This window comes from Burkholderia sp. AU33423 (genome assembly GCF_002223135.1).
In the GTDB taxonomy this organism is placed as follows: domain Bacteria; phylum Pseudomonadota; class Gammaproteobacteria; order Burkholderiales; family Burkholderiaceae; genus Burkholderia; species Burkholderia lata_D.
Genome location: NZ_NKFH01000004.1, coordinates 1,879,335 through 1,994,179, shown reverse-complemented (window position 1 = coordinate 1,994,179; position 114,845 = coordinate 1,879,335). Strand labels below are relative to the sequence as shown.

Genomic DNA, 114,845 nt, shown 5'->3' with positions numbered 1-114,845 from the left:
TCGCCGGTTCGCCGACGAGCGCTCCGAATTCCTGCAGTGGCTGAAGATCTGGGCGTGGTTCGAAGAGGCCGTCGCGCACAAGAAATCGAATCGCCAGTTGATCGACGCGTGCCGGCAGAACTTCCTGTCGCATTTGCGGCTGCGCGAATGGCGCGACGTCCATTCGCAGCTGCTGACCGTCGTGCGCGAGCACGGCTGGCGGCTGAACGAAGTCGAGGCGACTTACGAGCAGATCCATCTGGCCCTGTTGACGGGCCTGCTCGGTAACCTCGGCCTGAAGGCCGACGACGATCCGCACTATCTCGGCGCACGCGGGATCAAGTTCTATCTGTGGCCGGGCTCCGTGCTCGCGAAGAAGGCCGGCCGCTGGGTGATGGCGGCCGAGCTCGTCGAGACGAGCCGGCTGTACGCGCGCTGCCTCGCGAAGATCGAGCCGGAGTGGGTCGAGAAGATCGGCGCGCACCTGCTGAAGAAATCGCTGTCGGAACCGCACTGGGAAAAACGCCCGGCGCAGGTCAGCGCGTACGAGCGTGCGACGCTGTACGGGCTGCCGATCTACCACCGCCGGCGTGTCGCGTTCGGCAAGCAGGACCCGGCGCGGGCGCGCGAGCTGTTCATCCGCGGCGCGCTGGTCGAAGGCGAGTTCGACACGAAGCTCGCGTTCTTCGCGCACAACCGCAAGCTGCTCGCCGACATCGAGCAGCTCGAGCACAAGTCGCGCCGACAGGACGTGCTGGTCGACGACGAGCTGATCTACGCGTACTACGACCAGGCGATTCCGGAAGGGATTCACACGGGCGCCGCGTTCGAGCGCTGGTATCGCGACGAGGTGAAGAAGGGCGGCCAGCCCGAGGACAAGCTGCGGCTGCTGTACCTGTCGCGCGACGACCTGATGCGCCACGAGGCGGCCGGCGTGACGACCGAGCTGTTCCCGAAGCGGGCGACGATGGCCGGCGTCGAGATGGCCCTCACGTATCACTTCGAGCCCGGCACGCCGCGCGACGGCGTGACGCTCGCGGTGCCGCTGTATGCGCTGAACCAGGTCGACGCGCGCCGCTGCGAGTGGCTCGTGCCGGGGATGCTGAAGGAAAAGGTGCAGTTGCTGCTGAAGTCGTTGCCGCAGAAGCTGCGCCGGCATTGCGTGCCGCTGCCCGAGTATGCGGCCGGCTTCGTCGAGCGGATGGGCCGCGAGCGCTTCGGTGCGGGCGGGCTCGTCGAGGCGCTGATCGCCGACGTGCGCGGTGAAACGCAAATCGCGATGAAATCGGCCGACTTCAAGCTCGAGACGCTGCCCGCGCACCTGTTCATGAACTTCAAGGTGATCGACGAGCACGGCCGCCAGCTCGCGATGGGGCGCAATCTCGCGCAGCTTCGCCAGGAGCTGGGCGCGCAGGCGCAGCAGCAGTTCCAGAAGATCGCGGCGGCGTCGACGATCGCAGCCGGTGGCGATGCCGACGGCGGCGAGCCAGTCGGCCAGGCGCCGGCCACGGCAGCGACGACGGGTGCCGCCGGCCGCAACGCGAAGGCCGGCAAGGGCGCGGCGCCGCAGACGGCTGCGCCGGCGGAAGCCGGTGCGACCGCGCTGTACGAGAACCTGACGACGTGGAATTTCGGCAAGCTGCCCGAGCTGCTGGAGATCCGCCGGCGCGGCCAGACGCTGTACGGCTACCCGGCGCTGGTCGATCGCGGCACGCATTGCGACGTCGAGGTGTTCGATTCGCCGGAGGAGGCCGCGCGCATCCACCGGGCCGGCCTGCGGCGGCTGTTCGCGCTGCAGCTGAAGGAGCCGATCAAGTTCCTCGAGAAGAACCTGCCGGGCCTGCGCGAGATGGCGATGCAGTACATGTCGCTCGGCACGCAGGACGAGCTGCGCGACCAGCTGATCGACACGGCGCTCGACCGCGCGTGCCTGCAGGACCCGCTGCCCGACGACGACGCGAGTTTCCACGCGCGCCGCGACGAGGGCCGGAGCCGCCTGAACCTGCTCGCGCAGGAAATCGCGCGGCTGGTCGGGCAGATCCTGGCCGAATACGCGGGGCTCGTGAAGAAGCTCGCGCAGGCGAAGCCGTTCGCGCAGGCGCATGCGGACCTGCAGCAGCAGCTCGCCGCGCTGATCGGCAAGCGCTTCGTGATCGATACGCCGTACGCGCAACTCGCGCACTTCCCGCGCTACCTGAAGGGCATCGCGCTGCGGATCGACAAGCTGAAGGCCGATCCGGCGCGTGACGCGAAGCAGTCGGCCGACCTGCTGCCGCTCGCCCAGCAGTACCAGCGCGCGGTGTCGCAGCGCGGCGGCGTCGCCGATGCGCGGCTCGCCGAATTCCGCTGGCTGCTCGAGGAACTGCGGATTTCGCTGTTCGCGCAGGAACTGCGCACGCCGATGCCTGTCTCTGTCAAGCGTCTGCACAAGGTCTGGGAGTCGATGCAGCGCTAGCGCAACATCGGTTTCCCGGGCCCGCACCGGCGGCCGGCCCCGGCCGGCCGCGCGGCGCCTGCCGCGCCGGCCGATCGGGCCGCCGCGGCGTGCGTCGAAGTGGCGCAATGCCGGCTTCGGTCAACCGGCCGGCCTGGTTGAACGTTTTACAATGACGGTTGTTCCACGACGTGAGTCTTCATGCGCACTTTCCTTTCCCTCGGCCGCACGCTCGCGCTGGCCGCCGCCGTGCTGGCGCCCGCCGCCCACGCGAATAACGTGATCATCCTCAATTCGGCCGAAGCGACGCTGTCCCTGATTGACCAGCAGACCCGCGAAGTCGTCAGCACGATGCCGACCGGCAAGGAGCCGCATCACCTGATGGCGACGCCCGACAATTCGTCGCTGATCGTTGCAAATTCGGTCTCGAACAGCCTGATGTTCCTCGATCCGAAGACGGGCAAGCTGCAGCGCACCGTCGAAGGGATCGACGATCCGTACCAGCTCGGCTTCTCGCCGGACCGCAAGTGGTTCGCGGCGGCCGGCCTGCGCCTCGACCGCGTCGACATCTACGGCTACGACGGCCGCGACCTGAAGCTCGTGAAGCGCGTGCCGCTCGCGGTGATGCCGAGCCACCTCGCGTTCACGAAGGACAGCAAGACGCTGCTCGTGTCGCTGCAGGTCTCCGGCGAGATCGCGGCGATCGACCTGCCGACGCAGACGGTCAAGTGGAAGATGAAGGTCGGCAAGGTGCCGGCCGGCCTGTGGCTCACGCCGGACGACAAGTACCTGCTCATCGGCATGACCGGCGCGGATTACGTCGCGGTGGTCGACTGGCGCAACCAGAAGGTCGTCAAGCAGATCTACACCGGCAAGGGCGCGCACAACTTCCGCTCGCTCGCCGACGGCACGCACGTCGCGGTCACGAACCGGGTCGCGAACACGATCAGCATCATCGACGAGAACTCGCTCACCAACGTCGGCGACATCACCGGCCTGCTGCCGGGCCCGGACGACATGGAGCTGTCCGCCGACAAGAAGACGCTGTGGGTGACGTTCCGCTTCGCGAAGAAGGTCGGGATCATCGATCTTGCTTCGCGCAAGCTGGTGCAGACGATCGCCGTCGGCCGCTCGCCGCACGGCATCTATTTCTACGACCGCGCGCCGTGGCGCGCCGCGAACGGCGCGTGACGGGCGGGGGAGAACGATGCTGCACCTGATCGATGCATTCGTATCGGACATCCAGACCTGGCTGTACGTCGACGTGGTGCAGCCGCTCCTCTTCAAGTTCAACCTGATGGACTATGACGAGGACACCTACGACGCGCTGTACTGGGTGATCGTCGGTGCGCTGCAGATGGTCCTGATGTTCGTGCTGCTGCGCCCGCTCGAGGCGCTGCTGCCCGTCGAGCGCTGGACGAACCGCCGGGCCGTGCGGGTCGACGTGATCTACACGGCGATCGCGAAGCTCGGCATCTACTCGCTGTTCTTCTTCTTCGCGCTGCAGCCGCTGTTCGACAGCTTCCAGGCGTGGCTGCGCCTGCACGGCGTGGCGAACCTGAACCTCGACTACCTGTGGCCGGGCGTGACCTCGAAGCCGATCGTCACGTTCGCGATCTATCTCGTCGTGCTCGATTTCTCCGGCTACTGGTATCACCGCTGGCAGCACAAGTTCGGCATCTGGTGGGAGCTGCACGCGGTGCATCACAGCCAGCGCCAGATGTCGCTGTGGTGCGACGACCGCAACCACGTGCTCGACGACGTGATCCAGTCGTGCTTCTTCGCGGCGATCGCGCTCGTGATCGGCGTGACGCCGTCGCAGTTCGTCGTGCTGACCGCGTTCACGAACTTCATGCAGAGCATTCAGCACACGAATGCTCGGCTGCCGTTCGGCTGGCTCGGCGAGCGCCTGCTCGTGAGCCCGATCTTCCACCGCCGCCACCACGCGGTCGGCTACGGCCATGAAGGCACGAAGTACGGCTGCAACTTCGGCGTGCTGTTCCCGTGGTGGGACATGATGTTCGGCACCGCGTCGTGGAACCGCACGGTCGAGCCGACCGGCATCCGAGACCAGGTCGAGGGCGTGTCCTACGGCGAAGGCTTCTGGGCGCAGCACGGCCTCGCGTTCGTGCGGATCTTCCGGCGCCTGTTCCCCGCCAAGCGCGGCGCGGCATCGGCCTGATCCGGCCATTCCCACGTTGAGCGGCTCTCCCACGCGGCCCGCATGTGCTTTGGCGCATGCGGGCCGCGTGGTTTATCCTTTCCCCGTTTTTCTCCGTCGATACAGGCTCGCATGAACGACTTGCTGCGTTCCTTCGTCCGCGCATTGGCGAGTGCACTGCATCCGCGCATGCTGTGGCTCACCCTGATGCCGTTTCTCGTCTCGGCCGTCCTGTGGGGCGTCGTGCTGTGGTTCTCGTGGCAGACCTTGCTGGACCTCGCACGCGGCGCGCTCGACGGCTTCGTGCTGACGGCCATGCTGTACCGCGCGTTCGACGCGATCGGCATGTCGCAGCTGCATGCCGTCGTCGCGCCGTTCGTGGTCGTGTCGCTCGCGATTCCGCTGATCGTGCTGACCGTGCTGCTGCTGATCGCGACGATTTCGATGCCGGTCGTGATCAAGCACCTCGCGAACCGGCAGTTCGCGGCGCTCGAGCCGAAGCGGGGCGGCACCTTCTTCGGCAGCGTGTTCAATTCGCTGTGGGCGGCGCTGGCCGGTGTCGTCGTGCTGGTCGTCACGATCCCGCTGTGGCTGATTCCGCCGTTCTTCGCGCTGCTGCCGCCGGTGATCTGGGGCTGGCTCACGTACCGCGTGATGACCTACGACGCGCTCGCGCTGCACGCGAGCCGCGACGAGCGCCGGGCGCTCGTGCGGCAGCACCGCTGGCCGCTGATCGGCATCGGCGTCGCGACCGGGCTGCTCGGCACCGTGCCGACCTTCGTGTGGGTATCGTCGGTCTGGATGATGGTGCTGTTCCCGTTCGTCGCGGCGGCCATGATCTGGGTTTACGCTTTCATCCTCGTCTTCTCGGCGCTGTGGTTCGGGCATTACTGCCTGCGCGCGCTGGAGGACCTGCGTGCGAGTTCGCGCGCCACCGCAATCGACATGGGGCAGGCATGAGCATCGGCATCATCATCATCGGCGACGAAATCCTTTCGGGCCGCCGGCAGGACAAGCATCTGGCGAAGGTCATCGAGCTGCTCGGCGCGCGCGGCCTCACGCTCGACTGGGCCGAATACGTCGGCGACGATCCGGCGCGCATCACGGCGACCCTCGCACGTGCGATCGCGTCGGGCGACATCGTGTTCTCGACGGGCGGGATCGGCGCGACGCCGGACGACCACACGCGTCAGTGCGCGGCCGCCGCGCTCGGCGTGCCGCTCGAGCTGCATCCGGAAGCGAAGGCGCTGATTTCCGAACGGATCCGCGAAACGCACACCGATCCGGCCACGCCGGTCGATTTCGAATCGCCGGAGAACCAGCACCGCTTCAACATGGGCGTGTTCCCGGTGGGCGCGACGATCATCCCGAACGGCTACAACCGGATTCCGGGTTTCTCGGTCGGCGATCTGCATTTCGTGCCGGGCTTCCCGGTGATGGCGTGGCCGATGATCGAATGGGTGCTCGACACGAAGTACGCGCACCTGCATCACGCGACGCCGCACGCGGAGCGCTCGCTGTACGTGTTCGAACTGCCGGAATCGACGCTCACGCCGCTGATGGAGCGCATCGAGCGCGATTTCCCAGGCGTGCGCGTGTTCAGCCTGCCGAGCGTCGGCGATGCGGAGCGCGGCGGAATCTATGCGCGCCGTCACATCGACCTCGGCGTGAAGGGTGAGCCGGAGGCAGTCGCGGCCGCATACGTGAAGCTGCGCGAAGGCGTGCACCTGCTCGGCGGCGACGTCGTCGAACCCGATACGCCGCGCGCCTGAGCGGAGCGCCGACCGGCCGCACAAAAGCCACGGGCCGCGCAACGCGGCCCGTCATCGGCATGTCATCGCCCGGCTCGACGATGGGGTTGTCGCAACCGGCGGGAGCGGCGTGCCGTCAGGCGCCGATCCACGGCAGTTTCCGGAAGCACCAGCCTTCGACCGTCTTGCGGTGGCCTTCGGCGTCCTTTGCGCCCTCGAAGCCTTCGAGCAGGTCGAACGCCTTCGTGAAGCCGGCCTGCGTGGAGGCGACCGCGGCGAGCTTCGAGCGCGCGGCGCTGCGGCACAGGAACAGGATGGGCGTATCGGCCGGGAGGGCCGCCTTCAGTTCGTTGACGAATTCGGCGTTCGGCACGCCGCCCGGGTAGCGCGTCCATTCGAGGTGCAGGTACTGACCGTCGCCGACGAGCGGGCGGCCGATCCAGTCGAGTTCGGCGCGGGTGCGCACGTCGACGAGGCGCGCCGACGGATCGAGCTGCAGCAGTTCGAAGGCCTCGGCCGGCAGCAGCGCCCCGGCGTAGTTGAGCGAGGCTTGTGCGCGGCGTTCGTCGGCCTTCGCGTAAAGCTGGTCGAGCGTACTCATGGCGGGGAGTCTCCTATCGGTCAAACAAACATTCTAGCGCGGCGTCGCGGCACGGATATCCGCGTGGGGTACGGTGGGCGCACCCCACACGCGCTCACCAAAAGAGTGCAGAATGGTGCGCATGCACCAAGATGATTCCAAAGGTGGGGCGCGCTGCGACGATTGCACCATCGCGGTGCTTTCGATTGGCAGGCGGTGGGCAGCCGAGCCCCGGAATTGCGCAGCACAGCCCCGTCGCGACGAGCGCTGGCGCGATTCGCGCCCATCTCGCGCATAGGTGGCACGGAAGCTGCTTTATAGGATTCGGTCGAATCGGGGCGCGCTGCGCCAAAGCAAGACCCCGGTCAGCTCGATAAACGAGGCGGTTCCCAGTCCGCCGGAATTGTTCAATCAGGAGAAGAGGTTATGAGTAAAACCGTCGCCGACGTCATGCAGCTCGTGAAGGACGAGGACGTCAAGTTTGTCGATTTCCGCTTCACGGATACGCGCGGCAAGGAACAGCACGTGTCGGTGCCGGTTTCGGCGTTTGACGAAGACAAGTTCGAAAGCGGCCATGCATTCGACGGCTCGTCGATCGCCGGCTGGAAGGGCATCGAGGCGTCGGACATGCTGCTCATGCCGGACCCGACCGCTGCCTTCATCGACCCGTTCTATGAAGAGTCGACCCTGGTTCTGACCTGCGACGTGGTCGAGCCGGCCGACGGCAAGGGCTACGAGCGCGACCCGCGTTCGCTCGCGAAGCGCGCCGAAGCGTACCTGAAGAGCACGGGCATCGGCGATACGGCCTACTTCGGTCCGGAACCGGAATTCTTCATTTTCGACTCGGTCCAGTGGAACACGGACATGTCGGGCTGCTTCGTGAAGATCAACTCGGAAGAAGCACCGTGGTCGGCCGGCAAGGAGTTCGAAGGCGGCAACACGGGCCACCGTCCGGGCACGAAGGGCGGCTACTTCCCGGTCGCGCCGGTCGACACGTTCCAGGACATGCGTTCGGAAATGTGCCTGCTGCTCGAACAGCTCGGCATCCCGGTCGAAGTGCACCACCACGAAGTGGCGGGCCAGGGCCAGAACGAAATCGGCACGAAGTTCTCGACGCTGGTGCAGCGCGCCGACTGGACGCAATGGTCGAAGTACATCATCCATAACGTCGCGCACTCGTACGGCAAGACGGCAACCTTCATGCCGAAGCCGGTCGTCGGCGACAACGGTTCGGGCATGCACGTTCACCAGTCGATCTGGAAGGACGGCCAGAACCTGTTCGCGGGCAACGGCTATGCCGGCCTGTCGGAACTGGCGCTGTTCTACATCGGCGGCATCATCAAGCACGCCCGTGCACTGAACGCGATCACGAACCCGACGACGAACTCGTACAAGCGTCTGGTCCCGCACTTCGAAGCACCGGTCAAGCTCGCCTACTCGGCACGCAACCGTTCGGCATCGATCCGCATTCCGCACGTGTCGAACCCGAAGGGCCGCCGTATCGAAACGCGCTTCCCGGATCCGATGGCGAACCCGTACCTGTTGTTCTCGGCACTGATGATGGCAGGCCTCGACGGGATCCAGAACAAGATCCATCCGGGCGAAGCCGCGGACAAGAACCTGTACGACCTGCCGCCGGAAGAGGATGCAAAGATCCCGACCGTCTGCGCGGGCCTCGACCAGGCAATCGAAGCGCTCGACAAGGATCGCGAGTTCCTGACCCGTGGCGGCGTGTTCACGGACGGCATGCTCGACGCGTACCTCGCGCTGAAGGAGCAGGAGCTGGCGAAGTTCCGCATGACGACGCACCCGATCGAGTTCGAGATGTACTACTCGCTCTAATCGGCGATGGCGCTTCGATTCAGCGCCGTCATGCCGGTTCGTTCCCGTCGCGCGGCCTGCGGCGGGAACGGCGGAGTCTGAAAGGGGCGGCGTCCAGCCGTCCCTTTTTTGTTCCGGTGATTTTCCTTTTCTGGCCCGTTGAGGCGCGACAAGCACGCAGATGGTTCTGAAGAATCTGATCAAGGCGAGAACGGGGCAGCCCGAGCGACTGACGGACGACGAGCGGCTCGCACGCTCGGGCCTGCTGGCGGGGCTGGAAGCGCTGCCGACGGTCGTGATCGTGCTCGACCGCAAGACGCTGCGGATCGCGTTCGCGAATCCGTCTGCCGAGGCGATGCTCGACATTTCGCGCCGGCAGCTCGCGCAGCGGCCGTGGGGCGAGATTTTTCCGAATGCGAACGAGCTCGCATCGACGATCACCGCGATCGGCGAGGAACGCTTTCACGCGACGCACCTCGATACCGTGCTCGACCGGCCCGGCCGCGAACCGCTGCATGTGCACGCGATCGTCGGCTTTCTCGAGACCGCGCCCGATTTCGTGCTCGTCGAGCTGTTCGAGAACGAGCGGCAGTCGCGCACCGATCGCGAGGAGCGCATCCACGACCTGACCGCGGTCAACAAGCAGTTGATCCGCAACCTCGCGCACGAGATCAAGAATCCGCTCGGCGGCATTCGCGGCGCAGCCCAGTTGCTCGAATTCGAGCTCGGCGAGCGCGAGCGTGGCGAGTTGCGCGAATACACGCAGGTGATCATCAAGGAGTCCGACCGCCTGCAGACGCTCGTCGACCGGTTGCTGGAGCCGCACCGGCACCCGCACATCGTCGGCGACGTGAACATTCATGAAGTATGCGAACGCGTGCGCGCGGTGATGCTGGCGGAATTCCCGCGCGGGCTCACGATCGAGCGCGACTACGACGTGAGCGTGCCGGACCTGCGCGGCGACAAGGAGCAACTGATCCAGGCGCTGCTCAACATCGTGCGCAACGCCGCGCAGGCGCTGCGCGAACGCATCGCGCAGGGCGACGCGAAGATCGAGCTGCGCACGCGCATCGCGCGCAAGGTGACGATCGCGAAGCGCCTGTACCGGCTGGCACTGGACTTGCACGTGATCGACAACGGGCCCGGCATTCCGGAGGAAATCCGCGACCGGATCTTCTACCCGCTCGTGTCCGGGCGCGACGACGGCAGCGGCCTCGGCCTCACGCTCGCGCAGACGTTCGTGCAGCAGCATGACGGGATGATCGAGGTCGAAAGCCGGCCCGGACGTACCGAATTTCAGATCCTGCTGCCGCTCGACCATTGAGCGGCAGCATGGCGATTCACCAGATTCACCAATATCTGACCGACCTATGAAGCCGATCTGGATAGTAGACGACGACCAATCGATCCGCTGGGTGCTCGAAAAGGCGCTCGCCCGGGACAGCTTCGCGACGAAGAGCTTCGCGAACGTGCGTGACGCGCTGGCCGCGCTCGACCACGAGACCCCGCAGGTGCTCGTATCCGACATCCGGATGCCGGGCGGCTCGGGCCTCGAGTTGCTGCAGGCGATGCACGAGCGCCTGCCGGGCCTGCCCGTCATCATCATGACGGCGTTCTCCGATCTCGACAGCGCCGTCGCGGCGTTCCAGGGCGGCGCGTTCGAATATCTCGCGAAGCCGTTCGACGTCGACAAGGCGGTCGAGCTGATCCGCCGCGCGGTGGAAGAAAGCCTGCGCGGCGGCGCGCCGCAGGACGAGCGTGTGGCCGAGGCGCCCGAGATGCTCGGCCAGGCGCCCGCGATGCAGGACATGTTCCGCGCGATCGGCCGCCTGTCGCACTCGGCCGCGACCGTGCTGATCACCGGCGAATCGGGCACCGGCAAGGAGCTCGTCGCGCGTGCACTGCACCGTCACAGCCCGCGTGCGAACGGGCCGTTCATCGCGCTGAACACCGCGGCGATTCCGAAGGACCTGCTCGAATCCGAGCTGTTCGGCCATGAGCGCGGCGCGTTCACCGGCGCGCAGACGACGCGGCAGGGCCGCTTCGAGCAGGCCGAGAACGGCACGCTGTTCCTCGACGAAATCGGCGACATGCCGTTCGACCTGCAGACGCGCCTGTTGCGCGTGCTGTCGGACGGGCAGTTCTATCGGGTCGGCGGCCACAACCCGCTGCGCGCGAACGTGCGCGTGATCGCCGCGACGCACCAGAATCTCGAATCGCGCGTGCGGCAGGGGCTGTTCCGCGAGGACCTTTACCACCGGCTCAACGTGATCCGGCTGCGCCTGCCGCCGCTGCGCGAACGCAGCGAGGACATCGCGCTGCTCACGCGCCACTTCCTGCAGAAGAGCGCGCGCGATCTCGGCGTCGAGCCGAAGCGCGTGTCCGACGAAGCGCTGGCTTATCTCACGTCGCTGGCGTTTCCCGGCAACGTGCGCCAGCTCGAGAACCTCGCGAACTGGCTGACCGTGATGGCGCCCGCGCAGACGGTCGAGATCAAGGACCTGCCGCCCGACCTCGTGCCGGCCGGTGCGCCGGTGGTCGCGACGGGCGACGGTGCGGATGCGCGCGGCAGCGGTGGCGAGACGGCGCTCGCGCAACCGGCGATCGGTGTCGCAGCGGGGGCGTCCGCGCCCGTCGGGGCGGCGCCGAACGGCGGTGCGCCGGCTGGCTATCCGGTCTGGGAGCATGGCTTGCGTACCGAAGTCGCACGGCTGTTGCGCGAGAACTCGGCCGACGTGATGGACGAACTCGCACGCCGCTTCGAGGCGGCCGTGATCCGTGAGGCGCTCGACTTCACGCGCGGCCGCAAGGTCGAGGCCGCGGAGCGGCTCGGCATCGGCCGGAACACGATCACGCGCAAGATCCAGGAACTCCATCTGGAGCCCTGAGCACGATTTGCGGCATGCGCGGGCGTCGCGCATGCCGCGATCGGACATAATCGCGGTTTGCACGCCGTTTGCCATTCCGCCGATCCTCAATGTCCGATTCCTTCCGCTGGCCCGCCGGGGCCGACCCGTTCCGTTTCCTCGAAGCGCTCGACAGCAAGCGCGCCCGCACGTGGGTCGACGAGCAGAATGCGCGCACGCGCGCCGCGCTGCGTGACGACGACGCGTATCGCGCGCTGACGGCGCGCCTCGCCAAAGCGTACCTGCCGCGCGAGCGCCCGGTGATTCCGACCCGCTGGCGCGACTGGGCCTACGACCTGTGGCAGGACGATCTTCATCCGAAGGGGCTGTGGCGCCGCACGCGCTGGGACGACTGGCGCGCGGGAAAACTGGCGTGGGAAACGCTGCTCGACGTCGACGCGCTCGGTGCGGAGGAGGGTGAGTCGTGGGTGTTCGAGCAGGACGCGATCCTGTATCCGGACGGCGATCGCGCGCTGCTGTCGCTGTCGCCGGGCGGCGCCGACGCGGTCGTCGTGCGCGAATTCGATCTCGTCGAACGCCGTTTCGTCGACGGCGGCTTCACGATCGACGAGCCGGGACATCACACGGTCGGCTGGATCGATCGCGATACCGTCTACGTGAGCTGGGATCGCGGCGAAGCGCATGCGACCGCCGCCGGCTATCCGTATGAGGCGCGGCGCTGGGTGCGTGGCACCGCGCTCGCCGATGCGCCCGTCGTCTTCCGCGGCGAACCCGACGACATCAGCGCGGGTGCGGGATACGATCCGATCGACAACCGTCACGTCGCGTGGCGCAGCGTCGATTTCTTCGACGCACATGCGTACCGCTTGACGGAGACGGGCGAGTGGGTGCGCTACGACGTACCGACCCACGTCGAGGTCGGGTTCTGGGAAGGCTGGCTCATGCTGGAGCCGCGCCTCGACTGGGATTGCGACGGCGTTCGCCATGCGGGCGGCTCGCTGCTCGCGATCCGCGAGCAGGCGTTTCTGGCCGGGTCGCGCGAACTCACGACGCTGTTCGCGCCGCAACCGTCGACGTCCGCATGCACGTGGACGCACACGCGCACGACGCTGATCGCGAGCTGGCTCGACGACGTGCACAACCGCACGATGCTGTGGCAGCCGAGCCAGGCCGACGACGGTACGTGGACGTGGGACGCGCGGCCGTTCGAGTGGCCGGGGCCGGGCGATGCGCAGATCGACGTCGAGCCCGTCGAATCGACGCTGAACGACGAGGTGTACGTCGACGTCGACACGTATCTCGATCCGCCCGAATGCTGGCTGGCCGATCTTGCCGATCGCGCGGACGATGCGCCGTCGCGCCGCGTGCTGCTCGACCGGCCGCCGGTGCAGTTCGACGCGGCCGGGCTCGTCGTGCGCCGCGCGAGCGCGCGTTCGCAAGACGGCACGATGGTGCCGTACACGCTGATCGGGCCGCGCGATGCGCTCGACGTGGCCGACGGCGCCGCGCGTGTCGCGCGGCCGTGCCTGCTGTCGGGCTATGGCGGCTTCGCGATTCCGAACCTGCCGGGCTACAGCGATGCGTTCGGTATCGGATGGCTCGAGCGCGGCGGCGTGATGGCGTTCGCGCACATCCGCGGCGGCGGCGAGTTCGGGCCGCGCTGGCACGTCGATGCACAGCGCGAACATCGCCAGCGTTCCTTCGACGATTTCATCGCGGTGGCCGAGGATCTGGTCGCGACCGGCGTGACGACCGCCGCGCAGCTCGGCATCGAGGGGGGCAGCAACGGCGGGCTGCTGGTTGCCGCGTGCATGGTGCAGCGGCCGGCGCTGTTCGGCGCGGTGCTCTGCCGCGTGCCGCTGCTCGATATGCGGCGTTATCCGAAGCTGCACGCGGGCGCCGCTTGGCTCGACGAGTACGGCGATCCGGACGATCCGCACGAAGGGGCGGCGCTGGCCGCGTACTCGCCGTATCACCGCGTGCGCGAAGGCGTCACGTATCCGCCGCTACTGCTGACGACGTCGACGCGCGACGACCGCGTGCATCCGGCGCACGCACGCAAGATGGCCGCGCGCATGCAGGCGCTCGGTCACGAACGGGTGTGGTACTGGGAGAACACCGACGGCGGCCACGGCAACGCCGACGATCTGGAACGCGCGGAAGCCGATGCGGCCGAATTCGGGTTCCTGTGGGCCCATCTCGGGCCGGCGCCCGCGCGGCGCTGAACGCGCGCGGGCTGCCCGGGAGATCAGCCGACGACCGCGACGACGGGCGTGTGGTCGGACGGCTGTTCCCACGTGCGCGGCGTGCGATCGACTTCGCACGACGTGCAGGTTTCCGCGAGCGCCGGCGACAGCAGCACGTGGTCGATGCGCAGCCCCGCGTTGCGGCGGAACGCCATCATCCGGTAGTCCCACCACGTGAAGGTCTTCTCCGGCTGTTCGAAGCGGCGGAACGCGTCGACGAAACCCAGCTCGATCAGTTGCGCGAAGTGGGCGCGCTCCTGCGGCGACACGAGGTTCTGGCCTTCCCATTTCGCCGGGTCGTGCACGTCGCGGTCTTCCGGCGCGATGTTGTAGTCGCCGAGCAGCGCGAGCTTCGGGTAGCGCTGCAGCTCGGTGCGCAGCCATGCCTGCAGCGCGTCGAGCCACTGCATCTTGTAGACGAACTTGTCGGAGTCGGGCGCCTGGCCGTTCGGGAAATAGGCGGACACGATGCGCACGCCTTCGACCGTCACGGCGATCACGCGCTGCTGCGGATCGTCGAAGCCGGGGATGTTGCGCACGACGTCCGATTCGTCGACGGCGAGCGTGTCGCGCACGAGGATCGCGACGCCGTTGTAGGTCCTCTGGCCCGTGAACCAGCTGCGGTAGCCGATGGCCTCGAGATCGGCGCGCGGATACTTCTCGTCCGGCAGCTTCAGTTCCTGCAGGCACAGCACGTCGGTTCCGCTGTGCGCGAGCCAGTCGAGCACATGCTGCTTGCGGACGTTGAGCGAGTTGACGTTCCAGGTGGCGATTTTCATGAACGGAGTGTGCGTGCGGGGTAAATGCGAAGGCCGCCATCTTACCGCGAGCACGCCGCGCGAACGCGCGCATCATGCGGGGCGGGAGAGGCGCCGCGCGCGGCCGTTTCGATGAACCGAGAAGAAATTGTGACAAAAGTGTTGACGTGAGTACTTCCTCACCCTATAATTTATTTCTCTGACGCGGGGTGGAGCAGTCTGGCAGCTCGTCGGGCTCATAACCCGAAGGTCGTAGGTTCAAATCCTACCCCCGCAACCAAGCACACTAGGCGATGTGCAGCGCAAGTGACCGATGCGCACTTCGTCTACGAAAAACCCGGCTTCGTGCCGGGTTTTTTGTTTTCCGGCGCCGAAACGCGCATGCGGCATGCGCCGCATGCGCAGGCCCGTGCAGATCTGCCGGGCCCTTTCCGATCAGCGCGTGCCGTCGGGCGCCGTGTCCGGTTGCGTATCGGTATCGCGGCTGCGTGCGAAGTCGACCAAATCCTTCGGATATACCAGCCGATCGCGCAGGCTGCTGTCGTCGAGCGCCAGCAGATAGGCTGCCGCGGCCGCTTCGACGGCCCAATAGCCGAAATAGATCTTTCTGCCTTTGCCCTTCACACGGACGTCGAGATGCCCGTCGTGCCACGTTGCGTCGTGCATCGCCGGATACCAGGTGTCGAGATAGGTGGCAATGTCGTCGATAGATTCCGCCTTCGTGTCGCGGTAAAAGCTGAAGACGAGCGGACGATACGGGACGTCGTGATACCACTGGTCGACATCGGCGCGGCCTTCGAGTTCGTACGCGAGCAGGTCTTCGTACAGCGTATCGCGGGCGCGATAGGCGGGATCGAACATCGCGACGATGCGCGGCAGCAGGTCGCGGCGATGCAACAGGTAACAGAAACCGATCAGTTGCATCACGGTCTCGTAGTCTTCGATGCTGTCGAACCAGAGTGGCGGCTGGCGATCGTTTTCCTCGTGCGCGCGGCACGCGTCGGTGCAGCGCTCGTACGCGGCGATCACCGGTTCGAGCGCATCGCGCAGCAGCGTCAGGTCCATGCCGCTCGTGTACATGAGCAGGAAGCGCGGGTAGTAACCGGACACGAGATGGCGTGCGGTCAGCGCCTTCTGTTCGTTTTCGGTGCTGCCCACCGGCGAGATGTTTTCCGACCAGTACGCGACGCGCTCGTCCAGATACGGCTGCAGCCAGTCGAAATAGTCCTCGCTCAGGAATCGCTGGCGCCGCTTCGCACGAAACGCGTCGGAGCCGCTGGCGTCGCAGCGCAGGTCGTCGGCCAACAATCTGCCCGACGCGACGAAATCGTCGTAGGTCGTGTCGCGAGGCGGCTGCTGTCGCGAGAAGTACGCGTGAGACAAGCCGCCGAAGCCGAATCCCCAGACCCAGTCACCCGGCCCGTTGATCCCGAGCAGATGCCGTACGCCTCGCGCGTCGTTGGCTGCGATGCACGCCTGGATCTGCATCCAGGTCGCGTGGCAGGATTCGCGGGTGGTCGCGATGAAGTCGTCATCGTCGGACAGCCACGACAACTCGTCGAGATTGGCCGAAAAGCCCGCAGGCTCGCCGTTTTCCGTCAGGCGCGCCGCCTGCTCGCCGAGGTACCGGGCTGCGCCGTCGAGCTGACGTGCCAGCCACGGTGTCTCGCCGCGCCGCGCATGCTGTCCAAGGAAGGTGGAGAGCGTACCCAGCCGCGCCACGGCGGCGTCGGCATCGCTGGTCAGGTTGTCGGTGCCCGCATCGCCGAACACGCGCTGATCGGCGATCGCCGCGCCTCGGGCACCGTCGGCCAGCAGGATGCGCCACAGGGTCGGGAAGTGGTTGTTGGCCTCGGCGACCTGGGTCATGCGGGCGCCGTTGCCCGAGTTGCTCCGAAGGTACAGCCATGCGCGATTTCCCATGCGGCGAATCGTCCTGATCGGGTGAGGTAGGGTCGAGGTCGATATCCTAACAAGCTGTTCGGCGCGACGCGTTGCGAACGCTTGGCCGCATGCGTCGAGGTTTGTCCGCCGGCTGGTCGGGAGCGGATCGATCGGTGTATGCGGCTGGCCGCGGATTTCAGTGAAGCCGCCGTATCGGTGGCAGGTGCCGCGTGCGTGTCAGCGCGCCGCCCACTCGACGGCCGCCTTCGCATGCAGCGCGGTCGTATCGAATACCGGCAGCGGCGAGTCGTCCGCACCGATCAGCAGCGTAATTTCCGTGCAGCCGAGGATCACGGCCTGCGCGCCGCGCCGGGCCAGTTCCTCGATGATCGCCACGTACGTCGCGCGAGATTCCGGCGAGACGATGCCGTGGCACAGCTCGTCGTAGATGATCCGGTGCACGTCGTCGCGCCCGCGTTCGTCTGGCACCAGCACGTCGAGCCCGAACTTCTCGCGCAGCCGCTCCGCGTAGAACGGCAACTCCATCGTGTAGCGCGTGCCGAGCAGCGCGACGCGCTCGACGCCCGCATCGCGCAGCGCAGTGCCGGTCGGATCGGCGATGTGCAGGAACGGCAGCGTCACCGCGGCTTCGATCGCATCGCAGACGCGATGCATCGTATTGGTGGTCAGCACGACGAGATCGGCGCCGGCCGCCTCGAGCTGTCGCGCGGCGTCGGCCATCCGTTCGCCGAGCGCGGCCCAGTCGTGCGTGCGCTGCAGCGCTTCGATCTCCGCGAAATCGACCGTGACCAGCACGCTCTTCGCGTTGTGGTGCCCGCCGTGCAATGCCTTCGAGTACCGGTTGATCATCCGGTAGTACTCTGCCGACGATTCCCAGCTCATGCCGCCGATCAGTCCGATCGTCTTCATCCGTCACCTTTGCGTTTCGTGTATCGCGGCAGACGAGTATAGGTGCCGCTGCGCGTGCCCGGCCGGTACGATCCGCGCAAACCGGGCCGGTACGGCGCAGTTGGTTGCGGACGGCCGGTTGCGGACGGCCGGCCCCGGGCGTACGCGGCGGTTGAAACCGGCACTGTGTTTTTGTACAGTATCGACACCGTGAACCCGACCACCATCCCGCCTGCCGATCCGCACGCGTCGCCGCCCGGCGACGCGCCGCCGCGCATGCGCAAGATCATTCATTGCGACTGCGACTGCTTCTACGCGTCGGTCGAGATGCGCGACGACCCGTCGCTGCGCAACCGGCCGCTCGCCGTCGGCGGCCGGCCCGACCAGCGCGGCGTGATCGCGACCTGCAACTACGAGGCGCGGCGCTACGGCGTGCATTCGGCAATGTCGTCGGCGCTGGCGATGCGCAAGTGTCCGGACCTGCTGATCCTGCCGTCCGCGATGGACAAGTACCGCGCGGCGTCGCGGCAGATCATGGCGATCTATCGCGACTACACGCCGGACGTCGAGCCGCTGTCGCTCGACGAGGCGTACCTCGACGTCAGCGGGTCGGAGCGGTGCCAGGGGAGTGCCACGCTGATTGCGCGGGAGATCCGCCAGCGCGTGTTCGACACGGTCGGCGTGACCGTGTCGGCCGGCGTCGCGCCGAACAAATTCATCGCGAAGATCGCGTCCGACTGGAACAAGCCCGACGGGCTGTTCGTCGTGCGGCCGCACGAGATCGACGCGTTCGTCGCGGCGCTGCCGGTGCGCAAGCTGCACGGCGTCGGCAAGGTGACGGCCACGCGGCTCGACCGGCTCGGCATCCAGACCTGCGCGCAGTTGCGCGACTGGCCGCTGATCGACCTGCACCGTGAATTCGGCGCGTTCGGGCGGCGGTTGTACGAACTGTCGCGCGGGATCGACGAGCGGCGCGTGCAGGCCGACCAGGAGCGCAAGTCGGTTAGCGTCGAGACGACCTACGTGACCGACCTGACGACGCTCGAGCAGTGCGCGGACGAAATCCGCCGCCTCGTCGTGCAGCTCGACGCGCGGATCGAACGGGCGGGCGCCGCGCGCTCGATCCGCAAGCTGTACGTGAAGATCCGCTTCGCCGATTTCCAGCGCACGACGGTCGAGTGCGTGGCCGATGCGACGAATGCGGACACGGCCGTCACGCTGCTCGCGAAGGGGCTGCAACGGCGTGCGCAGGCGGTGCGGCTGCTCGGCGTCGGCGTGCGCATCGACGAAGATACCGCCGAGCGCCATGGGCAGTTCTCGCTGTTCGACGACGCGTCGCCGGCACCATGAAAAAAGCACCGCCGAAGCGGTGCTTTGTTTCCATGCAGCGGAAAGGGCCAGGCGGCGCGCTTAGTGCGCGGGCGCGGCCATCCCGTTGTGGCGCAGCAGTGCATCGATCTGCGGCTCGCGGCCGCGGAACGCCTTGAACGAATCCATCGCCGGGCGGCTGCCGCCGACCTCGAGGATTTCGCGGCGATAGCGCGTGCCGGTCGCCGCATCGAGCACGCTGCCGCTCGCGGCCGCCGCTTCCTCGAACGCCGCATACGCGTCGGCCGACAGCACCTCGGCCCACTTGTAGCTGTAATAGCCGGCCGCGTAACCGCCCGCGAAGATGTGGCTGAACGTGTTCGGCCAGCGCGAGAAGGGGGCCTGCGGGATCACGTGATAGCGCTCGTTGATCTCGCGCGCGAATTCGGTCACGCCGGTGGCGCCCGCCGGGTCGAAGTCGACGTGCAGCAGCATGTCGAACATCGAGAACACGATCTGGCGCAGCGTGCCGAGCCCGCTCTGGAAGTTCTTCGCCGCGATCATCTTGTCGAACAGCTCGCGCGGCAGCGTGGCGCCCGTGTCGACGTGCGACGACATCGACGACAGCACGTCCCATTCCCAGCAGAAGTTTTCCATGAACTGCGACGGCAGCTCGACGGCATCCCATTCGACGCCGTTGATGCCCGACACGCCGAGCTCGTCGACGCGCGTGAGCATGTGGTGCAGCCCGTGGCCGAATTCATGGAACAGCGTGATGACTTCGTCGTGCGTGAAGCACGCGGGCTTGCCGCCGACCGGCGCCGAGAAGTTGCAGGTGAGATACGCGACCGGCGTCTGCACGGAGCTGCCGCGCTTCGCGCGCGAACGCGCGTCGTCCATCCATGCGCCGCCGCGCTTGCCTTCGCGCGCGTACAGGTCGAGATAGAACTGCGCGACGAGCGAACCGTCACGGTTCTCGACGCGGAAGAAACGCACGTCCTTGTGCCACACCGGCGCGTCGTCCGGCTTGATCTGCACGCCGAACAGCGTCTCGGTGACGGTGAACAGACCCTTCAGCGCGGCCGGTTCCGGGAAGTACTGCTTGACCTCGTTTTCCGAGAACGCGTAGCGCTGCTGGCGCAGCTTTTCGGCCGCGAATGCGACGTCCCACGGCGCGAGTTCGGCGAGGCCGAGTTCCTTCGCGGCGAACGTGCGCAGCTCGTCCCAGTCCTTGTCCGCGTGCGGGCGCGCGCGCGTCGCGAGATCCTCGAGGAACGCGATCACCTGCTGCGGCGATTCGGCCATCTTCGGCGCGAGCGACACTTCGGCGAAGTTGCGGAAGCCGAGCATCAGCGCTTCTTCGCGGCGCAGCTTCAGCGCATCGGCGACGATCGCCGTGTTGTCCCATTCGGCCTTGCCGTCACCATACTGCGGCCCGAGTTCCGATGCGCGCGTTGCGTAGGCGCGGTAGAGCGTCTCGCGCAGGGCGCGGTTGTCGGCGTATTGCAGCACCGGGAAGTACGACGGGAAGTGCAGCGTGAATTTCCAGCCTTCCTTGGCATCCTTTTGCGCGGCTTCGCGGGCGGCCTCGATCGCGTCGCCGGGCAGGCCGGCCAGATCGGCCTCGTCCTGCACGAAGTACGCGTACGCGTTGGTCGCGTCGAGCACGTGATCGGAGAATGCCTTCGACAGCGCGGCCTGCTGTTCCTGCAGTTCGGCGAAACGCGGCTTCTGGTCCTCGGGCAGCTCGGCGCCCGACAGGCGGAAATCGCGCAGGGCGTTGTCGAGGATCTTCTTGCGTTCGGTGGACAGCGTTGCGTATTCGGCGCTTGCGGCGATCGCCTTGTACTTCTCGTACAGCGCGAGGTTCTGGCCGACGCTCGACCAGAATTCGGTCACGCGCGGCAGGTTCTCGCCATAGGCGGCCCGCAGTTCGGGCGTATCGGCAACCGCGTTCAGGTGGCCGACGATGCCCCACGCGCGACCGAGCGGCTCCGTCGCGCGCTCGACCGTCTCGACGACTGCAGCCCAGGTTGCCGGCGTCGCGGCTGCGCTTGCCGTCTCGACCGCACGGTTGGCGTCATCGAGCAGCGTGTCGAGCGCGGGCGTCACGTGTTCCGGGCGGATCTCGCCGAAGCGGGGCAGGCCCGAGAAATCGAGCAGCGGGTTGGTGTTGGCGCTGGCGGACATAAGACTCCCTGTCTGTTGCCGGATGAACCGGAGTGAAAAGGGTAGGGCGCGCAAGGCAATGCGGCGCCCGATATCGACATTATTGGGGCGCATCGCGCGCTTTCCAATCGTTAGTTTCTAACGACGCGATTGGTGCGGGGTCGAATGGGGGAGAAGCGTCGGGTGGCGCGGCCGACAGGATGCGGCCGGCGAGGCCGGCGAGGCGCCGGCGCGCGGAACCGCGCGCCGGCTGAATGGGGCAGGCGCTCAGGCGGCTGCGTCGGCGGCGCGCTCGGCGGCTTCGATCGTGTTGATCAGCAGCATCGTGATGGTCATCGGGCCGACGCCACCCGGCACCGGCGTGATGTGGCCGGCCACTTCCTTCACACCGGCGAAGTCGACGTCGCCGCACAGCTTGCCCGCGTCGTCGCGGTTCATGCCGACGTCGATCACCGTCGCGCCGGGCTTCACCATGTCGGCGGTCAGGATGTTGCGCTTGCCGACCGCGGCGACCACGATGTCAGCCTGCCGCGTGTGCGCGGCGAGGTCGCGCGTCTTGCTGTGGCAGATCGTCACGGTCGCGCCGGCGTCGAGCAGCATCATCGCCATCGGCTTGCCGACGATGTTCGAGCGACCGATCACGACCGCGTTCGCGCCCTGCAGCGGGATGTCGTGCGCCTCGAACATCTTCATCACGCCGTACGGCGTGCACGGGCGGAACAGCGGCTTGCCGGTCATCAGCGCGCCGGCGTTCGCGACGTGGAAGCCGTCGACGTCCTTCTCCGGCGCGATCGCCTCGAGCACCTTGTGGCTGTCGATGTGCTTGGGCAGCGGCAGCTGGACGAGGATGCCGTGGATCTTCGGATCGCGGTTCAGCGCGTCGATGCGCGCGAGCAGGTCGGCTTCCGACAGCGTGTCCGGGTACGCATCCTTCAGCGAGAAGAAACCGTTGTCCTCGCACGCCTTGATCTTGTTGCGCACGTAGACTTCGCTCGCCGGGTTGGCGCCGACGAGGATCACCGCGAGACCGGGCTGGTGGCCGCGTGCGGTCAGGGCGGCGGCGCGTTCGGCGGCCTGTGCGCGCAGGGTCTTCGAAAGGGCGTTGCCGTCGATGAGGAGGGCTGTCATGGTGGTGGTCCTGCCGGGAAGTTGGAATGCGGTCGTGCGGCGCCCGAAGCGTCGCAGCAAAGCACGCGATTATACCGTTCGCCTGCCGCCGTCCGACAACGAATAAGCAGGAAGCGTCATGGCCGCGGCGCTCACGCGCCGGGAGAAAGGCCGCCGCCGCGCGAGTGGGCCGCATCGCGCGGGGCGGCCAGGACTGGCTGCGGGCCGGGCGGGCAGCGCTGCCGCGGCCCGGCGCTCGCTCAGGCCTGCTTCTTCGACAGCGCGAGGCGCAGCAGGTCGGCCACCGTGTTGACGTTGAGCTTTTCCATGATGTTCGCGCGGTGCGCTTCGACCGTCTTGATGCTGATGCCGAGATCGTCGGCGATCTGCTTGTTCAGACGGCCCGCGATGATCCGTTCGAGCACCTGCTGCTCGCGCGCGGTCAGCTTCGACAGGCGTTCGCTCGCGGCACGCTGTTCCTGGACGCTCTTGCTTTCGCTTCGGGCCTTGTCGAGCATCCGCTCGACGAGCTTGCGCAGCTCCGCTTCGTCGAACGGTTTCTCGATAAAGTCCATCGCACCCTTTTTCATCGTCGAGACGGCCATCGGCACGTCGCCGTGACCCGTGACGAAGATGATCGGCAGCGCGGCATTGTCGGCAATCAGGCGCTCCTGCAGTTCGAGGCCGCTCATGCCCGACATCCGGACGTCGAGGATCAGGCACGCGATCTGGCCGGCCTGCTGGGCAGGCTGGTAGGCATCGAGGAACTGCTCGGCGCTCGAGAAGCATTGCACGCGATAGCCGTTCGCCTCCAGCAGCCAGCGCAGCGAGTCCCGTACGGCCTCGTCGTCGTCGACGACAAAGACGGTTTCCTGAGTGGTGGTGACAGGGCTATTCATAGTTCTCCCGTAACGGTATGTGATGCCGATGCCTCGCGCCCCCCTTGGCCGAGATCAGCGGGTTCCCCAATGGGCAGGCTGCAGTGGAACGTTGCGCCGGATATGCGGCCATCCGGCTCGACGTTGTTGACCACCCACAGACGCCCCCGATGCGATTCGATGATCGAACGGCAGATATTCAGCCCCATGCCCATGCCATCGGACTTGGTGCTGTAAAACGGTTCAAACAGGCGCTCGGCGCTCGCTTCGTCGACGCCCGGGCCCTGGTCGATCACGCGGATGTCGACGAAGCCCGCGTCGATGTCGGCGACGACGCGGATCACGCCGTCCACCGACGCCGGCTTCACGTCGGCCATTGCCTCGGCCGCGTTCTTCATCAGGTTCACGAGCACCTGCTCGATCAGCACGGGGTCGACATAAATAATAGGCATTCTTGCGAGGATTTCCGTGACGATCCGGATCCTGCGCTTCCTGGCCTCGATTTCGGCGAGCCCGACCGCGTCGGCGACGATGTCCGCGACCCGCGCCGGCTGGCGCTTCGGCTCGCTGCGCTTCACGAATTCGCGGATCCGCTTGACGATCATCCCCGCGCGCAGCGCCTGCTGCGCGGTCTTTTCCAGCGCGGGCTGCAGCGTCTCCGGCGTGCCGCGGCCGCTCTTCACGAGCGCGAGCGTGCCCGAGCAGTAGTTGTTGATCGCGGCGAGCGGCTGGTTCAATTCGTGAGCAATCGACGACGCCATTTCACCCATCGTCATCAATCGGCTCGTGAACTGCAGCTTCTCTTCCTGCTGGTGCGCGAGTTCCTGTGCCTTCTTGCGGGTCGTGATGTCGGTCGCGATCTGCATCTGTGCGAGGTGGCCGTCCACCCACTGGATGTACTGTCGGCGTACCTCGAACCACTTCTGGATGCTCTCGACGTACACCTCCTGCGCATCGGCGGTGCTGCTCGTCAGCGCGGCGGCCGGCAGGCCCGCGAACGCGTCGACCATGTCGATCGAGTCGGACGATGCCTGCGCGCGGTCGAAGCCGCCGCCCGACAGCTCGAGATGGCCGTCCGGACGAATGCCGAACAGGTGGCGGTAGTAGCGGTTCGCGAACAGCAGCTCGGCTTCGTCGGCGGCCAGCACCGACACCGCGGCGTCGAGGCTTTCGAGCACCGTCGTGAAGCGCTCGTGCGCGGCCGCCAGTTCCTCGCGCGCACGTTTCGGCTCGGTGATGTCGGTCATCGACGACATCCAGCCGGTCTGGCGGCCCGAGCTGTCGATCAGCGGCGACACGTACAGGCGCGCATGGAACAGCGTGCCGTTCTTGCGCCGCACGCGCAGCTCGAAGCCCGAGCTCGGCGCCTTGCCGCGCAGCGTCATGTCGAGCTGGCGCTGCATTTCCGGGTACGCGTCGCGCGGCCAGTACGGGAACGGCGCGACCTTGCCGACGAGGTCGGTTTCGTCCCAGCCCGTCATCCGGCAGAACGCGGGGTTCACGTGCGTGATGCGGCCGTGCATGTCGAGCACGCGCATGCCGATCAGCACCGAGTTCTCCATCGCGCGGCGGAAGAACGCTTCCGCGTACAGCGCCTGCTGCGCCTCGAAGCGCTGGCGCGTGTGTTTCCACAGGCTCCAGAGGCTCCACAGCACGAAGCACGACAGGCCTGCGACGAGCCATACGAGCGTGTTGTTGGTCAGGTTCGTGAGCTGCGGGAATGCGTACACGCGCACGGTCAGCCCCTGGCCGGGCGGATCGAGCGGCAGGTCGTAGTGCGAGTCGCGCGGCAGGCGCGGGCGCGTCGACGTGGACGACAGCTCGCGGTTGTTCGCGTCGGTGATCGAGATCTTGTACTTCGACGACAACTCCTGCGGGATGTCGTGCTTCAGGATGCCTTCGACCGAGAACACCGCGGCGATCGAGCCGAGGTACTCGCGGTCGCCGCGCATCACGGGTGTCTGCAGCGTGATGAAGCCGTTGCCGAAGTCGTCGTAGATCAGCGGCGAATACGCCTGACGGCGCGTGCTGCGCGCCTCGTCGTACGCGCCGCGCACGGCGTCCTGCATCTGCGCTTCGCCGGGCTTCGCGAGCCGCTGGCCGAGCAGCGGCGGATGCACGGTCGGCCAGCGCTGCACGCCGGGCGACGTGTACCAGTTCAGGTAGAGGATTTCCGGATGCGTCTGCATCACGTCCGCGACCGCCATCTGGAACGCGTTCTGGTCGAGGCGGCCGGAGGCGAGATCGCGCGACAGCGCCTGGAGTTGTTCCTGCGCGCCCGTCATCGACAGGCGGATCTGCTGCTGCGCCCACGCGACGTTACGGAAGAGGGTGTCTTCCTGCTGCTGCTGTTCGCGGCGATTGAGGCTCCACAGGATGAGGCTCATCACCACCAGGAACACCAGGATCGACAGCAGGGGCGTCAGCAAATAGGAATTGGACCACCACGGTCCGTGGTGCCAACGGGACGGCTGCGACTCCGCCGGCGGGCCCGACGGTCGCGCCGAGCGTGCGAAAAGCCGATCGGTCAACATGGCAGGATTGTAGCGCAGCGCAATACATGGAAAACCTATACCGGATATGTTGAACGGAAACGGATTTGTTCAGCCTCGACTCGCCGGAGAGCCCCGAAATATGGGTGCAGCGCAGCAATATTTCATATTGCGAGAAAAGATCTCACGATTCGAAAATTTTGTTGCGCAGGCCCGCGCACGCTCATTACAATCCGTCGGAGCTTGCCCGCAGCCGGTCGCGTCGCGTCGTCTGCACGAGAGCGATCCTCACATTCCAGGACCCAGGAGACGAGAATGTCCGCTGTACCGAACGAAGTGATGAAATATGTCGCCGCCGAACATGACGACGACCCGCAGGAAACCGTTGAATGGCTCGAGTCGCTCGACGGCGTGATCTCCTCCGTGGGCACTGGCCGCGCGCACTACCTGATCGAAAAGCAGATCGAATTCGCCCGCATGCACGGCGAACACCTGCCGTTTTCCGCGAATACCCCGTACATCAACACGATTCCGGTCGAAGCCCAGGCGAAGATTCCGGGTGACCAGGACCTCGAGCACCGCATCCGTTCGTACACGCGCTGGAACGCGCTGGCGATGGTGCTGCGCGCAGGCAAGGACACGAACGTCGGCGGCCACATCGCGTCGTTCGCGTCGGCCGCAACGCTCTATGACGTCGGCTACAACCACTTCTGGCACGCAGCGTCCGACCAGCATGGCGGCGATCTCGTGTTCGTGCAGGGCCACTCGTCGCCGGGCGTCTACTCGCGCGCGTTCCTGCTCGGCCGCCTGAAGGAAGAGCAGCTCGACAACTTCCGCCAGGAAGTCGACGGCAACGGCATTTCGTCGTACCCGCACCCGTGGCTGATGCCGGACTTCTGGCAGTTCCCGACCGTGTCGATGGGTCTCGGCCCGATCATGGCGATCTACCAGGCCCGCTTCATGAAGTACCTGGAAGCGCGCGGCATCACGAAGACCGAAGGCCGCAAGGTGTGGGCATTCCTCGGCGACGGCGAGACGGACGAGCCGGAATCGCTCGGCGCGATCGGGATGGCGAGCCGCGAGAAGCTCGACAACCTCGTGTTCGTGATCAACTGCAACCTGCAGCGTCTCGACGGCCCGGTGCGCGGTAACGGCAAGATCATCCAGGAACTCGAATCGGAGTTCCGCGGTGCCGGCTGGAACGTGATCAAGGTCATCTGGGGCAGCCGCTGGGATGCGCTGTTCGCGCGCGACAAGTCGGGCGCGCTGATGCGCCGCATGATGGAAGTCGTCGACGGCGAGTACCAGACGTACAAGTCGGAATCCGGCGCGTTCGTGCGCGAGCACTTCTTCAACACGCCTGAGCTGAAGGCGCTCGTCGCCGACTGGTCGGACGACGACATCTGGGCGCTGAACCGCGGCGGCCACGATCCGCACAAGATCTACGCGGCATTCCACGAAGCCACGAACACGAAGGGCGCGCCGACCGTCATCCTCGCGAAGACCATCAAGGGCTACGGGATGGGCGAGTCGGGCCAGGCGATGAACATCACGCACCAGCAGAAGAAGCTGCCGGTCGAGCAACTGAAGAAGTTCCGTGACCAGTTCCGCCTGCCGATCACCGACGAGCAGATCGCCGACGTGCCGTACCTGAAGTTCGAGGAAGGCTCGAAGGAACTCGAATACATGCGCAAGCAGCGCATGGACCTCGGCGGCTACCTGCCGCACCGCCGCGAGAAGGCGACGTCGCTGCCGGTGCCGGCGCTCGACGCGTTCGAGCCGCTGCTGAAGGGCACGGGCGAAGGCCGCGAGATCTCGACGACGATGGCGTTCGTGCGGATCCTGAACATCCTGCTGAAGGACAAGGCGCTCGGCAAGCGCGTCGTGCCGATCGTCCCGGACGAATCGCGTACGTTCGGCATGGAAGGCCTGTTCCGCCAGATCGGTATCTGGAACCAGGAAGGCCAGAAGTACGTGCCGGAAGATTCCGACCAGCTGATGTTCTACAAGGAATCGCAGACCGGCCAGATCCTGCAGGAAGGCATCAATGAAGCGGGCGGCATGTGCGACTGGATCGCTGCGGCGACGTCGTATTCGACGCACGGCGAGATCATGGTGCCGTTCTACATCTTCTACTCGATGTTCGGCTTCCAGCGGATCGGCGACCTGGCATGGGCCGCGGGCGACATGCGTTCGCGCGGCTTCCTGCTCGGCGGTACCGCGGGCCGCACGACGCTGAACGGCGAAGGCCTGCAGCACGAAGACGGTCACTCGCTCCTGTGGGCGGCATCGGTGCCGAACTGCGTGAGCTACGACCCGACCTTCGGCTACGAACTCGCCGTGATCGTCCAGGACGGCCTGCGCCGGATGGTGGCGGACCAGGAAGACGTGTATTACTACATCACGGTGATGAACGAGAACTACGAGCACCCGGCGATTCCGCAGGGCGAGCACGTGGCGGCCGACATCATCAAGGGCATGTACGCGTTCAAGAAGGCCGACGCCGACAAGAATGCGCCGCGCGTCCAGCTGCTCGGCGCGGGCACGATCTTCAACGAAGTGATCGCCGCCGCCGACCTGCTGAAGAACGACTGGGGCGTCGCCGCCGACCTGTGGAGCGTGCCGAGCTTCACCGAGCTGGCGCGTGAAGGCCACCAGGTCGAACGCTGGAACCTGCTCCATCCGACCGAAGAGCGTCGCCTGTCGCACGTGCAGAAGTGCCTGAAGGACACGCAGGGCCCGGTTATCGCCTCGACCGACTACGTCCGCGCGCTGGTCGACCAGATCCGCGGCCAGATCGATCGCCGCTTCGTCGTGCTGGGCACGGACGGCTTCGGCCGCTCGGATACCCGCGAGAAGCTGCGTCACTTCTTCGAAGTCGACCGTCACTGGGTCACCGTCGCCGCGCTCAACGCGCTGGCCGACGAGGGCACGATCGAGCGCAAGGTGGTCGCGGAAGCGATCGCCAAGTACAACCTCGATCCGTCGAAGCCCAACCCGATGACCGTTTAACGCACACGCCGTGTGATGCCGCGCGCCGCCTCCGCGAGGGGCGCGCGCGGCCATGGAGACAGAAACAGATGAGTCAAGCGATCGAAGTGAAGGTGCCGGATATCGGCGATTACAAGGACGTGCCGGTGATCGAGATCGGCGTGAAGGTCGGCGATACCGTCGAACCGGAGCAGTCGCTCGTCACGCTCGAATCGGACAAGGCAACGATGGACGTGCCGAGCCCGGTCGGCGGCGTCGTGAAGGAAATCAAGGTCAAGGTGGGTGATTCCGTGTCGGAAGGCTCGCTGATCATCCTGCTCGAAGGCGGCGCCGCGGCGCAGGCGAACGGCGTGGCCGCGCCCGCTGCTGCTCCGGCTCCGGCGGCAGCGCCGGCTGCTGCAGCACCGGCGGCCGCCCCGGCAGCAGCCGGCGGTACGCTCGAAGTGAAGGTCCCCGACATCGGCGACTACAAGGATGTGCCGGTGATCGAGATCGGCGTGAAGGTCGGCGACACGGTTGAGAAGGAGCAGTCGCTCGTCACGCTCGAGTCGGACAAGGCGACGATGGACGTGCCGAGCCCGGCCGCCGGCGTCGTGAAGGACATCAAGGTCAAGGTGGGCGATTCGGTGTCGGAAGGCTCGCTGATCGTGCTGCTCGAAGCCGCGGGCGCAGCGGCTGCCGCACCGCAGGCGAGCGCACCGGCTCCGGCCGCTGCTGCCGCTCCGGCGCCGGCACCTGCCGCCGCACCGGCGAAGGCTGCCCCGGCACCGGCTGCTGCTGCACCGGCTCCGGCCGCCGCGTCGGGCGAATACCGCGCCAGCCACGCATCGCCGTCGGTGCGCAAGTTCGCACGTGAACTCGGCGTCGAAGTTGCACGCGTACAGGGTTCGGGTCCGAAGGGCCGTATTACGAAGGAAGACGTCACGGGCTTCGTGAAGGGCGTGATGACCGGCCAGCGCGCAGCACCGGGCGCGGCAGCCGCGCCGGCAGGCGGCGGCGAGCTGAACCTGCTGCCGTGGCCGAAGGTCGACTTCTCGAAGTTCGGCCCGTTCGAGGCGAAGCCGCTGTCGCGCATCAAGAAGATCTCGGGCGCGAACCTGCATCGCAACTGGGTGATGATCCCGCACGTCACGAACAACGACGAAGCGGACATCACCGAGCTCGAAGCACTGCGCGTGCAACTGAACAAGGAACACGAAAAGGCGGGCGTGAAGTTCACGATGCTCGCGTTCGTGATCAAGGCGGTCGTCGCCGCGCTGAAGAAATTCCCGACGTTCAACGCGAGCCTCGACGGCGACAACCTGGTGTTCAAGCAGTACTACCACATCGGTTTTGCCGCGGATACCCCGAACGGCCTCGTCGTGCCGGTGATCCGCGATGCGGACAAGAAGGGTCTCGTCGACATCGCGAAGGAAATGGCCGAGCTGTCGAAGGCCGCACGCGACGGCAAGCTGAAGCCGGACCAGATGCAGGGCGGCTGCTTCTCGATCTCGTCGCTCGGCGGGATCGGCGGCACGAACTTCACGCCGATCATCAACGCGCCGGAAGTGGCGATCCTCGGGTTGTCGCGCGGCCAGATGAAGCCGGTGTGGGACGGCAAGCAATTCGTGCCGCGTCTCACGCTGCCGCTGTCGCTGTCGTATGACCATCGCGTGATCGATGGCGCGGAAGCCGCGCGGTTCAATGCGTATCTCGGCGCGTTGCTTGCCGATTTCCGTCGCATCATTCTTTGATGAGCGTGGGAGTGGCTCGCTGGGGCGTGGGTTGTTTGTCGGTCATCCGCGTCCTGTCGTTGAACCTGTTTCGCTAACGGTCTATTAGCGTCGCCCCTGCGCGGGGCGGCGGTCACTTTTCTTTGTCTTCCAAAGAAAAGTAACCAAAAGAAAGGCGCGTCCTTGGGCGGACGGCAAAGGTGGTTCTGCCCAGGTTCGCGTTCTTTGACCAGGCCGTAGTCACGGGTTCTCTCTGCGGGTTTCTCCCCCTCTGTCTGCAGCTAATCAAGAAGGGGACAGTAATGAGTCTCATCGAAGTCAAGGTTCCGGATATCGGCGATTTCAGCGGCGTCGATGTCATCGAAGTCAACGTCAAACCCGGCGACGTGATCGAAAAAGAGCAGACGCTCATCACGCTCGAATCGGACAAAGCCTCCATGGAAGTGCCCAGCGACGTCGCCGGCACGGTCAAGGAAGTCAAGGTCAAGGCCGGCGAGAAAGTCTCGCAAGGCACCGTCATCGCCATCGTCGAAGCATCGGCTGGCGCTGCCGCACCCGCAAAAGCACCCGAAGCGGCCAAGCCCGCAGCAGCAGCGCCGGCACCGGCCGCCGCCGCTCCGGCACCTGCGCCGCAGGCCGGCAGCTACGCAGGTGGCGCCGACATCGAGTGCGACATGCTCGTGCTCGGTGCCGGCCCCGGCGGCTACTCGGCCGCGTTCCGCGCAGCCGACCTCGGCATGAAGACGGTGCTCGTCGAACGCTACTCGACGCTCGGCGGCGTGTGCCTGAACGTCGGCTGCATCCCGTCGAAAGCGCTGCTGCACACGGCGCTCGTGATCGACGAAGCCGCGGCGCTCGCGTCGCACGGCATCACGTTCGGCAAGCCGGAAGTCGATCTCGACAAGCTGCGCGACTTCAAGGGCGGCGTCGTCAAGAAGCTGACGACGGGCCTCGCCGGCATGGCGAAGGCGCGCAAGGTCGAAGTGGTCACGGGCGTCGGCGCATTCGTCGATCCGTATCACATGGAAGTGCAGGGCGAAAACGGCAAGAAGGTCGTCAAGTTCAAGCAGGCGATCATCGCTGCGGGCTCGCAGGCCGTGAAGCTGCCGTTCATGCCGGAAGACCCGCGCGTCGTCGATTCGACGGGCGCACTCGAACTGCGTCAGCTGCCGAAGCGCATGCTCGTGATCGGCGGCGGCATCATCGGCCTCGAAATGGCCACGGTGTACGCGACGCTCGGCGCCGAGATCGACGTCGTCGAAATGATGGACGGCCTGATGATGGGCGCGGACCGCGATCTCGTGAAGGTCTGGGAAAAGTACAACGCGAAGCGCTTCGGCAACGTGATGCTGAAGACCAAGACGGTCGGCGCGGAAGCGAAGGAAGACGGCATCTACGTGAAGTTCGAGGGCGAGAAGGCGCCGGCGGAAGCGCAGCGCTACGACCTCGTGCTCGTCGCGGTGGGCCGCAGCCCGAACGGCAAGAAGATCGGCGCCGACAAGGCGGGTGTCGCGGTCACGGATCGCGGCTTCATCGACGTCGACAAGCAGATGCGCACGAACGTCCCGCACATCTTCGCGATCGGCGATATCGTCGGCCAGCCGATGCTCGCGCACAAGGCCGTGCATGAAGGCCACGTCGCAGCGGAAGCCGCGCACGGCGAGAAGGCGTACTTCGATGCACTGCAGATCCCGTCGGTGGCGTACACCGATCCGGAAGTGGCGTGGGCCGGCAAGACGGAAGACCAGTGCAAGGCCGAAGGCATCAAGTACGGCAAGGCTGTGTTCCCGTGGGCCGCATCGGGCCGCGCGATCGCGAACGGCCGTGACGAAGGTTTCACGAAGCTGATCTTCGACGAGGAAACCCATCGCGTGATCGGCGGCGGTATCGTCGGCCTGAACGCGGGCGACCTGATCAGCGAAGTGTGCCTCGCCGTTGAAATGGGCGCGGACGCGGAAGACATCGGCAAGACGATCCATCCGCACCCGACGCTCGGCGAATCGATTGGCATGGCCGCCGAACTGTACGAAGGCGTCTGTACCGACCTGCCGCCGCAACGCAAGAAGTAACGCGGCCGGCACGGCCGGCAATCCGCCGGCCACGAAAAAACGCCGCCTCCCGGGCCATCCGGGCGGCGGCGTTTTCTTTTATGTGCGGCCGATACTCAAACGACCGTTCGAGAACGGCCGGCGACTTGCCGGTTCCAGCATGTTCCGGCACCAGAAATGAAAAAGCCGCGCTGGGCGCGGCTTTTTCAGGAGCAGGGGGCGCTTACGCGGCCGGCTTGCTCGTACGACGTGCAGCAGCGGCGGTAGCAGCCTTCGTGGCGACGGCAGCAGCAGCGTTGAAGTTCGTTTCAGCGATTTCGACGGCTTGCTTCGTTGCCTTCTGAACCGTTTCGTACGTGGTGTTCGCAGCGTTCAGTGCCGACTTCAGTGCTGCGACAGCCGTTTCCGAACCAGCCGGGGCGTTCTTCGCGACGTTGTCGACGAGTGCCTGGACCTTCTTGTTCTGCTCTTCGAATTGCGCTTCAGCAACCTTCGCGAACTCGGCTTGCGTCGACGATGCGATTTCATACAGGTGACGGCCGTACGACAGCACCTTTTCCGCGACCGGCTGCGACAGGCTGGCTTGCAGCGCGATCAGTTCCTGCGCGTCCTTCACCGACAGCAGGCGCTGTGCGTTTTCCTGGCCTTCGGCCAGCGTCGACTTCACGACCTGCAGATTGAGTTCGATCAGCTTTTCGACGCCTTCGAACGCCTTGGTCGTCAGACCGAACAGGCTTTCGAGGTTGGCTTTCTGGGCGGCGGCGATTTGCTCGGGGGTCAGCAAGGACATGTCAAGCTCCTGAAAAGCGATCGCGTCGATCGCAGGGTAAAGGGCACTACGCTGGGGAACCTCGGATGCGCGTGCTTTGTGCAACGCAGCAATGAGGCTTATTTTAGGGCAGAGAAAACCAATGTCAAGTATTTTTTGTGCGTTGCACAATCGCGACAAATTATCGATAAAACAATGAGTTATCGTGCCCGTTCGGAATCGGTTTCATGCGCGATCCCATATGGTGCGCACAGCGGCGGGGCAGGCGCACCGCACCATGACCATGCACAGGTAAACCTGACAGGCATGTGGAACGTTATCCTTCTGTTCCTGTCGAAAAACGCGCCGTTTCGATGCGCGTCCCGTGGCGACGTGCCGCCGCCACGGCCGAGACCGGCGCCCCTGGCACCCCGAGCGCCGGATACGTAGTTTCCCCGCTTTAAATCGCCTCCGAAGTGACGTTATCTCAATTAACCGTGTGTAATCGGGAGACGGGTACTGTCGGGCAGCGCGTCCCATGGATTTTTTCGATGGGATCGGGAGGGTTCATTGGTCAGAGGTTGGCCGACCCTTACATTCCGGTTTAACGACGATCGGTAAGTGCCTAATATTGCTCTTTTTTTCAGCTTTAACTACACTTGCGGAAACCTCCCGCCCGCTTTGTCCAGACCCCAATGAAAGCCGAATCGTTTTCACCGCGCAGATTGTTGCAGAGCATGACGCTCGGCACGGCTGTGTCGGTCGCAGTCGCCTTGCTGGCGACCACCGCGTCCGTCGCGCCTGCTGACGCCTTTGCCGCCACTGCGAAGACCCAACAATCCGCCAAGAAAAAGGCTGTCGCTCCTGCTTCGTCCGCGAAGAAGAAGTCGGCCAAGGCCAGCTCCGACAAATCCGCGAAGGTCGCGGCCGACGACGCGCCGCGCGCGAAGGCGTCGCGCAAGCGCGTGACGCTCGCGTCGAACGTGCATGGCGGCCATCACGGCGCAGTCCGCAAGGTCGCGTTCCAGCCGCGCCGGCCGACCGTCGGCCAGGCGTTCGGCCTGCACGACACACCGGACGCGCTCGCGCTGCGTTCGAGCGTCGCGTACGTCGTCGACCAGAACTCGGGTGAGCCGCTGTTCGACAAGAATTCGCACGCCGTCGTGCCGATCGCGTCGATCTCGAAGCTGATGACGGCGATGGTCGTGCTCGACTCGAAGACGCCGATGACCGACCAGCTCGAAGTCACGGACGAAGACCGCGATTACGAGAAGGGCACGGGCTCGCGCCTGTCGGTCGGTTCGGTGCTGTCGCGTGAAGACATGCTGCACATCGCGCTGATGGCGTCGGAAAACCGCGCGGCCGCCGCGCTGTCGCGTTACTACCCGGGCGGCCGTCCTGCGTTCATCGCCGCGATGAACGCGAAGGCGAAGGCACTCGGCATGACCGACACGCACTTCGAGAATTCGACGGGGCTGTCGAGCTCGAACGTGTCGAGCGCACGCGATCTCGTGAAGATGGTCAATGCGGCGTACCAGTACCCGATGATTCGTCAGTTCTCGACCGATCGCACCTACGAGGTGTACACGGGCAAGCGCAACCTGGTCTACAACAGCACGAACGCGCTGATCCGCGGCAATGGCTCGTGGGATATCGGTCTGCAGAAGACGGGTTTCATCAACGAGGCGGGCGAGTGCCTCGTGATGCAGGCGACGATCCACGGCAAGCCGATGGTGATGGTGCTGCTCGATTCGTTCGGCAAGTATTCGCGCTTCGCCGATGCGGCGCGCCTGCGCAACTGGCTCGATGCCGGCGGCGGCGAGCGCCTGACGGCAGCCAACACGCCGAGCGGCGGGACCTGATCGCACGGTGGCGTGGCGGTGCGCCGCCGCGCCGATGACTGAAAAAAAGCCCCGCAATCGCGGGGCTTTTTCATTGGGCGCGCGGGAGCGGCTTACGCCTGCCGCTGCAGCCCGTCCGCATCCTTCGCGGGCGCCGGCCGGTAGCCGAGCGATTCCGAAATGGTGAGGGCGGTGCGGCTCAACTGGCCGAGCCACGCATCCTGGAGACGATCGGCCGGCGCCGACAGCGACAGGCCCGCGACGAGCTTGCCCGAATCGTCGTAGATGCCGGCCGCGATGCAGCGCACGCCGAGCTCCAGCTCCTCGTTGTCGCGCGCGCACGATTGCTGGCGGACGATCGTCAGCTCGCGCTCGAGCTTCGCGATGTCGGTGATGCTGTTCTGCGTATGGCCGGACAGCCCCGTACGTGTCGCATAGGCGCGCACGCGTGACGTTTCGTCGGCCGCGAGGAACAGCTTGCCGACCGACGTGAGGTGCAGCGGCGCACGGCCACCGATCGCGCGGACGACCTGCATCCCCGAGCGCTCCGAATACGCACGCTCGATGTAGACGATCTCGTCGCCCTGGCGCACCGACAGGTTCACGGTTTGCCCGGTGAGGCGGTGCAGCTCGCGCATCGGCATCAGCGCCGCGTCGCGCACCGACAGGCGTGCCTTCACGAGGTTGCCGAGCTCCAGCAGCCGCATGCCGAGGCGATACGTGCCGGGATCGGAGCGGTCGACGAGACGGCAGGTCACCATGTCGTTGAGAATGCGGTGCGCGGTCGACGGGTGCAGCTCCGTCCGCTGCGCAAGCTCCTTCAGGCTGACAGGGTCACTGTGCGCGGCGAGCGCGTCCAGCAACCGCATCATGCGTTCGATCACCTGGATCGACGTTTTGGAATCCGGGGTGGGTTGGCTCATGTCGGGGGAGAAATCGGTTGACGCGTCAAGCGGTGTTGGAACGATTGTATCTCGTATTGTGAAAAAAGCGAACGCCGTTCGAGGAAATCCTCGTTTCGCGCAGTGCGGGCTTGCATGAGCGCCGGCGTTGGTCTTGCCGGCCAAACGGCGGATAATGAGAGCCGTTTTCTCGAAGGAGCACGTATGCGAGTCGGTTTGTTCGTGACCTGCCTGGTCGATCTGATGCGCCCCGAAATCGGTTTTTCGGCGCTCAAGCTGATTCGCGACGCCGGCTACGAGGTGATCGTGCCGCCCGCGCAGACTTGCTGCGGCCAGCCGGCCTACAACTCGGGCGACCGCGCGCTCGCGCGTGATCTCGCGGAAAAGACGCTGCGCGAGTTCGAGCAGTTCGATTACGTCGTCGCGCCGTCGGGTTCCTGCGGCGGGATGATCCGCGCGCACTACGGCGACCTGTTCCGCGACGACCCCGAACTGATGGGGCGCTACACGCGGTTCCAGCAGAAAGTGTACGAACTGACCGATTTCCTGGCGAACGTCGCGAAGGTGTCGCTCGCGCCGGGCGAATTCACGGGGCCCGTCACCTATCACGATTCGTGCTCGGGCCTGCGCGAGCTCGGCGTGAAGGCGCAGCCGCGCGCGCTGCTCGCGCAGCGCGGCATCGCGGTCACCGAAATGAAGGACTGCGAGCACTGCTGCGGCTTTGGCGGTACGTTCGCGGTCAAGTACGGCGATATTTCGGCAGCCATCGCGGACGAGAAGTGCGCGAACGTGCGCGCGTCCGGTACGGGCGCCGTCGTGCTCGGCGATCTCGGCTGCATGCTGAACATCGAAGGGCGGTTGCGCCGCACCGGCGACCGCGACACGCGCGTGCTGCACGTTGCGCAGGTGCTGGCGGGCGACGTCTGACGCCCGGTTCCGCTCACTTTTCCCCGATACCGCGATGCAAGTCCAATCGATGCATTTCAAGGCGCGCGCCGGCCAGAAGCTGGCCGACCAGCGCCTGCAGCAGAACCTGAAGAAGCTGTCGACGAAATTCGTGTCCGCGCGCGCCGACGCGATGACCGCGATCGACTTCCCGGCCACACGCGCCGCGCTGAAGGATCGCCGCAACCGCGCGCTGGAGAACCTCGACGTGTGGCTCGAGGCGTTCGAGCGCGAGGCGACGCGGCGCGGCACGACGGTGCTGTTCGCCGAAACGACCGACGATGCCGCGCGGCTCGTGGCCGACATCGCGCGCCGTCACGACGTGAAGAAGGTCATCAAGACCAAGTCGATGGTGTCGGAGGAAATGCGCCTGAACGCGGTGCTCGCGGAAATGGGCGTGCAGTCGATCGAGACGGATCTGGGTGAGTACATCCTGCAGATCAACGACAACGAGCCGCCGAGCCACATCATTGCGCCCGTCGTGCACAAGGACAAGGACGAGATCGCCGACCTGTTCGCGCGCACGCACCATCGCGAGCGGCTCACCGAGATTCCGGACATGACGCGCGAGGCGCGCGAGGTGCTGCGCCCGCATTTCATGTCGGCCGACATGGGCGTGACGGGCGGCAACTTCGTGATCGCCGAGACCGGTTCGGTGGCGATCGTGACGAACGAAGGGAACGAGGGCATGTGCACGGTGATGCCGCGCGTGCATGTGGCGGTGACGGGCATCGAGAAGGTGCTGCCGACACTCGAGGATCTCGCGACCGCGATGCGCCTGCTGCCGCGCTCGGCGACCGGGCAGAAGACGTCGAACTATTTCTCGCTGCTGACCGGGCCGCGCGGGCCCGGCGACGAGGATGGCCCCGAGCACAACTATGTCGTGCTCGTCGACGGCGGCCGCACCGGGCTGATCGGCGGCGAATTCCAGGAGATGCTGCGCTGCATCCGTTGCGGCGCATGCATGAACCATTGTCCGGTGTACCAGAAGGTCGGCGGCCACGCATACGGCTGGGTCTACCCGGGGCCGATGGGGTCCGTGCTGACGCCGAGCTACGTCGGGCTCGACCGCTCACTCGACCTGCCGCAGGCCGCCACGCTTTGCGGAGAATGCGACAGCGTGTGCCCGGCCGGGATTCCGCTGTCGCACCTGTTGCGCACACTGCGCGAGAAGCAGGTCGAGCGGCATCTGCGACCGTGGCGCGAGCGCGCGGCGCTCGCCGCATGGGGTTTCTTCGCGCGCCGGCCGATGCTGTATGCGCTGACGACCAAGCTCGCGGTGCGCATCCTCGAGCGGCTGGGCGGCAACAGGGGCACGCTCCGGCGCCTGCCGATGATGGGCGGCTGGATGGATACGCGCGACATGCCGACGCCGACCGGGCGCACGTTCCGCGAGCTGTACGCGGCGTCGCAAAGCCACCTCGGCTGACGACTGTTCATCCGGCGACAACAGTGCGTTCGCTATTTGTATATTTATCTCGATAGATGCGGTCTATAGAATCCTGTCTGTAGTCCCCGGAATTGGGTTTCGGGGTACGAGGTCAAGGAGGTCCGCATCATGAAAAAGACAATATCGATGTACTGGCCGCTGGCAATCGTCGTTCCGCTGGCCGCGGCTGCCTATCTGCATGCGATGGACGAGGCGCCGTCGCGCGGCCCGCTTGCCGTTCACCAGGCATCCGCCGAGCTGGCGCGTGCGGTGTCGTTCGGGTTGGTCGGCGATGCGGCGACGCCGCTGCCGGCAGCGTCCGGCGACGTCGTGCTCGCCGCGCCGAAGGCGCTGTAAGGCATGGCCCCGTCGTTTTGTGCGGCGGCGCGATTTCGGTCGCCTTTGTATAATGGCGCGTTCTTCTCCCGCGCGGCTCGCCGCGGCTTTCCGATAGTGCGATGACCCGCGTTTCGATCTGTTTCGTCTGTCTCGGCAACATCTGCCGTTCGCCCACCGCGGAAGGCGTGATGCGTCACCAGGTCGGCGCGGCCGCGCTGGCGGACCGGATCTCGATCGATTCGGCCGGCACCGGTGACTGGCATGTCGGCGAGCCGCCGGATTCGCGTGCGCAGGCTGCCGCGCTTGGCCGCGGCTACGACCTGTCGGCGCTGCGCGCACGACAGGTGAGCGCGGCGGATTTCGAGCGCTTCGACCTGCTGCTCGCGATGGACGAGGCGAATCTCGCGGAGCTGCGCCGCCGCTGCCCGCCGCAGCATCGCGACAAGGTGCGCCTGCTAATGGACTTCGCGCCGGATTCGACGGAAACCGAAGTGGCCGACCCTTATTTCGGTGGTACACAGGGCTTCGAGCAGGTGCTCGATCAGGTCGAGCGCGCGTGCGCGGGCCTGCTGGAGACGCTCCGGGCCCGCACGGAGCGCTGATTGCGCGGTATTCAGCGATCTGCGAATACCCTTTCAAAGACATGGATACTTGACTAAAATCGTCAAATATTTATACTTGACCAAAATCGTCAAGATTGCAGTCCCCTAGACACCATGAGACTCACCACCAAAGGCCGTTTCGCCGTCACGGCGATGATTGACTTGGCACTGCGCCAGGAGCAGGGCCCGGTGACGCTTGCAGGCATCAGCCAGCGCCAGCGGATTTCGCTCTCGTATCTCGAACAGCTGTTCGGCAAGCTGCGCAGGCATGAAATCGTCGAATCCGTGCGCGGCCCGGGCGGCGGCTACAACCTCGCGCGTCGCGCGCAGGACGTCACCGTTGCCGACATCATCATCGCGGTCGATGAACCGCTCGACGCCACGCAGTGCGGCGGCAAAGGCACGTGCGACGGCTCGAAGCAGCCCGACGGCCATTGCATGACGCACGAGCTGTGGTCGACGCTGAACCAGAAGATGGTCGAATACCTCGATTCGGTGTCGCTGCAGGATCTCGTCGATCAGCAGCGCGCTCGCGAGGGCGCACCCGCGGTGCTGCGCGACCGGCGCACGCCGGAGCCCGTTGCGGCGCCGGCCGAGCCGGTTCGCACGATGCCGCTCGGCCCCAATTCGGTGTTCAACATCGCGAGTTCGTGAGCGCGAAGGCGCCGCCATACCCCATAACGCACATAGTCCCTGCACAGAATTCCCGGAGCGACAGATGACCCAAGACACTCTCCACCTGCCCATCTACATGGATTACAGCGCGACGACGCCGGTCGACCCGCGCGTGGTCGACAAGATGGTGCCGTACCTGCGCGAGCAGTTCGGCAACCCGGCGTCGCGCAGCCACGCGTATGGCTGGGACGCGGAGCGGGCGGTCGAGGAAGCGCGTGAGAACGTGGCCGCGCTCGTGAACGCGGATCCGCGCGAGATCATCTGGACGTCCGGCGCAACGGAGTCGGACAACCTCGCGATCAAGGGTGCCGCGAACTTCTACAAGGGCAAGGGCAAGCACATCATCACGGTGAAGACGGAGCACAAGGCCGTGCTCGACACCTGCCGCGAGCTCGAGCGCGACGGTTTCGAAGTCACCTATCTCGACGTGAAGGATGACGGCCTGATCGACCTCGACGCGTTCAAGGCCGCACTGCGCCCGGACACGATCCTCGTGTCGGTGATGCACGTGAACAACGAGATCGGCGTGATCCAGGACATCGAGACGATCGGTGAGATCTGCCGCGAGAAGGGCATCGTGTTCCACGTCGACGCTGCACAGTCGACCGGCAAGGTCGAGATCGACCTCGCGAAGCTGAAGGTCGACCTGATGTCGTTCTCGGCGCACAAGACCTACGGCCCGAAGGGCATCGGCGCGCTGTACGTGCGCCGCAAGCCGCGTGTGCGCATCGAAGCGCAGATGCACGGTGGCGGCCACGAGCGCGGCATGCGTTCGGGCACGCTGGCGACGCACCAGATCGTCGGCATGGGCGAAGCGTTCCGCATCGCACGTGAAGAAATGGCGACGGAAAACGAGCGCGTCCGCATGCTGCGCGACAAGCTGCTGCGCGGCCTGTCGCAAATCGAGGAAACGTACGTGAACGGCGACATGGAGCGCCGTGTCCCGCACAACCTCAACATCAGTTTCAACTTCGTCGAAGGCGAGTCGCTGATCATGGCGATCAAGGACGTCGCGGTGTCGTCGGGCTCCGCATGCACGTCGGCGTCGCTGGAGCCGTCGTACGTGCTGCGTGCGCTCGGCCGCAACGACGAGCTGGCACACAGCTCGATCCGCTTCACGGTCGGCCGCTTCACGACGGAGCAGGAAGTCGACTTCGTGATCAACCTGCTGAACAGCAAGATCGCGAAGCTGCGCGAACTCTCGCCGCTCTGGGAAATGCACCAGGAAGGCATCGATCTGTCGACGATCGAATGGGCCGCACACTGAGCGCCGGATTGAACATACCCGCGGGCGGATTCGCGCACGCAGACGTAACGAGTCAAGGAGTCTGAGTCATGTCTTACAGCAACAAGGTTCTGGATCACTACGAAAACCCGCGCAACGTCGGTTCGTTCGCGAAGGACGACGACACGGTCGGCACGGGCATGGTCGGCGCGCCGGCCTGCGGCGACGTGATGAAGCTGCAGATCCGCGTCGGCGCGGACGGCGTGATCGAAGACGCGAAGTTCAAGACCTACGGTTGCGGTTCGGCGATCGCATCGAGCTCGCTCGTCACCGAATGGGTGAAGGGCAAGACGCTCGACGAAGCACTGTCGATCAAGAACACGCAGATCGCGGAAGAACTCGCGCTGCCGCCGGTGAAAATTCACTGCTCGATCCTCGCGGAAGACGCGATCAAGGCAGCCGTGGCCGACTACAAGAAGCGTCACGACACCACGGAAGGCGATCAGGCAGCAGCCTGAGCGGCATCGAGCGGCTTCAGAAGGAACGCGGCGGGCCCCGGTGGCGCGCCGCGGCAAGGACATCATGGCAATTACACTGACCGAAAAAGCAGCACAGCACGTCCAGAAATACCTCGTCCGTCGCGGCAAGGGTATGGGCCTGCGGCTCGGCGTTCGCACGACCGGGTGCTCGGGGCTCGCGTACAAGCTCGAGTATGTCGACGAGCTGGCTCCCGAGGATCAGGTGTTCGAGAGTCATGGCGTGAAGGTGATCGTCGATCCGAAGAGCCTGGCCTACATCGACGGCACCGAGCTCGACTTCGCACGTGAAGGCCTGAACGAAGGGTTCAAGTTCAACAACCCGAACGTGAAGGACGAGTGCGGCTGCGGCGAATCGTTCCGCGTGTGACCACGCGGATCTCCGCGCGATGCGGGCAAGAGGCGGCACGGGCCGCCTTTTTAATGTGCGGCGTTTGCCGCGCGACGAACCGGAATTGAACGCGACGATGGTCTCGCTGAAAGACAGCCACTTCGACCTGTTTCACCTGCCGGCGCAATTCGCGCTCGACGAGGCGGCGCTCGACGCCGCGTATCGGACGGTGCAGACGCAAGTGCATCCGGACCGCTTCGCGGCGGCCGGCGACGCGCAGAAGCGTATCGCGATGCAATGGGCCACCCGCGCGAACGAGGCATATCGCACGCTGCGCGATCCGCTGAAGCGCGCGTCGTATCTGTTGTCGCTGCGCGGTGTCGACATCGGCGCGGAAAACAACACCGCGATGGAGCCCGCGTTCCTGATGCAGCAGATGGAGTGGCGCGAGGGCATCGAGGATGCCGCGGCCGCCCGCAACGTCGACGCGCTCGACGCGCTGCTCGCCGAGTTGCGCGAAGAGCGGCGCGTGCGTGTGGAGCGCCTCGGCACGTTGCTCGACAGCGGCGCCGATCAGGCGGCCGCCGAGGCCGTGCGCCAACTGATGTTCATCGAACGGGTCGCGTCGGAAGTGGGCGCGCAGATCGAGCGCCTCGAAACTTAACCGCGTGCCTTGCGGCACGCGCAGCAAACGGGCCGAGCGCCCGAACGAACCAAGATGGCTTTACTGCAAATTTCCGAACCGGGCATGGCGCCGGCGCCGCATCAGCGGCGACTCGCCGTCGGGATCGATCTCGGCACGACGAATTCGCTCGTCGCGGCCGTGCGCAACAGCGTGCCTGAAGTCCTGCCCGACGAAGCGGGTCGCGTGCTGCTGCCGTCGGTGGTCCGCTATCTCGAGAAGGGCGGCCGACGCATCGGCCACGACGCGAAAGAGCAGGCCGCAACCGATCCGCGCAACACGATCGTGTCGGTCAAGCGCTTCATGGGCCGCGGCAAGGCCGAGGTCGAAGGCGCGGCGAACGCACCGTACGAATTCGTCGATGCGCCGGGCATGGTGCAGATCCGCACGATCGACGGCGTGAAGAGCCCGGTCGAAGTGTCGGCCGAGATTCTCGCGACGCTGCGTTATCGCGCGGAAGATTCGCTTGGCGACGACCTGGTAGGCGCGGTGATCACGGTGCCCGCGTATTTCGACGAAGCGCAACGCCAGGCGACCAAGGATGCCGCACGCCTCGCGGGCCTCAACGTATTGCGCCTGCTGAACGAACCGACCGCCGCGGCGATCGCCTACGGTCTCGACAACGGGGCCGAAGGCCTCTACGCGGTGTATGACCTCGGCGGCGGCACGTTCGACCTGTCGATCCTGAAGCTGACGAAGGGCGTGTTCGAAGTGCTGGCCGCGGGCGGCGATTCCGCGCTCGGCGGCGACGATTTCGACCATACGCTGTTCGATCACGTGCTCGCGCAGGCCGGCATCGATGCGAAGACGCTCGCGCCCGAGGACGTGCGCCTGCTGCTCGACCGTGTGCGCGTGCTGAAGGAAGCGCTGTCGTCCGCACCGGAGGCGTCACTCGACGTCACGCTGTCGGGTGGCGCGCACCTCGTGCAGACCCTCTCGCACGACACGTTCGCGTCGCTCGTCGAGCCGCTCGTGCAGCGCACGCTCACGCCGACTCGCAAGGCGCTGCGCGATGCGCAGGTCACGCCGGCCGACATCAAGGGTGTCGTGCTCGTCGGCGGCGCGACGCGCATGCCGGTGATCCGCGATGCGGTCGCGAAGTATTTCGGCCAGCCGCCGCTCGTGAACCTCGATCCGGACCAGGTCGTCGCGCTCGGCGCGGCGATCCAGGCCGACCTGCTCGCAGGCAATCGCGGCACCGGCGACGACTGGCTGCTGCTCGACGTGATTCCGCTGTCGCTCGGTGTCGAGACGATGGGTGGCCTCGTCGAGAAGATCATTCCGCGCAACTCGACGATTCCGATCGCGCGCGCGCAGGAATTCACGACCTTCAAGGACGGCCAGACCGCGATGGCGATCCACGTCGTGCAGGGCGAGCGCGAGCTCGTCGCCGACTGCCGGTCGCTCGCGCGCTTCGAGCTGCGCGGCATTCCGCCGATGACGGCCGGCGCCGCGCGCATTCGCGTGACTTACCAGGTGGACGCGGACGGCCTGCTGTCGGTGTTCGCCCGCGAGCAACTGTCGGGCGTCGAGGCGTCGGTCGTCGTGAAGCCGTCGTACGGTCTTGCCGACGACGACATCGCGAAGATGCTCGAGGACAGCTTCAAGACCGCCGAAATCGACATGCGCGCCCGCGCGCTGCGCGAAGCGCAGGTCGAGGCCGAGCGGATGCTCGAGGCGACGCAGGCCGCGCTGGCGGCCGACGGCGAACTGCTCGACGCGGACGAGCGCGCGCAAGTCGACACGCTCGCCGCGGCGCTGCGTGCGGTGGCGCAAGGCGACGATACGAACGCGATCGAAACGGCGACCAAGGCGCTGGCCGACGGCACCGACGAATTCGCGGCGCGCCGGATGGACAAGAGCATCAAGCGCGCGCTGTCGGGCCGCCGGCTCGACGAGATCTGAACTCACGAACTGCGCATCGGCCGGCAACGGCCCGCGCGATAATGAACCGTGCGGCGCCTGGCGCCGCACCCTGACTGACGGAACGGACATGCCTCAACTGGTGGTGCTGCCTCACGTCGAACTGTGCCCGGACGGCGCAGTGATCGACGCGACGCCCGGCAAGAGTATCTGCGACAACCTGCTCGAACACGGGATCGAGATCGAGCATGCATGCGAGAAGTCGTGCGCGTGCACGACGTGCCACGTGGTGATCCGCGAAGGCTTCAACGATCTGACGCCGTCCGAGGAGGACGAGGACGATCTGCTGGACAAGGCGTGGGGCCTCGAGCCGACGTCGCGCCTGTCGTGCCAGGCGATCGTGAAGGAAGATTCGGACCTGGTGGTCGAGATTCCGAAGTACTCGATCAACCACGCGAAGGAAAATCACTGACAGGAACCGGAGGCAGGCGATGAAATGGACCGATTCGCGTGAAATAGCCATTGCGCTGGCGGACAAGCACCCGGACATCGACCCGCAGCGGATCAACTTCGTCGACCTGCGCCAGTGGGTGCTGGAGCTCGACGGCTTCAACGACGATCCGACGCACTCCGGCGAGAAGATCCTCGAAGCGATTCAGGCCCACTGGATCGACGAATCGGACTTCGACGACGAGGACTGAACCTGGCAGGCGCCCCAACGGCGCAGATGGCCGGCAATGGAAAACGGCTCGTGAGCAATCGCTCACGAGCCGTTTTCGTTTTCAGGACGCTTGCCCGCGCGCGTGACGCGGGCAGGGGCGTCACGCGATCACGCGCCGACCAGCGTGCCGTTCTGGATCCGCACGCGCTGGCCCTGGCCGAACGGCGGCGGGTTGTGGTACGTGAACGTGCGCGTCGCGCCGCTTTCCATCTGCACTTGCACCTGGTAGTCGGTTTCCGCGCGCACCTGCTTCTCGACCTGGTTGCCGGCGAGACCGCCGCCCAGTGCGCCGATGATCGTCATCGCCGTGCGGCCGTTGCCGTTGCCGAACTGGTTGCCGAGCAAGCCGCCGGCCGCTGCGCCACCCACGGCGCCGATCCCCGAGCTCTGGCCCGGCGTGCGCGTCTGCGTGATCGCGACGACCGTACCGCAGCTCTGGCAGTACGTCTGCGCAGGCGCCGACGGCTGCTGCGCGTATTGCGGCGGCTGCGGGGCGGTCGTGTGACGGCGATGCGGTGCGGCCGGACGCGGCGCGGGCTTCGGCTCGGCCTGCGCGACGGCGGCGGCCTTCTGCTGTGCGGCGGCCTGTTCGGCCGCCTGCTGCCGGGCCTGCGCGGCCAGCGCGGCGCTGGCGGCAGCTGCCGTATCGACCGCCGGCTGCGACGCGATCAGCGCGGCCTGGGTCTGGCCGTTCTGTTCGTTGCTGCTGGTGGCTTTCGGGAAGACGCCCGTGATCGCTGCCGTCGCCGCGAGGCTGGCGACGATGACGGCGCCGGCCGCGGTGGCGATCAGCGGGTGGAGGCGTTGCTTTTGCGGCGTGGTCTGATTCTGGTTGTCCATTTTGTTCTCCAATGTCGATCCGGATCGGCGCTTTGCGCCGGAGCAGGATCCCACGCTCGGGAGCGAGCAGACTCGGCGTTCCGGCGCCTCGTTCTGGTCCCGTGGTCATGCGTGGTGACGCAACAGGAGTGTCGTCCACGGCCCAGCGGCGCGCCGTATCAAGGTGTAACGAATTGCAGCGGAGCGCCGGCAGCCATGACAGGGAAAACCCGGAAAAGGCCGTCGCGACGAGGGGATAAAACGGGGGAGGATCGAAAGCCGGCGGACGCCGGCTGGCGGGATTTACGCGTCGTTACAAAGCTGACGCGTGCGCGCCGCAGGGTGCGGCGCACACGTCGGTGCAGCGATCAGTCTTCGCGGCGCAGGTGCGGGAACAGCAGCACGTCGCGGATCGTCGGGCTGTCGGTCAGCAGCATCACGAGACGGTCGATGCCGATCCCGCAGCCGCCGGTCGGAGGCATCCCGTATTCGAGCGCGCGGATGTAGTCGGCGTCGAAGAACATCGCTTCCTCGTCGCCTGCATCCTTCTGCTCGACCTGTTTCTTGAAGCGCGCAGCCTGGTCTTCCGGATCGTTCAGCTCGGAGAAGCCGTTCGCGATTTCGCGGCCGGTCATGAACAGCTCGAAACGCTCGGTGATGCCCGGCACCGTATCCGATGCGCGTGCGAGCGGCGACACCTCGACCGGGTAGTCGATGATGAAGGTCGGCTCCCACAGCTGCGCTTCGGCCGTTTCCTCGAACAGCGCGAGCTGCAGCGCGCCGATGCCTGCGTTCAGGAACGCCGGCTGCGATACGTCGACGCCGAAGCGCTTCAGTTCGGTGCGCAGGAACGCGTCGTCCGAGAGCTGGCCGTCGGTGTAGTCCGGCGCGTACTTCTGGATCGCCTGCGTGATCGTCAGGCGGTGGAACGGCTTCGCGAGGTCGAGTTCGCGGCCCTGGTACTGGATCGTCGCGGTGCCGAGCGCATCGATCGCCGCCTGGCGGATCAGTTGCTCGGTGAAGTCCATCAGCCAGCGGTAGTCGGTGTACGCGGCGTAGAACTCCATCATCGTGAATTCCGGATTGTGACGTGGCGACACGCCTTCGTTCCGGAAGTTACGGTTGATTTCGAACACGCGTTCGAAGCCGCCGACGATCAGGCGCTTCAGGTACAGCTCCGGCGCGATGCGCAGGAACATCTGCATGTCGAGCGCGTTGTGATGCGTGACGAACGGCTTCGCGGCCGCGCCGCCCGGAATCGGGTGCAGCATCGGCGTCTCGACTTCCATGAACTCGGCGTTGTCCATGAACTTGCGGATCGACGCGATCGTCTTGGTGCGGGCGCGGAACGTGTCGCGCGTTTCCGGCGTGACGATCAGGTCGACGTAGCGCTGGCGGTAGCGCATTTCCTGGTCCGACAGGCCGTGGAACTTGTCCGGCAGCGGGCGCAGCGCCTTCGACAGCAGGCGCAGTTCCTTGCACTGGACCGACAGCTCGCCCTTGTTGGTGCGGAACAGCACGCCGCGCGCGGCGACGATATCGCCGAGGTCCCACTTCTTGAATGCGTCGTAGGTTTCCGCGCCGACGTCGTTCGGCGTCACGAAGAACTGGATCTGGCCCGAACCGTCCTGCACCGTCGCGAAGCTTGCCTTGCCCATCACGCGCTTGAGCATCATGCGGCCGGCGACCGACACCTCGACCGGGTTCGCTTCAAGCGCGGCCTTGTCCGAATCGGCGAATTTGGCCTGCAGGTCGGCTGCGTGGTGCTCGGGCCGGAAATCGTTCGGGTAGGCGACGCCTTGCTCGCGCAACGCGCGCAGCTTCTCGCGGCGCTCGGCGATGATCTGGTTTTCGTCCGCGGTGACGGCGGGCTGCGTTTGGGTCGGTTCGGTCATGATGGTCGGAATTCGGAGTGGTGCGGCAACGCAAACGGGAAGGGCAAGGGGGCGCGACCCGGCAGGGTCGCGCCGCGGCGCTTACACGCCCTGTTTGAGGCTCGCGCTGATGAAGTCGTCGAGGTCGCCGTCGAGGACGGCTCGCGTGTTGCTCATTTCGACGTTCGTGCGCAGGTCCTTCACGCGGCTCTGGTCGAGCACGTACGAACGGATCTGGTGGCCCCAGCCCACATCGGTCTTGCTCGATTCGAGCTTGTCCTGTTCGGCCTGGCGCTTGCGCATTTCAACTTCGTACAGGCGCGATTTCAGCATCGCCATCGCTTCGGCGCGGTTGCGGTGCTGCGAGCGGTCGTTCTGGCACTGCACGACGATACCGGTCGGCATGTGCGTGATCCGCACCGCGGAGTCGGTCTTGTTGATGTGCTGACCGCCCGCGCCGGATGCGCGGTACGTGTCGATGCGCAGGTCGGCCGGGTTGATCTCGACTTCGATCGAGTCGTCGATTTCCGGGTAGACGAACACCGACGAGAACGACGTGTGGCGGCCGCCCGACGAGTCGAACGGCGACTTGCGCACGAGGCGGTGAATGCCCGTTTCGGTGCGCAGGAAGCCGTATGCGTATTCGCCCGAGACCTTGACCGTCGCGTTCTTGATGCCGGCGACGTCGCCATCGGACTCTTCGAGCACTTCGGCCTTGAAGCCCTTGCGTTCGCAGTAGCGCAGGTACTGGCGCAGCAGCATCGATGCCCAGTCGCACGCCTCGGTGCCGCCGGCGCCGGCCTGGATGTCGATGAAGCAGTTGTTCGGGTCGGCCGGGTTCGAGAACATCCGGCGGAACTCGATGTCGCCCACGCGAGCCTCGAGCTTCGCGGCGTCTTCTTCCGACGCGAGAAGCGTATCCTCGTCGCCTTCCTCGCGGGCCAGCTCGAACAGGTCGAGCGCATCGCGCAGGTCGCTATCGAGCGCGGTGAGCGTCATGACGACGCCTTCGAGCAGCTTCTTCTCGCGGCCGAGCGCCTGGGCGTTCTTCGAATCGTTCCAGACGTTCGGGTCTTCGAGTTCCTTGTTGACTTCGGTCAGACGCGCAGCTTTGGCGTCGTAGTCAAAGATACCCCCGAAGCTCGCCCGCGCGATTGCGCAGGTCGAGCAGGGAGCTTTCGATCGCGTTGAGACGTTCCGCTTCCATGATCGTTCGCTGTTCCGGCTTCGTAAAAAAGCGGAATTATAGCCGATCGGCAGGGTTGCCCGGTGACGCAAACGGTGCCAGCACGTGTGTCGACGGCCCCGTCCGGCGCGGCGCGCACGCGTGCGACGGCGCATCGCGGGACGGTCGGCCGCTCAGCCGGCCGCGTGTTCGACGATCAGCTGGACGCGCGTGACGCCGTTCCACGTGTCGGCGACGAGGCGGTAGGCGACCAGTGCGCTCTCCGGCAGCGGCTCCGTGTGGTTGAACCAGATCGCGTTGAAGCGCTGCCGGCCGCGCGCCAGTTGCAGCTTCAGGTGCTTTTCCTTCACGAGCGACTGCGACACGACGTCGAATTCGCCCGAGAAAAGCGGGGCCGGAAAACCTTGGCCCCAGACGGCCTCGTCGAGCAGCCCGACGAACTGCGGCGTGAAGTACGCATCCTCGAGTTCGCCGTCGGTCTCGATCACACGCGCGAGCGCGTCGTCGGACAGCCATTCGCGCGCGACGGCTTCGAACGCGGCCGCGAAGCGCGGCACGTTCTCGGTGTCGAGCGTGAGGCCGGCCGCCATCGCGTGGCCGCCGAACGCGACGATCAGGTCCGGTTCGCGTTTCGACACGAGGTCGAGCGCGTCGCGCAGGTGGAAGCCGGGAATCGAGCGGCCCGACCCCTTGACCCGCTTGCCTTCGTCGTCCGCGTGCGCGAACGTGAACGACGGGCGGTGGAATTTTTCCTTGAGCCGGCCGGCGACGATGCCGATCACGCCCTGATGCCACTCGGGGTTGAAGAGGGTGATCGTGCACGCGTCGGCCGGGTCGACGTCGGCGAGATCGGCGAGCGCCTGCTGCTGCATGCCGGCCTCGATCTCGCGGCGTTCGCGGTTCATCACGTCGAGCTGCTGCGCGAGATCCCATGCGCGGCCGATGTCGTCGGTGATCAGGCACTCGATGCCGAGCGACATGTCGGACAGCCGTCCGGCGGCGTTCAGGCGCGGGCCGAGGCCGAAGCCGAGGTCGAAGCCCGATGCCGTGCGCGCTTCGCGGGCGGCGGCGCGGAACAGCGCGGCGATGCCCGGCTGCATGCGGCCGTTGCGGATGCGCTGGAGTCCCTGGGCGACGAGCACGCGGTTGTTGCCGTCGAGCCGTACGACGTCGGCGACGGTGCCGAGCGCGACGAGGTCGAGCAGGCCGTCGAGCCGCGGCTCGGCTTCCTTGCTCGCGAACGCGCCGCGGCGGCGCAGCTCGGCGCGCAGCGCGAGCAGCACGTAGAACATCACGCCGACGCCGGCGAGGTGCTTGCTCGGGAACGCGCAGCCGGGCTGGTTCGGGTTGACGATCGCGCGCGCGGCGGGCAGCGCGTCGCCGGGCAGGTGGTGGTCGGTCACGAGCACGTCGATGCCGCGCGCGTTCGCGGCTTCGACGCCCGTGACGCTCGCGATGCCGTTGTCGACGGTGATCAGCAGGTCGGGCTTGCGCGCGGCGGCGAGTTCGACGATCTCGGGCGTGAGGCCGTAGCCGTATTCGAAACGGTTCGGCACCAGGTAGTCGATCTGCGCGCCGAACATCCGCAGGCCGCGCACCGCGACCGCGCACGCGGTCGCACCGTCGCAGTCGTAGTCGGCGACGACGAGCAGGCGCCGCTTGTCGGCGATCGCGTCGGCGAGCAGCGACGCCGCGTCGGCGCAGCCTTTCAGCTCGGTGGGCGGAACGAGTCGCGCCAGCGCGGTCTCGATGTCGGCGGGGGACTGCACGCCGCGCGACGCGTACAGGCGCGCAAGGACGGGATGCAGGCCGTGGCGCGCGAGCACTTCGGCGTCGGCGGGCGCGACGGGGCGGGTAACGATCCGGGTCATACGGGGTCTGCTTTGTTATTCGAACAGGGAGGCCAGCGCGCGGCGGCGCCAGAACTTGCGCAGGTCGCCACGCGTCGCGTGCAGCGTCACGGAACTCGTATCGCCGCACAGCGTGAAATCGACGCTCGCGAGCTCGCCGTTCTGCAGCGCGGCAAGGGTCGGCGCGAACCAGTCGCGCTCGAGCGCGGCGAGCCCGTCGTGCCAGCGCGCCCAGTCCTGCTCGATGAACGGGGTGGTCAGCGCCGGCAGTTCGACGAGCGTCGCGCCATCGGCGGCGGCCAGCGCGCCGAACGCGGCCGGCGGCGCGCCGGCGTCGGCTTGCGCGGCGCGCGCGAGGCCGAGCGCCGCAGGCGACGCGGACAGCACGCGCGCGAACGGCTTGCCCACCGGCTTCAGCGTGCCCTGCGCATGGAACCAGATCGAATTGACGGCCGGCAGGCCACGCGCCTCGCGGGCCTCGTTGACCGGATGCTGGAACCACGCCATCTGCACTTCGTTCTGCAGCTTCATCCACATCCGCGAGCGCTCGCCCGTATGGGCTTCGTGCGGCAGCCAGATCTCGATGTTGCGGCCGCTCGCGCGCAGCGGCGCGGCGCCGGCGAGGCGGGCGAGCTGCTCGCTCGACAGGTACCAGCGTGACGGGTTCGGCGCCTCGAGCCGGACGCCGAGCTCCTCGATCAGCGGCCGCGCGACCGCGAGCAGCGCGGCGGCGTCGCCTTCGTCGAGTGCGAGGGCCGCCGGATCGACGAGTACCAGGTGATCGTGCGCGATTTCGACGTGGACGGGCTCGACGCAAGCCCACGCGTGCGCGCCGGGATCGCCGCCGTCGGCCAGCAGCATGTAGGGCGCGAGCGGCGCCTCGTCCGCGGCGTTGCCCTGGGTTGCGCCGAACTGGCGGGCCAGCCAGCGCTCGTGCGGCAGCGTGCGCTGGAAGTCCTCGCCGGCCACGCGCTCGACGAGGCTGGCGCGGGAGAGCAACTTTTCGAGCGCGGGGCTGTCCAGCGTGTGCAGGGACGAGGCCGCATCGGCCGCCGACGGCAGCGCGAACGGAACGAGAAAATGGAGGCGTCGGTCGTGCATGATGGTGCGCATTGTATGGCAAACTGCGCGCGTGATCGGGCCGGCTGACGGCCCGTTCGCGTCCGGCGGCCGTTTTTCGACCGTGCCCGGGCCGGTGGCCGCCACCGGGCGGCGGTCCGGCCGCGGGGCGCCTCCCCGCCGTAACCAGCAGAAAGGATTCGCTTGAAACTTCCGTACGAATGGCAGATCGGCTGGCGCTACACGCGCGCCGGCAAACGCACGACCGGTAACGGCTTCATTTCCTTCATCGCACTCGTGTCGATGCTCGGGATCGCGCTCGGCGTCGCGGCGCTGATCGTCGTGCTGTCGGTGATGAACGGCTTCCAGAAGGAAGTGCGCGACCGCATGCTGTCGGTGCTCGCGCACGTCGAGGTGTTCTCGCCGACCGGCTCGATGCCCGACTGGCAACTAACCGCGCAGGAAGCGCGCCGCAATCCGTCGGTGATCGGCGCGGCGCCGTACGTCGACGCGCAGGCGCTGCTTACCCGCCAGGACGCGGTGAGCGGCGTGATGCTGCGCGGCGTCGAGCCGACGCTCGAGCCGCAGGTGTCGGACATCGGCAAGGACATGAAGGCGGGCCAGCTCGGCGCGCTGGTGCCGGGCCAGTTCGGTATCGTGCTCGGCGATGCGCTCGCGGGCAACCTCGGCGTGACGGTCGGCGACAAGGTCACGCTGGTCGCGCCGGAAGGGTCGATCACGCCGGCCGGCATGATGCCGCGGCTGAAGCAGTTCACGGTCGTCGGCGTGTTCGAGTCCGGGCACTACGAATACGACAGCACGCTCGCGATGATCAACATCCGCGACGCCGAGGCGCTGTTCCGGATGGCCGCGCCGACCGGCGTGCGGCTGCGGCTGAAGGACATGCAGAAGGCGCCGGACGTGGCGGTCGAGCTGTCGCATACGCTGTCGGGCAGCCTGTACATCCGCGACTGGACCCAGCAGAACAAGACGTGGTTCTCGGCCGTGCAGATCGAGAAGCGGATGATGTTCATCATCCTCACGCTGATCATCGCGGTGGCGGCGTTCAACCTCGTGTCGTCGCTCGTGATGACGGTGACCAACAAGCAGGCCGACATCGCGATCCTGCGCACGCTCGGCGCGCAGCCGGGGTCGATCATGAAGATCTTCGTCGTGCAGGGCGTGACGATCGGCTTCGTCGGCACGGCGTCGGGCGTCGCGCTCGGCTGCCTGATCGCGTGGAGCATCCCGTGGCTGATCCCGATGATCGAGCACCTGTTCGGCGTGCAGTTCCTGCCGCCGTCCGTGTACTTCATCAGCGAGCTGCCGTCCGAACTCGTCGCGAGCGACGTGATCCGGATCGGGCTGATCGCGTTCGCGCTGTCGGCGGTCGCGACGCTCTATCCGAGCTGGCGCGGCGCGAAGGTGAAGCCGGCGGAGGCGCTTCGCTATGAATGATCGCGCGACCGCATTCGCGGATTCACGACAACACAACAAACAGGATTCGGCAGGTATGCAGGAATACGTGCTTCAGGCGCGCGGGATCACGAAGGCGTTCGTGCAGGGCGGCTTCAACGTGCAGGTGCTCAACAACACCGAGCTGACGGTGCGGCGCGGCGAGAAGCTCGCGGTCGTCGGCGCGTCGGGTTCCGGCAAGAGCACGCTGCTGCACGTGCTGGGCGGGCTCGACGAGCCGAGCGCGGGCGAGGTGTCGCTGCTCGGCAAGCCGTTCACGCAGCTCGCCGAGCGCGAGCGCAACGAACTGCGCAACCGCGCGCTCGGCTTCGTCTACCAGTTCCACCACCTGCTGCCCGAGTTCACCGCGCTCGACAACGTCGCGATGCCGCTGCGCATCCGCCGGATGACGACCGAGGACGCGCGCGAGCAGGCACAGGCGATGCTCGAACGCGTCGGTCTCGGCCCGCGTGCGAAGCACCGCCCGGGCGAGCTGTCGGGCGGCGAGCGGCAGCGTGTCGCGATCGCGCGTGCGCTGGTCACGAAGCCCGCGTGCGTGCTCGCCGACGAGCCGACCGGCAACCTCGACGGCACGACGGCCGATATGGTATTCAACCTGATGCTCGAATTGTCAGAGACGCTCGAAACGAGCTTCGTGATCGTCACGCACGATCCCGATCTCGCCGCGCGCTGCGACCGCATCATGCGGCTGCGCGACGGCGTGCTGCACGAGGAGCCGGCGCTGCCGGTGTAAGAAGCGAACGCGCTTGGCCTGCTGCCGGGGTGGTCCCGGTGCGGCGCCAGCGCGCAGGACTGCCGCCATGTGGATCGACACGCACTGCCATCTCGATGCCGCCGAGTTCGACGCCGACCGCGACGCGGTCGCGCACGCGGCGCGCGCGGCCGGCGTGTCGCGCATCGTGATCCCGAGCGTCGGGCGCGACAACTTCACGACGGTGCGCGAACTCGCGCAACGCACGCCGGGCGCGGTTTACGCGCTCGGCATCCATCCGATGTATACGCCACGCGCACGCGACGAGGATCTCGACCTGCTGCGCATGGAGATCGAGGCGAGCCTCGACGATCCGCGCTTCGTCGCGATCGGCGAGATCGGGCTCGACTATTTCGTGCCGGGGCTCGACGAAGACCGGCAGCAGTTCTTCTACCAGGGGCAGCTCAAGCTCGCGCGCGAATTCGACCTGCCCGTGCTGTGCCACGTGCGCAAGTCGCAGGATCGCGTGCTCGCCGGGCTGCGCCGTTTCGGCGTGCGGCGCGGCATCGCGCATGCGTTCAACGGCAGTTTCCAGCAGGCCGAAGCGTATCTCGCGCACGGGCTGCATCTCGGCTTCGGCGGCAACGTGACCTTCACGCGCGCGCTGCAGATCCGCCGGCTCGCGGCACAGTTGCCGCTCGAGGCGATCGTCGTCGAGACGGACGCACCCGACATCGCGCCCGAATGGGCGTACAAATCCCGCAACACGCCCGACCAGGTGCCGCGCATCGGCGACGTGCTCGCCGAACTGCGCGGGATCGACGCCGGCGCGGTGTCCCTATGCACTTCGGCTAACGCGCTCGCCGCGCTGCCGCGACTCGCACTTTCGTCCGCATAATCGTTGCCCTGAGGCGCCGCATGCTCGATGGTGGCGCCGGGTCGACGAGGAGGGGCGATGCGCGTGTGGTGGATCGCGTTCGCGCTTGGCGTGGTCGTACTGCAGCGGCAGGCGGCGTTGCCGGGGGCGCTCGCATGGACGATCGGTGCGGCAGTGCTCGCGGGCTGCGCGGTGTTGAGCGTATGGGGCATGCGTCGCCAGCGTACGCGGACGACCGTCGCATTCGGATGGATGCTGTGCGCGCTCGTGGCCTGCGTCGTCGGGTTCGGCTATGCAGCCGCGCGGGCCGAATGGCGGCTGCGCGACAGCCTGCCCGTCGAGTGGGAAGGGCGCGACATCGTCGTCACCGGGGTGATCCGCGGGCTGCCCGTGGTCGACGAGACAGGCGCGCGGCTGCTGTTCGCGGTCGAGTCGAACGATGCGGGGCTGAGCCGTTTCCCGCCGTTGATCCGGCTGTCGTGGCGCGCTTATGGCGCATCGGTGACACGCGATCCACTTCCCGACCTGCGCGCCGCGCAGCGCTGGCGTTTCTTCGTACGCCTGAAGCGCCCGCATGCCGAGGCCAATCCCGGCGTGCGCGACAGCGAGGCGGCATGGCTGGCCGCGGGCATTCGCGCGATCGGCTATGTCAGCGCGCCCCGGCGGGCGGAATTACTCGATGAACGCGCATCGGGATGGCGTGCGTCGATCGATCGGCTGCGCGACGCGCTGCGCGCGCGTATCGGCGAGTCGCTCGGCAGCGACGCGGGCCACCGCGGCATCGTCGCCGCGCTCGCGATCGGCGACCAGTCGGGCATCGGCGACGACGACTGGCGCGTGCTGCGCAACACGGGCACGAGCCACCTCGTCGCGATTTCCGGCCTGCATGTCGGGCTCGTCGGCGCGATCGCGGGCGGGCTCGTATCGATAGTCTGGCGCCGCCTGCGCTGGCGCGCGCGGGCCGCGCCGCTCGTGTTGCCGGCACCTTACTCGGCCGCGCTCGCCGCACTGGCAGCCGCGGGCGGCTATGCGGCACTCGCCGGCTTCAACGTGCCGGCGCAGCGCGCATGGTGGATGATCGCGGCCGGCGGCGTCGCGTATCTGGCCGGGCGCCGCGTGCCGACGTCCGCCGTGCTGTGCGCGTCGCTCGGCGGCGTGCTGCTTGCCGACCCGTGGGCCGTGCTGTCGGCCGGATTCTGGCTGTCGTTCGGGGCGGTCGCGGTGATCTTGCTGGTCGTGGCCGGCTGGCGTGCCGCGCGTGAGGCCGGTGCCGAAGGCGAGGAGGGCGACGGCACGGCCGGCCTGTCGAGCCGGTTGCGCGCGTGGAGTGCACGCGCCGGGCGCCGTATCGCCGAGGCCACGCGCGTGCAGTACGCGGTGACGATCGGTCTCGCGCCGCTCACTGCCGCATGGTTCGCGCAGATATCGCTGTCGGGCCCGTTCGGTAATGCGTTCGCGATTCCGTGGGTTAGCTCGGTCGTGACGCCGATCGTGCTGGCCGGCATCGCGCTGCCCGCGCCGCTCGATGCGTATGCGTTCCGGCTTGCGCATGCGGCGCTCGAACCGATGATGACGCTGCTCGGATACCTCGCCGACTGGCCGGCCGGCGTGTTCTGGCTGCGCATGCCCGACTGGCCGGTGCTGGTGCTGGCCTGCGTGGGCGTCGCATGGGCGCTGATGCCGCGCGGCTGGCCGTTACGCTGGGCGGCCCCGCTCACGTGGCTGCCGCTCGTCGCGCCGGCATCTGATGCGCCCCCGCCGGGCGGCTTCCGGCTGACCGTGCTCGACGTCGGGCAGGGCGCGTCGGTGCTGGTGGAGACCGCGCGGCGCACCTTGCTGTTCGATGCGGGGCCGGGCGCGGAGTCGACCCACGCCGGCGCGCGGATCGTTGCGCCGGCGTTGCGTGCACGCGGCATCGCGGCGATCGATTCGCTCGTGCTCAGTCACGCGGATGCCGATCACGCGGGCGGCGCGCCGGCCGTCTATGCGGCTGCCGACGTGCGCCAACTGCTGGCCGGCATTGCGCCGAACAGCCGGCTGTGGCGCGACGCCGCGGCCGCCGGCGTTGCCGACCGGCTGCCGTGCGTGGCCGGGCAGCGCTGGACCTGGGACGGCGTCGCGTTCACGATGCTGTGGCCGCAGGGCGGCCCGGGTGCGGGTACCTCGAACGGGCAGTCGTGCGTGCTGCGCATCGATGCGGGCAATACGTCCGCGCTGCTGACGGGCGACATCGAGGCGCGCGCAGAACGCGAGCTCGTGGCCGCCGCGCGCGACGCGCTGGCCGCGCAGATCCTGGTCGTGCCGCACCACGGCAGCCGCACGTCGTCGGTCGAGCCTTTCCTCGATTCGGTCGGGCCGCGCGTCGCGGTATTTCCTGTAGGCTATCGCAATCGTTTCGGACATCCGCACCGGACGGTTCTCGCCCGTTACGAGGCGCGCGGGATCCCGCTGCCGCGCACCGATCGCGACGGCGCCGTGCGGTTCGACGTCGCGCCGGCCGACGGCGGGTTTGCCTTCGAGCGTCATCGCGACGTTTGGCGACGGTACTGGATGGATCGGTGAGCGCGGCGAAAGCCGGCGTATCAATAAGATGGCCCGGGAGCCGCGCTCGATGCCGAAGCATGGGCCCGGCAGAACGCGAAGCATGGGACCGGAGAAGTTGCTGAAGCACTGACTCCGGCCGACCGCGAAGCATGGGACGAGAGTAAGTGCTAAAGCGACTAACTCTTGTCGACCGCGAAGCATGGGACCGGAGTAGGCGCTGAAGCGCCAACTCCGGTCGACAAAGGAGACATCGGCGTTTGAAGGACATCCTCCACTTCTCGCATGCGAACGGCTTTCCGGCATCGACGTACCGCACGATCTTCGCCGAACTGGCCGACGACTACGAGCTGCGCTACATCGAACGGATCGGCCACGACCGCCGCTACCCGGTGACGCGCGACTGGCCGCATCTCGTCGAGCAACTGCTCGACGACATCGGCAGCCGCTACGAGCGTCCCGTCTGGCTCGTCGGCCATTCGCTCGGCGGCTACCTGTCGCTGATGGCCGCGCTGAAGAAGCCGCAGTGGGTACGCGGCGTCGTGATGATCGATTCGCCGATCATCGCGGGCTGGCGCGCCGGCGCATTGCGCGCGAGCCAGTGGGCGGGGCTCGACGAGCGGCTGTCGCCGGCTGCCGCGACGCGCAACCGGCGTACACACTGGGTAAGCCGTGACGAAGCCTGGCGGCACTTCCGCGAGAAACCGGCGTTCGCCCGCTGGGACGAACGGATGCTGGCCGACTACATCGACTACGGGATTCCGCAGGCCGGCGCCAACGGCGAGCGCTCGCTCGCGTTCGACCGGCAGGTCGAATACCTGATCTACCGGACACTGCCGCACACGCTCGGCCCGCGGCTCGCGCACGGCGCGCCGGTGCCGCTCGGCTTCCTCGCCGGGACGCGTTCGCGCGAGGTGCGCCAGGTCGGGCTCGATGCGACACGCCGCGCGGCGCGCGGCCGCGTCGAATGGCTGGAAGGCAGCCACCTGTTTCCGATGGAGCGGCCGCTCGAGACCGCCCGCGCATTGCAGCGGATGCTGAATTCGCTGAGGGCGGCCGAGGGCGATGTGTCGCGTGCCGTCACCCCGCTCGCGAAGCGCGCCTGACGCACGGTTCGGCGGCCGGGGGCCGCCTCCGGCACGCGCGGTTGCACCGGCCGGCGGGCGGCTTCGCCCCGGCGAGCACGGCTGATGCGGGGCGGCGCGAAAGGGCGCGATCATCACGCCAATTGCTGAGAGAAGGGCGGGCTTTACGGTATAATCCGTTTTTCCCGCGAGCATCCAGCGATGACCAAATATGTTTTCGTCACCGGCGGCGTAGTTTCTTCCCTCGGCAAGGGTATTGCCGCCGCCTCTCTCGCCGCGATCCTCGAATCGCGCGGTCTGAAAGTCACCCTCCTCAAACTCGATCCGTACATCAACGTCGACCCCGGCACGATGAGCCCGTTCCAGCACGGCGAAGTGTTCGTGACGGAAGACGGAGCGGAGACCGACCTCGACCTCGGCCACTATGAGCGCTTCATCAGCACGAAGATGCGCAAGGCCAACAACTTCACGACCGGCCAGATCTACGAATCGGTGATCCGCAAGGAACGCCGCGGCGACTATCTCGGCAAGACCGTGCAGGTCATTCCGCACATCACGAACGAAATCCAGGCGTTCATCGAGCGCGGGGCCGCGTCGGCCACCTGCGGTGAGCCGGATGTCGCGATCGTCGAGATCGGCGGCACGGTCGGCGACATCGAATCGCTGCCGTTCCTGGAAGCCGCGCGCCAGATGAGCCTGCGCCTCGGCCGCAACAGCGCGTGCTTCGTGCACCTGACGCTGGTGCCGTACGTCGCGACGGCCGGCGAGCTGAAGACGAAGCCGACCCAGCACAGCGTGCAGAAGCTGCGCGAGATCGGCATCCTGCCGCACGTGCTGCTGTGCCGTGCGGACCGCCGCATTCCGGACGACGAATCGAAGAAGATCTCGATGTTCTCGAACGTGCCGGAAGACGCCGTGATCTCGGTGTGGGACGCCGACAGCATCTACAAGATTCCGCAGATGCTGCACGACCAGGGCCTCGACCGCATCATCTGCGAGGAACTGAAGCTGTCGCCGAAGGACGCCGATCTGACCATGTGGTCGGCGCTCGTCGAGAAGCTCGAGAACCCGAAGCACGAAGTGACGATCGGCATGGTCGGCAAGTACGTCGACCTGACCGAGTCGTACAAGTCGCTGATCGAGGCGCTGCGCCACGCATCGCTGCACACGTCGACCAAGGTCAACATCGAATACATCGACTCGGAAGAGATCGAGACGAACGGTGTCGACAGCCTGAAGCATCTCGACGCCGTGCTGGTGCCGGGCGGTTTCGGCCGTCGCGGCACGGAAGGCAAGATCGCGGCGATCCGCTATGCGCGTGAAGCCAAGGTGCCGTATCTCGGCATCTGCCTCGGCATGCAGCTCGCGGTGATCGAGTTCGCGCGCGACGTCGTCGGCCTGAAACAGGCGAACAGCACGGAATTCGAGCCGGACACGCCGGAACGCGTGGTCGCGCTGATCACCGAGTGGTACGACCGCGACGGCAAGGTCGAGACGCGCACCGAGGAATCCGATCTCGGCGGCACGATGCGCCTGGGTTCGCAGCGCTGCCCGATCAAGCCGGGCACGATGGCGGAAGAGATCTATGGCAAGGACGTGAACGAGCGCCATCGCCACCGTTATGAAGTCAATAACCGCTTCGTGCCCCAGCTCGAAGCCGGCGGCCTTATCATCAGCGCCCGTACCCCGAGCGAGGATCTGCCGGAAATGATGGAACTGCCGCGTTCGATGCACCCGTGGTTCGTCGGCGTCCAGTTCCACCCGGAATTCACGTCCACGCCGCGTGACGGTCATCCCCTCTTCAAGTCGTTCGTCGAAGCTGCGCTTGCCAACAAGCAAGCGCGCGGAGTGTAAGCATGAAGCTGTGCGATTTCGAGGTCGGTCTCGACAAGCCTTTCTTCCTGATCGCGGGTACCTGCGTCGTCGAATCGGAGCAAATGACGATCGACACGGCGGGCCGCCTGAAGGAAATCTGCGCGAAGCTGAACATTCCGTTCATCTACAAGTCGTCCTACGACAAGGCGAACCGCAGCTCGGGCAAGTCGTTCCGTGGCCTCGGAATGGGCGAGGGCCTGCGGATCCTGTCCGAGGTGAAACGCCAGCTCGGCCTGCCGGTGCTGACCGACGTGCATTCGATCGAAGAGATCGAGCAGGTCGCGTCGGTCGTCGACGTGCTGCAGACGCCGGCGTTCCTGTGCCGCCAGACCGATTTCATCCATGCGTGCGCGCGCTCGGGCAAGCCCGTCAACATCAAGAAGGGCCAGTTCCTCGCGCCGCACGACATGAAGAACGTGATCGACAAGGCGCGCGACGCCGCCCGTGAAGCGGGACTGTCGGAAGACCGCTTCATGGCGTGCGAGCGCGGTGTCTCGTTCGGCTACAACAATCTCGTGTCGGACATGCGTTCGCTCGCGATCATGCGCGAGACGAACGCGCCGGTCGTGTTCGATGCGACCCACTCGGTGCAGCTGCCGGGCGGGCAGGGCACGAGCTCGGGCGGCCAGCGCGAATTCGTGCCGGTGCTCGCGCGCGCGGCAGTCGCGACGGGCGTCGCGGGCCTGTTCATGGAGACGCACCCGAATCCGGCCGAAGCAAAGTCGGACGGCCCGAACGCGGTGCCGCTGAACCGGATGGGTGCGCTGCTGGAGACCCTCGTCACGCTCGACCAGGCGGTGAAGCGCAATCCGTTCCTGGAAAACGATTTCAATTAAAGATCGAATGAACCTTGCGACGGCTTCGCGCGTCAGTAGCGAAAGCGGTTCAGGCGCGCGCGCCGTCGCAGTTTGAAGAATCCATCGTCATTCTCAGAGGAAACCCATGAGTGCAATCGTAGATATCATCGGCCGCGAGATTCTGGATTCGCGCGGCAACCCCACCGTCGAATGCGACGTGCTGCTCGAATCGGGCACGATGGGCCGCGCGGCGGTGCCGTCGGGCGCGTCCACCGGCTCGCGTGAAGCGATCGAACTGCGCGACGGCGAAGCCGGCCGCTACAACGGCAAGGGCGTGCTGAAGGCAGTCGAGCACATCAACACCGAAATCTCCGAAGCCATCATGGGCCTCGACGCGTCGGAACAGGCGTTCCTCGACAAGACGCTGCTCGAGCTGGACGGCACCGACAACAAGTCGCGCCTCGGCGCGAACGCGATGCTGGCCGTGTCGATGGCCGTCGCGAAGGCAGCCGCCGAAGAGGCCGGCCTGCCGCTGTACCGTTATTTCGGCGGTTCGGGTGCCATGCAACTGCCGGTGCCGATGATGAACATCGTCAACGGCGGCGCGCACGCGAACAACAGCCTCGACATCCAGGAATTCATGATCGTCCCGGTGAGCCAGCCGACGTTCCGTGAAGCCCTGCGTTGCGGCGCGGAAGTGTTCCACGCACTGAAGAAGATCCTGAGCGACCGCGGCATGAGCACGGCAGTCGGCGACGAAGGCGGCTTCGCTCCGAACTTCGGCAGCAACGACGAGTGCCTGTCGACGATCCTGCAGGCGATCGAGAAGGCCGGCTACCGTGCCGGTGAAGACGTGCTGCTCGCACTCGACTGCGCGGCATCCGAGTTCTACCACGACGGCAAGTACCAACTCGCGGGCGAAGGCCTGCAACTGTCGTCGGCCGAATTCACCGACTACCTCGCGACGCTCGCCGACAAGTTCCCGATCGTGTCGATCGAGGACGGCATGCACGAAAGCGACTGGGAAGGCTGGAAGCTGCTGACCGACCGCCTCGGCAAGAAGGTGCAGCTGGTCGGCGACGACCTGTTCGTCACGAACACGCGCATCCTGAAGGAAGGCATCGAGAAGGGCATCGCGAACTCGATCCTCATCAAGATCAACCAGATCGGTACGCTGACCGAAACGTTCGCGGCAATCGAAATGGCGAAGCGTGCAGGCTACACGGCCGTGATCTCGCACCGTTCGGGCGAAACGGAAGATTCGACGATCGCGGACATCGCGGTCGGCCTGAACGCCGGTCAGATCAAGACGGGTTCGCTGTCGCGCAGCGACCGCATCTCGAAGTACAACCAGCTGCTGCGCATCGAGGAAGATCTCGGCGACATCGCAAGCTACCCGGGTAAATCGGCTTTCTATAACCTGCGCTAACGCGCTACTATCGGGTTCGTCATATCGACGCCGCTCTGTGCATGTGCGCGGAGCGGCGCTTCTTATATCTGCGGTTCTTACATGCGGCTTGTCACTGTCGTCCTGATTGCCTTGCTGGCGCTCATTCAGTACCCCCTATGGTGGGGACACGGCGGCTGGCTGCGGGTGCATGAATTGCGTCAGCAGCTCGACGACCAGCTCCAGAAGAACGCGGACGAGAAGCTGCGCAACGAGCGCACCGCTGGTGAAGTGCAGGATCTGCAGGGCGGCACGGCGGCCATCGAGGAGCGCGCGCGCTACGAGATGGGCATGGTGAAGGACGGCGAGGTATTCGTGCAGTTCGTGTCGCCGAATGCGCCTGCTGTACCGCTGAACAACACGCCGTCGAATACGTCGACGCGCGGCGCCGTGTCCGCGGCACCGGTGCGTGTCGTGCCGAATCCGCAGTCGATTGCGAAGCCGTCGCGGCATCATGGCGGCGACAAGGGCAAGGCCGCGCATCACTGAGCACGGTAGCTCGAACCCATTGAAAAAGCGCGGGAAATGCCGCGCTTTTTTATTTCCTGCCGGTAGTCAATCGGCTGAGCGATGCACGCTCACCACCACCATCCCGGGTAGCCGTAGCTGATGCCCGAGCCCCAGCGATTGCCCCATCCGCCGTAATACCCGCCGTAGACCGTCACCGGCGGCGGCGAGTAATAGGCCCAGGCGCGCGCGGCGGCCTCGGCTGCCATCGCGCTGTTCTGTTCGCGCAGCACCTGCTGGTCGATCTCGTCATAGCGCTTGCGTTCGGCGCTCGACAGCACGGGCGGCTGGCCGCCCGATGCGCCGGGTTCGGGCAGGCGGCTCAGGATCGTGGAAGTCGGCGGCGGCATCGCGCAGCCGGCCAGCGCGAGCGTGCCGGCGGCAACGCTCGTCAGGACGATGATGCGGAACGGACGATGAAGCGGGCGATTCATGTGTTTCTCCTGCAGCGCGCCGACGACGGGAAGCGGCTTGCGCCGAAGTGCGTGACTTCGGCGCGGGAGCCTTGCGTGCGACGCTCGTGCGTCCATTATGCGCCCGTGCCCGGACGACGGGCATCGGGCCACTGATCAATGACGCTGCTCGGTCGCGGGCGCGATGCCCGTCTCGACGCCGGGTGCCGCGAACAGCTGCGCGACATCGACCGGATCGAATTCATAGCGCTGGTTGCAGAACTCGCAATGAATCTCGACATGGCCGCGCTCGACGATCACGCTGTCGACTTCTTCACGGCCGAGCATGCGCAGCATCGCGCCGACCTTCTCGCGCGAGCACGAGCACTGGAAACGCGTGCCGGCCGGTTCGAAGTGCTGCACGTTTTCCTGCCAGAACAGCCGGCGGAACACGACTTCCGGTTCGACTTCGAGCAGTTCCTGTGCGGACAGCGTGCCGCCGAGCGTGCAGACGCGCTCCCACGTATCGGTATCGGTTTCGGCGTTACGCGGCACGATGCCGCCGTCGCCCGGCAGCTTCTGCAGCAGCATGCCGACCGCGCGGTCGCGATCGGCCGCGAGCCACATCCGCGTGTCGAGCTGCTCCGAGTGATGCATGTAATGCTCGAGTACCTGCGAGACGGATTCGAGCGGGCCGTCGACGCCGTTCAGCGGCACGATGCCCTGGTACGGCTGCTGGCCCGGCAGCTTGTCGGCCGGGTCGAGCGTGATCACGCAACGGCCGTGGCCGCTCGCATTGACGAGCGATGCGAAGCTGGTGTCGTCGCCGATCGTCTGGGCTGAGTCGCCGGCGAACTTCGCGGTGGCCCGCATCGACAGATCCGAACCGCACTGGACGACCAGCATCTGGACCGGCCCGTCGCCGAAGATCTGCATGATCAGGGTGCCGTTGAATTTCAGGTTCGCGGACAGCAGCGCGCACGCGGCCATCATCTCGCCGAGCACCGTGCGCACCGGGGCAGGGTAGTCGCGGCGGGAGAGCACTTCCTGCCACGTATTGCGCAGCGAAACGATCTCGCCGCGCACGGGCGCCGCATTGAACATGAATTTCTGTAACTGGTCGCTCACTCTTCTTCCTTGAAATCCGTGCGAATCACCCGATCCGCACGAGTTGCTCCTTGAAATGCGCACGCCGCTCGACGTACGTCTTCGCGTTCGTGCGCAGCCGCGCAATGTCTTCCGCCGACAGCTCGCGCACGACTTTCGCCGGTGCGCCGAGAATCAGCGAGTTGTCCGGGAACGTCTTGCCTTCCGTCACGACCGCGCCGGCACCAACCAGACAGTTGCGGCCGATGACCGCTCCATTCAAGACCACCGCCTGGATACCGACCAGTGAACCCTCGCCGATCGTGCAGCCGTGCAGCATGGCCTGGTGCCCGATCGTCGCGTTTTCGGCAATCGTCAGCGGAAAGCCGGGGTCCGTGTGCAGAACCGCGCCTTCCTGGACGTTGCTGCCTGCACCGACGGTGATCGTCTCGTTGTCGCCGCGAATCGTCGCGCCGAACCAGACGCTCGCGTTCTCCTCGAGCACGACCTTGCCGATGATGGCCGCCGTATCGGCGACGAATACGCTTTCGTGGATCGTCGGGGCTGTATCGCCCAGCTTGTAGATCGTCACGGAGTCTCCTTGTCTCTTCGATGAAGGGCGCCGGTAGAATGGCGCGTCTGGTTTGCCCGGCGCATGCGCCGCGGAACAATCGCCTATTGTAAACCGTCGCGTGCGTGCGCTCCCGCGATGCGCACGCAGGGTGTCCCCGTTTATGAGCATGGAGTCTTCTTCTTTCGGCAATGCGTCTGCCTGCGTGCGCCGCACCGCGCTGGCCGCGCTGCGTGACGCCGAACCCGCGGCCAAGGCCGCCCAGGTGCGCGCGCTCTACGACGCACTGCGGGCCGGGCAGGCGGCGATCGCGCCGTCGCTCGAAGTCCCCGAACCGGCCGATCTGCCCGGCCGGCCGACGCGGCCGCCGCTCGTCGAGCCGCGCCAGCTCGAGCGACGCAGCATGCGTTCGCCGGAAGGGCGCGCCGTGCTGCTGCACGCGCTTGCCCATATCGAGTTCAATGCGATCAACCTGGCGCTCGACGCGGTCTGGCGCTTCACGGGCCTGCCGGCCCCGTTCTACGCGGACTGGCTGAAGGTGGCGGCCGAGGAGGCCTATCACTTCACGCTGCTGTCCGACCGCCTGGCGGCTTTCGGGCATGCGTACGGCGATTTTCCCGCGCACAACGGTCTGTGGGAGATGTGCGAGCGAACCAAGGGCGATGTGCTGGCGCGCATGGCGCTCGTACCTCGCACGCTCGAGGCTCGCGGGCTCGATGCATCACCGCCGATCCGCGCGCGGCTCGTGCAGGCGGGCGACGATGCGTCGGCTGCGATCCTCGATGTGATCCTGCGTGACGAAATTGGCCATGTCGCGATCGGCAACCGCTGGTTCCGGCATCTGTGCGACGAAGCCGGCCGCGATCCGGTGCCGACCTACCGGCAGCTCGCCGAGCAATACCACGCGCCGCGGCTGCGCGGCCCGTTCAATTTCGATGCGCGCCGCGATGCCGGATTCGAGCAGGCCGAACTCGACGAACTGGCCGCGCAGGACGTGGCGGACAGCAACGCGCCACGCTAGCCGGCTCGCGTTCGGCCGCGCGTCGACTGCCGCCAGCCGACCCGGGTGCCCGGGACAGGGCGCGTCCCGGCGGCCGCTGGCTTATGCGCGCCGCTAGAGCGGCGCCTCGATTGCCGGACGCCGGAAAGAGGGCGTCGCCGCTATAATCGAACGATCATTCTTTTTTCTGGCGGCTGCAATGAGTGCCTCGAGTTCTGTTTCCGATTTCGTCACGGTGCGCGGCGTCCAGCTGCATGTCCGGCGCTGGGGCCGGCCCGATGCGCCCACGCTGTTCATGCTGCACGGCTGGATGGACGTCGCGGCGTCGTTCCAGTTCGTTGTCGATGCGCTCGCGGGCGACTGGCAGGTGGTCGCACCCGATGCGCGCGGTTTCGGGCTGTCCGACTGGCCGGTCGCGCGACAGGGCGGCGGCCACTACTGGTTCCACGAGTATCTGGGCGACCTCGATGCACTCGTCGACCACTATGCGCCGACCGGCGAAGTCAACCTGGTCGGGCACAGCATGGGCGCGAACGTCGTGTGCCTGTATGCCGGCGCGCGGCCGGAGCGCGTGCGGCGCGTGGTCGATCTCGAGGGTTTCGGGCTGGCGCCCGCGCGAGCCGAACAGGCGCCGCGCCGGTTGCGCGGCTGGCTGGACGAGTTGCGTGAACCGCCCGTGCTGCGCCCTTACGCATCACTCGACGACGTGGAGGCGCGCCTGACCAAGACCAATCCGCGGCTTGACCCGCGCCGTGCGGCGTTCCTTGCCGCGCACTGGTCGAAGCGCGGCGACGACGGCCAATACCACCTGCTGGCCGACCCGGCGCACAAGATGCCGGGCCCGCTGCTGTACCGGCTCGACGAAGTGATGGCCACCTGGGCGCAGGTGCGCGCGAAGGTGCTGCACGTCGAAGCCGTCAATTCGCCGACGCTGGCCCACATCGCGGGCGACATCCCGCTGCCGGAATTCAAGGCGCGCTTCAACGCGTTCCCCGACTGGCGCGAGAAGCTCGTCGAGGATGCCGGCCACATGGTGCATCACGACCAGCCCGAGCAGATCGCGGCGCTGATCGAGGCGTTCTGCGCGTAAGCGCGCGGCGGCAGCGGCGGGGCACGCGGACGGCGCATTGCCGCGTTGCAGTAGAATGAAGCCTTACCTGCCATGCCGACAATGAACGCCGATCTCCACTGCCATTCGAATGTTTCCGACGGGTTGCTGCCGCCTGCCGACGTCGCGCGCCGCGCCCATGCCGGCGGCGTGACCCTGTGGGCGCTGACCGACCACGACGAGATCGGCGGCCAGGCAGCGGCGCGCAGCGAAGCGGAAGCGCTCGGCATGCGCTACCTGAGCGGCGTCGAGATTTCGGTCACGTGGGCGTCGCGCACCGTGCACATCGTCGGTCTGAATGTCGATCCCGCGAATCCGGTGCTGGTCGACGGCCTGTACCGCACGCGCCACGGCCGCGCGGCGCGCGCGGTGGCGATCGGCGAGCAGCTTGCCACGCTCGGCATTCCCGGTGCGTACGAAGGTGCGTTGACGTATGTGTCGAATCCCGACCTGATCTCGCGCACGCACTTCGCCCGCTTCCTCGTTGAAAACGGCCACGCGACGTCGACGTCCGACGTGTTCGATCGGCTGCTCGGCGACGGCAAGCCCGGGTTCGTCCCGCACCGCTGGGCGACGCTGCCCGATGCCGTCGCGTGGATTCGGGCGGCCGGCGGCGAAGCCGTGGTCGCGCATCCGGGCCGTTACCGCTATACGCCCGTCGAATTCGACGCGTTCTTCGGCGAGTTCATCGATCTGGGCGGTCGCGCGATCGAGGTCGTCACGGGCAGCCACGCACCCGACCAGTACCGCGAATATGCGGACGTCGCACGCCGCTTCGGCTTCGAAGCGTCGCGCGGCTCGGATTTCCATGCGCCAGGCGAGGGCCGTGTCGAGCTCGGCAGCCTGCCGCCGCTGCCGCCGGACCTGACACCGGTCTGGGAACGCTGGCTCTGACACCGGGCGGCGGCCTGCCACCTGCGTTGCTGCGGCCGCGCGCACCCGACTTCTCCCCCTTTACGACCCCCCATGTCCCAGTTCTTCAGGATTCACCCGGAAAATCCGCAGCCGCGCCTGATCAAGCAGGCCGTGGAAATCGTCAGCAAGGGCGGCGTGATCGCGATGCCGACCGATTCGAGCTATGCGCTCGCGTGCCATCTCGACGACAAGGACGCGGTCGAGCGCGTGCGCCGGATTCGCGGCCTCGACGAGAAGCAGCACCTGTCGCTGCTCGTGCGCGACCTGTCGGAGCTCGCCAACTTCGCGATGGTCGACAACCGCCAGTACCGGCAGATCAAGTCGGTGACGCCGGGCCCGTACGTCTTCATCCTGCAGGCGACGAAGGAAGTGCCGCGCCGGCTGTCGCACCCGTCGCGCAAGACGATCGGGCTGCGCGTGCCCGATCATGCGATCACGCTCGCGTTGCTCGAATCGCTCGGCCAGCCGCTGCTCGGCACGACGCTGATCCTGCCGCCGGACGACGAGCCGCTCAACGATCCCGAAGAAATCCGCGAGCGGCTCGAGAAACAGGTCGACCTCGTGATCGACGGCGGCGCATGCCCGCGCGAGCCGTCGACCGTGATCGACCTGACCGGCGACGAGCCCGAACTCGTGCGCGCGGGGCGCGGCGCGCTCGAGCCGTTCGGACTCTCGGCCGCGTAAGCGCGCCGTTCCATTTTTTGCGCGAGTGCGCTTGTTACAATAACGCGATATGGATGCTTCCCTGATACAGACCATCGCCGTCTATGCGCTGCCCGTGATCTTCGCGATCACGTTGCACGAGGCCGCGCATGGCTACGCCGCCCGCCTGCTCGGCGACAATACCGCCTACATGATGGGGCGCGTGTCGTTCAACCCGATGCGTCACATCGATCCGCTCGGCACGATCGCGATCCCGCTCGCGATGTATTTCCTGACGGGCGGCGCGTTCCTGTTCGGCTATGCGAAGCCGGTGCCGGTGTCGTTCGGCAACCTGCGCGATCCGCGCTGGGGCAGCCTGTGGGTATCGCTCGCAGGCCCGGCCTGCAACTTCGTGCAGGCGCTGATCTGGGGTGTGCTGACCCTCGTGCTGCCCGCCGTCGGCATCGACGAGCCCTTCTTCACGCGGATGGCGTTTGCCGGCGTCAGCGCGAACCTCGTGCTCGGCGTGCTGAACCTGTTTCCGTTGCCGCCGCTCGACGGCGGCCGCATCCTGGCGGCGCTGCTGCCGACGAAGCAATCGATCGCGCTGTCGCGCATCGAGCCGTACGGTTTCATCATCGTCCTCGTGCTGGTCGCGACGGGCGTGCTGACGAACTTCTGGCTGCGCCCGCTCGTCAACGTCGGCTACGCCGTCCTGAGCGCCATCCTGTCCCCATTCGCCTCGCTTCTCTAACGACAATCATGTTCCCTGAACGTATTTTCTCCGGCATGCGACCCACCGGGTCGCTGCACCTCGGTCACTACCACGGCGTGCTGAAAAACTGGGTGAAGCTGCAGTCCGAGTACCCGTGCTTCTTCTGCGTCGTCGACTGGCATGCGCTGACGACGCACTACGAGACTCCCGAGGTCATCGAGAAGAACGTGTGGGACGTGCTGATCGACTGGCTCGCATCCGGCATCGATCCGGCGCAGGCCACGCTGTTCATCCAGAGCAAGGTGCCCGAGCACGCCGAACTCGCGCTGCTGCTCGGCATGAGCACGCCGCTCGGCTGGCTCGAACGCGTGCCGACCTACAAGGAGCAGATGGAGAAGCTGAAGGACAAGGACCTGTCGACCTACGGCTTCCTCGGCTACCCGGTGCTGATGGCGGCCGACATCCTGCTGTATCGCGGCTCGCTCGTGCCGGTCGGTGAAGACCAGGTGCCGCACGTCGAGATGACGCGCGAGATCGCGCGCCGCTTCAACTACCTGTACGGCCGCGAGCCGGGCTTCGAGGAGAAGGCGCTCGATGCCGCGAAGAAACTCGGCGGCAAGCGCGCGAAGCTCTATCACGAGCTGCGCAACGCCTATCAGCAGGAGGGCGACGACGAGGCGCTCGAACAGGCGCGCGCGATGCTGCAGGAATCGCAGAGCCTGTCGATGAGCGACCGCGAGCGCCTGTTCGGCTATCTCGAAGGCGCGCGCAAGATCATCCTCGTCGAGCCGCAGGCGCTGCTGACCGAAGCATCGCGGATGCCGGGCCTCGACGGGCAGAAGATGTCCAAGTCGTACGGCAACACGATCGGCCTGCGGGAAGACGCCGAGACGATCACGAAGAAGGTCCGCACGATGCCGACCGATCCCGCGCGCGTGCGCCGCACGGATCCGGGCGACCCCGACAAGTGCCCGGTGTGGCAGCTGCATCAGGTCTATACCGACGAAGCGACGCACGACTGGGTGCAGAAGGGCTGCCGCTCGGCGGGCATCGGCTGCCTCGACTGCAAGCAGCCGGTCGTCGAAGGCATCCTGCGCGAACAGCAGCCGATGCTCGAACGCGCGCAGAAGTACATGGACGATCCGTCGCTGCTGCGTGCGATCGTCGCGGACGGTTGCGACAAGGCGCGCAAGTACGCGACGGAAACGATGCGCGACGTGCGCGACGCGATGGGCCTGTCGTACAACTGATCGACCGCATGAGCGTATCCGTCATCGCCGCCGCGGGCGGCCACGTCGCCCAGGCCGAGCCGTCGCGCTGGGTCGCGCAATGGTCGCGGCTCGTGTCGCCGGGCGGCGTGGTGCTGGATGTCGCCGCCGGCGGCGGCCGCCATGCGCGCTGGTTCGCGTCGCACGGCCATGCGGTCGTCGCACTCGAGCGCGACCCGGCCGCACTGGCCGCGTTGTGTTCGATTCCGGGCGTCGACGCCCGTGACGCCGATCTCGAAGGCGCGCCGTGGCCGTTGCCGGCCGGCGAGCAGTTTGCGGCGGTGGTCGTCACGAATTATCTGCATCGTCCACTCTGGCCCCATCTGCTCAATGCGGTGGCGCCGGGTGGCGTGCTGATCTACGAAACCTTCGCGCAAGGAAACGAAACGGTCGGGAAACCGTCCAACCCCGCGTTCCTGCTCGCCCCGGGCGAGCTGCTGGACGCCGTGCACGGCCGCCTGCGGGTGGTTGCGTACGAGGACGGGTTCGTCGCCGCGCCGCGCGAGGCGTTCGTCCAGCGTCTCTGCGCAGTGCGCGAGGGCGCGACCCCGAAGGCGGGGGCGGGAATTCCACGTTACGAACTGCCCGGCTAATCCGCTACAATCTCAATGTTTACCGGTACATAATCTCAATCGCGTTTCATGGCTAACGGCACCCAAGACGGCATTCAAATCCGCGGCAGCATCCCCGCGATCGTCACCCCGATGCTCGAAGACGGCAGTCTCGACCTGCCGGCGTTTCGCAAACTGATCGACTGGCACATCGCGGAAGGCACCGATGCGCTCGTCGTGGTCGGTACGAGCGGCGAGTCGGCAACGCTCAACGTCGAAGAGCACATCCTGATGATCCGCACGGCGGTCGAGCATGCGGCGAAACGCATCCCGATCATCGCGGGCGCGGGCGGCAACTCGACCGCCGAGGCGATCGAGCTGACGAAGCACGCGAAGGCTGTCGGCGCGGACGCGACGCTGCAGGTCGTGCCGTACTACAACAAGCCGACGCAGGAAGGCATGTACCGTCACTTCAAGACGATCGCCGAAGCGGTCGACCTGCCGGTGATCCTGTACAACGTGCCGGGCCGTACGGTCGCCGACATGGCGAACGAGACGACGCTGCGCCTCGCGGACGTGCCGGGCATCATCGGCGTGAAGGAGGCGACCGGCAACATCGATCGCGCCGCGCACCTGATCAAGGCTGCGCCGAAGCATTTCGCGATCTACAGCGGTGACGATCCGACCGCGATCGCGCTGATGCTGCTCGGCGGCCACGGCAATATCTCGGTCACGGCGAACGTCGCACCGCGCGCGATGAGCGATCTGTGCCGCGCGGCGCTGGCCGGCGACGTACAGACGGCTCGCGCGCTGCACATGAAGCTGCTGTCGCTGCACAAGAACCTGTTCATCGAAGCGAACCCGATTCCGGTGAAGTGGGCGCTGCAGGCGATGGGCAAGATGCAGGGCGGCATCCGGCTGCCGCTCACGGCGCTCGACGAGCGCTGCCACGAAGCCGTGCGTTCGGCCCTCGTCGAGGCCGGCGTCCTCGCCTGATGCCGAGGCGGCCGCGTCCTGCGGCCGCCGGCTCGAACCCTGATCAACCCGCACCGGCCGGCTCCGTCCGGCGCCGCTCCTGACGAGCGTTCTAGCAAGACGAAGGATTTCATGAAACGTTTCGCCTTTTCCTCTCGCGCCATCCAGATGTCGGTGATGGCGCTGGCGCTGGGCGCGCTCGCTGGCTGCGATACGCTGAACGACTACCTGGCCCCCGACCGGGTCAACTACAAGAACACCGGCTCGGCGCCGCCGCTTGCCGTGCCGAGCGACCTGAAGCCGGTGCAGACGACGCAGCAGTTCGTCGCGCCGCCGACCAACGCCGGCCTCGGCACGCTGCCGCCGCGGGTCACGACGCAGGCTGGCAACGCGACCGACGGCATCCCGAGCGCGCAGGATCCGCTCGGCATGCACATCGAGCGCGACGGCGACCGCCGCTGGCTCGTCGTCGATGGCCGGACGCCCGAGCAGCTGTGGCCGATCCTGAAGGAGTTCTGGCAGGAGAACGGCTTCTCGCTGAAGACCGATGCGCCGTCGACGGGCATCATGGCCACCGACTGGGCTGAAAACCGCGCGAACATTCCCGACGACTGGTTCCGCCGCACGATCGGCAAGGTCATCGATTTCGCGTACTCGTCCGGCACGCGCGACCGCTTCCGTACGCTCGTGAACCGCACGTCGGACGGCAACACCGATATCTCGATCACGCACAGCGCGATGGAAGAAATGATGGTCGGCCCGCAGGGCGGCACGTCGTCACGCTGGGAAGAGCGTCCGCGCAACCCGGTGCTCGAAGCCGTATTCCTGTCGAAGCTGATGCAGAAGTTCGGCCTGACCGATGCGCAGGCGAAGCAGTTGCTGACCGATGCCCGTCCCGCGACGGCGCCGGCGCAGGTCAGCGACACCAGCAGCGGCGGGGCGACGCTCCAACTGGCCGAGTCGTTCGACCGCGCATGGCTGCGTGTGGGCCTGGCGCTCGACCGCACCAACTTCGCGGTCGACAATCGCGATCGCGAGAAGGGCGTGTACACCGTGCGCTATGCGAACACGATGGAAGAGCTCAAGCGCGACGGCCTGTTCGGCAAGCTGTTCTATGGTGGCCCGTCGGCCGCGAAGCCGGGCAAGGAGTACCTCGTCAACGTGCGTGCGCAGGGCAACGGCAGCACGCAGGTAGCGGTGGTCGGCGCAAACGGCCAGGTCGACAACTCGTCGGACGCACAGCGGATCATTTCGCTGCTCCACGCGCAGCTGAACTAAGCGCGTGCGATTCTCCAGCCTCGGAAGCGGCAGCGAAGGCAACGCGCTGGTCGTCGAGGCCTCGAGCGGCACGACGACCACCCGCGTGCTGCTCGACTGCGGCTTTTCTGCCAAGGAGGTCGAGCGCCGGCTCGGCCGACTGAATCTCTGCATCGGCGATCTCGATGCGATCCTCATTACCCACGAACACAGCGACCACGTCGGCAGTGCGCTGACGCTCGCCCGTCGCGGCTCGCTGCCGCTCTACATGAGCTGGGGCACCGCGCGCGCGGTCGGCGCGGACGAGGCCGATGTCGATCTCCACGTGCTGTGGGGCGACGAGACGGCCGCGATCCGCGATCTGGCCGTGATGCCCTATACCGTCCCTCACGACGCGCGTGAGCCGCTCCAGTTCGTCTTTATGGACGGCGCCAGCCGGCTCGGCGTGCTGACGGACGTCGGAATGGCCACGCCGCACATCACGGCCGTGCTGAGCGGCTGTGACGCGCTGGTGCTCGAATCCAACCACGACACAGCGATGCTGGCCGCGAGCCGCTATCCGCAGTCGCTGAAGGCGCGCATCGGCGGCAACCATGGCCACCTGAGCAACGACGCGGCGGCGGACATCCTTGCGTCGCTTGAGCGCAGCCGCCTCCAGCATCTGGTCGCCGCGCACCTAAGCCAGCAGAACAACCTGCCGGAACTGGTCCGCCAGGCGTTTGGCGGTGTATTGGGGACGAGCGGGGATGACGTGGTCGTGGCCACGCAGGACGCGGGCTTCGACTGGCTGGCGCTCGGATGAGCGGGGCAGGGCCGCTGCGACGGCCCGGTGCGACTGCCGTGCGATAGGCGCAGAAACGACAGACGTAAAAAAACCGGCCCTCGGGCCGGTTTTTTTTCAGCTGACGCTGAGGCTTACTGGCTTGCGCCCGAAGCCGGAGCAGCCGTCGCTGCCGAAGCAGCCGACGCCACTGCAGCAGCAGCGTCGCTCGCAGCAGCCGTTGCCGACGAAGCAGCAGCCGAAGCGTCGCTCGCAGCACCAGCAACTGCCGAAGCAGCCGACGAAGCAGCAGCCGAAGCGTCGCTAGCAGCCGACGAAGCAGCTTGATCAGCGCTCTTGTTGCAAGCAGCCAGTGCAACAGCAGCCAACAGGGAAGCTACGAGGAGGGATTTCTTCATGATCACGTCCTTTTATGGTTAAAGGTAAGCAACAGCGCGAAACAATACCGGTAATGTGCTCCAACACCGACCTGGGCCGCTGGTGGAGATGCACTTCTAGAGCGTGAATCTTCCCTACGGCTTGGGCGGAAATTATATGCACTTTCCTATCGACCGTCGACAAATGCGGGGTCAATACGTTGTCTTTCCCATACAGAATTTGATCCGTACGGGCATACGGGGCGACTCACACTAAATCCGGTTTCCGACCCGTATCCAGCCCGCACGATACCACTCGTGCAACAAGGCTGTCATCGAGGGAACCCGGGATAGTGTTACAAACCGTTTCGCCTCCATCTGGCGTTGATTGGCCAATTCGGGCAGCCATTCGCTGGCCTGCTCGAGCGGTCCTTCTTCACCATTAATGAAGTACGAGCGCGCGTTATACATCAATGCGGCCCTTCTGTCGAGACACACGCCACGACGTGACGCTTGCGTGACGAACGCGGCCTCGGACAGCGGGCGCGCGGGCGGGTCGAAAACGACGTTCGGTTTGGGCTCGCTCAGGTAGCAGCCGAGGAATTCGGCGACGTCCCGCTTGCGCCAGCGGATCGCGTCCACGATCTCGGCAACACGCTCGACCATTGCCGGAGGCAGTTGGGCGGGCGTGTCGACGGCCGGCTGCTTCGGATCGCGGTAAAGATCATCGCCGCAACCGTCGCGCAGGCCGCCACGCTCCGCGAGATAGTACAGGAACTGGGCGCCCAGCTCGCCGGCGGACGGGGCCCGGAAGCCGATCGAGCAGGTCATGCATTCGCCTTCGGCGACGCCATCGTGCGCGATGTGCGGCGGCAGGTAGAGCATGTCGCCGGGTTCCAGCACCCATTCGTCGCTCGGCTCGAAATTTTCGAGGATCTTCAGCGGCACGTCCGGTTGCAGCGACAGGTCCTTCTGCGCCCCGACGCGCCAGCGGCGCCGACCTTCGACTTGCAGCAGGAATACGTCATACGAATCGAAATGCGGACCGACGCCGCCGCCATCCGTCGCATAGGAAATCATCAGGTCGTCCAGGCGCGCATCGGGGATGAAGCGGAAGCGGTCGAGCAGTGCGCGCGCGGCATCGACGTGCAGGTCGAGCCCCTGCACGAGCAGGGTCCAGGCCTTGCGCGTGACGGCCGGCAGCGAGCCGGGCTCGAACGGGCCCTGCTCAAGTTGCCACTTGTTACGAAAATGGGTGATCAGTCGCGATTCCGCGTCATAGTCCGCTGCGAGCTCGAACAGCGCGTCGCGCGAGACCGGCGACGCGACGCCGGGGATTGCCTGGCGGATCAGGAGCGGCTTCTTCTGCCAGTAGCCGCGCATGAATTGCGCCGGCGTAAGACCGCCGAGCAGCGGTGTGGGAAGATCGGAAGGCGGCGCGCCGAGCGGGGCGGCAGCGGCATCCCGCGGTTCGGCTTGAGACCGGTTGCGCATCGTATAATGAGATTTGTATTTGGGAGAATTGGATGAAAATCGCAAAAAACACCGTCGTGTCGGTCGCTTACAAGCTGTCCGATGCACAGGGCAATCTGATCGAGGAAAGCGACGAGCCGATGGTCTATCTGCACGGCGGCTATGATGGCACGTTCCCCAAGATCGAGGAACAGCTCGACGGCCATGAGCCGGGCTACGAGGCGCAGGTTCAACTCGAGCCGCAGGACGCGTTCGGCGACTACGATCCCGAACTCGTGAAGATCGAGCCGCGCGATCGTTTTCCCGAGCCGCTCGAAGTGGGCATGCAGTTCGAAGGCACGCCGGAAGACGGCGACGAGGAAGTCGATTCGCTGATCTACACGGTCACCGACGTCGCCGAAGACAAGGTCGTGCTCGACGGCAATCACCCGCTGGCCGGCATGGCGCTGCGTTTCGCACTCACCGTGAAGGACGTTCGCGAAGCCACCGAAGACGAAATCGAGCATGAGCACGCACATGGTGCGGAAGGGCTCGAGATCGTCGACGAGGACGAAGACGAAGACGGCGAAGCGCCGTCAGGGCGTACCCTGCACTGAGCTCGCAGGCAGGCCCGGTGCCGGCCCCGACGCAGGGGCGGGCGCCGGCCACGACGCGCCGCCCGGTGCGGCGCTGTCACCCTGCAATGGCGGCGCGACCGACGACGAGTCGGGCAGCGCCGGCAACGCAGGGATTTCCGGCATCTGCGGCAGCGGCACCTCGTCACGCGGCACGAGCGGCAGCGCGGGCGGCACGGGCAGGTTCTTCGGCACTTCCTGCAGGCTCACGTTGAAGATCGTCTGCCGTGCCGGCGACACGCTCACCTTGACCCACTGATTCGTCGGATGGCGCGGTCCGATCGCGACGCGCGTCACGTTACCCACCAGTTCACCGTCGTCTGCCCGCAGCGGGCGGTCGATCAGAAAACCGTTCGCAAGCGGCTCGCCGCTCGCGTGCATCACGAGTATCGGGCCGCGGAACGTCGCCGCCGCCTTCACCAGCGTTCGTTTCAGCTCACGGAAGCCGTCGCGCACGCGCGGCCGGTTGAACCGCAGCCATGCGAAGCGTTCCGCGCGCTCGTAGCGTTCGAATTGCGGATCGCCTTCGAACATCACCACCATCGCGCGTGCCTCGCGCCGCTTCGCATATTCGGCCGCGTGGTCGATCCAGAAACCGTTCGCGATGATGCGGTCCTCGAATTCGCCATTGCGGCCGCCGGCCGTCAGGTAGTGGTTGTTCGGCGCCGGCGCGTTGAGCGCGACGTAGACGATGTCGTCGCGCATCCAGCGGGCGTTTTCGCGATACGGGCGGAACCGTGCGACTTCGCTTTCACGCGTGATCTGCAGCGCGCCGGGGTCGGGTAGTGCCGAATCGGCGAGCAGCGTCTGCCGCAGGAAGTCGAGCCGCTCGACCGGATCGTAGCCGCCGCCGGCCGCGGTGTTGCACGTTACCCAGTCGTCGTGGCCGGGAATGAACACGAGCGGCACGCGGGCCGCATCCAGGATCGCGCCGCGCTGCGAATACAGCGCATCGCGGCACGCTTCCTTGGGACCCTTGAGATCACCCGCGTAGACGACGAACGCGAGGTTGCGCTCGCGCGCGATCGCATCGAGCAGCCGCTGGGCGGCCGGTTCGTCGCCAGGGACGTTGATCACACCCGACACGACCGCGAACGAGTAGGGCGTGGTGCTGCGCTTCGGCGGCGCGGCCAGCGCGGTGGCCTGCGCGAGCGCGAGCGCCGCCGCGACGAGCATGGCGGCCGTGCGAGCCGGCAGGCCGCACAGGATGCGCTTACGCGTGTCCGTCGACATCGTGCGACCGGACCAGCGTGCGCAGTTCGTACAGCAGGTCGAGCGCCTCGCGCGGCTTGAGATCGTCGGGATCGATGTCGCGCAGTTTTTCGAGCGCCGGATGCGGTGTGGCGGGCAGCGCCGGCGTGTCCGCGCATTCGAGATCGTCGGCGGCCACCGGCGGCGCGCTGAACAGGTCGAGCTGCGGCGTGTGCTGCGACGCCGACTGCTGTTCGAGATATGCGAGGTGCTTGCGCGCGGCGCGGATCACGGGCGCCGGAACGCCTGCGAGCTGCGCGACCTGCAGGCCGTAGCTCTGGTTGGCCGGGCCTTCGTTGACCGCGTGCAGGAACACGATGCCGTGGCCGTGCTCGACGGCCGACAGGTGGACGTTGGCCGCCTGCGGGAATTCGGCCGGCAGTTGCGTCAGCTCGAAGTAGTGCGTCGCGAACAGCGTGTAGCACGCGTTGTGCGCCAGCAGGTGGCGCGCGATGGCCCACGCGAGCGCGAGGCCGTCGAACGTCGACGTGCCGCGTCCGATCTCGTCCATCAGCACCAGGCTTTGCGGCGTCGCGTCGTTGAGGATCGCTGCGGCTTCGGTCATCTCGACCATGAACGTCGAGCGGCCGCCCGCGAGATCGTCCGCCGCGCCGATCCGTGTGAAGATCCGGTCGATCGGACCGAAGCATGCCGACTTGGCCGGCACGTAGCTGCCCACGTAGGCCATCAGCGCGATCAACGCGGTCTGTCGCATGAACGTCGACTTACCGCCCATGTTCGGCCCGGTGATCAGCAATAGCTTGCGCTCGGTGCCGAAGCGGCAGTCGTTCGCGATGAACTGTTCGACCTGCGCTTCGACGACCGGGTGGCGGCCCTGTTCGATTTCGATGCCGATCTCGTCGGTGAAGGTCGGCGCGACCCAGTCGAGCGCGCGGGCGCGTTCGGCGAATGCGGCGAGCAGGTCGAGTTCGGCGAGCGCCGATGCGACACGCTGGCACTCGGGGATGAACGGCAGCAGCGCTTGCAGCACCGCGTCGTACAGCGCGCGCTCGCGGGCCAGTGCGCGTTCCTGCGCGGACAGCGCCTTGTCCTCGAAGGTCTTCAGTTCGGGCGTGATGTAGCGCTCGGCGTTCTTCAGCGTCTGGCGCCGGCGGTAATCGTCGGGCACCTTGTCGGTCTGGCCGCGCGTGACCTCGATGTAGAAGCCGTGCACCTTGTTGTATTCGACGCGCAGGTTCGCGATGCCGGTGCGCGTACGCTCACGCGCTTCGAGATCGATCAGGAACTGCCCGCAGTTCTCCGAGATGTCGCGCAGCTCGTCGAGTTCGGCGTCGTAGCCGCGCGCGATGACACCACCGTCGCGTACCATCGCGGCCGGCTCGGGCGCAATCGCGCTGGTCAACAGGTCGAGACATTCGGCGGGCGGTGCGAGTGCTGCGTCGACGCGGGCAAGTGCGTCCGCGTTCGCGATGATCGCGCTGATACGCTCGCGCAGTGCCGGCAGCGCGGCGAACGTGTCGCGCAGGCTCGACAGGTCGCGCGGGCGCGCGGACAGCAGCGCGAGACGCCCGGTGATCCGCTCGACGTCGGCGATCTGGCGCAGCGCGCTGCGCAGCGCATCGAGGCTTGCGTTGGCCGGTGCATCGAGCAGCGCGCCGATTGCCTGCTGCCGCGACTGCGCGGCGACCGACGCACGCGGCGGGTGATGCAGCCAGTGACGCAGCAGGCGGCTGCCCATCGTCGTGCAGCAGGTGTCGAGCAGCGAATACAGCGTCGGCGACTCGGTGCCGCGCAACGTCTCGGTCAGTTCGAGGTTGCGGCGCGTGGCCGGATCGAGACCGATGTACTCGGTTTCGTTCTCGACCTTCAGGCTGCGCACGTGCCGCAGTTGCTGGCCCTGCGTGGCGGCCGCATAGAGCAGCAGCGCGCCGGCTGCGCCGCACGCGCTCGTGAGTGAATGCGCACCGAAACCGTCGAGGCTTGCGACATCGAGCTGGTCACACAGGCGCTGCGTGCCCGATGCGATGTCGAAGTGCCATGCCGGCACACGCTTGCTTGCGCCCGCGCCGGCCGGCACGGCGTCGGTCGCGCCGTCCGGTGTCAGGATCTCGGCCGGCCGGATGCGCTCGAGCGCGGCAGCGAGCTGGTCGGGTTCGATTTCGGCGAGCCGCAGCGCGCCGCTTGCGAGGTTCAGCCATGCGAGGCCGATGTTCACCGCGACGCCGCGCTTGTTGTGGCCCGTGCACATCGCGAGCAGGTAAACGTCGTTCTTGTCGGACAGCAGCGCGGCATCGGTGAGCGTGCCTGGCGTGACGACGCGCACGACCTTGCGCTCGACGGGGCCCTTCGACGTGGCGGGATCGCCGATCTGCTCGCAGATCGCGACCGATTCGCCCATTTTCACGAGCTTCGCAAGATACTGCTCGACCGCGTGATGCGGTACGCCGGCCATCTTGATCGGCGTGCCGGCGGAAGCACCGCGTTGCGTGAGGGTCAGGTCGAGCAGGCGTGCGGCTTTCTCCGCGTCTTCGAAGAACAGCTCGTAGAAGTCGCCCATCCGGTAGAAGACAAGCGTGTCGGGATGGTCGGCCTTGATGCGCAGGTACTGCTGCATCATGGGGGTATGGTTGCTGAAAGCGGCTTCTGTAAGCTGCTGTTTTTGTTCCGTAATTTCCTGCACGTCCTTATCCATCAAGGCTTTCCGTCTGGTTCATGGGGTTCGGTATCGAATTTCCCCGTGTCTCGACATCTTGCAAAATTATCGTCGCCAGCGTAGGTTTTCGCTTCTTGTGAGACATGTGCCTACGCCGGAGTGGTCCGGTGGCGGGCGGAAACTTACGCCGAGGATTGAATGCGGTTTGACGCACGTACAGCAAAGCAACTTTTACCCGGCGCTCATCTAACTATCGACGGCTGCCCTGGACTGCGGCTTGAGGCAACGGTGTCGCGTCGCAGCTGGACTTACCGGTACAAGTCGCCCGTTGACGGGCGCATGCGACAAATCAAGATCGGCGAATGGCCCGCACTGTCCGTTGCGGCGGCGGCCGTTGAGTGGGAGCGCTTAAGAGAGCAGCGCAATGCGGGCATCGACCCGGCTCTATCAAAGCGCCAACCAGTCAATCCTGTTGGCGTAATGGTACAGCAAGGGGGCGTCCCGACCGTGGGCGAGGTGTGTGCTGCGTACTTGAAGGGACACGTGGAACACAGTCGCAAACAGAAGGGTGCGATTGAGGTCGCTCGGATGTTCAGGACGATGATCGGTGATATCGCGGACATGCCGGCGGCCGAACTCACCCGTGAGCGTGCGTTTGCGAAGATTGACTCTTTCCGCCATATCCCAGTGCAAGCATCCAAGCTTCGTCTCGAACTGGGAGCCGCGTGGGACTATGCGCTCGACGCCGGCCGTCTACCTGAGTCAGCGCCGAACTGGTGGCGGCAGATCATGCGAGGCCGGCTGCGGAGCAATGGCAAACGTATCGCTGGTGAGCCTGTCGGAACAACGAAACGGTTTCTGAGTGACGCAGAAGTTGGGGCGCTGATCAATTGGCTGCCGAACTTTAGCCGTAGCGTTGAGGATGCGCTGACGTTGTATCTCTGGACCGGGACGAGAGGTGTCGAGATCGGCGCAATGGAGGGGGCGGAAATCACCGTTGAGCGGGACGGCCTGTGGTGGACGATTCCCAAAGCCAAAACAAAGAATGCCCGACACCAGAATGCGACTGACCTGCGGGTTCCCCTAATTGGGCGCGCGGAGGCGATCGTCCGACGACGCGTAGACCGCTACGGAAAGGGGTGGCTATTTCCGGCAGAACGGAGCGGTCACATGGAGCAGAAGGTGTTTGGTCAGGCGGTCCATTTCCATATGCCGTATAGCGTAACGCGACCCAACCAGCGGCGGCCGCGTCTCCCGGTGACGCATTGGGCGCCTCACGATCTTCGTCGTACAACTCGCACAATGCTGGCTGCCTTGGGATGTCCATTCGAGGTTGGTGAAGTCATTATCGGTCACATGCTTGCCGGCGTCGGTGGCGTATATAACCGACATAAATATGACAACGAGCGGCGGCATTGGCTCGAGAAATTGAGTGTGAAGCTAGAGCAGCTCGCCCTATCACGTTCGCAATCTGTCCCTGTAAGCGAGACTTGCGGCGCGTAATGTATCGTTTTATCTGAAGGACGCCGGGCCGCTCGGTCGACGAGTGGGCGGGTTAATTGGACTCTTTCGCGAAGGTCTAAATTGGGACGTGCGGGAATTGTTTCAAATTTTCAAGTAGTTAATTCGACTGTTTAGTTGGTTTTGGCCTGCCATAACTGTCAGCTTTCGGGATGGACGCCCGTGTCGTATTTTTGAGATGCATTGCGGAGTTTGCTTGGTGATTTTCTGCAATGCGCAATCAATCATTGACGATGGAGACCGCAATGTCCGCACGAAGCACTGTTGTGAAGCTGCAAAACAATTCGGGTAACACTTTGTTTTTGGATTCGGCATCGATCAGTTTGCCGCATGGCGAATGGAAGACGTATCCGCCGGAGAAAATCCCGAATGGGCAAACTGGTGAATGGGAGACCGATTCGGATGGTTTTATGACCGGGACCGAGGGGAGGCTGCAGTATCAATTTGCCGATGGCGGGGGTATTGAGAACGTACGCATCTATTGGGATAACCCGTATTACGGCAGTAACGGGTATTCGATAACCGTCAGCGCTGCCAATTACAAAGCAGGCTATGACGGCGGCTCAGGGGACAACGCAACCGTCACTTTCTACATCAAGCAGGCCTGACTAGGTTGATCGGCTCGCGCCCGTTTCGAGGGGTGCGAGCGCAAACCAAATGTCAGGATCCGAGCCGTAAGGTTGCAGAGAGTATGGAAGACGATGATCGGCATTAAGCCTCATCGCCATCTGCCTTCCGGCGACCTGTCCCGCAGTTGGCGGGCGGGAGGAACTCCGATACACCTCGCGCTTCTGCCCATGCTTCGACTTCTCGCGTCAGCCATCCGACGCGCCGACCGGAGAGTGTGCGCGGCCTAGGAAACTGCTCTTGACGCACCAGTTTATGGATCACTGCTGGCGAGAGGGAAATTGCGTCAGAAACGGACGCGATATCGAGGTAGATTGTTGATGTCCGCGCAGAACTGACCCACTAGAGCTGGAAATTTTCATCGAATTTTGACCCACGTGATTGAATGCTCTGCTCAATCTTTGAGCAGGGGATACAAAGGTGATCACGGTGGGTATATTGGCCAAGATCAGGCGGATGTATTTCCGCGAGAAGGTCCCGTTGCGCGAGATTGCGCGGCATACGGGCCTGTCCCGAAACACGGTGCGCCGCTGGCTGCGGCAGACTGATGCCGTCGAGCCGAAGTATCCGAAGCGCGTCAGCCCGAGCGTCATCGACGACTGGGCCGCACAGCTGACAGGTTGGCTGCGTGCCGACAGTCATCGCCCGAAGCGTGACCGGCGCACCGCCCGGTTCATGTTCGAGGCGATCCGCGCCGAGGGTTACGCCGGCAGCTACGGCCGGGTGAGCGCGTTCGTGAGGCGTTGGCACGAGGAGCAGGCTGAGGCGCCTCGCAGGCAGGCCTTCGTGCCGCTCGCCTTCGAACCCGGCGAAGCCTTCCAGTTTGACTGGAGCTGCGAATACGCTTTTATTGGCGGGCTGCGGCGACGCCTGGAGGTCGCCCACGTCAAACTTAACTCCAGCCGCGCGTTCTGGCTCGTCGCCTATCCCACACAGAGTCACGAGATGCTGTTCGATGCGCACGCCCGCGCGTTCGCCGCGTTCGGCGGCGTGCCGCGGCGCGGCATCTACGACAACATGAAGACCGCCGTGGACAAGGTTGGCCGCGGCAAGGAGCGTGCGGTCAACGCGCGCTTCGAAGCGATGTGCAGTCACTACCTGTTCGAGCCGGAGTTCTGCAACCGGGCTGCAGGCTGGGAGAAAGGCATCGTCGAGAAGAACGTTCAGGACCGGCGACGTCAGATCTGGCACGAAGCAGCGCTACGGCGCTGGGAAACGCTGGAGGTCCTGAACGAATGGGTCGCTGGTCAGTGTCGTGAGGCGTGGCACATGCGGCACCCGCAGTGGCCTGAGCTGACGGTCGAGGATGTGCTGCAGGACGAGCGTACCCGGCTGATGCCCAATCCACGGCCGTTTGACGGCTACATCGAGCAGACCCTGCGAGTCTCGTCGACCAGCCTGATTCACTTCCAGCGCAACCGCTACAGCGTGCCCACCGAGTACACGAACCAGCTGGTGAGCGTGCGCTGCTATCCGGCATATCTCAGCGTCGTCGCCAACGCCCAGGAGATCGCACGCCACGAACGCAGCTTCGAGCGGCACATGACCTTCTACGATTGGCGCCACTACGTCACGTTGGTCGAGCGCAAACCCGGCGCACTGCGCAACGGCGCGCCGTTCATCACGATGCCGCAGCCGCTGCAACTGCTGCAGCGGCATCTGCTGAAACACCCGGGCGGCGATCGCGTCATGACGCAGGTGCTCGCTGCGGTGCGCGAACACGGGCTCGATGCGGTGCTGCTCGCCGTACAGGCTGCGCTGGATTCAGGACGCCCCAGCGCAGAGCACGTCCTGAACGTGCTGAGCCGGCTGAAGGCGCCCGTCACGAATGGCAGCCTCGCCACGACGAAACTCCAGCTCAAGGAAGAGCCCGCGGCCGACGTGAGCCGTTACGAGACGCTGCGCGCCAACCCACCGGAGGATCGTCATGTCTAACGATATCGCGGCCCAGCTCAAGGGTCTTAAACTGCACGGCATGGCGAGCACGTGGCCGGAGCTGCTCGCGCAGTCGCGCCACACGGACTTCGAGCCGGAGCGCTTCATGAAGCAGCTGTTGATGGCTGAAACCGCCGAACGGCAGGTGCGCTCGATCGCCTATCAAATGACCGCTGCGCGCTTCCCGGCCCACCGCGACCTGAAGGGCTTCGACTTCGCGCAGGCACACGTCGACGAAGCGCTGGTGCGCGAACTGAGCGAGCTGTCGTTCCTCGAAAGCGCGCACAACGTCGTGTTCATCGGTGGTCCGGGCACTGGCAAGACGCACCTCGCCTCAGCGATCGGAATCGAAGCCGTACAGCGCCACGGCAAGCGTGTGCGCTACTTCTCGACCGTCGAGCTGACCAACGCCCTGGAGCAGGAGAAGTCCATCGGCAAACAAGGCCAGATCGCCCACAAGCTGATGTACGTCGATCTGGTGATTCTCGATGAGCTGGGCTATCTGCCGTTCAGCCAGACCGGTGGTGCATTGCTGTTCCATCTGCTCTCAAAGCTTTACGAGCACACGAGCGTCGCGATCACGACCAATCTCAGCTTCGGCGAGTGGGCGAGCGTGTTCGGGGATGCAAAGATGACGACAGCGCTGCTGGACCGCGTCACCCATCACTGCCACATCGTTGAAACGGGCAATGAATCGTGGCGCTTCAGGACCAGTTCTGCCAAGGCGAAGACGACAAGAAAGAGAGCAGCAAAACCAGCGGGTAACGAAGAGTTATCCACACCGGAATAGATGTACTACGCTGTCTCGGGGTGGGTCAGATTTAGATGAAATCGGTGGGTTAAGACTCGGTGGAAATCAACAGGCAGCTCTTCAGGGCGCATCCCCATGCCGCTTAACCTCACTCCTGCCCATGTGTCTGCGCTCGGGGAGGGCGAGGCTCGCAATTTCGTCGATGGCGTGCGTCGAGATCTGCTCAAGGCTGATCCTGCATTGACGCAAGATATCGATCTTCATAACCGCCTGTGGGATGCATATCGCGTCGCTCGATCGCTCGGCATTCAGGATAGTGAACATCTTGTTCAGTTCTTGAAGATCGAGGCGTATTCGCCGCATTTTTACGAGAAGCCGGCTGCGAAGGCATGGCTGACGAAGCCCGGTCGAAGTGCGGATGAACGTTTCCACGTCTACGTCCAAGAGATCACTTGGCAATCACAACATCCCGATAGCTTGAAAGGAGTCCCGCATGGCGGCACCGTTAATCCCCCTAGTGACAGCCGCAGCAGCGGAAGCGGGGCCGGCATTGTCGGCTATTGGAAGCGCATTACTGGGGGGCGCGGCAGTAGCGGGGATCGGTAGCCTTCGGGGCGACGTCAGCAAGATGGACGAGCAGGCGAAGGCAAAGACAGAAACGCGGACAATGGCCGACTCGACCGCGCCCTGTAAGAAGTGCCCGCCCGAACAAACAGGCAAACTTGTGCGGAGCCGGCACGGCGTTAGCTGGCCCGCGTACCGATATCAGGCGCGCGTAACGGGCTTTGCGTTCGATACGGAGGGCTGCCTGTGGAGCGACGAGTGGGAGTGGCTGGGAATCGATTTTGACGGATTCAAGCCGCAAGAGTGCTTGCTGCAAGAGGCGAAAGGGAACTACGACCAGTTTCTTGACGGATCTATTCCGAAGTCCGAACAGTTCTTCAAGGGCTTTCGTCACATGCGCGATCAGGCAATCAAGCGTGCGATGCGGGTCAAGGCGAATCCGCCAACGCGGCTAAGGTACTATTTCCAAGGGCCGCTGACCTACAAGCGAATGGCGGTATGGTTCAAGACCATGTCGATTGAGTCGGAGTATTTTCCGTAACTTCCTACCATCATGAAAATTGATTCCTTCATCAAGGCCGGCGGGATCGAGGTGTTCGCGTTCTCGCAAACACTCGCGAAGGTCGGTGCGATTGTCGACGTAATGGCGGCAGCAGCTCCGGATCTGTCGCGTCCGAAGTGGCGGATGCAGGGCGATACGCTCGAAGAGGCTCAAGCCGGCGAGGTGTACGCGGCCGATGGCCAGCCCAGTAGCGCTGCGGTTGCAGCGCTGGAGAATGAATATCGGGGCGAAGAAACGTCTTCGCTCGGGATATGGGACGGCAGCGCCGACGATTCCATCGGCGCATCCGTCGAGGTCTTCGCCTGCGGCGGGCATTTCCCCGACACGGTTTCAATCGGCGCTCGCGGGGCGTTCATTGAGAACAAGGATCTTGTGGTCGGTGTCGTGGTCGCGGCCGCACAGGAGTTTTCGCCGGCCGTGATCTCGGCCGCACCTGACGGCTACGCGGAGAAGCAGGCGTTTCAGGATCGCCCCGGTGTCGGTTGGATGATCTACCTGCCAGTGGAACTCGGCACTCAACAGATTCCCGAGGCGCAGGAGATCGTTCCCGTGTTATCGGCCGATCGGAAGCGACGGCTCGGGACGATACTCGTCAGCATCAAGGATGAGGTGTTTTCGGCCGACAACGAGGAGCACCTGGCCGTGGCACACGCTATCGAGGCGCGACTCATTTCTATGGACCTGTTGCCGCTTCTGGCCGAGATTTGAGGGCGGCAGGTAGCTGCCTCGCGGTCAATCGAAGCGAGCGCCGTCAATCATGCGGCGGAGCTGGTCGAGTGCGAACGAGTCGGGATAGCCGTTCTTCTTCAATTCCAGCTCGGCGGCGCACACCATCTTCTCCATCAGCCGCAGCGTTCGGCGGACGTGCACGACTTCCAACACAAAACGCTGTTCGATCGTGAGCGCACGGTTTTTCTTGTAGACGATCGCGCTCCACGCGTCGCGCAACTCCTCCCATGTCAGGCGTTGGAACTCAGGCAGCTTGGTTGCCTTGTCGGAGCCGGGATCTGGTTCGCCGGGGACGTCGTGGAGCCTACATTTCATGGCTTCGCGTGCACGCCACTCGTCAGAGAACGGAGCAACGGATGCGCGCGGATTGCCCATGCGTCCGGCCCGCATGATCTCCTTGTCGATCTTGTTTGACAGGCGGCGCAGCGGGGCTGCGTATTGCAGCTCGTCGGCACGATCGAGGTACGCGATCATTCTCGTGGCATTGCCGGTCAGGGTGCCCATCTCACGCAGCGTAATTCGCAGGTGTAGCACTTCGAGAATCAGCCGATGGACGTCGGCGTACGTGCACGTGCGCCACCATTCCGACATAGCGTCAAACTGTGGTGGGTCGAATGGGGGCAAGATCATGATGCGAATAAAGCACTGTATGGATATACAGTTTATCGCGGAGTAAGATGAGCCCGTCAAGTCTCAAAAATGGGGGCGGGCTGTGTGTACTAACTACAAGGCGCCAAACGAAGATCCCGGCATCAACGAGCTGAAGATTGGCATCGGCGATCTGTACCGCCGCGACCCGTGGGAGCCGGATGTGTACCCGGACTATGCAGCACCGATTGCATGGGCGGATGGGGACGGCCTTGGCGTCGTCAAGGCGGTGTTCGGATTCTGGCCGAAGTTTATGCAGCCCGAGCGCGTCGACGGCAACGGCAAGAAGCGGAAGAAGCTCGACACGGTCAACGCCCGTTCAGAAACAGTCGGCGAGTCCCGGCTGTACGGCAAAGCGTGGCGGGCGGGGCAGCGCTGTCTGATCCCGGCGCGATGGATATACGAGCCTTGTTACGAGACCGGTCGGAATGTCTGGCAGCGGATCGGGCTTGCGGATTGGCAATCGTATTGCGTCGCCGGCATCTGGCGGCGCTACGATGGAGAGGACGGTCGCTCGCTGATCGGTATGTCTATGCTCACCGTCAACGCGGATGGCCATGCCGTGATGGGGCGGATGCACAAGCCGGGCGACGAAAAGCGCTCGGTGGTCATATTGCGGGCGACCGACTATGACGAATGGCTACACACAAGAAATACTGAAGTCGCCCGCTCAATGTTGCAGCTTTTCACTCCGGACGAGATGATCTCGGAGCCAAAGTAGCCTTATTGCGACTGTGAGCGTCGTCTGGTATCTGCGTGATTCATAGCGAAAACGGGGTGGTGTGTGATTAAATATAATTTCACAGTAAAAAACTATCGGTGTTTCACGGATGAAAAGCCCGCTCGGTTTTCTATATCTCGTGGGATGACGTGCTTTATCGGTATTAATAATTCCGGGAAATCGGCATTGTTGAAGATGTTCCAGGAGTTGAGGAATCTGTGGATTGTCGCTTCTGGTTATGATGGCATTGGTGGTGTCAATGTCGTTGCGTCGCAAAGCTATCATGTCTTTGATCAACACGAAATATTTTGCGATAGAAATAATCGAAATTTGGTGATAGACATCGAAGTGGTCGGTGCCCCGGATGTGGCTTCTCCTGGTCTGATCTATATCTCTCGGGTCGTGTTTACCGGAGCGCGAGATCTCGTTGAATCGCAAAATAATGTGCAGTGGTCTATAGATTATTATGTTGGGAGGCAGCAGGTATCTCACGCGGAAAGTTTTTCGAAATCGGATGCGGCAGGTAAAAGTGATGTGCTGAGTATCGGGGGATTTGGAAACTGCACTGTTGCTTTGCTTCGGGAGTTGTATGGAATTTTGGCTAAATCATTCTATGTCGGGCCATTCCGTAATGCGATAACGGTTGGTTCGGGTGCTCATTTTGATTTGGCAATCGGTGAGGCTTTCATTGCTGCGTGGAACGATTGGCAAAATGGACCAAATAAGAAAAATAATCGGGCAATTACCGCGGTAACGGAAAATATTCGAAGGGTCATGGGCTTCGAGAGGCTAAGTATAACCGCCTCGGTTCAGTCTAAAACGCTTCAGCTTAATATAGATGATCGTCCATATAAATTAAACGAGGTCGGGTCAGGGCTTGCGCAGCTTATTGTCGTATTTGGCAATGCATTGATTCGTTCGCCATCGATAATATTTATTGACGAGCCGGAATTAAATTTGCACCCGAGTTTGCAGCTTGAATTTCTTACGAATCTTGCTTTCTATGCGTCGTATGGTGTTATTTTTGCAACACATTCGATAGGTCTGGCTCGATCATCGGCAGAAAGGATATATACCGTATCAAACCGAAGTGCAGGTGCTGAAGTCGAATTGTATGAGAGAAATGTGAGCCCTGTGGAGATGCTTGGGGAGCTGAGTTTTTCGACATTTAGGGAGTTGGGTGCAGAAAAAATTCTACTGGTGGAAGGCACGACGGATGTTAAGGTTTTTCAGCAGTTTCTGCGTAAGGCTAAAAAAGACAATCGAGTGGTTGTTCTGCCTCTTGGAGGTAATTCGCTTGCGCGCGGAAACGTTGAGCATGAGTTGTCTGAGTTGCGGCGTGTTATCGATGTCGTGGCTGTTGTTGTAGATAGTGAGCGAGAAGTCGAAGGCGGGGAGCCGCTAGCGGCGAGGGCGGCGTTCGCAGAGATCTGCGAGAAGTTAAAATTTGATATTCTTCTAACTGATCGAAGGGCGACCGAAAATTATTTCAATGATGAGGCCGTGAAGAGTGCTTTGGGATCCGGATTTTCTGCGTTAAGTCATTTTGAGAAATTGTCCGATAGAAAAAACGGATGGAGTAAGGCGGATAATTGGAGAATTGCAATGGAAATTGATTGGGAGTATCTGAAGATGACTGATGTTGGAAAATTTATCGATGCTCTCTAGTCCAATCAATCGATACCTACCGGCCATGAAGCGTCGTTCGCTCGACGGTGCCCGAGTTTACCAGTGGGCCGGACGCGTCTGCGCGAAGTTCACCGTTTGGCCAGGTGCAGGTGAATCGGCAGCGACCGGGGCCTGTCCACCTAGCTCGTGGGCGTAGAGCTGCGGGCACAACTCGCAACGTAGTGCTAATCCCGACATGCCATTTGCGGCTGACAGTCTAGATTGTGACTGTATGGGCGCTGCCTCAGGCGTAGGTCCCGTGCTTTGTCGGAAGGCTTGTCATGACTGTAAAGTTCAAAGAAATGTCGAGGCGTGCCAAGTTGATACTACATGTCACTGGGGTGCTCGCATTTTTCAACTTCTTCGCTTTCTGGTGCGCCGCTGTGTACCTGGGCGGCGACGCCGTGAACGGTTATGTGCGCGATCTGCACTACTTTATTTGCGCACATGGCTCATGCCATGAGGTCGCCCACTCGATCTGCAAGTACGGCTATTGGCATGCAATATCTGCTCTTTCAGGTATCGCATTGATATTCATCGAAATTGCGATCCTTATAAATTCTGGAGACGTCGTCATTGATTGAGGCGTCGCGGTCTAACGGCCGATCCCTAAACAGGGTGAGCGTAGGTCGTAGCGTAGCTTTGTGTGCCGAGGCTTGTCAGATAAGGCGGAGGTACTGCTGCATCATTGGAGTGGCGACCGCAGGTGTTACGGCGGGTTGCGTGCTCATGTGACAGGGAAAAGTTGCTATGTCAGGCCGAACTTACCAGTGGCCGGCACGAGCAAGCGTGAGACTCGCCGTTCAGTCGGTCGCCGGTGGTGCAAACGGCGACTAGATTTTGCTTTTGAGATTACGGTATGCGGAATAGGGTCTATGCATCAGACATTCCCCTCACTCTTTGTTATAAGGGCGTGCAAGGGTTCAAATGAAGGGCATTTGCGGCGGACTACTTCGAGGTCCAACGAGTTCGCAATGGAGGCGCCGTCACTTGTAGAGTACCGAGGCTTTAGTTTATTAACTCTGCTTATTCGAGTTAATTCCTCTTTCGCATTTTCGATAGTCTCCGGTTGGTCATATTTTTCCGTTGGTCGCCATTGTGGCCAAACTTTTGTTACACAGTCAATGTCCGCCAAGTACCATGATTCAAGTTCGTGCTTGGGCAATACTATGCAGTAAGGTGGTTTTTGTTTGAAATTTACTTTGTCAAATACATCAGATTTGACGGATTTGAACTTTCCTTCACTGTCGCGTCCGTCGCAATCGCGTACGACGATGCACCCTTTCGTGTCATTGGATGCGCAGGCGTTTATGATTGCTGCGCCTTTGTTCTTAATTTCTCCGGCACCATTAAGTCCTTTCCCTTTGATGGGTAAATTAGGTTGCCCGGCAATTCGTCGAATGATAATTTTTATTGCGTCAAAATCGGTTGGATCTTCCGTGATGAGGATGTACACGATTAATCTTCCAGGATACGAATATAATCGGCCAGCTGCCCCGTTGAATCAACATACTGATCGGCTTTTACTAGTTCATCTTCTGAAAGCGCATGTATATTCGTTTCTCCTTCGGGTGCTTGCACGATTCTTATGTTTTTTGCTCCAATTATATTGATAATCGCCGGCGAGTGGCTGGTAAGTACCAATTGCATTGGGTCAGTGTAGCTCAGTAGAGCATGGGCGAATCGTGTAAGTAGGCCTGGGTGAATGCCGTCTTCTGGTTGTTCTAGTAACATTACCGAGCTCGGTTCATATAGCATTGCGATCAGAGCATGGAGGATGCGCTTGGTGCCAAATGAAAGATCTTCGTAATAAGCGTAGCCCGTTTCGGTATCGAAGAAAACTATATAGCGTTTGCTCGGTGTTTTTTCTCTTCTTGCTTTCCTGAGGGGGAAGTCATCGCGTTCCTCGATGTTGATATCGTTGATGATATTGAGGTGCGAGTGGCCGAGGAGTGTGACTAATTCATCAAATACTTCTTTATTGTTGCGCCAAAGGTCTACGAGCTTAATCATGCAGATCCCAGCGCTGCTTTGTGGCTCGGCTCCAGCCTTCCACATACTCAGCTCGCCATCTGTCACGATCGCCCAGTCACCATCATCGTCGGCAACTGAGTCAAGGGCAAAGTACCGAATGCGACGCAAAAACGTATCAATTTCATGAAGCCTCGATGCGGATTCGGGGCTGATGCTTTTTAGAAATGAAAAGGCAGATGCGGTGCGATTGATTGAGTAGATTTGCTCGTTGTCGTCAAAATAGCTAACCAGCTTTTCGCCATTCCGGGTGTAGAGATCATGCTCGCTATCGGCGGAAAGGGTGGTCAGTGTTTCTTCATAATACGGCATATCCAAAGGACTGTCCGGATTCTCCGAGCGTGCATTTACTCTGTAGCGGTAAGTATCGTCGTCAACCTTAAAGTTCAGCTCGACTGTTGCTTGCGAATAAAAGGTATTCACATCGACCATGCCGCCAACTGTTGCGACGTCACGTGCCCAACAGATAGCTTTCATGATCGTTGTCTTACCGGCATTGTTCGGGCCGACAAGCAGCAACGATGGTCCAATATCGGATATGTGTGCGTCGGCACACGAACGGAAATTTTGGATGCGGATGGAAGTCAGCATGTCTGTAATGTCTGATGAGCGGAGCTACCCGGGTGGACGCGCGGGGCGACACGATGCCACTCGCGGCATGCGGCAATTGTAGAGACCGCAAGGCCTTGAGCGCTATCGCTATGTGGGCGGGGCGCCGGAATAGGCGCCAGACGGCACTGCGAGGATCGAGCGACAGAATGAAAAGCTCTGGCGTAGGTCTCGGCGTAGCTTTTCAATATTGACCTTGTCTAGTATGCCGCAGGTACTGCTGCATCATCGGGGTATGGCCGGCGAAGGCGTCGGGCGACAGCGTGGTCATAAGTCAGGCGTGAAGTTGTTGCTTTGGTTGCCCGAGTTTACCAGTGGCTTCATGTGCGGGCGCGAAGTTGGCTGTTTGGCCGGTTACGGGTGATGGCGTGGGGAGGCGAAGAGTCTCCCAACCGTCGCTACAACAGACGACGAATATGGAATCACAAATCGGAGACGGACCATCCGTACACACCTTCGCGCCGCCGCTAGCAGCAGGGCAAAGGTATCGATGGCATCGTAAATGTCACACCGCCTATGCCAACGATCGCATTCTGCGTATCCGTAACGTCCACGTATCTGAACGCTAGACGAAGATCCCGGCATCAACGAGTTGAAGATCGGCATCGGCGATCTGTCCCGCCGCGACCCCTGGGAGCCGGATGTGTACCCGGACTATGCAGTGCCGATCGCATGGGCGGAGGGGGGATGGCCTTGGGGTCGTAAAGGCGGTGTTCGGATTCTGGCCGAAGTTCATGCAGCCCGAGCGCGTCGACGACAACGGCAGGAAGCGGAGAAAGCTCGACACGGTCAACGCTCGTTCGGAAACTGTTGGGGAGAGTCCCGGCTGTACGGCAAGGCGTGGCGAGCCGGTCAGCGCTGCTTGATCCCGGTCCGATGGAGATACGAGCCTTGCGTCTGGGCCGAAACCAAAGACTACAAACCACAGAGCGTCCGATGCGGTGGAGCCGGATTTACCGCCCCTAGAGGACCGAAAGAAGGTGGCTGTCGACAATCGCCTATGCTCAACACGTACGGTGCCAAGATGTCGTTCCACGCGCGAAGTCTGGACTGAAACTTGCTGGATCTAGAGCACGGGTGACATCCCGAACGGAGGCAGCCATGGAACAGGAGTTGAAGTTACGAATCCCCCCGGAGCACCTCGGCAAGCTTCGTCGCGCGCCTCTGCTCGTGCGTAGCCACACCGAGGCTAATCCATCGAAACTCCTGACCAGCACCTATTTCGACACGCCGGATCTGGCTCTACACGGGTGCGGCGCGTCGCTGCGTGTGCGGGCCGACGGCCGGCGGCGGATCCAGACATTGAAGCTCGGGGGCGTTATTGATGCGGGGGTTTTCGACAGGGGTGAGTTCGAAGTGCCAATCAATGGCGACGCGCCCGACCTCACGCTGCTGCATGAGGTGATACCCGCCGACACGGATTGCGGAAAGCTGATTCGTGATCAGGCTGTTGCCGCGTGCCTCGCTCCTGTTTTCGTCACACGCATGAATCGAACCGCGATCCCGATACATCTTGCGTCGGAAGACGAAATCGAAGTAGCCGTAGATGAGGGAACCATTGAGGCGCAAACGGGCTCCGTGTCCCTTGCAGCAGTCGAACTCGAACTCAAGCAGGGCAACCGGCAAGCCCTCCATGCGACGGCGCTTGAACTCCTGAAGGCCGCACCGTTGCGAATCGACCATCGCAGCAAGGCCGATGTCGGTTACGAATTGCTTGTCGCGGAGCATGCGGAAGCCGTAAGAGCAAAGCCCGTCCGCCTCGGCAAGAGCGCTTCAATTGAAGATGCGTTCTGCACGATCCTGCGTAACTGCCTTGATCAGGTTCACGCCAACGCGCGCGGCGTCGTTTCCGGTCACGATCCGTCATGCGTGCATCAGATGCGGGTGGGGCTCCGGCGTTTGCGTTCGGCGTTGGACTTGTTCGCCAAGGTGATTCCCGCATACTCCGGACTCGACGACGAACTGCGCTGGATTGCGGCAGAACTCGGTGCGGCGCGCGACTGGGGAGTCCTGGCCGGGGCCACGCTCGATCATGCCGGAGCTGATAGCAATGAAGAAGAGCTGGGGCCGATTCGGCGGGCTTGCACGCAGATGGCAGTGGACAACCGCAAACGAGCGGCGACCGCGGTCGATTCGGTTCGCTACACGCGGCTGATACTGGAGTTCACGCTATGGCTGGAAGTCAAAAGATGGCGCGACGCGATGACCGACGAACAGCGCGCGGCGATCGAAGGTTCCGCGAGGAAGTTCGCCGTTGAAGTGCTGCACAGTCGGCACCGGAAGCTGATCAAGCGTGGCAAGAAGCTTGCCGATCTGGACGACCACCATCGGCACCGCGCCCGTATCGCGGCGAAGAAGGTTCGCTACGCGACGGAGTTCTTTCAGTCGTTGGTTTCCAAAAGGGCCGTGCGTCACTACGTCGATGCACTGACGGACCTTCAGGACGATCTTGGGTGGCGCAACGATGCGGTTGTCGCGGATAAACTCCTGCGCATCGTGTCGCGGAAGTCGACCGAAGCCGATCGTGGCGCGGCTTTCGTCAGAGGTTATCTGGCTTCACGCGTTGCCGCCGATCATCGAAGGCTAAGTAAGTTGTGGAAGCGTTTTGAACGCATATCGCCACCGCACTAAATCGGATCGGGATTGGGTGGGCGATCGGATGCAAACATGTCCCACACGTCAGATAAGCCGCAGGTACTGCTGGATCATCGGGGTATGGCCGGCGAAGGCGTCGGGCGACAGCGTGGTCACAAGTCAGGCGTGAAGTTGTTGCTTGGGTTGCCCGAGTTGACCAGTGGCTTCGGCATGCACGCGCGAAGTTCGCCATTCGGCCAGGTTGCCGGAGATTGCGCGACCGGCGGCGATCGTTCTCACGCCGCCGTCCGACCGCGCTCCTGGCCGGCCATGCGAAAGTCGGCGCCGCTCAGGTGGAGAACCTTCGCGCGCCGACTCGTTTCGTACATCAGGCCGCTTGCCCCGACGTCATGCTGAGCGCCACCGCCTGCGCGACTTCGATCCCGTCGATGGCCGCCGAATAGATGCCACCCGCATACCCCGCACCTTCACCCGCCGGATACAGCCCCTCGACGTTCATGCTCTGGTAATCGTCCTTGCGCCGAATCCGGATCGGCGACGAAGTGCGCGTCTCGACACCGGTGAGCACTGCATCGTGCATCGCGAACCCGGCGATCTTCTTGTCGATCTCGGGGAGGGCTTCGCGGATCGCTTCGATCACGTAGTCGGGCAGCGCGGTGCTGAGATCGGTCGGGTTCACGCCCGGCTTGTACGACGGTTCCACGGAGCCGAGCGACGTCGACGGCCGGCCGGCGATGAAATCACCGACCAACTGGCCCGGCGCGCGATAATCGCCGCCGCCGAGTTCGAACGCGCGCTCTTCCCATTTGCGCTGGAACGCGATGCCGGCCAGCGGCCCGCCGGGATAGTCGTCCGGCGTGATGCCGACGACGATGCCCGCGTTCGCATTGCGCTCGGCGCGCGAATACTGGCTCATGCCGTTGGTGACCACGCGGCCCGGCTCGGAGGTTGCCGCGACCACCGTGCCGCCCGGGCACATGCAGAAGCTGTAGACGGCGCGGCCATTGCTGCAGTGGTGCACCACCTTGTAGTCCGCCGCGCCGAGCTGCTTGTGGCCCGCGAACTTGCCGAAGCGGCTGCGATCGATCAGCCCCTGCGGATGTTCGATACGGAAGCCGAGCGAGAACGGCTTGGCTTCGATATAGACACCGCGATCGTGCAGCATCTGGAAGGTGTCGCGCGCGCTGTGGCCCACAGCCAGCACCACGTGGTCGCACCGCAGCGTTTCGCCGTTCGAGAGCTTCAGCGAGCGTACCTTGCCCTGATCGATCTCGATATCGTCGACCCGCGTTTCGAAACGCACTTCACCACCCAGTTCGTGGATGGACGCGCGCATCTTTTCCACCATGCTGACGAGGCGGAACGTGCCGATGTGCGGCCGGCTCAGGTACAGGATGTCGTCCGGCGCCCCGGCCTTGACGAATTCGTCCAGCACCTTGCGGCCATAGTGGTTCGGATCCTTGATCTGGCTGTACAGCTTGCCGTCGGAAAACGTCCCGGCGCCGCCTTCACCGAACTGCACGTTGGATTCGGGGTTGAGTACGCTCTTGCGCCACAGGCCGAAGGTGTCCTTGGTGCGCTCGCGCACGGCCTTGCCGCGTTCGAGGATGATGGGGCGGAACCCCATCTGCGCGAGGATCAGCCCCGCGAACAGGCCGCACGGCCCCATGCCGATAACGACCGGGCGCAGGAAATTGCCGTGCTCGGGCGCCTTCGTGACGAAGTGGTACGCCATGTCGGGCGTCACGCCGCAATGCGGCTTGCCGGCGAGGCGCTTGATCGCGGCCGCTTCGTCCGCGACTTCGACATCGACGATATACGTGAGCTTGATGTCGGCGCGCTTGCGCGCATCGTGCGCACGGCGGAACACGGTGTAACGGAGGAGCCCGTCCGCGGCCACGCCAAGCTCCGCGAGGCGCGCGCGAATCGCGGCCTCGAGCGCGCTTTCGGGGTGGTCGAGGGGGAGTTTAATTTCGCTTAGCCGTAACATGAGGACTCGGATGCGATTGCCACGGCGTCGTGGCGGTGTTGATATGGCCGGGGTCCGGCAGGCCGGCGGTATTGTCCGCCGTGCGGGCATGCCGGACGCCAACCCATCATTGTCATTGCGGGAAGGGCCGTGCAAGCGGAAGTACGCTGACCGGCCCGAACAACTCAAGCAACTTCAGGATAGGCGCACGAAGCGACCCTTGTGCGGGAAGATTGTCCCGCCTCCCGGTAACCGGGAGGCGAACGGCGCGCCGTCATGACGATGCCTGTGAGCGATATGCGCGCAAGCCGCGCCATGCAGGCGCGGCCGGGGCTTACTCCGCCGCCGGATGCACGCGCGTGTAACCCTTCAGGATCGGGATCATCTGCGCGTAGATCTTCGGGTTCGCGGCGACGATTTCATGGCGATGCAGGAAATCGGCGTCGCCCGTGTAGTTGCCGACGAGGCCGCCGGCCTCGGTGATCAGCAGGCTGCCCGCTGCCATGTCCCACACGTTGATGCCCTGCTCGAAGAACGCGTCGAGGCGGCCGGCCGCGACGTTCGCGAGATCGAGTGCGGCCGCGCCCGGACGGCGCAGGCCCGTGCAGGCCTGCGTCATTTCGGTGAAGAGGCGCGCGTAGGCATCGAGGCCGTCCTTTTCGCGGAACGGGAAGCCCGTGCCGACCAGTGCGTCCGACAGGCGGTCGCGGCGGCCGACGCGGATGCGGCGGTCGTTCAGGTACGCGCCGCGGCCGCGGGTGGCCGTGAACAGGTCGTTCTTGTTCGGGTCGTAGACGACAGCCTGCGTGACGACGCCCTTGTGCTCGAGCGCGATCGATACGCAGTAGTACGGGAAGCCGTGGATGAAGTTGGTCGTGCCGTCGAGCGGATCGATGATCCACTTGAATTCGGATTCGTTCTCCGATTCGCCCGATTCTTCCGCGAGGATCGCGTGGTCGGGGTAGGCGGTCTTCAGCGTCTCGATGATCGCGTCTTCGGCGGCCTTGTCCACTTCGGTGACGAAGTCGTTCTGCTGCTTCTTGCGGATCTCGATCAGGTCGAGATCGAGGGACGCGCGATTGATGATCTGTCCGGCGCGGCGCGCAGCCTTGACAGCAATGTTGAGCATGGGATGCATGAGCCTGGATCCTGTAGCCGGCGGCACGGGCCGCCACGAAGTGGAACAACCGCCCGGCACGGCGCAAGCGTGGCAGGCGAGGTGAGACGCGAATTGACAAAGAACGGGGTACGACCCGCGCCGCACGGAGTGCGACGCGTAAAGGCATGATTTTACCCGATTTTTGGCGGTTTCATGCGACCGGCGTACGGGGAAACCCCCACTATCCATCCGGACGAGTGGGTTTGCCGCGGCGATGGCGATACCATACTGCCATTCTGATGAACCGAGTCGTATCGTAGTGGAAACCCCGCAGATCACCGCCGCGCTGTCCGAGCCGGGCGCGGCCTCGTCCCAGCCGCCGTCCGGCGGCTTCACGTCCACCCGTTTCGTGCTTGTCGAGCCGAGCCATCCCGGCAATGTCGGGGCGGCCGCCCGTGCGCTGAAGACGATGGGCTTCTCGCGTCTCGTGCTGGTCGCGCCCCGCGTGCCGCACGTGCAGAGCGATCCCGAGGCGATCGCGATGGCCAGCGGCGCGGACGATGTCCTGGCGTCCGCGCATGTCGTGCCGACGCTCGGCGACGCGCTGTCCGGTGTTCACTGGTCGATCGCGCTGACCGCGCGCACGCGCGAATACGGGCCGCCGCGCCTGGCGCCGCGTGCCGCCGCCGCGCAGGCGTGCGCGCAGGTCGGCACGGGTGAAATCGCGCTCGTGTTCGGCAACGAGCGCACGGGCCTCGCGAACGAGCATGTCGAGCAGTGCAGTGCGTTGGCGCATATCCCGGCGAACCCGGCCTACAGTTCGCTGAATCTCGCACAGGCCGTACAGGTGCTTGCGTACGAGCTGCGTGTCGCGTTTCTCGAGCAGGCGAGCGAACCGTCGGCGCAACCGTCGGCCGAAGCCGGCACGCTTGCGCAGAGCGACGAGATCGAGCGGATGTACGTGCACCTCGAGAACGCGCTGATCGCGCTCGACTTCCTCGATCCGCGCAACCCGAAGAAGCTGATGCCGCGGCTGCGGCGCCTATTCGCGCGCACGGGCCTCGAGCGCGAGGAGGTCAACATCTTGCGCGGTGTCGCGAAGCACATCCTGCTGAAATCGGGCAAGCCCGACGGCGACGCGTAAGCGGTCGGCGCACGGGGTGCCGGATGTCCCGGCGCGCGGGGCAACCACGCGTCGGCAGGTGCCGGGTCGGCCGCCGAAAGCGCCGGGGCCGATCGCTCCACTTGGTCGACCACCCCGCAAACCCAGTAACAGCAAGCGTTTCGCCCGAATACCCGCGCCGGCGGCGGGGTGAACTTGCGAGCGCGTGCGGCCGTTCGTGACTCGCCCTACAATCGCCAAACGTCATAAGTAAATTACCCGGCGCGATAACGGCCGGTCATTGCCGGCGATGCGCGCCGGCCTTTTCCCAGACCACATCATGTTCACGAGACTGCGCGAAGACGTTGCAACGATTCGCGAGCGGGATCCCGCCGCTCGCAGTGCATGGGAAGTGCTGACCTGTTATCCGGGGTTGCATGCGCTCGTGCTGCATCGGTTCGCACACGCATGCTGGCGCGCGAAGCGCTACTGGCTCGCGCGTTTCGCGTCGCAGGCCGGTCGGTTCCTGACGGGGATCGAGATTCACCCCGGCGCGACGATCGGCCGGCGCGTGTTCATCGATCACGGGATGGGGGTCGTGATCGGCGAGACGGCGATCGTCGGCGACGACTGCACGATCTATCAGGGCGTGACGCTGGGCGGCACGTCGCTCACGCGCGGCGCCAAGCGCCACCCGACGCTCGAGGCCGGTGTGATCGTCGGGGCGGGCGCGAAGGTGCTCGGCGGCTTTACGGTCGGGGCGGGTGCGAAGATCGGTTCGAACGCGGTCGTCGTGAAGCCGGTACCGGCAGGCGGCACGGCGGTCGGCAATCCGGCGCGCGTCGTGATGCCGGCGCAGCCGAAGCCGCAGCCCGAACGTGCGGCGTTCTGCGCGTACGGGATCACGCCGAATGCCGACGATCCGATGTCGCTCGCGATTCATGGGCTGATCGATCACGCGGCGAAGGAAAGCCGCCGCGTCGACGAGATCGTCGCGGCGCTCGAGCGGCTCGGCACGCATCTGGAAACGCTGCAGGGCGCCGACGCGGCGCGCCTCGATCTGCGCCGGCTGTCGGCCGTGCTGGAAGGCAAGTCGGTCGAACGCCAGGCGTAATTCAATGGATGCCCGCTGCTGCCGGTTGTTGCGACGGTAGCGGCGGCGTCAGTCGAGCGGCATCGCGTGGATGCCTTCCGCGTCGACGCGCAGGTAGCCGCCGCGCGGCTTGCCGTGGTCGAGATCCCAGTCGGGCAACACCCAGCGGATGCCACCCGGTTCCAGGTGCCGCGCGGGGCGGTGCGTATGGCCGTGAATGATCACGCTCGCGCGGCTTTTCCGGAACAGCGCCGCCACGCCTTCATGCGTGACATCGTAAATCGCCGAAGCAGGGCGCATCCGGCCCGCTTCGCTGTTCGAGCGCATGCGCTGCGCGAGCGCGCGGCGCCAGCGGAACGGCCATGCGAGAAACAGCCATTGCGCCGCGCGGTTGCGTGCGAAGCGGCGGAACACCTGGTAGCCGCGGTCGGCCGTGCACTGCGCGTCGCCATGCGTGAGCACGATGCGCTGGCCGAAGGCCATGACCAGCGAAGGATCGGGCAGCAGCATCGCGCCCGCTGCCTTCATGAAGCGCCGGCCGAGCAGGAAATCGCGGTTGCCGTGCATCACGTAGAGCGCGATGCCGCGCTCCGAGAACGTGTGCATCAGCGCGGCCATGCGGGCCGCGAACGGATCGTCGTCGAGGATGTCGTCGCCGATCCAGTATTCGAACAGGTCGCCGAGGATGAACACCGAGTCGGCGCTGTCGGCGGTGTATTTCACGAAATGCTCGAACGCAGCGACCGTCTTCGGAATCGCTTCGCTCAGGTGCAGATCGGAGAGAAACAGGAACGGGCGTGCGGCTTGCGCGTATTCGCGCTCGCCCGGCACGCCCGCGGAGACGCTTCGCGGCGGACTCTCCTGCAACATCGAAGTGCCTCCGTAACGTCGCGTCAGACCACGACGGCCTTCTCGATCACGACGTCGTCAGTCGGCACGTCCTGGTGGAAACCAGCGTTGCCCGTCTTGACGCCCTTGATCTTGTCGACCACGTCCTGGCCTTCGACGACCTTGCCGAACACGGCGTAGCCCCAGCCTTGCGGCGTCGGCGACGAGTGGTTCAGGAAGTCGTTGTCGTTCACGTTGATGAAGAACTGGGCGGTCGCCGAGTGCGGATCGTTCGTGCGTGCCATTGCGACCGTGTAGTTGTCGTTCTTCAGACCGTTGTTCGCCTCGTTGTCGATCGGCGCATCGGTCGGCTTCTGCTTCAGGCCCGGCTCGAAGCCGCCGCCCTGGATCATGAAGCCGTTGATCACGCGATGGAACACGGTGCCGTCGTAGTGGCCCTTCTTCACGTAGTTCAGGAAGTTCTCGACCGTCTTCGGTGCCTTCGCGGCGTCGAGCTCGAGCTTGATCACGCCGTGGTTCGTATGCAGTTCAACCATGATGAATTCCTTCGGTGAGGCGGTTTAAATGGCACGCGGCCGGTCGTGCGACGCGGCCGCGTGAGGCGCCGGACGTGCCGGCAGGTTCTTACTTCGAGACGATGCTGGCCGATTCGATCACGATCGGTTGCGCGGGCACGTCCTGCATCGGGCCGCGCGAGGTCGTCGCGACGCCTTCGATCTTCTTCACGACGTCGAGACCCGACACGACCTTGCCGAACACCGCATAGCCGTTGCCGTCCGGGTTCGGGTAGTCGAGGCCGCTGTTGTCGACCGTGTTGATGAAAAACTGCGCGGTGGCCGAGTTCGGATCGCTCGTGCGTGCCATCGCGATCGTGCCCGTCAGGTTCTTCAGACCATTGCGGCTCTCCAGCGGGATCGGCGCGCGGGTCGGCTTCTCCTCGAAGTTGGTCTTGTAGCCGCCGCCCTGGATCATGAAGCCCTTGATCACGCGATGGAAGATCGTGCCGTTGTACTGGCCGGCCTTCACGTAATCGAGGAAGTTGGCGACGGACTTCGGCGCCTTCTCCGGGTAGAGCTCGACGCGGATATCGCCCTGCGAGGTCTTCAGCTGCACGACGGGGTGCGCGGTAGCCGATTGCGCGAACGCAGGTGCGGTCGCGGTCGCGAGAAGGGCGGCGCCGCCAAGCGCCAGCAACAGACGTTTCATTGCGATCCTCAGGTTGGGAGGGAAAGAAGGCCGCGCCGCTTATTTCGACGGCGCGACGTACGGCGCCGCCAGTGCGCCCGACGGACCGCTGAACTGGAACGTCGGCGACATCGGCAGCGTGGTGGTGCTCACGTTCGCGGCAGCGCGGTCGGAGTAGTCGCGCGTGGCCGGTGCGGTCGCGCGGGCATTCGGCGCGGCCTTCGGCGGCGACACGATCTTCTGGAGATCGGCGAGGCGCTGCGCGGTCGCGCCGCTCGTGCGGCCGAGCGATTGCGCGCGCTTGTACGACTCGGCCGCGAGGCGCAGGTAGAGATCGCCGAGGTTCTCGTACGCGAGCGAGTAGCCCGGGTTCGATTGCGTCGCCGTGACGAGCGCGGTGCGCGCTTCGTCGTAGCGGCCATGCTTCGCGTAAAGCGCCGCAAGGTTGTTGTACGGCTCGGGCAGTTCGGGGTACGCCTGCGTGATCGCGACGAACTGCTGGATCGCGTCGTCATCGCGGTTCAGGCGGGCCAGCACGGTGCCGCGCTTGAACTGCGCCTGCACGTCGTGCGGGTGCGACGCGATGCGCGCGTCGAGCTGCGCGAGCGCCTGCTTCCACTGCTTGCCGGCGATCGACGCGTCGATTTCGGGCGTGCCGTCGGCGGTGGCCGGGGCCTTCTGCGCATGCGCCGCGGGAGCCGCGAAAAGCGTCAGCGCGACGCCCATGACGGTGGTCGCAACGAGGGTCGCAGCGCTCGGCGCGCGGCCGCGATGAGGTTTCATAGGCGTAAATCGGAATGTTATACTCCGAGCCATTCTAACAAAACGTCTGCGCGTTCCGGCGAGCGTCAGACAGTCTTTCTTTGCCTCTCGTGGCCGTCACCGCTGTGCTTGCAGCCTGACCGCCCCATGTGATATCGAGGACGCTCGGCCTGGTGCCGCAGCAGATGGTCCGTCCGTTTCACATGCTGGGCGAGCTTCGCCAGGGCGGTTTCCTTCGGCTCACGGTTCATCTCTATGGAATCACTGCGCATCTACAACACGCTCGCGCGTGACAAGCAAGTCTTCGTGCCGCGCCAGGCTGGCGAAGTGCGGATGTACGTATGCGGAATCACCGTATACGACTATTGTCACGTGGGCCACGCGCGCATGCTGGTCGTGTTCGACCTCGTCCAGCGCTGGTTGCGTGCGATCGGTTACCGGGTCACGTATGTGCGCAACATTACCGACATCGACGACAAGATCATTCGCCGCGCGGTCGAGAACGGCGAGACGATCAAGTCGCTGACCGACCGGTTCATCGGCGCGATGCACGACGATGAAAGCGCGCTCGGCATCCAGCGGCCCGACATCGAGCCGCGCGCGACCGAGTTCATCCCGCAGATGCTCGGCATGATCGAGACGCTCGAGACGAACGGCTACGCGTACCAGGCGACCGACGGCGACGTCAATTACTCGGTGCGCAAGTTCGCGAACTACGGGAAGCTGTCGGGCAAGTCGCTCGACGACCTGCGCGCGGGCGAGCGCGTCGCCGCGAACGACGCGAAGGAAGATCCGCTCGATTTCGTGCTGTGGAAACGCGCGAAGCCGGAAGATCCGGAAGGCACGTCGTGGGCGTCGAAGTACGGGATGGGGCGCCCGGGCTGGCACATCGAGTGCTCGGCGATGGGCTGCACGCTGCTCGGCGAGCATTTCGACATCCACGGTGGCGGGCAGGATCTGCAATTCCCGCACCACGAGAACGAGATCGCGCAGAGCGAAGGCGCGACCGGCCAGACGTTCGTCAATTACTGGATGCACAACGGTTTCGTGCAGGTCGACAACGAGAAGATGTCGAAATCGCTCGGCAACTTCTTCACGATCCGCGAAGTGCTCGAGCGCTACGATGCCGAAGTCATGCGCTTCTTCATCGTGCGCACGCACTACCGTTCGCCGCTCAATTACAGCGACGTGCATCTCGACGATGCGCGCGCGTCGCTCACGCGTCTCTATACCGCACTGAAAGACGTTGAAGCCGACACGCTCGCGCTCGACTGGAACGAGCCGCACGCGCAGCGTTTCGCCGCCGCGATGAACGACGACTTCAACACGCCGGTCGCGGTGGCGACGCTGTTCGAGCTGGCGGGCGAGGTGAATCGCACGGGCGACGCATCGCTCGCGCGGCAGTTGAAACAACTGGCGGGCCTGCTCGGCCTGCTGGGCCGCGAACCGCGCGCGTTCTTGCAGCAGGCGTCCGGCGCCGCGCAGGCGGGCGGGCTCGCCGCCGACGAGATCGAAGCGAAGATCGCTGCGCGTGTCGCGGCGAAGCAAGCGAAGGACTATGCCGAAGCGGACCGGATCCGGGCAGAACTGCTCGAGACCGGTATCGCACTTGAAGACAAACCGGGCGGATCGACCGAATGGCGTCGCGTATGAGCGCGGTGCGTTCCACTGACCGATCCGTCAGGTAGGAGGCAAGATGGCAACGGCCAGAAAAGCGCCGGTCAGGCGCGCGACCCCGGTCGCCGCGCGTCCGGCAGCCAAGCGCGTGCCGCCGGCGAAGACGGACGCGACGCGCGCCGTGCCGAACGGCGCGCTCAACGGTCATGCGCAGCCGGCGGCTGCGCCGCCGGCCGCCGACGCGGCCCGCAAGGCCCGTGCGTCCGAAGCGGACGGCGAGGAGGTCGTCGTGCGTCCTGCATACTGGGATAAAGCATGCGCCGACCTCGTCAAGCGCGACCGGATCCTGAAGAAACTGATTCCGAAGTTCGGTCCCGCGCATCTCGTGAAGCGCGGCGACCCGTTCGTCACGCTCGCGCGCTCGGTCGTCGGCCAGCAGATTTCGGTGCCGTCGGCGCAGTCGCTGTGGGCGCGCATCGGGGATGCCTGTCCGAAACTCGCGCCACAGCCGGTGATCCGGCTCGGCGCGGACAAGCTGATCGCGTGTGGGCTGTCGAAGCGCAAGACGGAATACATCCTCGATCTCGCGCAGCATTTCGTGTCGGGCGCGCTGCACGTCGACAAATGGACGTCGATGGACGACGAGGACGTGATCGCGGAACTCACGCAGATCCGCGGCATCAGCCGCTGGACGGCCGAGATGTTCCTGATCTTCAACCTGTCGCGGCCGGACGTCCTGCCGCTCGACGACCCGGGCCTGATCCGCGCGATCAGCGTCAATTACTTCAGCGGGGAACCCGTCACGCGCAGCGAGGCGCGTGAAGTAGCGGCCAACTGGGAACCGTGGCGTACCGTCGCGACCTGGTACATGTGGCGCAGCTTCGATGCGCCCGACGCCGACGCCTGAGCGGCGGCTATCGGGTTTTAAACATCAATAGTTGAGAGCCGGTTTTGAGCGTCGCCCGCGCGGGTAGAATACGCGCTGCCGCAAGACCCAAGGATTCGAACACATGAAGACCACGTTTCTGGATTTCGAACAGCCGATCGCCGAACTCGAGGCCAAGATCGAAGAGCTGCGATTCGTGCAGGACGACTCGGCTGTCGACATTTCGGAAGAAATCGAGCGGCTGTCGAAGAAAAGCCAGCAACTGACGAAAGACCTCTACGCGAACCTGTCGCCGTGGCAGGTTTCGCAGATCGCGCGGCATCCGCAGCGTCCGTACACGCTCGATTACGTTGCGGAACTGTTTACCGATTTTCACGAGCTGCACGGCGACCGCGCATTCGCGGACGATGTGTCGATCGTCGGCGGCCTCGCGCGCTTCGGCGGCCATCCGTGCATGGTGATCGGTCACCAGAAGGGCCGTGACACGAAGGAGCGCGCCGCGCGCAACTTCGGGATGCCGCGTCCGGAAGGCTATCGCAAGGCCGAACGCCTGATGCGTCTCGCCGAGAAGTTCGGTCTGCCGATCTTCACGTTCGTCGACACGCCGGGCGCGTACCCGGGTATCGGCGCGGAAGAGCGCGGCCAGTCGGAGGCAATCGGCCGCAACCTTTACGTGATGGCCGAGCTGAAGACGCCGATCATCACGACGGTGATCGGCGAGGGCGGTTCGGGCGGCGCGCTCGCGATCGCGGTGGCCGACACGGTGATGATGCTGCAATTCTCGACCTACTCGGTGATCTCGCCGGAAGGCTGCGCGTCGATCCTGTGGAAGAGCGCCGCGAAGGCGCCGGAAGCGGCGGAAGCGCTGGGCCTGACCGCGCACCGCCTGAAGGCGCTCGGCCTGATCGACAAGATCATCAACGAGCCGCTCGGCGGCGCGCATCGCGATCCGAAGGGCATGGCTGCGCTGCTGCGCCGTGCGCTCGCCGACTCGCTGCGCCAGTTCCAGGGGATGAGCATCGATGCGCTGCGCGAGCGTCGCTTCGAGCGCCTGATGGCCTACGGCAAGTTCAAGGAAACCACGCCGGGCGCATGACCGGCCGCGTCTTCCAGTCGCGCGCCGCTGCGCGCGCGTTCCTCTCGTGATTCCGCCAACCGAATACTCCGCCGACCGCGTCGTTCTCGACGCGGTCGGCGTTGCGCTTTCCGGCATGCCGCCCGATGCCCGCATCGCGATCGCATACAGCGGCGGCCTCGACTCGACGGTGCTGCTCGATGCGGCCGTGCGCGTCGCGGGCGCGTCGCGGTGCGTCGCGCTGCACGTGCATCACGGGCTGAGTGCGAATGCCGACGCGTGGGTGGCGCACGCCGAGGCCAGCGCCGCGGGGCTCGGCGTCGCGTTCGAATCGATGGGCGTCGACGTGCCGCGCGACAGCGGCCTTGGCGTCGAGGCGACGGCGCGCGAGCGGCGCTATGCGGCGCTCGACGAGATGTGCGAACGCCACGGCGCGGCCGCGCTGTGGCTCGCGCAGCATGCGGACGACCAAGCCGAGACCGTGTTGCTGCAGTTGTTGCGCGGCGCGGGGATCGCGGGGCTTGCCGCCATGGCGCCGCGTTACCGCCCTGACGGCGTGAGCGTCGAGCGTGTGCGCCCGCTGCTGCGACTGTTGCGTGCGCAACTCGAGCGCTATGCGAAGCAGCGCGATCTGGCATGGATCGACGACGAATCGAACAACGACACGCGTTACGCGCGCAATGCGTTGCGCATCGACGTGCTGCCGGCGCTGGCCGTGCATTTCCCGGGCTTTCGCGACGCGCTCGGCCGCGCGGCCCAGCATGCGGCGGCCGCCCAGCGACTGCTCGACGATCTGGCCGAACTCGACTTCGCCGTTGCCGCGCGCGATGACGGGCAGGCACTGGCGCGCGATGCGCTGGTCGCGTTCGACGATACGCGCGGCGCGAACCTGCTGCGCTTCTGGATGCGTCGGCTCGGTCTGCCGAGTGCGTCGGCTGCCCGGCTCGCCAACATGATGCGGCAGTTGCGTGCCACGAATGTCGCCCATGCGCTGCGCGTCGATCACGCAGGGCAATGCCTGCGCCTGTATCGCGATGTCGTCTACTGGGAAGCGGGGGACAGCAGCGAACCGGCCGATGACGGCACCGGGAGCCCGCATCCGGAAGCGGTGCTCGCGTGGGACGGACAGGACGTCTGGCACCTGCCGGGTTGGCGCGGCACGTTCGTGTTCGTGCCGGCCGATGCGGGAAGCGCCGACGCGGTGCCGGAGACGCTGCTGCGCGGCGCGCGGCTGGCGGCGCGTGCCCGAGCGGGCGGCGAGCGGATGCGCACGTCGCCGGGCGGCCCGGGCCGTACGCTGAAGAACCTGTTCCAGGAGCGTGGTGTGCCCGCCTGGCAGCGCGACGTGCCGCTGCTGTTCGCCGGCGACTGGCTGATCTACGTGCCGCGCCTCGGCGTGAATCGCGATGCCGGCATGTCCGGCGGCGGAGCGCCCGGTGATGGCGCGTGGCGCCGGGTCGAGTGGCGTCCCGACTTACTGATCGCATAGCGGCGGCGGCCCGCGTGGCGGCGCGATGGCACGCGCATTTTCACCATTTGGTAAACAGCGCCGGAACGGCCTTGGACGCCGCGCGCGGCTTGTCAAGCGGGCCTCTATCGGGTACGCTCGGTCGTTTGCTCGGCTCGATTTTTGAGCGATTTGTGCAGGTTTTCCGCGTGACGTACCCGGTTTGCGCGGCCCGATCGGCCTTCCGGGCAAAATCCGTCACGCTTGCGTGTTGCGTCCCAGCCGTCCCCCTCGTCGTCCGTCCACAGCCACAAGCCGCGTGACCGAACGGCTACGCGGCCTGCCCAGCGCGCCCGTGCGGTTTCTCCTCCAGTTCAGAACGACAATGGCACTCATCGTACATAAATACGGCGGCACTTCGATGGGCTCGGTCGAGCGCATCAAGAACGTCGCGAAACGCGTCGCAAAATGGCATCAGGCCGGGCACCAGATGGTGGTCGTGCCTTCGGCGATGTCCGGCGAAACCAACCGTCTGCTCGGTCTCGCGAAAGAGATTTCGAGCCAGCCGAGCCCGCGCGAGCTCGACATGATCGCGTCGACCGGCGAGCAGGTCAGCGTCGGCCTGCTGTCGATCGCGCTGCAGGAAATCGGCGTCGAGGCCGTGAGCTACGCCGGCTGGCAAGTGCCGATCAAGACCGACAGCGCGTTCACGAAAGCGCGCATTCACTCGATCGACGACGAGCGCGTGAAGGCCGATCTGAATGCAGGCAAGGTCGTGATCATCACGGGCTTCCAGGGCGTCGATCCGGACGGTCACATCACGACGCTGGGCCGTGGCGGCTCGGATACGTCGGCGGTGGCGGTCGCGGCTGCGCTGGGTGCCGAAGAGTGCCTGATTTATACGGACGTCGATGGCGTCTACACGACCGATCCGCGCGTCGTCGAAGAGGCGCGACGCCTCGATCGCGTGACGTTCGAGGAAATGCTGGAAATGGCCAGCCTCGGCTCGAAGGTCCTGCAGATCCGCTCGGTCGAATTCGCCGGCAAATACCAGGTGAAGACGCGTGTGCTGTCGAGCCTGACCGATCCGCTGATTGCGCTCGACGAAGAAATGCGCTCGGGCACCCTGATTACTTTTGAAGAAGACGAGACCATGGAAAAGGCAGTCATTTCCGGCATCGCGTTCCAGCGCGACGAAGCACGCATTGCTGTGATGGGCGTGCCCGACAAGCCGGGCATCGCGTATCAGATCCTCGGCCCGGTCGCGGATGCGAACGTCGACGTCGACATGATCATCCAGAACCAGAGCGTCCAGGGCAAGACCGACTTCACGTTCACGGTCGGCCGTGGCGACTACCAGAAGGCGATGGACATCCTCACCAACCAGGTGAAGGGCCACGTGAATGCCGAGCAGGTGCAGGGCGACCCGAAGGTGTCGAAGGTGTCGGTCGTCGGTGTCGGCATGCGTTCGCACGTGGGCGTCGCGAGCAAGATGTTCCGCACGCTGTCGGAAGAGGGCATCAACATCCAGATGATCTCGACGTCCGAAATCAAGATTTCGGTGCTGATCGACGAAAAATACATGGAGCTGGCCGTCCGCGCGCTGCACAAGGCATTCGAACTCGACCAGGCATCGTGAATTTTTCGTGATGCATTGAAGAAAATGCATCACGGAAATTGACGCGCGGTTCGAAACCCTATATTATTTCGTTCTCGTCGCACTGCCTCCCTGGTGCGAGCGAAAGTTTGGGAGACGTGGCCGAGAGGTCGAAGGCACTCCCCTGCTAAGGGAGCATCTGGGCCAAAACCTGGATCGAGGGTTCGAATCCCTCCGTCTCCGCCAAAAGCGGTGACAAAGCCCCGCAAGTTCTCGGACTTGCGGGGCTTTTTCTTTTTCGGGCCCGTCGACGGACTTGTCGACAACCACGCGCCGTTAGGCACGGCGACACGGTTACCGGCATGCGGCAGCACGCACGCGTATGACAAGCGCCGGCAGATCCTGCGGAAGTACCACACGATCATCGTGCAGCGTGTTGCGATGGAGCAGGGCAGCGATGCTGCTCGTGCCCCGGTCCCTCTCCGGTTCGCATTCGATACGCATGCCGCACTGCTGGATGTCGCGAACTGCATCTGCGATGCGATTGTCATGACGCCCCCGCGTCGAAGTCGGCACAGTCCGCCGCAAGCGGCATGATCGATGCCGGTCCAGGCCACGCGTGCAAGCCGCTTCGGCCCACTTCCTGCGCAACACGATCATCATCGCGCGATGAGGATGCGCATTGGGGACCGCCTGAGTCGTCAGCGATCAGCTCGGGAACATGAAGACGAGGGGGAGCGACCATTCCCTCGACCTGCGTCGAGCAAGGTCAAATGAAATGACAATGAAAGATGGTGTGTAAGGATTGAGAGCCGCACACGTATCGTCCCGCCGACCGTCAATGAGCGCGTTCCGACCCTTAGAAACAGACCATCCGTGTCAAAATGCGGCACTGCGTCGATTTTCGCGATCGGCGTCATCGGGCAATACAAAAAATTACACATAAAAATCAGCTACATAGGGCGATGTTAAAAATCAATGCTCTGCTGCGCTGCAGAAAATAATCAATCGCCTTATGCTGGTTAACCCGATCGCGTTTGAGCGGCGTCAAGTTTTCCGGTGATGCCGCTTTACATTTTGCCAACACTGGCGATTCACGAAATCTACCTGTCGATTTGATTTCGTTCCTTTCGTCTCGCCTGTCCCCGATGCAGTGCGCGACTTCATCAAGGCCTCGTTGACATGCATGATTTCCCCTTCCTGAGCCTGGCCATCTGGGCTCCGATCCTGTTCGGCGCGTGCCTGCTGCGCGCCGGTTCCGACCATCATCCACGCCGTACGCGGTTGATCGCGCTCGTCGGCGCGCTGGTAGGGCTTGCCGCGGTCGTGCCGCTGGTTGCCGGTTTCGATGCGCATTCGGCCGCGATGCAGTTCGTCGAAAGCCGCAACTGGCTGGCGGCATTCAATTCCGGATGGCGGGTCGGCATCGACGGCGCGTCGCTATGGCTCGTCGTACTGACCGCGTTCACGACGCTCGTGGTGGTGGTGGCGTCATGGGAGTCGGTCACGGTACGCGTCGCGCAGTACTACGCGTCGTTCCTGATCCTGTCGGGGCTGATGGTCGGCGTGTTCGTCGCACAGGACGGGCTGCTGTTCTTCATCTTCTTCGAGGCGACGCTGATCCCGCTATACCTGCTGATCGGCACGTGGGGGCGCGAGCGTCGCGTGTACGCGGCCGTGAAGTTCTTCTTCATCTCGTTCGCCGGATCGCTGTTGCTGCTGATGGCGATGCTGTACCTGTACGCGCAGTCGCATACGTTCGACATGGCCGTATGGCGGACGCTGCAGCTCGGCTTCGCGCCGCAGTTGCTGGTGTTCCTCGGCTTCTTCGCCGCCTTCGCGGTCAAGGTGCCGATGTGGCCGGTCCACACGTGGCTGAGCGATGTCTACACCGACGGCCCGACCGGCGCCGCGCTGATGCTCGCGATGCTCAAGCTCGGCGGCTACGGGTTCCTGCGCTTCGCGCTGCCGGTCACGCCCGATGCGGCCCACTTCTTCGCGCCGGCCGTGATCGCGCTGTCGCTGTTCGCGATCGTCTATGCGAGCCTGATCGCGCTCGCGCAGACCGATCTCGGCAAGCTGCTCGCGTACTCGACGGTCGCGCACATGGGGATCGTCACGCTCGGGCTGTTCCTGTTCAACCGGATCGGCGTCGAAGGCGCGATCGTCCAGCTCGTGTCGTACGGCTTCGTCGCGGGTGCGATGCTGTTGTGCGTGAACGTGCTCGTCGATCGCACGAAGCAGCGCGAGATTGCCGCTTACGGCGGCGTCGCGGGCGTGATGCCGCGCTTCGCGACCTTCACCGTGCTGTTCGCGATGGCCAACGTCGGCCTGCCGGGCACGTCGGGGTTCGTCGGCGAGTTCATGGTCATCATGGGTGCGATCCGCTTCAACTTCTGGATCGGCGCCATCGCGGCGCTGACGCTGATCCTCAGCGCGTCGTACACGCTGTGGATGCTCAAGCGCGTCGTGTTCGGCAAGGTCGCGAGCCAGCGGATCGCGAAGCTCGCCGACCTGAACCGTCGCGAGATCGTGATGTTCGCGTCGCTCGCACTCGTGGTGCTGGCGGTCGGCATCGATCCGAAGCCGTTCACCGACGCGATCGATCCGACCGTCGGACGGCTGATCGAAGACGCGAGCCATTCGAAGCTGCCGACAGGGGACGGCCCTGCGCAGCCGCAGCCGTCGTACATGGCATCGACGCGCGGCTGATCGCGGCACGTCGCGGGAGTGGGGCGCACCGCACGGCGGTGCGGTCGTTGCACGCGCATCGATCCGGTCGCGGCCCGGCGCAGGGAGCGCCGGGCCGGCTTTCGGCTGCGTGAAATTGCCCCGCGACAATCTGTCTCACAGCAGATTCTGCAATGATGATTTTCCACATTAGCTGGTTTTTCATCGCACTCGCGCGACGTATGATTCGGCCACTTTCGTGGATCGAATGCGCATCGGGCATACGCAAACGGATTCAATGACCCTCGGGCTGTGTGATGAAAAGAAAAGCTTCAAAAGGCGGAGTGGCGCTGATGTCGATCGGCGCGGCTTTGAGCCTGTCAGGCTGTAATTTAGATGTACTAAATCAGAAAGGAAGCGTAGGCGCTGCCGAAAAGGCGCTGATCGCGACGTCCACCTGGGCGATGCTGATCGTCGTCGTGCCGGTGATCCTGCTCACGCTGTGGTTCGCGTGGCGTTACCGCGCGTCGAACCGCAACGCCACCTACGCGCCGAACTGGTCGCACTCGACCGCGATCGAGGTCGTGATCTGGACGGTGCCGACGCTGATCATCCTGTTCCTCGGCGTGCTCACGTGGAAGACCACGCACGAGCTCGACCCGTACAAGCCGCTCGAGTCGTCGGTGAAGCCGATCGACGTCGAGGTCGTCGCGCTCGACTGGAAGTGGCTGTTCATCTATCCGGAACTCGGCATCGCGTCGGTGAACCAGCTCGCGATTCCCGTCGGCACGCCGGTGAACTTCCGCATCACGTCGGATTCGGTGATGAACTCGTTCTTCATCCCGCAGCTCGGCGGCCAGGTCTACGCGATGGCCGGCATGCAGACGCGCCTGCACCTGATCGCCGACGAGCCCGGCAACTATGCGGGCACGTCCGCCAACTTCAGCGGCCGCGGCTTCTCCGACATGAAGTTCCGCACGCTCGCCGAGCCGCGCGAACAGTTCGATGCATGGGTGCAGAAGGTGAAGGCGTCGCCGGACCGGCTCGACGCGACCGTGTACGGCACCGTCGCGCAGCCGAGCGAGAAGGCGCCCGTGCGCTACTTCTCGTCGGTCGATCCGCGGCTCTTCCACAACATCATCGCGAAATACAACGATGGCCACGTCCTCGACCTGAAGGACGCCGCCTGCGGCACGAAGGGGTAACGCATGTTCGGCAAACTCACACTCTCGGCGATCCCGTTCGATCAGCCCATCATCATGGGGGCCGGTGCCTTCATGGGGCTGGTCGTGCTGGGCATCCTCGCCGCGCTGACGATCACCGGCCGGTGGAAATGGCTGTGGACGCAATGGCTGACCACGGTCGACCACAAGAAACTCGGCGTGATGTACATCATCGTCGCGCTGATCATGCTGCTGCGCGGCTTCGCGGACGCGATCATGATGCGCATGCAGCTCGCGCTCTCGTACAACGGGCCCGGTTACCTGCCGCCGCACCACTATGACCAGGTCTTCACGGCACACGGCGTGATCATGATCTTCTTCATGGCGATGGTGTTCATGGTCGGCCTGATGAACCTGATCGTGCCGCTGCAGATCGGCGCGCGCGACGTCGCATTCCCGTTCATCAACTCGCTCTCGTTCTGGATGACGGCCGTCAGCGCGATCCTGATCAACATCTCGCTCGTGATCGGCGAGTTCGCCCAGACGGGATGGCTCGCGTATCCGCCGCTGTCGGAGCTGCAGTTCAGTCCGGGGGTAGGGGTCGACTACTACCTGTGGGCGCTGCAGATCTCGGGCGTCGGCACGCTGCTGACCGGCGTGAACTTCTTCGTGACGATCATCAAGATGCGCGCGCCGGGCATGACGCTGATGAAGATGCCCGTGTTCACGTGGACCGCCCTCTGCACGAACGTGCTGATCATGGCGTCGTTCCCGATCCTGACC

100 protein-coding genes, 2 tRNA genes and 1 pseudogene (2 of these 103 cut by a window edge) are annotated in these 114,845 nt (G+C 65.0%); 71 read left to right on the top strand and 32 right to left on the bottom strand.

Going from position 1 to position 114,845, the window contains the following annotated elements; all coding sequences use genetic code 11:
• The 5 genes from hrpA to CFB50_RS11955 all read left to right on the top strand — a co-directional run.
• Window positions 1–2,434 carry the 3' portion of an ATP-dependent RNA helicase HrpA gene (hrpA, locus tag CFB50_RS11975; protein ID WP_089445960.1) on the top strand. The gene continues 1,775 nt to the left of window position 1, outside the view, so the window shows 2,434 of its 4,209 coding nt (coding positions 1,776–4,209); its start codon lies beyond the left edge, outside the window; its stop codon occupies window positions 2,432–2,434.
• A gap of 180 nt (window positions 2,435–2,614) precedes the next feature.
• Window positions 2,615–3,604, top strand: a complete 990-nt coding sequence (locus CFB50_RS11970) for a YVTN family beta-propeller repeat protein (RefSeq protein WP_089445959.1) — start codon at window positions 2,615–2,617, stop codon at window positions 3,602–3,604.
• A 16-nt stretch (window positions 3,605–3,620) separates the two neighbouring features.
• Window positions 3,621–4,595 (top strand): sterol desaturase family protein, encoded by a 975-nt coding sequence (locus CFB50_RS11965; protein WP_089445958.1) that lies wholly within the window; start codon window positions 3,621–3,623, stop codon window positions 4,593–4,595.
• Between the two features lie 111 nt (window positions 4,596–4,706).
• Entirely contained in the window at window positions 4,707–5,534 is an 828-nt protein-coding gene (locus tag CFB50_RS11960; RefSeq protein WP_069248376.1) for an EI24 domain-containing protein, read from the top strand.
• Window positions 5,531–6,346 (top strand): competence/damage-inducible protein A, encoded by an 816-nt coding sequence (locus tag CFB50_RS11955; RefSeq protein WP_089445957.1) that lies wholly within the window; start codon window positions 5,531–5,533, stop codon window positions 6,344–6,346. The genes CFB50_RS11960 and CFB50_RS11955 overlap by 4 nt, the downstream gene beginning before the upstream one ends.
• Before the next feature lie 115 nt (window positions 6,347–6,461).
• Here CFB50_RS11955 and CFB50_RS11950 read toward each other — a convergent pair whose 3' ends face one another.
• Window positions 6,462–6,926, bottom strand: coding sequence for a rhodanese-like domain-containing protein (locus CFB50_RS11950; RefSeq protein WP_069248374.1), 465 nt, complete (start codon window positions 6,924–6,926; stop codon window positions 6,462–6,464).
• A 405-nt stretch (window positions 6,927–7,331) separates the two neighbouring features.
• Between CFB50_RS11950 and glnA the strand changes: the two genes are divergently transcribed.
• From glnA to CFB50_RS11930, 4 genes are all read left to right on the top strand, one after another.
• Entirely contained in the window at window positions 7,332–8,747 is a 1,416-nt protein-coding gene (gene glnA / locus CFB50_RS11945; protein ID WP_039364811.1) for a type I glutamate--ammonia ligase, read from the top strand.
• Between the two features lie 160 nt (window positions 8,748–8,907).
• Window positions 8,908–10,050, top strand: a complete 1,143-nt coding sequence (gene glnL, locus CFB50_RS11940; RefSeq protein WP_069248373.1) for a nitrogen regulation protein NR(II) — start codon at window positions 8,908–8,910, stop codon at window positions 10,048–10,050.
• A 46-nt stretch (window positions 10,051–10,096) separates the two neighbouring features.
• Window positions 10,097–11,614 carry a nitrogen regulation protein NR(I) gene (ntrC, locus tag CFB50_RS11935; RefSeq protein WP_089445956.1) on the top strand — a complete coding sequence of 506 codons (1,518 nt, stop codon included), beginning with the start codon at window positions 10,097–10,099 and terminating at the stop codon, window positions 11,612–11,614.
• Window positions 11,615–11,703: 89 nt separating this feature from the next.
• Window positions 11,704–13,818, top strand: a complete 2,115-nt coding sequence (locus tag CFB50_RS11930; RefSeq protein ID WP_089445955.1) for a prolyl oligopeptidase family serine peptidase — start codon at window positions 11,704–11,706, stop codon at window positions 13,816–13,818.
• Window positions 13,819–13,841: 23 nt separating this feature from the next.
• Here CFB50_RS11930 and xth read toward each other — a convergent pair whose 3' ends face one another.
• Complete coding sequence (gene xth / locus CFB50_RS11925; protein WP_089445954.1) at window positions 13,842–14,618, bottom strand: exodeoxyribonuclease III; 777 nt, start codon at window positions 14,616–14,618, stop codon at window positions 13,842–13,844.
• Between the two features lie 182 nt (window positions 14,619–14,800).
• On the opposite strand from xth, the gene CFB50_RS11920 reads away from it, so the two are divergent.
• Window positions 14,801–14,877: transfer RNA gene (locus tag CFB50_RS11920), tRNA-Met, on the top strand.
• A gap of 155 nt (window positions 14,878–15,032) precedes the next feature.
• Here the strand turns inward: CFB50_RS11920 and CFB50_RS11915 are convergent.
• Window positions 15,033–16,520: a DUF1911 domain-containing protein gene (locus CFB50_RS11915; RefSeq protein ID WP_256978954.1), complete on the bottom strand. Its 1,488-nt coding sequence runs from the start codon at window positions 16,518–16,520 to the stop codon at window positions 15,033–15,035.
• Window positions 16,521–16,718: 198 nt separating this feature from the next.
• Window positions 16,719–17,411 (bottom strand): aspartate/glutamate racemase family protein, encoded by a 693-nt coding sequence (locus tag CFB50_RS11910; protein ID WP_089445953.1) that lies wholly within the window; start codon window positions 17,409–17,411, stop codon window positions 16,719–16,721.
• Between the two features lie 165 nt (window positions 17,412–17,576).
• Between CFB50_RS11910 and dinB the strand changes: the two genes are divergently transcribed.
• Entirely contained in the window at window positions 17,577–18,740 is a 1,164-nt protein-coding gene (gene dinB / locus CFB50_RS11905) for a DNA polymerase IV (protein ID WP_089445952.1), read from the top strand.
• Between the two features lie 60 nt (window positions 18,741–18,800).
• On the opposite strand, the gene CFB50_RS11900 is transcribed toward dinB, so the two are convergent.
• From CFB50_RS11900 to fixL, 4 genes are all read right to left on the bottom strand, one after another.
• The gene (locus tag CFB50_RS11900) at window positions 18,801–20,888 is read right to left on the bottom strand and encodes a M3 family metallopeptidase (protein ID WP_089445951.1); all 2,088 of its coding nucleotides are present in this window, start codon (window positions 20,886–20,888) and stop codon (window positions 18,801–18,803) included.
• Window positions 20,889–21,134: 246 nt separating this feature from the next.
• Window positions 21,135–21,995 carry a bifunctional methylenetetrahydrofolate dehydrogenase/methenyltetrahydrofolate cyclohydrolase FolD gene (gene folD, locus CFB50_RS11895; RefSeq protein ID WP_089445950.1) on the bottom strand — a complete coding sequence of 287 codons (861 nt, stop codon included), beginning with the start codon at window positions 21,993–21,995 and terminating at the stop codon, window positions 21,135–21,137.
• A gap of 239 nt (window positions 21,996–22,234) precedes the next feature.
• Entirely contained in the window at window positions 22,235–22,873 is a 639-nt protein-coding gene (gene fixJ, locus CFB50_RS11890; protein WP_006493245.1) for an oxygen response regulator transcription factor FixJ, read from the bottom strand.
• Window positions 22,870–25,386, bottom strand: a complete 2,517-nt coding sequence (gene fixL, locus CFB50_RS11885; protein WP_089445949.1) for an oxygen sensor histidine kinase FixL — start codon at window positions 25,384–25,386, stop codon at window positions 22,870–22,872. Before fixL ends, fixJ begins: the two co-directional genes overlap by 4 nt.
• Before the next feature lie 273 nt (window positions 25,387–25,659).
• Between fixL and aceE the strand changes: the two genes are divergently transcribed.
• The 3 genes from aceE to lpdA all read left to right on the top strand — a co-directional run bounded on the left by aceE (window position 25,660) and on the right by lpdA (window position 32,116).
• A complete protein-coding gene (gene aceE, locus CFB50_RS11880) occupies window positions 25,660–28,356 on the top strand; it encodes a pyruvate dehydrogenase (acetyl-transferring), homodimeric type (RefSeq protein WP_089445948.1) in 2,697 nt (898 codons plus the stop codon).
• 68 nt (window positions 28,357–28,424) lie between these two features.
• Window positions 28,425–30,068 carry a dihydrolipoyllysine-residue acetyltransferase gene (gene aceF, locus CFB50_RS11875; RefSeq protein WP_089445947.1) on the top strand — a complete coding sequence of 548 codons (1,644 nt, stop codon included), beginning with the start codon at window positions 28,425–28,427 and terminating at the stop codon, window positions 30,066–30,068.
• 281 nt (window positions 30,069–30,349) lie between these two features.
• A complete protein-coding gene (gene lpdA, locus CFB50_RS11870; RefSeq protein WP_089445946.1) occupies window positions 30,350–32,116 on the top strand; it encodes a dihydrolipoyl dehydrogenase in 1,767 nt (588 codons plus the stop codon).
• Between the two features lie 202 nt (window positions 32,117–32,318).
• On the opposite strand, the gene CFB50_RS11865 is transcribed toward lpdA, so the two are convergent.
• Window positions 32,319–32,885, bottom strand: a complete 567-nt coding sequence (locus CFB50_RS11865; RefSeq protein ID WP_039364780.1) for a phasin family protein — start codon at window positions 32,883–32,885, stop codon at window positions 32,319–32,321.
• A 653-nt stretch (window positions 32,886–33,538) separates the two neighbouring features.
• Here CFB50_RS11865 and pbpG point away from each other — a divergent pair.
• Window positions 33,539–34,705, top strand: a complete 1,167-nt coding sequence (gene pbpG, locus CFB50_RS11860; RefSeq protein WP_089445945.1) for a D-alanyl-D-alanine endopeptidase — start codon at window positions 33,539–33,541, stop codon at window positions 34,703–34,705.
• A 92-nt stretch (window positions 34,706–34,797) separates the two neighbouring features.
• Here pbpG and CFB50_RS11855 read toward each other — a convergent pair whose 3' ends face one another.
• Window positions 34,798–35,607 carry an IclR family transcriptional regulator gene (locus CFB50_RS11855; RefSeq protein ID WP_034183553.1) on the bottom strand — a complete coding sequence of 270 codons (810 nt, stop codon included), beginning with the start codon at window positions 35,605–35,607 and terminating at the stop codon, window positions 34,798–34,800.
• 183 nt (window positions 35,608–35,790) lie between these two features.
• Here CFB50_RS11855 and CFB50_RS11850 point away from each other — a divergent pair, with 183 nt between their 5' ends.
• The 12 genes from CFB50_RS11850 to iscX all read left to right on the top strand — a co-directional run bounded on the left by CFB50_RS11850 (window position 35,791) and on the right by iscX (window position 44,914).
• On the top strand, window positions 35,791–36,513 hold the full coding sequence (locus CFB50_RS11850) for a (Fe-S)-binding protein (RefSeq protein WP_069248359.1): 723 nt from the start codon (window positions 35,791–35,793) through the stop codon (window positions 36,511–36,513).
• 34 nt (window positions 36,514–36,547) lie between these two features.
• A complete protein-coding gene (locus CFB50_RS11845; RefSeq protein WP_089445944.1) occupies window positions 36,548–37,960 on the top strand; it encodes a lactate utilization protein B in 1,413 nt (470 codons plus the stop codon).
• Between the two features lie 129 nt (window positions 37,961–38,089).
• Window positions 38,090–38,317: a hypothetical protein gene (locus tag CFB50_RS11840; RefSeq protein ID WP_089445943.1), complete on the top strand. Its 228-nt coding sequence runs from the start codon at window positions 38,090–38,092 to the stop codon at window positions 38,315–38,317.
• Window positions 38,318–38,418: 101 nt separating this feature from the next.
• Complete coding sequence (locus tag CFB50_RS11835; RefSeq protein WP_089445942.1) at window positions 38,419–38,901, top strand: low molecular weight protein-tyrosine-phosphatase; 483 nt, start codon at window positions 38,419–38,421, stop codon at window positions 38,899–38,901.
• A gap of 114 nt (window positions 38,902–39,015) precedes the next feature.
• Entirely contained in the window at window positions 39,016–39,555 is a 540-nt protein-coding gene (iscR, locus tag CFB50_RS11830) for a Fe-S cluster assembly transcriptional regulator IscR (protein ID WP_009691731.1), read from the top strand.
• A gap of 64 nt (window positions 39,556–39,619) precedes the next feature.
• Window positions 39,620–40,843 (top strand): IscS subfamily cysteine desulfurase, encoded by a 1,224-nt coding sequence (locus tag CFB50_RS11825; protein WP_089445941.1) that lies wholly within the window; start codon window positions 39,620–39,622, stop codon window positions 40,841–40,843.
• Between the two features lie 68 nt (window positions 40,844–40,911).
• Window positions 40,912–41,319, top strand: coding sequence for a Fe-S cluster assembly scaffold IscU (iscU, locus tag CFB50_RS11820; protein ID WP_011352562.1), 408 nt, complete (start codon window positions 40,912–40,914; stop codon window positions 41,317–41,319).
• Between the two features lie 64 nt (window positions 41,320–41,383).
• Window positions 41,384–41,707, top strand: coding sequence for an iron-sulfur cluster assembly protein IscA (gene iscA / locus CFB50_RS11815; RefSeq protein WP_012492710.1), 324 nt, complete (start codon window positions 41,384–41,386; stop codon window positions 41,705–41,707).
• Window positions 41,708–41,804: 97 nt separating this feature from the next.
• A complete protein-coding gene (hscB, locus tag CFB50_RS11810; RefSeq protein ID WP_089445940.1) occupies window positions 41,805–42,332 on the top strand; it encodes a Fe-S protein assembly co-chaperone HscB in 528 nt (175 codons plus the stop codon).
• A 54-nt stretch (window positions 42,333–42,386) separates the two neighbouring features.
• The gene (hscA, locus tag CFB50_RS11805; protein WP_089445939.1) at window positions 42,387–44,255 is read left to right on the top strand and encodes a Fe-S protein assembly chaperone HscA; all 1,869 of its coding nucleotides are present in this window, start codon (window positions 42,387–42,389) and stop codon (window positions 44,253–44,255) included.
• Window positions 44,256–44,343: 88 nt separating this feature from the next.
• Window positions 44,344–44,685, top strand: coding sequence for an ISC system 2Fe-2S type ferredoxin (gene fdx, locus CFB50_RS11800; protein WP_011352558.1), 342 nt, complete (start codon window positions 44,344–44,346; stop codon window positions 44,683–44,685).
• A gap of 19 nt (window positions 44,686–44,704) precedes the next feature.
• Complete coding sequence (iscX, locus tag CFB50_RS11795) at window positions 44,705–44,914, top strand: Fe-S cluster assembly protein IscX (RefSeq protein ID WP_011352557.1); 210 nt, start codon at window positions 44,705–44,707, stop codon at window positions 44,912–44,914.
• 128 nt (window positions 44,915–45,042) lie between these two features.
• Here iscX and CFB50_RS11790 read toward each other — a convergent pair whose 3' ends face one another.
• The 5 genes from CFB50_RS11790 to CFB50_RS11770 all read right to left on the bottom strand — a co-directional run bounded on the left by CFB50_RS11790 (window position 45,043) and on the right by CFB50_RS11770 (window position 51,764).
• Window positions 45,043–45,774: a glycine zipper 2TM domain-containing protein gene (locus CFB50_RS11790; protein WP_089445938.1), complete on the bottom strand. Its 732-nt coding sequence runs from the start codon at window positions 45,772–45,774 to the stop codon at window positions 45,043–45,045.
• Between the two features lie 347 nt (window positions 45,775–46,121).
• On the bottom strand, window positions 46,122–47,648 hold the full coding sequence (gene lysS, locus CFB50_RS11785) for a lysine--tRNA ligase (RefSeq protein ID WP_043190322.1): 1,527 nt from the start codon (window positions 47,646–47,648) through the stop codon (window positions 46,122–46,124).
• Window positions 47,649–47,729: 81 nt separating this feature from the next.
• Window positions 47,730–48,834 (bottom strand): peptide chain release factor 2 gene (gene prfB / locus CFB50_RS11780; protein ID WP_144020649.1). Its coding sequence is split into 2 segments (ribosomal slippage): window positions 47,730–48,752 and window positions 48,754–48,834, totalling 1,104 coding nucleotides; the frame shifts between segments, so codons are not numbered across the junction.
• Between the two features lie 152 nt (window positions 48,835–48,986).
• Complete coding sequence (gene recJ / locus CFB50_RS11775; protein ID WP_089445937.1) at window positions 48,987–50,684, bottom strand: single-stranded-DNA-specific exonuclease RecJ; 1,698 nt, start codon at window positions 50,682–50,684, stop codon at window positions 48,987–48,989.
• Between the two features lie 15 nt (window positions 50,685–50,699).
• Entirely contained in the window at window positions 50,700–51,764 is a 1,065-nt protein-coding gene (locus CFB50_RS11770; protein ID WP_089446094.1) for a regulator, read from the bottom strand.
• Window positions 51,765–51,926: 162 nt separating this feature from the next.
• On the opposite strand from CFB50_RS11770, the gene CFB50_RS11765 reads away from it, so the two are divergent.
• From CFB50_RS11765 to ftsB, 9 genes are all read left to right on the top strand, one after another.
• Window positions 51,927–53,180, top strand: coding sequence for a lipoprotein-releasing ABC transporter permease subunit (locus CFB50_RS11765; protein WP_043190315.1), 1,254 nt, complete (start codon window positions 51,927–51,929; stop codon window positions 53,178–53,180).
• Window positions 53,173–53,931 (top strand): lipoprotein-releasing ABC transporter ATP-binding protein LolD, encoded by a 759-nt coding sequence (lolD, locus tag CFB50_RS11760; RefSeq protein ID WP_373452949.1) that lies wholly within the window; start codon window positions 53,173–53,175, stop codon window positions 53,929–53,931. The genes CFB50_RS11765 and lolD overlap by 8 nt, the downstream gene beginning before the upstream one ends.
• A 67-nt stretch (window positions 53,932–53,998) precedes the next feature.
• Entirely contained in the window at window positions 53,999–54,787 is a 789-nt protein-coding gene (locus CFB50_RS11755) for a TatD family hydrolase (RefSeq protein WP_089445935.1), read from the top strand.
• Window positions 54,788–54,844: 57 nt separating this feature from the next.
• Window positions 54,845–57,328, top strand: a complete 2,484-nt coding sequence (locus CFB50_RS11750; RefSeq protein ID WP_089445934.1) for a DNA internalization-related competence protein ComEC/Rec2 — start codon at window positions 54,845–54,847, stop codon at window positions 57,326–57,328.
• Between the two features lie 239 nt (window positions 57,329–57,567).
• Window positions 57,568–58,413: an alpha/beta fold hydrolase gene (locus CFB50_RS11745; RefSeq protein ID WP_089445933.1), complete on the top strand. Its 846-nt coding sequence runs from the start codon at window positions 57,568–57,570 to the stop codon at window positions 58,411–58,413.
• Window positions 58,414–58,593: 180 nt separating this feature from the next.
• A complete protein-coding gene (locus CFB50_RS11740) occupies window positions 58,594–60,246 on the top strand; it encodes a CTP synthase (RefSeq protein ID WP_089445932.1) in 1,653 nt (550 codons plus the stop codon).
• Window positions 60,247–60,248: 2 nt separating this feature from the next.
• A complete protein-coding gene (gene kdsA / locus CFB50_RS11735) occupies window positions 60,249–61,103 on the top strand; it encodes a 3-deoxy-8-phosphooctulonate synthase (protein ID WP_089445931.1) in 855 nt (284 codons plus the stop codon).
• A gap of 106 nt (window positions 61,104–61,209) precedes the next feature.
• Entirely contained in the window at window positions 61,210–62,493 is a 1,284-nt protein-coding gene (gene eno, locus CFB50_RS11730) for a phosphopyruvate hydratase (protein ID WP_011352544.1), read from the top strand.
• An 81-nt stretch (window positions 62,494–62,574) separates the two neighbouring features.
• Window positions 62,575–63,000 (top strand): cell division protein FtsB, encoded by a 426-nt coding sequence (gene ftsB, locus CFB50_RS11725; protein ID WP_046546044.1) that lies wholly within the window; start codon window positions 62,575–62,577, stop codon window positions 62,998–63,000.
• 89 nt (window positions 63,001–63,089) lie between these two features.
• Here ftsB and CFB50_RS11720 read toward each other — a convergent pair whose 3' ends face one another.
• The 3 genes from CFB50_RS11720 to CFB50_RS11710 form a co-directional block, all read right to left on the bottom strand.
• Window positions 63,090–63,452: a hypothetical protein gene (locus CFB50_RS11720; protein ID WP_069249327.1), complete on the bottom strand. Its 363-nt coding sequence runs from the start codon at window positions 63,450–63,452 to the stop codon at window positions 63,090–63,092.
• A 135-nt stretch (window positions 63,453–63,587) separates the two neighbouring features.
• Window positions 63,588–64,538: an Hsp33 family molecular chaperone HslO gene (hslO, locus tag CFB50_RS11715; protein WP_089445930.1), complete on the bottom strand. Its 951-nt coding sequence runs from the start codon at window positions 64,536–64,538 to the stop codon at window positions 63,588–63,590.
• 25 nt (window positions 64,539–64,563) lie between these two features.
• Window positions 64,564–65,088, bottom strand: coding sequence for a gamma carbonic anhydrase family protein (locus tag CFB50_RS11710; RefSeq protein ID WP_089445929.1), 525 nt, complete (start codon window positions 65,086–65,088; stop codon window positions 64,564–64,566).
• 142 nt (window positions 65,089–65,230) lie between these two features.
• On the opposite strand from CFB50_RS11710, the gene CFB50_RS11705 reads away from it, so the two are divergent.
• The 11 genes from CFB50_RS11705 to CFB50_RS39495 all read left to right on the top strand — a co-directional run bounded on the left by CFB50_RS11705 (window position 65,231) and on the right by CFB50_RS39495 (window position 74,586).
• The gene (locus CFB50_RS11705) at window positions 65,231–66,088 is read left to right on the top strand and encodes a ferritin-like domain-containing protein (protein ID WP_089445928.1); all 858 of its coding nucleotides are present in this window, start codon (window positions 65,231–65,233) and stop codon (window positions 66,086–66,088) included.
• Window positions 66,089–66,266: 178 nt separating this feature from the next.
• Complete coding sequence (locus tag CFB50_RS11700; protein ID WP_089445927.1) at window positions 66,267–67,157, top strand: alpha/beta fold hydrolase; 891 nt, start codon at window positions 66,267–66,269, stop codon at window positions 67,155–67,157.
• An 81-nt stretch (window positions 67,158–67,238) separates the two neighbouring features.
• Window positions 67,239–68,069 (top strand): 3',5'-nucleoside bisphosphate phosphatase, encoded by an 831-nt coding sequence (locus CFB50_RS11695; protein ID WP_179254183.1) that lies wholly within the window; start codon window positions 67,239–67,241, stop codon window positions 68,067–68,069.
• Between the two features lie 72 nt (window positions 68,070–68,141).
• Window positions 68,142–68,774 carry an L-threonylcarbamoyladenylate synthase gene (locus tag CFB50_RS11690; RefSeq protein ID WP_089445925.1) on the top strand — a complete coding sequence of 211 codons (633 nt, stop codon included), beginning with the start codon at window positions 68,142–68,144 and terminating at the stop codon, window positions 68,772–68,774.
• Between the two features lie 49 nt (window positions 68,775–68,823).
• Window positions 68,824–69,486 carry a site-2 protease family protein gene (locus CFB50_RS11685; RefSeq protein WP_039364721.1) on the top strand — a complete coding sequence of 221 codons (663 nt, stop codon included), beginning with the start codon at window positions 68,824–68,826 and terminating at the stop codon, window positions 69,484–69,486.
• A gap of 8 nt (window positions 69,487–69,494) precedes the next feature.
• Complete coding sequence (locus CFB50_RS11680; RefSeq protein ID WP_011352534.1) at window positions 69,495–70,697, top strand: tryptophan--tRNA ligase; 1,203 nt, start codon at window positions 69,495–69,497, stop codon at window positions 70,695–70,697.
• An 8-nt stretch (window positions 70,698–70,705) separates the two neighbouring features.
• A complete protein-coding gene (locus CFB50_RS11675) occupies window positions 70,706–71,308 on the top strand; it encodes a class I SAM-dependent methyltransferase (RefSeq protein ID WP_089445924.1) in 603 nt (200 codons plus the stop codon).
• Window positions 71,309–71,356: 48 nt separating this feature from the next.
• Complete coding sequence (gene dapA, locus CFB50_RS11670) at window positions 71,357–72,262, top strand: 4-hydroxy-tetrahydrodipicolinate synthase (protein WP_089445923.1); 906 nt, start codon at window positions 71,357–71,359, stop codon at window positions 72,260–72,262.
• A gap of 111 nt (window positions 72,263–72,373) precedes the next feature.
• A complete protein-coding gene (gene bamC, locus CFB50_RS11665; RefSeq protein WP_069248335.1) occupies window positions 72,374–73,519 on the top strand; it encodes an outer membrane protein assembly factor BamC in 1,146 nt (381 codons plus the stop codon).
• Between the two features lie 4 nt (window positions 73,520–73,523).
• Window positions 73,524–74,300 (top strand): MBL fold metallo-hydrolase, encoded by a 777-nt coding sequence (locus tag CFB50_RS11660; protein ID WP_089445922.1) that lies wholly within the window; start codon window positions 73,524–73,526, stop codon window positions 74,298–74,300.
• 121 nt (window positions 74,301–74,421) lie between these two features.
• Window positions 74,422–74,586: a hypothetical protein gene (locus tag CFB50_RS39495; RefSeq protein ID WP_164725389.1), complete on the top strand. Its 165-nt coding sequence runs from the start codon at window positions 74,422–74,424 to the stop codon at window positions 74,584–74,586.
• A gap of 20 nt (window positions 74,587–74,606) precedes the next feature.
• On the opposite strand, the gene CFB50_RS40420 is transcribed toward CFB50_RS39495, so the two are convergent.
• Window positions 74,607–74,852 (bottom strand): hypothetical protein, encoded by a 246-nt coding sequence (locus tag CFB50_RS40420; RefSeq protein WP_075122947.1) that lies wholly within the window; start codon window positions 74,850–74,852, stop codon window positions 74,607–74,609.
• 56 nt (window positions 74,853–74,908) lie between these two features.
• A complete protein-coding gene (locus CFB50_RS11645; protein ID WP_089445921.1) occupies window positions 74,909–76,129 on the bottom strand; it encodes a cupin domain-containing protein in 1,221 nt (406 codons plus the stop codon).
• A gap of 32 nt (window positions 76,130–76,161) precedes the next feature.
• On the opposite strand from CFB50_RS11645, the gene CFB50_RS11640 reads away from it, so the two are divergent.
• Complete coding sequence (locus CFB50_RS11640; protein ID WP_069248332.1) at window positions 76,162–76,704, top strand: FKBP-type peptidyl-prolyl cis-trans isomerase; 543 nt, start codon at window positions 76,162–76,164, stop codon at window positions 76,702–76,704.
• On the opposite strand, the gene CFB50_RS11635 is transcribed toward CFB50_RS11640, so the two are convergent.
• Window positions 76,684–77,955, bottom strand: coding sequence for a hypothetical protein (locus tag CFB50_RS11635; protein ID WP_179254174.1), 1,272 nt, complete (start codon window positions 77,953–77,955; stop codon window positions 76,684–76,686). The two genes, CFB50_RS11640 and CFB50_RS11635, sit on opposite strands and share 21 nt — an antisense overlap.
• Window positions 77,936–80,626 (bottom strand): DNA mismatch repair protein MutS, encoded by a 2,691-nt coding sequence (gene mutS / locus CFB50_RS11630; RefSeq protein WP_089445920.1) that lies wholly within the window; start codon window positions 80,624–80,626, stop codon window positions 77,936–77,938. Before mutS ends, CFB50_RS11635 begins: the two co-directional genes overlap by 20 nt.
• A gap of 159 nt (window positions 80,627–80,785) precedes the next feature.
• On the opposite strand from mutS, the gene CFB50_RS11625 reads away from it, so the two are divergent.
• Both CFB50_RS11625 and CFB50_RS11620 read left to right on the top strand, forming a co-directional pair.
• A complete protein-coding gene (locus tag CFB50_RS11625; protein WP_089445919.1) occupies window positions 80,786–82,090 on the top strand; it encodes a tyrosine-type recombinase/integrase in 1,305 nt (434 codons plus the stop codon).
• A 263-nt stretch (window positions 82,091–82,353) separates the two neighbouring features.
• Complete coding sequence (locus tag CFB50_RS11620; protein ID WP_089445918.1) at window positions 82,354–82,716, top strand: aegerolysin family protein; 363 nt, start codon at window positions 82,354–82,356, stop codon at window positions 82,714–82,716.
• Window positions 82,717–82,819: 103 nt separating this feature from the next.
• Here CFB50_RS11620 and CFB50_RS11615 read toward each other — a convergent pair whose 3' ends face one another.
• Complete coding sequence (locus tag CFB50_RS11615; protein ID WP_256978987.1) at window positions 82,820–83,038, bottom strand: helix-turn-helix transcriptional regulator; 219 nt, start codon at window positions 83,036–83,038, stop codon at window positions 82,820–82,822.
• Window positions 83,039–83,191: 153 nt separating this feature from the next.
• On the opposite strand from CFB50_RS11615, the gene istA reads away from it, so the two are divergent.
• The 5 genes from istA to CFB50_RS39965 all read left to right on the top strand — a co-directional run bounded on the left by istA (window position 83,192) and on the right by CFB50_RS39965 (window position 87,255).
• A complete protein-coding gene (istA, locus tag CFB50_RS11610) occupies window positions 83,192–84,670 on the top strand; it encodes an IS21 family transposase (protein ID WP_373452940.1) in 1,479 nt (492 codons plus the stop codon).
• Window positions 84,663–85,460: an IS21-like element helper ATPase IstB gene (gene istB / locus CFB50_RS11605; protein WP_060091270.1), complete on the top strand. Its 798-nt coding sequence runs from the start codon at window positions 84,663–84,665 to the stop codon at window positions 85,458–85,460. The genes istA and istB overlap by 8 nt, the downstream gene beginning before the upstream one ends.
• A gap of 96 nt (window positions 85,461–85,556) precedes the next feature.
• On the top strand, window positions 85,557–86,027 hold the full coding sequence (locus tag CFB50_RS11600) for a hypothetical protein (protein WP_089445916.1): 471 nt from the start codon (window positions 85,557–85,559) through the stop codon (window positions 86,025–86,027).
• Window positions 85,915–86,526 carry a restriction endonuclease fold toxin 5 domain-containing protein gene (locus tag CFB50_RS11595; protein ID WP_089445915.1) on the top strand — a complete coding sequence of 204 codons (612 nt, stop codon included), beginning with the start codon at window positions 85,915–85,917 and terminating at the stop codon, window positions 86,524–86,526. Before CFB50_RS11600 ends, CFB50_RS11595 begins: the two co-directional genes overlap by 113 nt.
• Before the next feature lie 12 nt (window positions 86,527–86,538).
• Window positions 86,539–87,255, top strand: coding sequence for an immunity 52 family protein (locus CFB50_RS39965; protein WP_256978937.1), 717 nt, complete (start codon window positions 86,539–86,541; stop codon window positions 87,253–87,255).
• A 24-nt stretch (window positions 87,256–87,279) separates the two neighbouring features.
• Here CFB50_RS39965 and CFB50_RS11585 read toward each other — a convergent pair whose 3' ends face one another.
• Entirely contained in the window at window positions 87,280–87,780 is a 501-nt protein-coding gene (locus CFB50_RS11585) for a hypothetical protein (protein ID WP_144020648.1), read from the bottom strand.
• Between the two features lie 208 nt (window positions 87,781–87,988).
• On the opposite strand from CFB50_RS11585, the gene CFB50_RS11580 reads away from it, so the two are divergent.
• From CFB50_RS11580 to CFB50_RS11570, 3 genes are all read left to right on the top strand, one after another.
• Entirely contained in the window at window positions 87,989–88,645 is a 657-nt protein-coding gene (locus tag CFB50_RS11580) for an SOS response-associated peptidase family protein (RefSeq protein WP_089445913.1), read from the top strand.
• Between the two features lie 195 nt (window positions 88,646–88,840).
• Entirely contained in the window at window positions 88,841–90,313 is a 1,473-nt protein-coding gene (locus tag CFB50_RS11575) for an ATP-dependent nuclease (RefSeq protein ID WP_373452957.1), read from the top strand.
• Window positions 90,314–90,594: 281 nt separating this feature from the next.
• The gene (locus CFB50_RS11570) at window positions 90,595–90,897 is read left to right on the top strand and encodes a hypothetical protein (RefSeq protein ID WP_089445911.1); all 303 of its coding nucleotides are present in this window, start codon (window positions 90,595–90,597) and stop codon (window positions 90,895–90,897) included.
• 296 nt (window positions 90,898–91,193) lie between these two features.
• Here the strand turns inward: CFB50_RS11570 and CFB50_RS11565 are convergent, their stop codons facing one another.
• A complete protein-coding gene (locus tag CFB50_RS11565; protein WP_179254173.1) occupies window positions 91,194–91,769 on the bottom strand; it encodes a DUF4276 family protein in 576 nt (191 codons plus the stop codon).
• A gap of 2 nt (window positions 91,770–91,771) precedes the next feature.
• Window positions 91,772–92,935 (bottom strand): AAA family ATPase, encoded by a 1,164-nt coding sequence (locus CFB50_RS11560; RefSeq protein WP_089445909.1) that lies wholly within the window; start codon window positions 92,933–92,935, stop codon window positions 91,772–91,774.
• A 601-nt stretch (window positions 92,936–93,536) separates the two neighbouring features.
• On the opposite strand from CFB50_RS11560, the pseudogene CFB50_RS39960 reads away from it, so the two are divergent.
• Both CFB50_RS39960 and CFB50_RS11550 read left to right on the top strand, forming a co-directional pair.
• Window positions 93,537–93,848: pseudogene (locus CFB50_RS39960) on the top strand (SOS response-associated peptidase family protein); the annotation flags it as partial.
• Window positions 93,849–94,054: 206 nt separating this feature from the next.
• The gene (locus CFB50_RS11550) at window positions 94,055–95,584 is read left to right on the top strand and encodes a CYTH and CHAD domain-containing protein (protein ID WP_089445908.1); all 1,530 of its coding nucleotides are present in this window, start codon (window positions 94,055–94,057) and stop codon (window positions 95,582–95,584) included.
• Between the two features lie 331 nt (window positions 95,585–95,915).
• On the opposite strand, the gene CFB50_RS11545 is transcribed toward CFB50_RS11550, so the two are convergent.
• Together CFB50_RS11545 and CFB50_RS11540 are read right to left on the bottom strand one after the other, a co-directional pair.
• The gene (locus CFB50_RS11545) at window positions 95,916–97,538 is read right to left on the bottom strand and encodes an NAD(P)/FAD-dependent oxidoreductase (RefSeq protein ID WP_089445907.1); all 1,623 of its coding nucleotides are present in this window, start codon (window positions 97,536–97,538) and stop codon (window positions 95,916–95,918) included.
• A gap of 313 nt (window positions 97,539–97,851) precedes the next feature.
• Window positions 97,852–98,655, bottom strand: coding sequence for an inositol monophosphatase family protein (locus CFB50_RS11540; protein ID WP_011352522.1), 804 nt, complete (start codon window positions 98,653–98,655; stop codon window positions 97,852–97,854).
• Window positions 98,656–98,935: 280 nt separating this feature from the next.
• On the opposite strand from CFB50_RS11540, the gene CFB50_RS11535 reads away from it, so the two are divergent.
• Together CFB50_RS11535 and cysE are read left to right on the top strand one after the other, a co-directional pair.
• Complete coding sequence (locus CFB50_RS11535; protein ID WP_089445906.1) at window positions 98,936–99,760, top strand: RNA methyltransferase; 825 nt, start codon at window positions 98,936–98,938, stop codon at window positions 99,758–99,760.
• A gap of 268 nt (window positions 99,761–100,028) precedes the next feature.
• Window positions 100,029–100,832, top strand: a complete 804-nt coding sequence (gene cysE / locus CFB50_RS11530; protein WP_089425733.1) for a serine O-acetyltransferase — start codon at window positions 100,029–100,031, stop codon at window positions 100,830–100,832.
• A 48-nt stretch (window positions 100,833–100,880) separates the two neighbouring features.
• Here cysE and CFB50_RS11525 read toward each other — a convergent pair whose 3' ends face one another.
• The 4 genes from CFB50_RS11525 to CFB50_RS11510 form a co-directional block, all read right to left on the bottom strand.
• On the bottom strand, window positions 100,881–101,681 hold the full coding sequence (locus CFB50_RS11525; protein WP_089445905.1) for a UDP-2,3-diacylglucosamine diphosphatase: 801 nt from the start codon (window positions 101,679–101,681) through the stop codon (window positions 100,881–100,883).
• A 23-nt stretch (window positions 101,682–101,704) separates the two neighbouring features.
• The gene (locus tag CFB50_RS11520) at window positions 101,705–102,196 is read right to left on the bottom strand and encodes a peptidylprolyl isomerase (protein ID WP_006478428.1); all 492 of its coding nucleotides are present in this window, start codon (window positions 102,194–102,196) and stop codon (window positions 101,705–101,707) included.
• 88 nt (window positions 102,197–102,284) lie between these two features.
• A complete protein-coding gene (locus CFB50_RS11515) occupies window positions 102,285–102,866 on the bottom strand; it encodes a peptidylprolyl isomerase (RefSeq protein ID WP_011352517.1) in 582 nt (193 codons plus the stop codon).
• A 39-nt stretch (window positions 102,867–102,905) separates the two neighbouring features.
• A complete protein-coding gene (locus CFB50_RS11510) occupies window positions 102,906–103,628 on the bottom strand; it encodes a tetratricopeptide repeat protein (RefSeq protein WP_179254172.1) in 723 nt (240 codons plus the stop codon).
• 234 nt (window positions 103,629–103,862) lie between these two features.
• Between CFB50_RS11510 and cysS the strand changes: the two genes are divergently transcribed.
• The 9 genes from cysS to cyoB form a co-directional block, all read left to right on the top strand.
• A complete protein-coding gene (gene cysS, locus CFB50_RS11505) occupies window positions 103,863–105,260 on the top strand; it encodes a cysteine--tRNA ligase (protein ID WP_069248324.1) in 1,398 nt (465 codons plus the stop codon).
• Between the two features lie 43 nt (window positions 105,261–105,303).
• Window positions 105,304–106,131, top strand: coding sequence for a DNA-3-methyladenine glycosylase family protein (locus tag CFB50_RS11500; protein WP_089445903.1), 828 nt, complete (start codon window positions 105,304–105,306; stop codon window positions 106,129–106,131).
• A 103-nt stretch (window positions 106,132–106,234) separates the two neighbouring features.
• On the top strand, window positions 106,235–107,206 hold the full coding sequence (locus CFB50_RS11495; RefSeq protein ID WP_039364696.1) for an acetyl-CoA carboxylase carboxyltransferase subunit alpha: 972 nt from the start codon (window positions 106,235–106,237) through the stop codon (window positions 107,204–107,206).
• A gap of 46 nt (window positions 107,207–107,252) precedes the next feature.
• Window positions 107,253–108,674: a tRNA lysidine(34) synthetase TilS gene (gene tilS / locus CFB50_RS11490; RefSeq protein ID WP_089445902.1), complete on the top strand. Its 1,422-nt coding sequence runs from the start codon at window positions 107,253–107,255 to the stop codon at window positions 108,672–108,674.
• A gap of 343 nt (window positions 108,675–109,017) precedes the next feature.
• A complete protein-coding gene (locus tag CFB50_RS11480; protein WP_027787050.1) occupies window positions 109,018–110,271 on the top strand; it encodes an aspartate kinase in 1,254 nt (417 codons plus the stop codon).
• Between the two features lie 110 nt (window positions 110,272–110,381).
• Window positions 110,382–110,475 (top strand) — tRNA-Ser (locus CFB50_RS11475).
• 936 nt (window positions 110,476–111,411) lie between these two features.
• Complete coding sequence (locus CFB50_RS11465; RefSeq protein WP_089445900.1) at window positions 111,412–112,941, top strand: complex I subunit 4 family protein; 1,530 nt, start codon at window positions 111,412–111,414, stop codon at window positions 112,939–112,941.
• A gap of 275 nt (window positions 112,942–113,216) precedes the next feature.
• Complete coding sequence (gene cyoA, locus CFB50_RS11460; protein WP_089445899.1) at window positions 113,217–114,104, top strand: ubiquinol oxidase subunit II; 888 nt, start codon at window positions 113,217–113,219, stop codon at window positions 114,102–114,104.
• A gap of 3 nt (window positions 114,105–114,107) precedes the next feature.
• A protein-coding gene (cyoB, locus tag CFB50_RS11455) for a cytochrome o ubiquinol oxidase subunit I (RefSeq protein WP_069248320.1) crosses the window boundary here: on the top strand, window positions 114,108–114,845 show its 5' portion. The gene runs 1,269 nt beyond the window's last position; 738 of the gene's 2,007 nt are visible here — the first part of the coding sequence; its start codon is at window positions 114,108–114,110; the stop codon falls past the right edge of the window.

Coding starts and splice junctions, on each gene's coding strand:
- CFB50_RS11970 (WP_089445959.1), top strand. CDS start 2,615: ATGCGCACTTTCCTTTCCCTCGGCCGCACGCTCGCGCTGGCCGCCGCC.
- CFB50_RS11965 (WP_089445958.1), top strand. CDS start 3,621: ATGCTGCACCTGATCGATGCATTCGTATCGGACATCCAGACCTGGCTG.
- CFB50_RS11960 (WP_069248376.1), top strand. CDS start 4,707: ATGAACGACTTGCTGCGTTCCTTCGTCCGCGCATTGGCGAGTGCACTG.
- CFB50_RS11955 (WP_089445957.1), top strand. CDS start 5,531: ATGAGCATCGGCATCATCATCATCGGCGACGAAATCCTTTCGGGCCGC.
- CFB50_RS11950 (WP_069248374.1), bottom strand. CDS start 6,926: ATGAGTACGCTCGACCAGCTTTACGCGAAGGCCGACGAACGCCGCGCA.
- glnA (WP_039364811.1), top strand. CDS start 7,332: ATGAGTAAAACCGTCGCCGACGTCATGCAGCTCGTGAAGGACGAGGAC.
- glnL (WP_069248373.1), top strand. CDS start 8,908: ATGGTTCTGAAGAATCTGATCAAGGCGAGAACGGGGCAGCCCGAGCGA.
- ntrC (WP_089445956.1), top strand. CDS start 10,097: ATGAAGCCGATCTGGATAGTAGACGACGACCAATCGATCCGCTGGGTG.
- CFB50_RS11930 (WP_089445955.1), top strand. CDS start 11,704: ATGTCCGATTCCTTCCGCTGGCCCGCCGGGGCCGACCCGTTCCGTTTC.
- xth (WP_089445954.1), bottom strand. CDS start 14,618: ATGAAAATCGCCACCTGGAACGTCAACTCGCTCAACGTCCGCAAGCAG.
- CFB50_RS11915 (WP_256978954.1), bottom strand. CDS start 16,520: ATGGGAAATCGCGCATGGCTGTACCTTCGGAGCAACTCGGGCAACGGC.
- CFB50_RS11910 (WP_089445953.1), bottom strand. CDS start 17,411: ATGAAGACGATCGGACTGATCGGCGGCATGAGCTGGGAATCGTCGGCA.
- CFB50_RS11900 (WP_089445951.1), bottom strand. CDS start 20,888: ATGTCCGCCAGCGCCAACACCAACCCGCTGCTCGATTTCTCGGGCCTG.
- folD (WP_089445950.1), bottom strand. CDS start 21,995: ATGACAGCCCTCCTCATCGACGGCAACGCCCTTTCGAAGACCCTGCGC.
- fixJ (WP_006493245.1), bottom strand. CDS start 22,873: ATGAATAGCCCTGTCACCACCACTCAGGAAACCGTCTTTGTCGTCGAC.
- fixL (WP_089445949.1), bottom strand. CDS start 25,386: ATGTTGACCGATCGGCTTTTCGCACGCTCGGCGCGACCGTCGGGCCCG.
- aceE (WP_089445948.1), top strand. CDS start 25,660: ATGTCCGCTGTACCGAACGAAGTGATGAAATATGTCGCCGCCGAACAT.
- aceF (WP_089445947.1), top strand. CDS start 28,425: ATGAGTCAAGCGATCGAAGTGAAGGTGCCGGATATCGGCGATTACAAG.
- lpdA (WP_089445946.1), top strand. CDS start 30,350: ATGAGTCTCATCGAAGTCAAGGTTCCGGATATCGGCGATTTCAGCGGC.
- CFB50_RS11865 (WP_039364780.1), bottom strand. CDS start 32,885: ATGTCCTTGCTGACCCCCGAGCAAATCGCCGCCGCCCAGAAAGCCAAC.
- pbpG (WP_089445945.1), top strand. CDS start 33,539: ATGAAAGCCGAATCGTTTTCACCGCGCAGATTGTTGCAGAGCATGACG.
- CFB50_RS11855 (WP_034183553.1), bottom strand. CDS start 35,607: ATGAGCCAACCCACCCCGGATTCCAAAACGTCGATCCAGGTGATCGAA.
- CFB50_RS11850 (WP_069248359.1), top strand. CDS start 35,791: ATGCGAGTCGGTTTGTTCGTGACCTGCCTGGTCGATCTGATGCGCCCC.
- CFB50_RS11845 (WP_089445944.1), top strand. CDS start 36,548: ATGCAAGTCCAATCGATGCATTTCAAGGCGCGCGCCGGCCAGAAGCTG.
- CFB50_RS11840 (WP_089445943.1), top strand. CDS start 38,090: ATGAAAAAGACAATATCGATGTACTGGCCGCTGGCAATCGTCGTTCCG.
- CFB50_RS11835 (WP_089445942.1), top strand. CDS start 38,419: ATGACCCGCGTTTCGATCTGTTTCGTCTGTCTCGGCAACATCTGCCGT.
- iscR (WP_009691731.1), top strand. CDS start 39,016: ATGAGACTCACCACCAAAGGCCGTTTCGCCGTCACGGCGATGATTGAC.
- CFB50_RS11825 (WP_089445941.1), top strand. CDS start 39,620: ATGACCCAAGACACTCTCCACCTGCCCATCTACATGGATTACAGCGCG.
- iscU (WP_011352562.1), top strand. CDS start 40,912: ATGTCTTACAGCAACAAGGTTCTGGATCACTACGAAAACCCGCGCAAC.
- iscA (WP_012492710.1), top strand. CDS start 41,384: ATGGCAATTACACTGACCGAAAAAGCAGCACAGCACGTCCAGAAATAC.
- hscB (WP_089445940.1), top strand. CDS start 41,805: ATGGTCTCGCTGAAAGACAGCCACTTCGACCTGTTTCACCTGCCGGCG.
- hscA (WP_089445939.1), top strand. CDS start 42,387: ATGGCTTTACTGCAAATTTCCGAACCGGGCATGGCGCCGGCGCCGCAT.
- fdx (WP_011352558.1), top strand. CDS start 44,344: ATGCCTCAACTGGTGGTGCTGCCTCACGTCGAACTGTGCCCGGACGGC.
- iscX (WP_011352557.1), top strand. CDS start 44,705: ATGAAATGGACCGATTCGCGTGAAATAGCCATTGCGCTGGCGGACAAG.
- CFB50_RS11790 (WP_089445938.1), bottom strand. CDS start 45,774: ATGGACAACCAGAATCAGACCACGCCGCAAAAGCAACGCCTCCACCCG.
- lysS (WP_043190322.1), bottom strand. CDS start 47,648: ATGACCGAACCGACCCAAACGCAGCCCGCCGTCACCGCGGACGAAAAC.
- recJ (WP_089445937.1), bottom strand. CDS start 50,684: ATGACCCGGATCGTTACCCGCCCCGTCGCGCCCGCCGACGCCGAAGTG.
- CFB50_RS11770 (WP_089446094.1), bottom strand. CDS start 51,764: ATGCACGACCGACGCCTCCATTTTCTCGTTCCGTTCGCGCTGCCGTCG.
- lolD (WP_373452949.1), top strand. CDS start 53,173: ATGAATGATCGCGCGACCGCATTCGCGGATTCACGACAACACAACAAA.
- CFB50_RS11755 (WP_089445935.1), top strand. CDS start 53,999: ATGTGGATCGACACGCACTGCCATCTCGATGCCGCCGAGTTCGACGCC.
- CFB50_RS11750 (WP_089445934.1), top strand. CDS start 54,845: ATGCGCGTGTGGTGGATCGCGTTCGCGCTTGGCGTGGTCGTACTGCAG.
- CFB50_RS11740 (WP_089445932.1), top strand. CDS start 58,594: ATGACCAAATATGTTTTCGTCACCGGCGGCGTAGTTTCTTCCCTCGGC.
- kdsA (WP_089445931.1), top strand. CDS start 60,249: ATGAAGCTGTGCGATTTCGAGGTCGGTCTCGACAAGCCTTTCTTCCTG.
- eno (WP_011352544.1), top strand. CDS start 61,210: ATGAGTGCAATCGTAGATATCATCGGCCGCGAGATTCTGGATTCGCGC.
- ftsB (WP_046546044.1), top strand. CDS start 62,575: ATGCGGCTTGTCACTGTCGTCCTGATTGCCTTGCTGGCGCTCATTCAG.
- CFB50_RS11720 (WP_069249327.1), bottom strand. CDS start 63,452: ATGAATCGCCCGCTTCATCGTCCGTTCCGCATCATCGTCCTGACGAGC.
- CFB50_RS11705 (WP_089445928.1), top strand. CDS start 65,231: ATGAGCATGGAGTCTTCTTCTTTCGGCAATGCGTCTGCCTGCGTGCGC.
- CFB50_RS11700 (WP_089445927.1), top strand. CDS start 66,267: ATGAGTGCCTCGAGTTCTGTTTCCGATTTCGTCACGGTGCGCGGCGTC.
- CFB50_RS11695 (WP_179254183.1), top strand. CDS start 67,239: ATGAACGCCGATCTCCACTGCCATTCGAATGTTTCCGACGGGTTGCTG.
- CFB50_RS11690 (WP_089445925.1), top strand. CDS start 68,142: ATGTCCCAGTTCTTCAGGATTCACCCGGAAAATCCGCAGCCGCGCCTG.
- CFB50_RS11685 (WP_039364721.1), top strand. CDS start 68,824: ATGGATGCTTCCCTGATACAGACCATCGCCGTCTATGCGCTGCCCGTG.
- CFB50_RS11680 (WP_011352534.1), top strand. CDS start 69,495: ATGTTCCCTGAACGTATTTTCTCCGGCATGCGACCCACCGGGTCGCTG.
- CFB50_RS11675 (WP_089445924.1), top strand. CDS start 70,706: ATGAGCGTATCCGTCATCGCCGCCGCGGGCGGCCACGTCGCCCAGGCC.
- dapA (WP_089445923.1), top strand. CDS start 71,357: ATGGCTAACGGCACCCAAGACGGCATTCAAATCCGCGGCAGCATCCCC.
- bamC (WP_069248335.1), top strand. CDS start 72,374: ATGAAACGTTTCGCCTTTTCCTCTCGCGCCATCCAGATGTCGGTGATG.
- CFB50_RS11645 (WP_089445921.1), bottom strand. CDS start 76,129: ATGCGCAACCGGTCTCAAGCCGAACCGCGGGATGCCGCTGCCGCCCCG.
- CFB50_RS11640 (WP_069248332.1), top strand. CDS start 76,162: ATGAAAATCGCAAAAAACACCGTCGTGTCGGTCGCTTACAAGCTGTCC.
- CFB50_RS11635 (WP_179254174.1), bottom strand. CDS start 77,955: ATGTCGACGGACACGCGTAAGCGCATCCTGTGCGGCCTGCCGGCTCGC.
- mutS (WP_089445920.1), bottom strand. CDS start 80,626: ATGGATAAGGACGTGCAGGAAATTACGGAACAAAAACAGCAGCTTACA.
- CFB50_RS11625 (WP_089445919.1), top strand. CDS start 80,786: ATGCGGTTTGACGCACGTACAGCAAAGCAACTTTTACCCGGCGCTCAT.
- CFB50_RS11620 (WP_089445918.1), top strand. CDS start 82,354: ATGTCCGCACGAAGCACTGTTGTGAAGCTGCAAAACAATTCGGGTAAC.
- istA (WP_373452940.1), top strand. CDS start 83,192: ATGTATTTCCGCGAGAAGGTCCCGTTGCGCGAGATTGCGCGGCATACG.
- istB (WP_060091270.1), top strand. CDS start 84,663: ATGTCTAACGATATCGCGGCCCAGCTCAAGGGTCTTAAACTGCACGGC.
- CFB50_RS11600 (WP_089445916.1), top strand. CDS start 85,557: ATGCCGCTTAACCTCACTCCTGCCCATGTGTCTGCGCTCGGGGAGGGC.
- CFB50_RS11595 (WP_089445915.1), top strand. CDS start 85,915: ATGGCGGCACCGTTAATCCCCCTAGTGACAGCCGCAGCAGCGGAAGCG.
- CFB50_RS39965 (WP_256978937.1), top strand. CDS start 86,539: ATGAAAATTGATTCCTTCATCAAGGCCGGCGGGATCGAGGTGTTCGCG.
- CFB50_RS11585 (WP_144020648.1), bottom strand. CDS start 87,780: ATGGGCACCCTGACCGGCAATGCCACGAGAATGATCGCGTACCTCGAT.
- CFB50_RS11575 (WP_373452957.1), top strand. CDS start 88,841: ATGTTCCAGGAGTTGAGGAATCTGTGGATTGTCGCTTCTGGTTATGAT.
- CFB50_RS11570 (WP_089445911.1), top strand. CDS start 90,595: ATGACTGTAAAGTTCAAAGAAATGTCGAGGCGTGCCAAGTTGATACTA.
- CFB50_RS11560 (WP_089445909.1), bottom strand. CDS start 92,935: ATGCTGACTTCCATCCGCATCCAAAATTTCCGTTCGTGTGCCGACGCA.
- CFB50_RS11550 (WP_089445908.1), top strand. CDS start 94,055: ATGGAACAGGAGTTGAAGTTACGAATCCCCCCGGAGCACCTCGGCAAG.
- CFB50_RS11545 (WP_089445907.1), bottom strand. CDS start 97,538: ATGTTACGGCTAAGCGAAATTAAACTCCCCCTCGACCACCCCGAAAGC.
- CFB50_RS11540 (WP_011352522.1), bottom strand. CDS start 98,655: ATGCATCCCATGCTCAACATTGCTGTCAAGGCTGCGCGCCGCGCCGGA.
- cysE (WP_089425733.1), top strand. CDS start 100,029: ATGCGCGCCGGCCTTTTCCCAGACCACATCATGTTCACGAGACTGCGC.
- CFB50_RS11525 (WP_089445905.1), bottom strand. CDS start 101,681: ATGTTGCAGGAGAGTCCGCCGCGAAGCGTCTCCGCGGGCGTGCCGGGC.
- CFB50_RS11520 (WP_006478428.1), bottom strand. CDS start 102,196: ATGGTTGAACTGCATACGAACCACGGCGTGATCAAGCTCGAGCTCGAC.
- CFB50_RS11515 (WP_011352517.1), bottom strand. CDS start 102,866: ATGAAACGTCTGTTGCTGGCGCTTGGCGGCGCCGCCCTTCTCGCGACC.
- CFB50_RS11510 (WP_179254172.1), bottom strand. CDS start 103,628: ATGAAACCTCATCGCGGCCGCGCGCCGAGCGCTGCGACCCTCGTTGCG.
- cysS (WP_069248324.1), top strand. CDS start 103,863: ATGGAATCACTGCGCATCTACAACACGCTCGCGCGTGACAAGCAAGTC.
- CFB50_RS11500 (WP_089445903.1), top strand. CDS start 105,304: ATGGCAACGGCCAGAAAAGCGCCGGTCAGGCGCGCGACCCCGGTCGCC.
- CFB50_RS11495 (WP_039364696.1), top strand. CDS start 106,235: ATGAAGACCACGTTTCTGGATTTCGAACAGCCGATCGCCGAACTCGAG.
- CFB50_RS11480 (WP_027787050.1), top strand. CDS start 109,018: ATGGCACTCATCGTACATAAATACGGCGGCACTTCGATGGGCTCGGTC.
- CFB50_RS11465 (WP_089445900.1), top strand. CDS start 111,412: ATGCATGATTTCCCCTTCCTGAGCCTGGCCATCTGGGCTCCGATCCTG.
- cyoA (WP_089445899.1), top strand. CDS start 113,217: ATGAAAAGAAAAGCTTCAAAAGGCGGAGTGGCGCTGATGTCGATCGGC.